Raw genomic sequence first — 110,759 nt, 5'->3', positions numbered from 1 at the left:
CACCGGCGAGCGCGAGATGGCCTGGATCGCCGATCAGTATGCGCGGATGAACACCACCGACATCAACGCCAAAGCCTGCGTCACCGGCAAACCGCTCAACGCGGGCGGCATCTCGGGCCGGGTCGAAGCGACCGGCCGCGGCGTGCAATACGCCCTGCGCGAGTTCTTCCGCTATGAAGAGGATAAGGCCGCTGCAGGGCTTTCCGGGAAACTGGACGGCAAGCGGATTATTGTTCAGGGCCTTGGCAACGTGGGCTACCACGCTGCCAAGTTCCTGTCCGAAGAAGACGGCGCGCGCATCACCGGTATCATTGAGCGCGATGGCGGTCTGTACAGCGCCGACGGGCTCGACGTGGAGGCGGTGCGCAACTGGATTGTCAAGCACGGCGGTGTGGCGGGTTACCCGGATGCGCAGTTCGTTGAGGACGGCAGCCAGCTGCTGGAAGAAGAATGCGAGATCCTGATCCCGGCTGCGCTGGAAGGGGTAATCAACCTGTCCAATGCCGAACGCGTCAAGGCGCCGCTGATCATTGAGGCCGCAAACGGCCCTGTTACAGCCGGCGCGGACGAGGTCCTGCGCAAGAAGGGCTGCGTGATCATTCCGGACATGTATGCCAACGCGGGCGGTGTGACCGTTTCCTACTTTGAGTGGGTGAAGAACCTCAGCCATATCCGGTTCGGCCGCATGCAGCGCCGCCAGGAAGAGGCGCGCCACCAGCTGGTGATCGACGAACTGCAGCGTCTGGATGACGTGATGGGGAATACCTGGTCGATGTCGCCGGACTTCAAGGACAAGTACCTGAAGGGCGCGGGCGAGCTGGAGCTGGTGCGCTCCGGTCTGGATGACACCATGCGGGCGGCTTACCAGTCGATGCGCGAAGTCTGGCACAGCCGGGACGATGTGACCGACCTGCGCACCGCGGCCTATCTGGTGTCCATCGACAAGGTTGCCAAGAGCTATCACGCCAAGGGTCTCTGACGGGCTAAAAGGCGCAAATCAATTGCCGGGGCGGAGAGGAAACTCTCTGCCCCGTTTTTTTGCCGCTGGTCCACAAAGCGTCGTCTGCCGTCGCAATCAGCACTAGACACAAGTGATCAGTTGGTGTGATGTGCGGCAAAGCCGTGCTGAAGTGCCGCAAAACGGGCCTTGGGGCTAGGAGCAGCACGCGAAAGCGGGTAGCAATGCCGCCAAGGCCCGGACCAGATTTTCCCGGGCAGCGGAAGTGATTTGACGGGGAGGGATGACATGCGGTTTTCGGGCTGGCGTGTGCTTCGGGAGGGGCTCACCGGAAACAAGGGGTGGAAGCCTCATTGGCGGGATCCTGAACCCAAATCCGAATATGACGTGGTAATCATCGGTGGTGGCGGCCACGGGCTGGCAACCGCTTATTACCTGGCCAAGGAGCATGGCATCACCAATGTTGCGGTGCTGGAAAAGGGCTACCTTGGCGGCGGCAATGTCGGGCGCAATACCACCATTGTCCGGGCGAATTATTACCTGCCTGGCAATTCGGAGTTCTATTCCCATTCCTTGCGGCTCTGGGAAGGGATGGAGCAGGACCTGAACTACAATGCGATGATGTCCCAGCGCGGCATTCTCAACCTGTTTCACAACGACGGCCAGCGCGACGCCGCCGTGCGCCGGGGCAATTCCATCGTCAACCAGGGGGATGACGCCGAAATTCTGAGCCGCGAGCGGGTGCGCGAGCTGGCACCTTTTCTGAATTTCGACAGCAACCGTTTCCCGATCATGGGCGGGCTGATGCAGCGCCGGGCGGGCACCGCGCGGCACGACGCGGTGGCCTGGGGCTATGCCCGAGCTGCCGACATGCGCGGGGTGGACCTGATCCAGAACTGCGAAGTGACGGGCATCGACGTCGAGAACGGCAAGGTCGTGGGAGTGCAGACCGCGCGCGGTCCGATCCGCGCCAGGAAAGTGGCACTGGCGGCCGCGGGCCGCTCTGGCCAGGTGGCGGCAATGGCAGGGCTGACGCTGCCAATTGAAAGCCATGTGCTGCAGGCCTTCGTCTCCGAAGGGTTGAAGCCGATTGTCGACCATGTGATCACCTTTGCCGAAGGGCATCTTTATATCAGCCAGTCGGACAAAGGCGGCATGGTGTTTGGCAGCTACCTGGATTTCTACAGCTCTTACGCTGCGCGGGGCAATCTGCCGATGGTGGAGCATACGATGGAAACCTTCGTGGCGATGGTTCCGGCGCTCAGCAAGGCGCGGCTGTTGCGCAGCTGGGGCGGTATCATGGATATGACGCCGGACGGTTCGCCCATCATCGACCATTCGCCGGTTGATGGCCTCTACCTGAACTGCGGCTGGTGTTACGGCGGCTTCAAGGCGACGCCGGGATCGGGCAGCGTCTATGCGCATCTGATCGCCACCGGCCGGCCGCACGGGGCTGCCACGAAGTTCAAGCTCGACCGCTTCCGCAGCGGCGTTGGCCTGATGGATGAGGAGGGGACCGGTGCGCAGCATAACCTGCATTGATTTGGCCTCTGCCGCGGCGGGGGGCGCTGCCCCCTCGGCCGTGCGGCCTCACCCCCGGAGTATTTTCAGCAAGATGAAAGGGCGCTGGTCATGAGGATCACTTGTCCGCTCTGCGGCGAAAGGGACCGCCGCGAATTCTACTACAAAGGTGCTGCGCTGGTGCGCCCGGCCGAAGGCGCGGATCTGGATGCCTGGCATGAATATGTGAACCTGCGGGAGAACCCCGCTGGGCCGCTGGATGAGCTCTGGTATCACGAAATGGGCTGCAATTCCTGGCTGAAGGTCACCCGCGATACCGCGACGCATGAAGTGTTGGCGGTGCAGCTGGCATCCGAAGCCGGATTGGGAGGGAAAAAATGAGACTTCCCGGGAAAGGTTTGAATCAGGGCGCGAAACCGATCACCTTTGCCTTCAATGGCCGCCACATGATGGGGCTGGAGGGCGACACGCTGGCGGCTGCGCTATTGGCAAATGACCTGCATCTGGTGGGGCGGTCGTTCAAGTACCATCGCCCGCGCGGGGTGCTGACCGCTGGCAGTGAAGAGCCGAACGCGCTGGTGGCCATCGGCACCGGCGGCCAGCAGGACCCGAACGTGCGCGCCACCCAGCAGGAGCTGTTCGAGGGGCTGGAGGCGCGCAGCCAGAACTGCTGGCCCTCGGTCGAGCGCGACGTGATGGCAGTGAACGACCTGGCGGCGCCGTTCTTTGGTGCCGGGTTTTATTACAAGACCTTCATGTGGCCGGCAGCGTTCTGGGAAAAGATCTATGAGCCGCTGATCCGCAATGCCGCTGGCCTTGGCGCGCTGTCGGGGGAGGCGGATCAGGACCGCTATGAGAAAGCCTTTGCCTTCTGCGACGTGCTCGTGATTGGTTCGGGGCCTGCCGGGCTGATGGCGGCGCTGACTGCAGGGCGGGCCGGGGCGGATGTGATCCTGGCAGAGGAAGACAGCCGCATGGGCGGCCGCCTGCTGGCGGAGCGCGAAGAAATCGGCGGCAAGCCGGGCCATGCCTGGGCGGCAGAGGTGCTGGCCGAGCTTGAGGCGATGGACAACGTGCGGCTGATGACCCGCACCGCCGTCACCGGCGCTTACGACCAGGGCACCTACGGCGCGCTGGAACGGGTCTCGCACCATCTGCCGCGGCGGCATTCGCTGAAGGGCAGCCACCTGCCGCGCGAATGCTTCTGGCGGATTGCGGCCAAACACGCGGTGCTGGCGGCGGGTGCGATCGAGCGTCCGGTCGCGTTCCGCAACAACGACCGGCCCGGCATCATGATGGCCGGTGCCGTGCGCGCCTATCTGAACCGCTGGGGCGTGGCGCCGGGCGAGCGGGTCACCGTCTTTGCCAACAACGATCAGGCGCACCGGACCGCGCGAGACCTGCATGACGCAGGGGTGCACATTGCAGCGGTGATCGACAGCCGCCACGAGGCACCGGATGGCGGCCCCTTCCAGGTGATCAGAGGCGCGCAGGTTTGCGGCTCTGCGGGCCGTCAGCGGCTGGAGAGCATCACCGTGCGTTCGGTCAAGGGTGAGGAAAAGATCCAGACCGACTGCCTGGCGATGTCCGGCGGCTGGAATCCGTCCGTGCATCTGACCTGTCATTTGAACAGCCGCCCGGTTTGGAAGCGTGAGGCGCTGGCCTTTGTGCCTGCCGAGGGGGCCGTGCCGGGCATGGTCACGGCGGGTGCCTGCAACGGCACATTCTCTACCGCCGGTGCGTTGCGTGAAGGCGCAGATGCTGCGGCCCAGGTGCTGGAGGCGCTGGGCCTGAAATCTTCTGCCGCTGGTTTGCCGGATGCCGAAGACGATCCTTACCGCATCGCCGCGCTGTGGGCGGTGCCGGGCAAGGGCCGCGCGTGGCTGGATTTCCAGAACGACGTGACGGTCAAGGACGTGAAGCAGGCGGCCACCGAAAATTTCCGCTCGGTTGAGCATATGAAGCGCTATACCACGCAAGGCATGGCGACCGATCAGGGCAAGAACTCCAACGTTGCCGCGCTGGCGGTGCTGGCGGATGCCACCGGACGGACGATTCCGGAGACCGGCACCACCACCTTCCGCCCGCCGTTCGTGCCGGTATCGCTGGGTGCGATGGGGGCGGGGGCTACGGATGAGGGCTTCAAGCCGCAGCGCTTCCTGACCTCGCATGGCGAGAGCGACACCCGCGGGGCGCATCAGCTGGAGGTTGGACTGTGGTACCGCGCCGCCTATTTCCCGAAACAGGGCGAGACCAATTGGCGCCAGTCCTGCGACCGGGAGGTCACACTGGTACGCAATGCGGTGGGCATCTGCGATGTCTCCACCTTGGGTAAGATCGACATCCAAGGGCCGGACGCGGGAAAATTCCTCGACTTCCTTTACACCAACACCTTCAGCACGCTGAAGACCGGCAAGGTCCGCTATGGTCTGATGCTGCGCGAGGATGGCTTTGTCATGGACGATGGCACCACCGCGCAGCTGGGCGAAAACCACTTCGTCATGACCACTACCACCGCCGCCGCGGGGCAGGTGATGGCGCATATGGAATATGTCAGCCAGGTGCTTCGTCCTGAATGGGACGTGCGGTTTACCTCGGTGACGGAGCAATGGGCGCAGTTTGCCGTGGCCGGGCCAAAATCAAGGGAGCTGCTGAACGGGCTGATCGGCGAAGATGTGAATGGTGAAACCTGGCCGTTCATGGGCTGTGGCGAGGCGACTGTGCTGGGCGTTAAGGGGCGGCTGTTCCGGATCTCCTTCTCGGGCGAGCATGCCTATGAGGTGGCGGTGCCTGCGCGCTATGGCGAAAGCCTCTACCGCGAGCTGCTGAAGCGCGCCGAGGCGATGGGCGGCGGCGCCTATGGCATGGAGGCGCTGAACGTGCTGCGGATCGAGAAGGGGCTGATCACGCATGCCGAGATCAACGGCACCGTGACCGCGTTTGACCTTGGCCTGCAGGGGATGATGTCCAAGAAGAAAGACTTCCTGGGCAAACCCATGTCCGCCCGCGAGGGCCTGATGGCCGAGGACCGGATGCGTCTGGTGGGGTTGAAACCCGTGGGCGCTGCCAAGGAGATCACCGCCGGTGCGCATCTGTTCACGCCGGGGGATCCGGTGGAGCGGATCTATGATCAGGGCTATGTGACCTCCGCGGGCTATTCGCCGGCTCTGGGGCACCCGATTGGCCTGGCTTTCCTGAAGGAAGGGCCGGAGCGGATCGGCGAGACTGTGCGCCTGGTCGATCATATGCGCGGTGTTGATACCCTGTGCGAGGTTGTTTCGCCTGTGTTCTTTGACCCCGAAGGAGACCGTGCCCGTGGCTGAACTGATTGCAAAAACCCCCTGTGACGGACTGCTGCCGGTAACGATCGGCGGCATGAGCCTGACTGAGGAGCATCCTGGTGCGATGTGGGTGGTGGCGCCCTTCAAGGGGCAGGAGAAGGCGCTGAGCAAGGCCTTGGAAGCGGCCCATGGCATGGCGTTCCCGGCGGCAAACCGGGCAACCGGCAAGGCAGGCAGCCGCGCGGTTTGGTTTGGCCGCGATATGGCATTGCTGATGGGGCCGGAGCCTGACGCCAAACTGGCAAAGCACGCCGCGTTGACGGATCAGAGCGACGCCTGGGCGGTGGTGCGGTTGGACGGGCAGGGCGCTGAGGACGTGCTGGCGCGGCTGGTGCCGGTGGATTTGCGCCCCCAGGTTTTCAAACGCGGCCATACCGCGCGCACGGAGCTTAAGCACATGATGGCGTCGGTCACCCGCATTGGTCCGCAGGCGTTCCAGATCATGGTGTTCCGCTCGATGGCGAAAACGCTTGTGCATGATTTGAAAACAGCCATGGAAGCCGTCGCGGCGCGGGGGTAACCTGCGGGGATCACCAACTGATTCCCGGAGCGCATCTATGATCCGCATCGCCCTTGCAGCCGCCTTGCTGGCGGCGCCGGCCTATGCTTCTGAAACTAAAGAGGAAAGCTGTAAATACCAGGGCCAGGTTATGGCCGCAGTGCAGCAGGCGCGGCTGGACCGGGTAAAGCAGGAAGAGGTGGAGCAGGTGATTCTGGACAGCGATCCGGAATGGCCTGATGCCTATTCCAATGCGATCCCGCAACTGGCAAGCCACGTCTATGCGATGAAGCGCCGCGACCTGAAGAGCGCCGACCTGGGCGCGCTGTTCGAACAGCAGTGCCTGCAGAACTGGGATCAGATCCAGGCGATGCAGAAACAGCTGAAGTCGAACTGATATGTCCCTGCCGCCCGGCTTTCTGGATGAACTGCGCACCCGCATCAGCATTTCTGATGTCGTCGGGCGCAAGGTCATGTGGGATCAGCGCAAGTCGCAGCCGGGCAAGGGCGACTACTGGGGGCCGTGCCCCTTTCACCACGAAAAGACTGCTTCGTTTCACGTCGAGGACCGCAAAGGCTTTTATTACTGCTTTGGCTGCCACGCCAAGGGCGACGCGCTGAAGTTTGTCCAGGAGACCGAGAACGTCGGTTTCATGGAGGCTGTGGAGATCCTGGCCGGCGAAGCGGGCATGGAGATGCCCAAACGCGACCCGCGCGCGCAGGAAAAGCAGGACCGCCGGACGCTGCTGGCCGATGTGATGGAGCAGGCGGTGCAGTTCTTCCGCCTGCAACTGAAAACCAATACCGCCCAGGACGCCCGCGCCTATTTGCAGCGGCGGGGCATGACGGCGCAGGCGCTGGACCGCTGGGAAATCGGCTTTGCCCCCAATGGCTGGCAGAATCTGTGGGATGCCCTGCGCGGCAAGAATGTGCCCGAGGATCTGATCATCGGCGCGGGACTCGCCAAGCCGTCGAACAAGGGCGGCAAGCCCTATGACACCTTCCGTAACCGGATCATGTTCCCGATCCGCGATGCGCGGGGCCGTGCAGTTGCTTTTGGCGGCCGGGCGATGGACCCGAATGACAACGCCAAATATCTGAACTCGCCCGAGACTGAATTGTTCGACAAGGGCCGCAGCCTCTACAACCACGGTCCTGCGCGGGCCGCTTCCGGGCGCGGTTCCACGCTGATCGTGGCCGAAGGCTACATGGATGTGATTGCGCTTTCGGAGGGCGGGTTTCAGTCCTCCGTTGCACCGCTGGGCACCGCGATCACCGAAAACCAGCTGCAGATGCTGTGGCGGATGTCGGATGAGCCGATCATTGCGCTGGACGGCGATACTGCAGGCATTCGCGCGGCCATGCGGCTCATTGATCTGGCTCTGCCGCTGCTGGAGGCGGGCAAGTCCCTGCGCTTTGCCATCATGCCGGAGGGCAAGGATCCGGACGACATGATCCGCGGCGAGGGTCCTGAAGCGGTGCAGGCAGTGCTGGATCAGGCGATGCCGATGGTCAAGCTGCTGTGGCAGCGCGAAACCGAGGGCAAGGTGTTCGACAGCCCTGAGCGCAAGGCGGCGCTGGACAAGGCGCTGCGGGAAAAGATCAAGCTGATCCGCGACCCCTCGATCCGCAAGCACTATGGCGAAGACGTTAAAGAACTGCGATGGCAGCTGTTCCGCGGCAGCCGGGGCAGCAGCGAGGGCGGCTATCAGCAGCGCGGCGGCAAGGGCGGCGGCTTCCGCGATGGCGCCCGTGCACCCTGGAAGTCGGGCAAAGGGTTCGGCCCGATCCCGCAGCCGCGGGCAACCACCCGGGCGTCGCTGGTGGCAGGAGCAGATGATGAATTCTTTGCTGCGATGCGCGAGGCGGTGATCCTGGCGACCGCCATCACCACACCCGAAGTGATCCCGGAATTCGAGACCAGCCTGGAGCGGTTGCAATGCGCCGACCCGGATCTGGCAGCGCTGCGCGACATGGTGCTGCGCCACGGCATCAGCGCGCCGGAGCGGCTGCGCGAGGAAATCGACTGGTCTTTGGGGCCCCATGCCCTTGAAAACCTGTTTGCCCTTCGCCATGTCGCAATCATCCCCTGCCTGCGCAAACCCGGCGATACTGAACTGGCCAGCATGACCCTGGCGGAAGAACTCGCAAAACTCGAAGCGCGGCGCGGGCTGGATGCGGAACTGGCAGAAGCCGAAGAGGATTTGCATGGCCTTGCGGATGAGGCGCTGACTTGGCGGCTGCGGCAGGCCGCTGAGGCCAAGAACAAGGCCCTGCGCAGCGAAAATGAGGACAAGGCAACGTATGACGTGGGCAAGAATGGCGCGCGGCTCAACCGGGATGAGCGTGATGCATTCGGTGCCCTTTTGGACCGGATCGGCTTCTCCGAGAAGTAACACGCGGGGATGATTCTGCGTTTTGCTAAGGAAGAGCACAGGAAAATTGGGTAAACGGGGTGACGAATCAGATGATCGCGCTAATGATTCGCGTGATTCGAACCGCCCCGCAGCCCCTGAGTAGGAGCAATGAATGGCCGCCAAAGACACCGACGACCGCAAACCTGACGATCAGGACGCCGAAATCTCCCTCGACATGAGCCAGGCTCAGGTCAAGAAGATGATCGCGGAAGCCCGCGAAAAAGGCTACATCACCTACGATCAGCTCAATCAGGTTCTGCCGCCGGATCAGGTCAGCTCGGAACAGATCGAAGACGTGATGTCGATGCTCAGCGAAATGGGCATCAACATCATCGAGGACGAAGAGGCCGAGGAAGAAGAGAACAAGGGCACCACGGACCTTGTGACCACCGAAGGCCCGCGCGAGGTTGCGCTGGCCGGCGCCCAGACCGAGAAGCTGGACCGCACCGACGACCCGGTGCGCATGTACCTGCGCGAGATGGGTTCGGTTGAGCTGCTGAGCCGCGAAGGCGAGATCGCGATTGCGAAACGCATCGAGGCGGGCCGCAACACCATGATCGCTGGCCTCTGTGAAAGCCCGCTGACCTTCCAGGCGATCACCATCTGGCACGACGAACTTCTGTCCGAGGACATCCTGCTGCGCGACGTCATCGACCTGGAGGCCACCTTTGGCAACCAGCTGGACGAGGATGGCGAGGAAGAGCCGGTCGTCGACACTTCCGCTGTTGCAGCAGCCAAGCCGGCCAAGGAGGACGGTCCGGAACTGGATGCGGACGGAAATCCGATTGCCAGCGATGATGATGATGACGAGGACGATCAGGCCAACATGTCGCTGGCTGCGATGGAGGCTGCGCTCAAGGATCGGGTTCTGGTCACGCTGGAGCGGATCTCCACCGACTTCGCCGAACTCAGTGAAATGCAGGACAGCCGGATTTCGGCAACCCTGAACGAGGACGGCTCCTTCAGCACAGACGACGAAGCGCGCTATCAGTCCCTGCGGTCCGAAATCGTTGAACTGGTGAACGGCCTCCACCTGCACAACAACCGTATTGAGGCGCTGATTGACCAGCTCTATGGCATCAACCGCCGCGTCATGCAGATCGACAGTTCGATGGTGAAGCTGGCCGACCAGGCGCGCATCAACCGCCGCGAGTTCGTCGACGCCTACCGCGGCCGCGAGCTGGACCCGAACTGGCTGGCCGAGATGGGCGAAAAGCCGGGCCGGGGCTGGCAGATGTTCATCGAACGCTCCACTGACAAGGTCGAGGAACTGCGCGCAGATATGGCCCAGGTGGGCCAGTATGTCGGTCTGGATATCTCTGAATTCCGCCGCATTGTGCAGCAGGTCCAGAAAGGCGAGAAGGAAGCCCGCCAGGCCAAAAAGGAAATGGTCGAGGCCAACCTCCGCCTGGTGATTTCCATCGCCAAGAAATACACCAACCGCGGCCTGCAGTTCCTGGACCTGATCCAGGAGGGCAACATTGGCCTGATGAAAGCGGTGGACAAGTTCGAATACCGCCGCGGCTATAAGTTCTCGACCTATGCGACCTGGTGGATCCGCCAGGCCATCACCCGCTCGATTGCCGATCAGGCCCGTACCATCCGGATCCCGGTCCATATGATCGAGACCATCAACAAGCTGGTCCGCACTGGCCGCCAGATGCTGCACGAGATCGGCCGCGAGCCGACCCCGGAAGAACTGGCCGACAAGCTTCAAATGCCGCTGGAGAAGGTCCGCAAGGTGATGAAAATCGCCAAGGAGCCGATCTCGCTGGAGACCCCTATCGGGGACGAGGAAGACTCGCAGCTGGGTGATTTCATCGAGGACAAGAATGCCGTGCTGCCCTTGGACAGCGCCATTCAGGAAAACCTCAAGGAAACCACCACCCGGGTCCTGGCCTCGCTCACCCCGCGCGAGGAACGGGTTCTGCGGATGCGTTTCGGCATCGGCATGAATACCGACCACACGCTGGAGGAGGTCGGCCAGCAGTTCAGCGTGACCCGCGAACGGATCCGCCAGATCGAGGCCAAGGCGCTGAGGAAGCTGAAACACCCCAGCCGCAGCCGCAAGCTGCGCAGCTTCCTGGATCAGTAAGTGATCTGGCCCGACCCTGACTGTTATGGCCGCGCATTAAGCGCGGCCATTTCGTTTTCCAATGCCGCCAAAGTCTCGGAAGAATTGTCCATAGGTCCAAGTGGCGTTGAGGAAACTCGGGATAACTTGCCTCGTTTCCAGGGCGGTAACTGGCTCTATGTGATTGAGAGCTTTGGACAAGTTAGCTCTCAAGAGATTCTGGAAGCTTACCCGGCAAAAAGAACGGGCATAGAGGATGGCCCGCGCAGTCTGGCTCGGCCAAACGGGGGAGAGTCTCGGTTTCTATATGTTGGCAGCAAACGGCGGCCGGGGATCGGTGCCAGATTACGGCAGCACCTTTCCGATAATCCCAATAGCCAAACCTATTCTCTGAAAATGGGATGCTGGTACAAGTGGGATTGCCGAATTCATTTGCGCCGGTACGATTTGCCTGAAGCTGTGAAAGGCACATCTCAAGATCAATTTGGCTCAATGGTCCTGCAAGTAATCGAAGACAGTATTGCAGATGAGCTAAGGCCGCTTTTCGGCAAACGAGGGAGCAACTCAAAATAGATGCCTGTTGGTCAATGCGACTATTGCGACCTCATCGTCTTCGACGGCGAATGCGTGCTGTGTTCCGGCTTCTTCCGCTTCATGCTGCGGCATGACCGGGCGGGGCGGTTTGTCTTTGCCACGGCGCAATCGCCGCTGGGCCAGAAACTTTACCGGGAGCTTGGACTGCCCGCAGATGACTTTGAAACCAATCTGGTGATTATCGATGGCCGCCCCCATCAGCGGCTTGATGCCTTTGCGGCGGCGATGCGGGCGTTGCAGTGGCCCTGGCCGGTGCTGTCACTGTGCCGGTTTCTGCCGGGCGGGCTTAAGGATGCGCTCTATTTCAGCATCGCACGCAACCGCTACCGTCTGTTCGGGCGCCATGACAGCTGTCTCATGCCCGGCCCGGAAGTCCGTGCCCGCTTTGCCAGCGGGGGCTATGGCGCATGAGGGATGCCTTCGGTGAAATCATTGCCCTGCACAAGCTGCAGGTGCCGCCGGCACTTATGCGGTTTCACAGCGCGCCGCCGGAGCGCAGCTTTGGCGTGGTCAAGGTTGAAGGCGGCAACCGCTGGGCACGGTTGCTTGCAGGGCTCGCAGGTTTCCCGCCGCCGATGGCGCAGACCCGGTTCCGGCTGGATGTCGCGCAGCAGGGCAAAGGTCACGTCTGGCTCCGCTGCTTTGGCAGGCGCCAAACCCGGTCCCGCCTGCAGTTCGATCCGCGCAGGGGCAGGGCAGTAGAACGCTTCGGGCCGGTAGAGCTGGAACTTTCCGCCACGGTGCAGCAGGGGGCGCTGGTGGTTGCGGTCGAACAGGCGCGCCTTTTCGGGCTGCCGTTGCCGCGCGCGCTGCGCCCTGAAAGCGCAGCAATGGAATTTGAGACCCCGCAGGGGCATCTGGGGTTTGACATCTCTGCCAGCCTGCCGCGCATCGGCCTGCTGGTGCGGTACACCGGCCACATCGCATTGCCGGAACTGAACCTGAAGCGTTAACCATTTGCTAACCCTGCCGTTGTTTGCCCGCAGTGCGCCCCATAGTTTGGACGTATCCGCATGGGACTTCCGGGGGGGGGGAGAATATGTCTGAAGATGCCGATCTGACCCGGGCGCTGGATGCCCTGACACAAAAGCTCGAAGAGCTGAACCGTCTGACACGCGCCAACCGCTTCATGGTCGAGGCAATGACCAGGCAAGAGCGCACGCTGAAGCAGATGAGCGGCAGCCGTACCAGGGACATGCTGCGCCGCCAGGCCCGGGCGCAGTTTCACCCGGATACCGGGACCGCACCTGACGCGGCCGTGCTGGCCATCTTGGAGGAAGTACTGGGCAGCCAAGCGGATAGCGCCGAAATCATCCCGTTTCCTGTTCGCGCCTGAACCAGCCCGGCACACTTTTGCGAGAGGCCGGGGCCAGCGTTAAGAACGCCTCTTGGAGGCTGTTGCGCCACTCCCTATGCTGGCTTCAGCAAAGGGATATTTCCGCATGAGAAACCTCGTTACTGCCGCCGTCCTGGCCTGTGCCACTGCCTTGCCGGCAGCGGCTGATACCTTCATAGCGAACCGTGGCGTGCGTGTGCTGCCGGTCAACGACATTGTTTTTGAGGTGGTGCCGGGGCGGTCCGGCGGCACCTGGGAATACTGGTGCGCCGCTGCTGAATACGCCCGCCGCGTTCTGGGTGCGAATTGGACCGATCGCTATTATGTTGTGCGCGGCCGCGATGTCAGTGTGACAACCGGGCGCCGTTCCTCGGTGCAGTTCACGCTTTACCCTGAGCAGGCGGGAGTGCCCGGCCGGGTCGGCTGGTTGTCCTTGGGTTTCCGGCCTGGCGACAGTTTGTCGGTGCAGCAGGGCTATGGCTACTGCTCGCAGGCATCGCCGCTTTGACAGCAGGCCCGCGGTCAGCGCCTGGCCGCAGCCATGCGGTCACAAATGGCCACGGTGAGGTGTTTGCCCGGGCCGGCCGCATCGCGATGGTGGCCGGCCTGACGCGCTCAAGGCCTGATTTCCGCACTGATTGAAGGGTGATGTTCCCCGGCTATTGGCCGCCATGCGACTTAAAGATAACATTTTTCTGACCTGCAAGCCTGTGCCGCTACCGGAGAGGCGCTGCGGGTATTGACCGCGCCAATGCCGCACAGCAGTGTGAATGGCCCGTGTTTCAATTCTTCCTATCCTAGAGGCGGGGTGCACCGGTCGTGCCTCGGTCTTCGAAAGGGAAACGCTATGAAACCAATTGCCGCCGCTGCCATCGCCGCCATGTCGCTCGTCATGGCCTTCCCTGCCGGACTGGAGGCCAATGCCAGCCGTCACAGCATCCGCGTCAATCCGGTATCTGACGGCGTTTTCGAAGTCATCCCCAGAACCGGCAATGGAATTCTGTTCTGGTGCGGTGCTGCGGATTACGCCCATCGCGTGCTGAGGGCACCGTGGAGCGCCAGATTGCACATTTCCCGCGGGCTGGGACCCAGCCAAACCACCGGCCGCCGTTCTGCGGTCCAGTTCACGCTGGAAGCAAATCTGGCCGCAGCGGCCCCGATTGGCGGATACGGGTCTGTTAACAGTCTGCAGTCTGGTGATACCATGAGTGTTCAGAGAGCATTTGATTATTGCTTTGAGCCGATCGGGCGGCCGTGAATTTTTCAGCACCGCGGCCATTCCGGAACTGCGGAAGAGGAGGTTGAGATGACCAGCAAGAAACTGTGGCTGCCGGGGGTGCTGGCGTTGGTGTTGTCCCTTCCAGTGCCTGCTTCCGCTTGGCGCGCGGTAAACCGGAATGAGGTTCTGCCGGTGTCCGAAGGCGTTTGGGAAGTGGTGGCCCGGAGCCGGTCCGGCGCGCAGGATTACTGGTGCAGCATTGCCGACTTTGCCCTTCGCCAGTTGCGGGCGCCTGCAAACCAGCGGATTTACGTCTGGCGCGGCGAGGGGGCGTCTGTGAACCGGCCCGGGCGCAAGGCGGTTCAATTTGCCTTTGGCCTGCCGCCGGGGGTGCCTGACCGCTCTGGCAGCCTGTCGCTGAATGTGCGCGAGGCGGGCGACAGCCTGCGGGTGACCTCGGCGCAGAATTACTGCTTCGACCGGCTGCCCGGCCGCGACCGCTTCCTGCCATAGCAGGGGCAGCGGCTGCGGGGCGCGGGTTGCCAGCGCGGGGCGTTTCCGCCAGAACTGCCGTATGCACATTGAGTTCACCATTCCGACGCGCGGCCAGGGGCTTTATGAGTTCACCCGCGATGTGCGGGCCTGGGTGGCCGACAGCGGCCTGCAGGACGGGCTGCTGACATTGTTTGTCCGGCATACGTCCTGTTCCCTGCTGATCCAGGAAAATGCCGACCCTGAAGTGCAGAGCGACCTCCGCGCTTTTTTTGCCCGCCTGGTGCCCCCCTCATCCGATCCTTCGATGGCCTATCTGCGCCACACCTACGAGGGGCCGGACGATATGCCCGCGCATATCAAGGCCGCGATGATGCCGGTCAGCCTGTCCGTTCCGGTCCGCCGCGGCGCGCCGGTGCTGGGGACCTGGCAGGGGATCTATCTGTTCGAGCATCGCGATGCTCCGCATCAGCGCCGGGTGGCAGGGCACCTGGCCTGAACCTCTTTATCTAGCGGCTGAAAATCCCCTCTACCCAAATTCTGGAGGGTGGCCTATAGTTGTGGATAACCGGGGAAATGCCGGCACAATAAACAGGCTGACAGGATTGAGGGAGCAGGCGGATGCGCTGCCCATTTTGCGGAAATATCGACACCCAGGTCAAGGATTCACGCCCTGCCGAGGATCATGTTTCGATCCGGCGGCGCCGGTTTTGCCCGGCCTGCGGCGGCCGTTTCACCACTTATGAACGGGTGCAGCTGCGCGATCTGGTTGTGATCAAAACCAATGGCAAGCGCGAGGATTTCGACCGCGACAAGCTGGAGCGCTCAATCCGCATCTCGATGCAGAAACGCCCGATTGAGCCAGAGCGTATCGATCAGATGATTTCCGGCATTGTGCGGCGGCTGGAAAGCATGGGCGAGACTGACATTCCGTCCAAAAAAATCGGCGAGATCGTGATGGAGGCGCTGGCCCGGATCGACACCGTTGCCTATGTGCGCTTTGCGAGCGTGTACAAGAATTTCCAAGCGGCAGATGACTTCGAGGATTTCGTTCACGAGCTGCGCCCGCCGGTGGCGCCAGAAGAATAATGGACACAGACCACCGTTTCATGGCGCTGGCGCTGTCTCTGGGGCGGCGCGGCCAGGGCAATTGCTGGCCGAACCCGGCTGTGGGTTGTGTCATCGTGCAAGGCTGCCGTGTGGTCGGCCGCGGCTGGACCAAGCCAGGCGGCCGTCCGCACGCGGAAACCGAAGCGCTGGCGCAGGCCGGTGAAGCCGCCCGCGGTGCCACAGCTTACGTCACGCTGGAGCCTTGCGCGCACCAGGGGGAAACGCCGCCGTGCGCCCAGGCTTTGATCGATGCCGGGGTGGCACGGGTTGTGGCTGCCATAGGGGACAGCGATCCGCGGGTATCCGGCCAGGGTATCCGGATGCTGCGGGAGGCAGGCATCCGGGTGGACACCGGCATCTGGGGCGCTCAGGCGGCGCGCGACCATGCCGGGTTCTTTCTCAAGACGGAACAGGGCCGCCCGCTGGTGACGCTGAAGCTGGCCAGCAGTTTTGACGGGCGCATTGCCACCGGATCGGGACAAAGCAAGTGGATCACCGGGCCGGAGGCGCGCCGCGCCGTGCACGCAATGCGCGCCCGCCATGACGCGGTGATGGTCGGCGGCGGCACCGCGCGGGCGGATGATCCAGCACTCACTGTACGCGACCTGGGAGTAGATCGGCAGCCGGTGCGGGTGGTGATCTCTCGCCATCTGGACTTGCCGCTGATGGGCCGGCTTGCCCGCACCGCCAAGGATATCCCGGTCTGGTTGTGCCACGGCCACGGGGCTGACCAGGAACGCATCCGGGCTTGGGAAGGGCTGGGTGCCAGGCTGATCCCCTGCGCGTCGCACGGGGTGCAGCTGGACACGGGCGATGTGCTGCAGCAGCTGGGCCAGGCAGGGCTTACACGGGTGTTCTGCGAGGGCGGCAGCGCCCTGGCGGCCTCGCTTTTGGCGTTTGATCTGGTGGACGAGCTGATCGGCTTCACCGCTGGTCTGGGCATCGGTGCTGAGGGGCTGCCATCGATCGGCGCACTGGGCATCGGCCGCCTGGAGGAGGCGCCGCGTTTTGAGCTGGTCGAGATCCGCCCGGCCGGTAAAGATATCCTGCACCGCTGGACCCGCGCGCTGCGCTAGGCCGCTACGTCACTGGGGTTGAAACAGGCACCCGTCAGCGCCAGAGATGGGTGTAAGTGGCAGAAAGCCCCTGCAGCTTGGACAGCAGCCGGTTACCAAGGCCCGGATGCGGCAGGCGGCCCTCACGCAGCCGCATCACCGCGACTTCTACCGGGCAGGGCTGGCCGGTGACCGGGTCAAAATAGCGGGGATAATCGATCAGGGCTGCATGGGCCAGGCCCAGAAACGGCACCTGCGTCTGCCGCCAGGACGGTACTGGCGCCAGATCGCGGGTCAGCCCCCAGCCGGCGTAGAAGGGCATGCCAAGCGTGGTGACCTTGACCCCGCGCAGCAGCGCCTCGAACCCCAACAGTGATGTCATTGTCCAGACTTCCTGCGCAGTGCCCAGCAGGGCCATCGGATCCGCATGCGCCGCCACAACATCTGCGAGCCCTCCGGTTTCGATTTGCCCGGCCCGCAGGCCTGCCTCCACATCGGGATGCGGTTTGTAGATGATCACCGCGTCCGGGTTGGCCTCGCGCGCCGTGCGCAGGAGGTCCAGATTTGTCCGGACCGGTCCTGCACCGCAAAGGATCGAGGCATCATCCTCCACCTGGCCCGGCACCAGAATCCGCCGGCCTTCAGGCAGTTCAGGTACCGTGCCGCCGAGATTGTATTTCGACACATGGTCCCGGATCAGGGACTGCACCAGCCTTTCGGCCCGCAGCGCCTGTGCCTGGGTCAGCTCCGCACGGCTTGCAATCAGCGCATCAAGATCCGAGGGCTGGCGCGGATCGTAGTAGATCCCGCGCCGGTCAGTGACCAGCGACAGCGGCGGCACCAGTTCCGCTCCCAGCCCGCGGGAGCGCAGGAACCCGTCCTCCACCCGCACCGCACCGGCGTGGGTGTCTGCGGCCCTGCCTGCCCAGACCATCCAGTTGCGCCCGCCTGCCTGCGCCTTGGCAGGATCTTCGGTGAACTGAATCCGCTTTTCCGAACCAAAGAATTTCTGCAGCGGCTTGCGCTTCCACATCCGCATGCCAGAGGCGGCCCAGCCGTCGTGGTCCTCACGCCAAGCCCGGGCCTTGGCCTCCAGATTGTCCAGCACGGTTTCCAGCTTGCACAGCTCATCGCGGAAGGGGTCATACCATTTCGGGTAAAGGATCATCGCGGCGGCAAACAGCTGTGCCCGGGTCAGCTGCCGCTGGCGCCGGGGCGGGGCGGCATCGTCGATGCTCAACCCCCAGCCGGCATAAAACGGCTGCCCGAAAACCCGCGGCTTGTGGCCGGCCAGGATCGCCTCAAACCCCAGTTGCGAGGAGACAGTATAGACTCCCACCGCGCCCTCCAGCAGCGCCCAGGGGGACACGGTGCCGGTGAACATCTCCGCCCGCCCTTGAGCGTCGCTGGAACCGTAATACCCCGCCCGGTAGCCGCGCAGCGTCTCGGGGTGGGTCTTGATCAGAACGCGGGCGCCGGGGTGCTCTTCTTGGGCAAAGGCCAGCATCTCCAGAAACCGCGCCCGGTCTGCGCGCGACGCGGTGACAGAGGCATCGTCCCGGGCCTGGTCCGCCACCAGCACGTACCCGGGCTCCGGCACCGGTGTTTCAGGATCAAAGGCGTTGTACTTGCTGAGATGCGCCTCTTTCACGCGGGTGATGGCGTCGCGCGCGCGCTGCAGAAGATGTGCATCATCCAGCGGATGGCTGGCCAGAATCTGTTCCAGATCCGAAGGTGCGGCGGCATCAAAATGCACCCCTGCACGGTCCAGCAACAGTCCTATGGGCGGCTCGCCCGCACGGCCGGGGTGAAGTGAGCGCAGGAACGCGTCTTCCACCCGCAGCAGTCCGCAGCCGCGCTTCTCTGCCACAGACAGGCCGCGGTGCGCGGTGGGGGAGGCCCCCCAGATGCCCACCAGATCCTCCGCCAGCGGCAGCCCCAGGCGGATGTTATAACCAGACAATTCCAGAATCCGCCGCACCCGGCGCTGGGTCAGGAAGCCGCCGTTGTAAACAAAAAGCCGGGACGCTTTGATCCCGGCTTCGTGGCGGCCTGCATTCAGGCTCATCCTGTTTAGCTGCCGCTGAGTGCGGTCGAGGTGCTGGCCAGCGATCCCACCGGGGCCAGCAGCAGCGAGATGGTCTTGGTCCACTGGGCATAGGGCGCTTCAGTCACATAAAGCGTGTCGTCGTCGCGGATCACAAAGTCGCGGGCCATGAACAGCCCGTTCGGCTGCGTCAGGTTCAGCACATAGACCATGCGCTGGGCGCCGATCAGGTCGTCGCGGCCCAGCACATGGTTTGCGATCGCAGCCGGTTCGTTGCGCAGCACGAACACGCCGGTCGGGTCGGCGGCTGTGGAGATCAGCCCGCCTACCTGAGCGATTGCCTCCAGCGCCGACAGGTCCTGGCTTTCGAACGGCACCCGCGCCTGGGCGGAGGTTGCGCCAAGGGCAGTAAAGGAACGGGTGTCTTCTTCGACCAGGATGCGGTCGCCGCCGCGCAGGGCAACGTCCAGCTCGGGATGGTCAAACAAATCCTGGAACCAGATCTTGCCCTTCTGGCTGCCGCGGATCACGCTGACCTGGGCAATCTCCGGCTGGATGGTGACACCGCCGGCCTGGGCCAGCATCGCTGACAGCGTCCGGGTCGGGCGTTCGATCGGATAGATTCCCTGTGCGCCCACCGCGCCGGTCAGGCTGACGCTGGCGCCATTGCCCGCCAGGCGGCGCACCTGCACCTGCGGGTCCGGGGTCTGGTCTTCGAGCTTGCTGGTGATGGTCTCGCGCAGCTGCTCGGGCGTGTTGCCCGAGGCACGCAGGCGGCCTGCGTAGGGCACAAAAATATACCCGGCGCTGTCGACCTGCACTTCTTCCAGCGCAGTGGAGTTGGTGGCCTCCGCCGCCAGCAGGCCGTCATCGACGTTCTCCCAGACCGTCAGACCCAGCACGTCGCCGGGACGGATGGTGTCAGAGGTCAGCTTGCCTGCTGAGGTAAAGCCGGAAGAAAAGCCAAGTGCGGGGACCACTGCGGTGGCCCGGGCGACGCGGTCATTGACCGAAACGATGAAGGCATCGCCTTCACGCTGCACGGATCCAGCAAAGATCTGATTCTTGTTGGGGCCGACTTTCGGCAGGCCGCAGGCCGCAGCAAGGGTCAATGCCGCCAGCATTGCCACGGGGCGCGCCCAGCGAAGGGGGACGGATTTCACTGCTCGGTCTCCTCGACCTTATTTTGTTTGCCTCAAGTTTTATCGGCAACCTAACCTGCCGGCAGGGAAAAATCCAGTGTTTGGGGAAATCCCAATCAGGTCACCAGGCGCAACTGTTGCCGCGGTGCCGCTGTGCCCAGCCGCAGGGCATCATAGGGGTCCTCGTCCGCCAGCATCATATCGGCGACCTGGCGCAGCAACTGGCGGCGTCCTTCGCGCGAGTAATAGCCGCCGGGCACTTGTGAGGTTTCGAGCAGAAACCGCCGGTAGTCCTTGTACGCACGGCTGTCAGGGCGGGAAGGGGCGGCAAAGAACCGGGCCAGCGGCTGCTCCGACACGAACTCCGGCTTGCCGTAGACCGCGCGCCCGAACACCCGCAACGGAATGCCGCGCCACAGCACCTGCTGGCCGGCTGTGGAATTGACCGTTACCGCGCTGCGCGCTTCGTTCAGCAGCTGCGCCAGCTTGCCGCCGCGCACGTAGTGCACCCGCCCGGCAATCCCGTGCTTCTGCGCCAGGCGGCGCAGGGTGCGGCGAACCTGCGCGCGGCCGTCTTCCAGCGGATGCGCTTTGATCACCAGGTGGTGGTGGCGCGGTGCGCCTTCGGCAAAGCCAGTAATTACTTCGGCGAGGAATTCGCCCATGCTGGCGAAGGGGGAATGCATTTGAAATGAGCTGTCATGCTCCAGCTGCAACAGCGCCAGATGGTAGGGAAAGCCGCCATGGCGGATACGCCGCTCTGCCAGCCGCCGCTCCAGTGCCTGAGCCGGCATCAGCAGCAGACGTTTGAGGTAGAGCTGGAATTCCTTGGTCACCGGCAGCGCCCGGTGCGGGCGGAAATTACGGTATCTGCGGTTCCGGAACATGACGAACCAATGATACAGCGCGCCATAGAACACATGCTGGCGCATGTCGCCCCAGTGTGCAGGGGGCAGCGGTGCCTCCATATCCGAGAGCGCCAGCGCTTCCTGCATTTCGGGCACAGTCATTTCCATCAGCCGCGAATGGCCATTGGCGCCGCCGCGCTCGTAAGTAACCCAATAAGGCCGCAGATAGCCTTCCTCGAACACATGCACGGCGATGCCGCGCCGGCGGGCTGCCTTGACCGCGGCGGCGTGGATGGGGCGGGTGTCGCCGTACAGCACGATATCGGTGACCGTTCGGCCCTCCAGCAGCGTGGCCAGCACCTCCGGCCAGTCCTGCTGGCTGCCGGTAAAGGGGATGTAGCTGTCCTTGCCGCGCCAGAACGCCTGGTCGCCGGCATTGAACCCCACCCGCGCCACCTGGCAGCCAGCGGCACGCAGCATCCGGCCAAGCGCTGCAAAGAACGGCCCGTGCGGGCCTTGCAGAAACAAAAAACTGCGGTCTTTGAAAGGGGGGCTTGGCATCACACGGCTTGCTATACAGAACTGATTTCAAGATTTGATTAACATTTGACTGGGGCGAAACTATGGCTGCGCCGCCCGCAAAGGCAAGCCAGGGCTTGTGAAGGCTGCGCGGCTTGGCTACCTCTGCGGCAGGAATGACATATGACCTGCGGGGAGCGCACCTATGTTTACTGGCATCATCACCGATGTGGGCACCATTGCCGAACTGGAGCAGCAGGGCGATCTGCGCGCCCGCATCCGCACGGCCTACGACACTGCCACCATTGACCTGGGCGCCTCGATTGCTTCGGATGGCGTTTGCCTGACCGTGATCGCCATTGGCGAGGATTGGTACGACGTGCAGATCTCGGCAGAGACGGTGTCCAAAACGAACCTGGACAAATGGGCGGTAGGCAAGCGGGTGAACCTGGAACGCGCCTTGAAAGTGGGCGATGAGCTGGGCGGCCATATCGTGTCCGGCCATGTGGACGGTGTCGCCGAAGTGGTGGTCATGCAGGACGAGGGCGACAGCACCCGTGTCACCCTCCGCGCGCCGGAGGCGCTGGCACGCTTCATCGCGCCCAAGGGTTCGGTTGCGCTGAACGGCACCTCTTTGACGGTGAACGATGTGGACGGCCGTGACTTCGGTATTAACTTCATCCCGCATACCAAGGACGTCACCACCTGGGGGGACGTCAAGCTGGGCGACCACATCAATCTGGAGATCGACACCCTGGCCCGCTACGTCGCCCGGCTGCAAGAGGCAGGCTGACCGCGCCGGCCTGTTCATCTTCCCCGAAATACTCCGGGGTGAGGCCCGAAGGGCCGAGGGGCAGCGCCCCTCTGTGTCTTGCGCGTGCATGCACAGGCCGCGTCCGGACGTCCGGTTGCCGTTTGCAGGACTGGCATTTGCCGCCGGCCTGGGCTATCTGGCAGGGAAAGAACCCGCAGTGCCAGGCGTGCTGCCCATGCGCATCGAAAGGCTGCCATATGAGCTTTGAAACACCGGGGCCGGTTGAGGCGCAATTGCGCGATGCCATCAGCCCGATCGAAGATATCATCGAAGATGCCCGCCAGGGCCGCATGTTCATCCTTGTGGACCACGAGGACCGCGAGAACGAGGGCGATCTGGTGATCCCGGCGCAGCACGCTGATGCCGCCGCGATCAACTTCATGGCGACCCACGGCCGCGGCCTGATCTGCCTGACCATGCCGGCCGAGCGGATCGAAGAACTGGGCCTGCCGATGATGGCCATGCACAACTCGTCGCGCCACGAGACGGCCTTCACCGTCTCCATCGAAGCGCGCGAGGGGGTGTCCACCGGCATCTCTGCCGCTGACCGGGCGCTGACCGTGGCCACCGCCATCGACCCGAAAATGACCGCCGCCGATATCGCGACGCCGGGCCATGTTTTCCCGCTGCGCGCACGCCGGGGCGGGGTGCTGGTCCGCGCAGGCCACACTGAGGCAGGCTGCGACGTTGCCCGGCTGGCCGGCCACTACCCGTCGTCGGTGATCTGCGAGATCATGAAGGAAGACGGCACCATGGCGCGGCTGCCGGACCTGGTGGACTATGCGCAAAAGCACGGGCTGAAGATCGGCACCATTTCCGACCTGATCACCTACCGCGCCCGCAACGACAACCTGGTGGTGGAAACCTCGCGCGAGACCGTCACTTCGGAATTCGGCGGCGAGTGGGAAATGCGGTTGTTCACCGACCAGACCCACGGCATTGAACACGTGGTGATGATCAAGGGCGACATCACCACGCCGGAGCCGGTGCTGGTGCGCACCCACGCGCTGCATGAGGCGACCGACCTCTTGGGCCTCGGCCCCAAGTCCGCCCGGCAGCTGCCGCGCTCGATGGAGATCATTGCCGAGGAGGGCCGCGGCGTGGTGACCCTGTTCCGCCAGCCGCGCACCGCGCTTTATGCAAACGAAGACGAGGGTCCGCGCACGGTCACCATCAAGCAGACCGGTATCGGTGCTCAGATCCTGTCGAGCCTGGGCCTGCATGAGCTGGTCCTGCTGACCGACTCGCCCTCTACCAAATATGTCGGGCTGGATGCCTATGGCCTGTCCATCACCGGCAGCCGCCCCATTCTGAAGGACGCTTGATATGGCTGGACATGAAACCCACTACACCCTGCCGCGCGCGGAGTTCGAAAAGCCGGTAAAGCTGCTGATTGTTGTCGCGCCCTATTACAAGGACATCGCCGACAACCTGGTTGCGGGCGCCGCGGCAGAGATCGAAGCCGCAGGCGGCACCTTTGAAATTGCTGAAGTGCCCGGTGCGCTGGAAGTGCCCACCGCAATTGCCATCGCCGACCGCACCTCCAACTTCGACGGCTATGTGGCGCTGGGTTGCGTGATCCGCGGTGAGACCACCCACTATGACACCGTCTGCAATGACAGCTCCCGCGCGATCCAGCTGATGGGGCTGCAGGGCCTGTGCATCGGCAACGGCATCCTGACCTTGGAAAACCGCAAACAGGCCGAGGTGCGCGCCGATACGGCCGATCAGAACAAAGGCGGCGGCGCTGCAGCTGCGGCCTTGCATCTGATCGCACTCACGCGTAAGTGGGGCGCCCAGACCAAAGGCATCGGCTTCAAGGCGCCCGCAGGGGCGTACAGGCTTGCCGGTACAGACAACGGATCCACCAGCGCATGAGCACCCAGGACAGCCGCCCCAAGGGCAACGGCAAGAATCAGATGAGATCGGCAGCACGGCTTTACGCTGTGCAGGCGCTGTTCCAGATGGAACACAGCGGCCTCACCTTCGACAGGGTGATCGTCGAATTTGAGGACCACCGTTTTGGCGCTGTCTACGAGGGCGACGAGATGGCGGAAGGCGATACTGCCGTTTTCCGCAAGCTGGTGCGCGAGGCAGTGAACAATCAGGCGCGGATCGACCAGATGACCGACCGTGCCCTGGTGGCGAAATGGCCGATTGCCCGCATCGACCCGACCCTGCGGGCGCTGTTCCGCGCGGCGGGTGCTGAGCTGACCCAATCGGATACCCCGCCCAAGGTGGTGATCAACGAATTCGTCGACATTGCCCGCGCCTTCTTCCCTGAAGGCAAGGAAGCGAAGTTTGTGAATGCCGTGCTAGACCACATGGCGCGCGAGGCCCGGCCGGAAGCCTTCTGAGCCGGCATTTGCAGCTGACTTGAGCAGAATAAAGGGCGCGCCTCCGGGTGCGCTTTTTTGTTTCGCGTGCAAGGGCGGCAAAAGATGCGGCAAATTCCGCTCATCCCTCCGGAACCGCTGGACGGCGCCGCAAAGGCTGCTAACCTCTTCTTGCTTATCTGGAGGACTCAGATGCCTGAACTGGTGAAAATGTACATCCGCAACGTGGTGATCGGCTTTGGGATCGCAGCCGCCTTTGTGGCGGTTCTCCTGTGGTTCAACGTGATGAACCTGTGGTCGCTGGTCGCCACCTCCGATGCCGGCCCGCTGGCCGTGTTCCTGTTGTGGTTCATGCATGGGATCGTCTTTGCCGGCGTGCAGTTCGCCTGGGCCGTCATGGCGATGGCGGAAAAGGACAGCGGCCCGCGCCGCGGCACCCCGGTGGCGCATGAATTCCAGCCGGTGCAGGTTCCGGCCGAGGAGCCGTCCCGGCAGAAGCGTCAGCTGACCAGCCGCCGCTGAGCAGCGCAAACAGCCGAAGTTCAGCCGCGCTTTCCCACCGGAAGGCGCGGTTTTACTTTGCGGGGCAGGGGGAAATGCGGCGGGACCACCAGTCAACCGTGCGGCTTTGATTCCCGAGGACCTGTATATACAGGTGGGCGCCAGGTAAACGGACCAGGATCCGGACAGAGCCAGCTCCCTCGGAATTGCTTAAGGCCACCGGAATGCTGCCTGTCACGAGAAGGGCAGAACCCGCCAAGCCCGTAACTAAGCTGCCGGAGGCGCCGTTACAAGGGGGCAGGGGGCATCCGGCAGCGTTTCGCGGCAAAAGCGCGGGATTGCATTTTGTTCTCTAATTGTTCACATTCGCTGCCATGATGGATGATCTGCAGCCAGGACAGAAGCTCGCCCGCGGCGTCTCGCGCTATCTGCGCTCGCTCGGCTATGCGCCGCTGGAGGAATTCGTGCCCGCCCGCGGCCTGCGCGTCGATGTGATGGCGCTGGGTCCCAAGGGGGAGCTTTGGGTGATCGAGTGCAAGTCCAGCCGCGCCGACTACCAGTCGGATAGCAAGTGGGAGGGCTACCTGGAGTGGTGCGACCGCTATTTCTGGGCAGTGGACATGGATTTCCCGGCTGAGCTGCTGCCCGACGGCACCGGGCTGATCATCGCCGACCCCTATGATGCTGAAATCATCCGCATGGCGCCGGAGGACAAGCTGGCCCCCGCCCGGCGCAAGAAGCTGGTGCAGAAATTTGCCATGGATGCTGCCCGCCGCCTGCAGATTTTGCGGGACCCGCGTCCGGGCAAGGATGGGCTGCTGATAGGCGGGCCGGCCGGGGAGCAACCGGACTGGTGACCCGGGGAGGCTCCGGCGCTCGCAGATGCTGCGGCTGCCCCTTTGCAGCGCGCTGCCTTGCATTCTCGGTGTTCGGGATCAGACCATTGTGTTCAGTGCTGCAGGCTGCTGCAACAGGGCAAACGGGGCGATGGGCTCACCATAGTACTCACTCCTCAACTGGCTGAGCACAAAGGTGAGCCCTAAGGCTTTAGGAAGGTATGAAGGAGTAAACTGCAGTTCAGAAGGTTCGCCTGAAAGTCATGGCGGTTTTTCTGAAGGCTTGCGTTACTTGACGGTGCGGGCCGCCTGGGCCGCCGCGCGGATCTCGTCTGCGATCTCTTCAGCTTCCTCAGGGTCAAAGTCCATCGGGATCTCGACGCCGCCCGCTTCAATGAAAATCCGCACCATGCCCTGATCGGTCGGGCCGATCTGCATGTTTGCTTCCAGGTCGCGTTCGGTATTGATGCTCATCTTGCACTCCACTGGCGGCCAGCCGCTTGAATGCCGGTGCTAGCCCGGCGCAGGCTGAAACGCAAGCCGGGTTTGCGCTACACTGCCTGCATGAAGGATGTGACCCTGCGCCGATTCGCCCCGACAGATATGCAATGGCTGGTGGCCCGCCATCAGGACCTGTACGCCCGCGAAGCCGGTTTCGACGACAGTTTCGGGCCGCTGGTTGCCGATATCCTGCACAGCTTTTGCGCAGGCCACGATCCCGCCTGCGAACGCGGATGGATGGCTGAATGCGGCGGCGAGCGGCTGGGCACGGTGTTCTGCATGAAGAAGGACGGCGACACGGCGCAGCTGCGCCTGTTTCTGCTGACCCCCAAGGCGCGCGGCAAGGGGCTGGGCAAGCGGCTGCTGCGCGCCTGCATGGACTTTGCCCGCGCCGCAGGCTACCGCGGCATGATGCTGAAAACCCACCAGAGCCACCGCACAGCCTGCGCCCTGTACCAGGCTTTCGGCTGGCAGCTGCGGGACAGCCGCCCGGTGCGCAGCTATGGCCAGAACCTGGTGGAGCAAACCTGGTGCCTGTCATTCCAGAACGCTGAGGCGTGAAGGCGCCTGGTTTGGCACCGCGCGGAAATTGGGTGGAATTGCAAGCGGTTGTGGATAACTTTCCGCTCCCTTTCCGGTGCGGGTTGTGGCCTTGCACGGGGCCGAAATGGGGGTGCAGTTTTCTGAAACAGAATGGCGAAAAAGCTCTTGCACGCCCCCGGGGTGTGCTATAAATGCCCCCTCAGTGCCGCCTTAGCTCAGTTGGTTAGAGCGCTGGATTGTGGATCCAGAGGTCCCCCGTTCAAGCCGGGGAGGCGGTACCATCCTCCCCCCTCCGGAACAGATTGATTTACGCACAAAACTGGCTGCCGCTGCGAAATGCGCGGATATCAGTTCGGCTGCGGCAGACTGGAGCTTTGACCCCGGATCCAGGCTGTCTGGCCGGCGTGTTTGCTTGTCTTGTTTCCAAGCCTATCCAGCGCACGCACCGGTTCAATTCAGCCGGTGCTGGCGTCTGGGCCGTGGCGGCCGCGGCCGTGCAGCAGCGGACCGGGTTGGGATGTTGCCGGGGCGGCAACACCCTGGCCGCCGCGGCACGGGACTCAGTCTGCCGGACCGGTCGTCGTTGACGTTGTTGTCGAGCTGTCATCGTCGTCTGCGATCACAACCAGAAGCAGGGCGCCGCCGACAACAGCCGCAGTGGCTTCGGCGGAAAGGCCGGTCTGCGGCAGCCCGTTGGTGTTGGATTGCGCCACTGCCTGGGCGCCGGGTGCCTGGCACGTAACCTGCAAAGAACCGTTGGGAAGATAGGTGGCGGAGACAGGCACTCCGGCACCGCAGGCCAGGCGCCGCTTGGCCTCTTCGAGCGCCGGGTCCGCCTGGGCAAAAGCGGCCTGGCTGGCGAAGGTAAGCGGAACGATTATCGTTATTGCCTGCAAGATACTGGTACGCATGGGAAAAATACCTTATGATTTTGGAACACTTTTAGGTTAGTCAGCCGCCGGGCACCTAGCAACATACCGCTGCAGCCGCGGTGACGCCCCGGCAAGATGCCGCGCAGCGGTGCTGTGTGATAAGCGGTTTCGGGCCACTGTTAAGAATCTTAGTGAGGGTTAGGACATGTTCAAGGCAGCTATCAGAAGTATAATTACAGGGATTTCCGGTTTGGGGGTGGTTGCCACACCTGCTCTGGCTCAGTCTCCTGGCCCGCTTGTATACTCTGTCGTGATGCCCGCCGGAGAGTTCGGGTCTGCTGCGTATTTGGCCGAACTTCTGGGATCCCTGGCCGCGGCCAAGGCCTTTTGCCGGGCTACAGGTGATTCGTCGCTTCAGGTGGATTGCTTGTCGGAACGGCTGGAAACGGCAGCTGACGCCATTCCCGAAGGCACAGACTATGACGAGGTGCGCGGAGTGATGCAGGACGCGTCAGTGCGGTTAAAGCGGCTGGCACGCCAGAACAGCGATCCGGCGCGGGGCCGGGTCACAGTCAGCAGCAGTGCCAACCCCGCCGAACGCACCACCCGCCCGCTGACCCCGGTCAGCGCTGCCGCGCAAGCTGAGGTGAACCGGGAGGCTGCCCGCATTCTGGAGGAGGCTGCGACCATTCTGCTGCGCAGTGCCGAGGCTGCTCAGGACCGCCAGTCCCAATATGCCCAGATCGCCGAGGCAATTGATTCCAATAAGGTGCTGCTGAGGTCCTGACCGGTACCGGCTCAGTCGGTGATCTGTATCTCCTGACGCAGATCGCCGGATTCACGGTCAAAGATCAGGATGCGGTTGTCCTGGCTGACGACAGCGATCCAGCTGCGTCCCAGCGTCACCGCTTCGGCCTCTACCCCTGCGGGCAGAGCGATTTCTGCAGGCAGCGGCGCATCAGTGGCCTGCAGGCGGATGACAAGCAGCGAGATTATCAATACAAGCCCGCCAATCATCACCACCGTCAGGGTGGTCACCAGCCGCCGCAGGAACCGGATCTGCGGCGGTTCCTGTTGGATTTCGGTCTCGGAAGGATCAGTCATGGGCAGCCGCCGGATTGAGTTTGTCATCGCGGAAAACCCGCCTAAGCGGCTTGATAAAGCGGTTTCGCGCGATGTGCCAGAGGAGGCGTCCCTGTCGCGCACCCGGCTGGCCCGGCTGATCGAGGAAGGCGCGCTGACGGTGGATGGTGCCGTGGTCCGGGATGCCAAAGCCAGGGTCGAGGCCGGGGCGGTCATTGCGATCGCGGTGGAGGAGGCTGAAGACAGCCACATCGGGCCTGAGGATATCCCGCTGAACATCGTCTATGAGGACGATGATCTGATTGTCGTCAACAAGCCTGCCGGCATGGTGGTTCACCCGGCACCGGGTTCGCCTTCTGGCACACTCGTCAACGCGCTGTTGCACCATTTCGGCGGTAACCTCTCCGGCGTCGGCGGGGTCAAGCGTCCCGGCATCGTGCACCGGATCGACAAGGAAACCAGCGGCCTGCTGGTGGTGGCCAAATCCGACGCCGCCCATCAGGGGCTTGCGGCGCAGTTCGAAAAGCACACGGTCGAGCGTTATTATCAGGCGGTCTGCTACGGCGTGCCGGACGGCAACGACCCGCGTTTGCGCGGCGTCAGGGGCGCCAGCTTTGAGCCCGGCAATATCCTTAAGCTCACCACCCAGCTGGCGCGGCACAAGACCGACCGCCAGCGCCAGGCCGTGCTGTTTCAGGGCGGCCGTCACGCGGTGACACGGGCCCGGATCTGCGAAAGCTTCGGAAACCCGCCCTGTGCGGCACTGATCGAATGCTGGCTGGAAACCGGCCGCACCCACCAGATCCGGGTGCACATGGCCCATGCCGGCCACGGGCTGATCGGAGACCCCACCTATGGCGGCCGCCGCAAACTGGCCGCAAAGGCGCTGAGCGAGGCGGGCCAGGCCGCGGTGCAGGCTTTCCCGCGCCAGGCGCTGCATGCGGCGGTGCTGGGATTTGATCATCCGGTGACCGGCGAAGCGCTCAGGTTCGAGGCGCCGCTGCCGCAGGATATGGCCGGATTGCTGGATGCATTGCGCCAGTAAACTGACAGCAAATAAGCGTGTTCAGGCCTGTGACACAATTCACAGACGAAAAGACACGGGCTAACATAGAAGAATTCCTTAAGCAGTCCTTGAAAAGGGCTTAGCGCTAACACATATGCGCTAATGTTAAGTCCTTATACATTTTGGGAGGGACACTTTATATGGCGAATTATGCAAACCTGCCTGCCCCGACGCCCGAAGGCGGCCTGAACCGGTATCTCCAGGAAATCCGCAAGTTTCCGCTGCTGGAGCCTGAAGAGGAATACATGCTGGCCAAGCGTTGGGTGGAGGAGCAGGACGCCAAGTCCGCGCATAAGATGGTGACATCCCATCTGCGGCTGGCGGCCAAGATTGCCATGGGCTACCGCGGCTATGGATTGCCGCAGGCCGAAGTGATCTCTGAGGCCAACGTGGGCCTGATGCAGGCGGTTAAACGGTTTGATCCGGAAAAAGGCTTCCGTCTGGCAACCTATGCCATGTGGTGGATCCGCGCCTCGATCCAGGAGTACATTCTGCGGTCGTGGTCTCTGGTCAAGCTGGGCACCACCTCTGCGCAAAAGAAACTTTTCTTCAACCTGCGCAAGGCCAAAGCCCGCATCGGCGCGCTGGAGGAAGGCGACCTGCGCCCCGAGAACGTCGCACGGATTGCCACAGACCTTGGCGTGACCGAGGACGAGGTGATCTCGATGAACCGCCGCATGTCCGGCGGCGATGCCTCCCTGAATGCCACCGTCGGCTCCGAGGGCGAAGGCACCATGCAGTGGCAGGACTGGCTGGAAGATGAAGACGCCGATCAGGCCGGCGATTATGAGGCCCGCGATGAGCTGGAAGCCCGCCGGGAACTGCTGGCTGCGGCGCTGGACGTGCTCAATGACCGGGAGAAAGACATCCTGACCCAGCGCCGGCTGATGGATCAAGCGGTTACGCTGGAGGATCTGAGTACGCAGTACGGCGTCAGCCGCGAGCGCATCCGCCAGATTGAGGTGCGGGCGTTTGAAAAGCTGCAGAAGAAGATGCGCGATCTGGCGATGGAAAAGGGTATGCTGACCGGCGCCTGATTTCCGGAACTGTGAGTAAAGTTGAAAGGCGGTGCAGTGCACCGCCTTTTTTGTCACCTGGCAATGATGCTGGCTTTACGGCAGTGGTGCTGCCGCAATGTTTCGCGCGCGAAACATTGGGTCAACAACGCTGACCTGAAAACTGGCGGATGCTGAGTGGAATAACCTGTCTGGCACGGGCCTGGCGGAGTGCTCGGTGCGCGGCTGAATGGGCAGAGCTGGCAGAATTGCTGGCGGGCTTTGCTAGGCGCGGCTGGCTGAAATCACTCTGGTTGCTGGCGAAGCTTGCTGTCTGGCTGTCCCGAAGGATTGCTGGAGCGCTGGCTGCTTGCTGCCGGTGATTCTGGCTTGCTTGCAATTTCTGTATTCTGTGTAGCTGGCAGGTGCCGGGAGGTCAATGGAAAATGCAATAAAATCAAATAGTTGACAGATTTTCTCGGAAATTCCCGCCAACCGCCTCTGGTCAGGCCTCCGCTGCGCTCCTAAATTTACATACTCTGGCACAGGAGGAAGGCTCATGGCAGGCGGCTGGGCACAGGATGGCGCGGTGAATGAACAGATCGAAGCCTCGATCAATGATGAGCTTGCACGGCTGAAGGCGCAGAAACGCCCGGTCGGCGAAAGCCTGACCCATTGTGCCGAATGCGAGGAGCCGATCCCGGAGAAGCGCCGCGTCGCCATTCCCGGCGTCAAGCTTTGCATCGATTGCCAGCAGGAGCGCGACGGCTCCCTTCAGGCCCGCGGCGGCATCAACCGGCGCGGCTCCAAGGACAGCCAGTTGAAGTGAGCGGAACTGCCCAAGGGGGCATTGTTGCCGGTTGATCTGCGGCTGCGGCCGCTATTCGCCCTTCAGGGCGCGGGCAGGGCCATCTTCAGAATATGCTGGGGGCCGGCGATCCCATAGGGATGGATGTCTCCGGTATCTTGAAATCCGCCCTTCAGGTAGCAGCGGATCGCGCCGGGGTTCTGCATGTTGACTGTCAGCACCACAGCGCTGCGGCTGGGGTAATGGGCGGGCAGATAGCTTTCCAGGGCGGCCACCGCGGCGGTGGCAAGGCCTTTGCCCTGTTCGCTGCGGTCAATCATAAAGGCGCGCAGGCCCAAGTCTGCCGGCGTGGCAAAGCTGTAAGTCTCATGATACAGCCGGTCAATCTTGAAGAACCCGGCCGCTTTGCTGCCGGTGAGGATGGCGTGGAAATCCACGCCCTCTTCATTCTCTTCAAAGGCCTGCGCCACGGTCCCGGAAAAGCGGGTCTGGTCCGGCTCCACCTGGATATGGCTCACCAGTCCAAAGCCGCTGCGGGCCAACGGGCGCAGGCTGAGGCTCATCAGGCCTCCATTGCCTCCAGCTCGTCGATGAAGCCGGAGATCATGCTGAGGCCCTTGTCCCAGAACTTGGGGTCGGTGGCGTCGAGGCCGAAGGGGGCCAGCAGTTCCTTGTGGTGCTTGGAACCGCCCGCCTTGAGCATCTCGAAATACTTGTCCTCAAAGCCTTCGCCGCCTTCGGCATAGACCGAGTAGAGCGCGTTCACCAGGCCGTCGCCGAAGGCATAGGCGTAGACGTAGAAGGGCGAATGCACGAAGTGCGGGATATAGGCCCAGAAGGTCTCATAGCCCTCCATGTATTCAAAGGCTTCGCCCAGGCTTTCAGCCTGCACGGACATCCAGATAGCGTTGATGTCATCCGGGGTCAGCTCGCCCTCGGCGCGGGCGGCGTGCAGCTTGCATTCGAAGTCATAGAAGGCGATCTGGCGCACAACCGTGTTGATCATGTCCTCGACCTTGCCCGCGAGCAGCACCTTGCGCTGCTCCTTGGTTTCGGCCTTGTCGAGCATTTTGCGGAAGGTCAGCATTTCGCCGAAGACGGACGCGGTTTCCGCCAGGGTCAGCGGGGTGGAGGACAGCATCTCACCCTGTTCCGCCGCCAGCACCTGATGCACGCCATGGCCAAGTTCATGCGCCAGGGTCATCACGTCGCGCGGTTTGCCCAGGTAGTTGAGCATCACATAAGGGTGCACGTTGGTGACGGTGGGATGGGCAAAGGCGCCGGGGGCCTTGCCGGGTTTCACGCCGGCGTCGATCCAGCCGTCAGAGAAAAAGGGGGCTGCGATCTCGCCCATGCGGGGATCGAAGGCCTCATAGGCCTCCATCACCGTCTTTTCGGCCTCGTCCCAGCCAATAGTGCGGGAGTCTTCCAGCGGCAGCGGTGCGTTGCGGTCCCAGACCTGCATCACGTCGAGGCCGAGCCATTTGCGCTTCAGCTCATAGTAGCGGTGGCTGAGCTTGGGGTAGGCGGCCACCACGGCCTCGCGCAGGGCCTCGACCACCTCGGGCTCCACGTCGTTGGACAGGTGGCGCCCGGTCTGCGGGCTGGGCATGCCGCGCCAGCGGTCGATGATTTCCTTTTCCTTGGCCTGGGTGTTGTGGACGCGGGCGAAGGTCTTGATGTTTTCGCTGAACACACGGGCCAATTCGCGGGCCGCCGCCTCGCGTTTGCTGCGGTCTTGTTCCGTCAGCAGGTTCAGGGTGCCTTCGATGTTCAGCTCTTCACCGTTCACGGTGAAGGTCAAGCCTGCGATGGTCTCGTCAAACAGCTTTTCCCAGGCGTCGCCAACGATGCCGAGGTCGTGCATGAATTTCTCCAGCTCATCGGACAACTGATAGGGTTTCATCGCGCGGATGCGGCGGAACACGCTGTCATAACGCGCCAGTTCCGCGTTGGCAGCGAGATGCGCGTCCATCACGCTGTCTTCAATCCGGTTCAGCTCCAGCGTGAAGAACACCAGCGGGGTGGTGGCAATGGTGACCTTCTCCTGGCAGTCAGACAGGAAAGCGGCACGGTCCGCGTCGGTGGTCAGCTGGTAATAGCGCAGGCCCGCAAAGGACATGATGCGGCCGGCGATGTTGTTGATTTTCTCGTTGCGCTGAACGCAGGTCAGCAGGCCGTCTGCATCCAAATCCGCCAGCTTGCCCTGGTAATCGGCGGCAAAGGCGGCGCATTCCTCTTGCAGCCAGTCCAGATCGCGGGCCAGTTCTGGGGCGTCCTCAGACGCATAAAGATCGCTGAGGTCCCATTCCGGCAGATCGCCGAGGCCGCCGGAACCGGCTGTGGCGTTTGCGTCGCGGACGGGGAAGGGAAGCTGGAACATGGGGGCTCCTGTCATGAGAAATGATTTGACCCAACATCTAAGGGCGGGCTTGCGGGATCACAAGCGGCCCTTGGAACGGGGCAGCGGGCAGAGTAGCAAAACCGGGTAAGCCAGTAGTAAAGGCAGCGTTCGCTGCTGTTGCAACACCCCGGCCCCGTACAGGAAAATGGGGGAGACGCACCCCTATCCCTCTGCCCTCACAACTGATAGCCGGAATTGGTGAACTTGTTAATGGAGAGACTTATGAGCACATCCGGCATATGTGAGTGCGGGGCCGTGGCCTATTCCGTCAAGGAAGGCCCGCTTCATGTTTATGCTTGCCACTGCCTGAATTGCCAGACCCGGAGCGGAAGTGCCTTTGCAGAGCATGCGATGGTCCCTGAGAGCGTATTTGAATGCGGTGGGGAAACTACGGAATTCCTGCGTTCAGTCGGCGGAATGGAATTCACCGAGGTTTTTTGCAGCACATGCCATACGCGGCTTTTCAATAGAAACAGCATGCTGCCTGGTATGATCTTTCTGCGGGCGGGCACCTTGCAGAAGAGCCAGCAGCTGGCACCGATGGCGCATATCTGGACCAGCCGCAAACAGCCCTGGGTCACGCTGCCTGAGGATATACCCGCCTTCGCGCAATCGCCGACCCCGGAGGCCTTCAGCGCGGCTGCTGCGGCGGCAGTGGAGCGCGATTCGCAATAGGGCTGGGTGAGCCGCTCAGAGGCCAAGGCTTCGCGAGCGGCAGGCCAGCGAGTGCCTGCCGCTAGCTGTTTTGATCGAACAGGCGGCACATGCGGGAGAACACATGGGTGCGGATATCCTGTGTTTCCATCATCACCTCGTGCTGGGCGCCCTTGATCAGGTCCAATTCACCGCCGGGCCAGCGGTCCATGCGGGCGTGGATTGCCGCCGGGCTGACGATCTGCTCTTCGCTGCCCAGGAAGGTGATGCAGGGCAGGGCGGGTGAGGGCATCGCGGCCAGTTCGGCGCAGTCCTGCAGGCTGACCCGCAGCCACTGGATGGTGGGGCCGCCAAGCACCAGATCCGGCTTTGCCGCCAACTGGGCGTGCATCATCCGGTACATCTCGGGGTCAGTGGTCAGCGTGTTGCCCTCAAACGGGGTTACCTGGACATATTGCTCCAGTGCTGTGGTCGGCAGCAGCCTCTGGTCTAGCCGCAGGTAAGGGGCGAGGCTGCCCAGAAGACTGGCCAGGGGGCGCATCAGCGGCGGGATGAGAATGCCCCACATCGGGGCGGTGAAACAGCACGCATTGACGTCCAGCCCTTCGTTCAGGGCGCGCAGGCCGATGGCACCGCCCATGGAATGGCCAACAAGATACCAGGGCTGCGGCAGCTCCAGCTGCGCTGCCAGCCTGGTCAGCGCCTGCACATCTTTCTGAAAATCGGTGAAATGGCCGACATGCCCAAGCCGCCGTTCCGCCAGTATCCGGTCGGACAGCCCCTGGCCGCGCCAATCCACGGTAAGGGTTGTATAGCCGCGGTCCGCAAACTCTGCTGCGGCCAGCCCGTATTTTTCGATGTACTCGGTGCGCCCCGGAAACAGCAGGACAGTGCCCTTTGCCGCGCCTTCGGGACGCCAGAGGCCCGCGCGGATGCGCAGGCCGTCAGAGGTGTGCACCCAATGGGCTGCGCCGTCCGCCGGTCCCTGCGCGATCTCCGCAAACAGGGGGGCGGGCTGCAGCTCCACCGGGGCGCCGTCCATCAGGAAAGCGCCGAGGCGAGCTTCATGGCTGTGCCCATGTCGCCGTCAATGGTCAGCTTGCCCGACATGAAGGCGGCGGTCGGGTTCAGGTCGCCCTCCAGGATCGACTGGAAGGTGTCGGCATCCGCGGTCATGGTCACTTCGGCCTCTTCGTCGCCGACACGGGCGCCTGCGCCGTCCAGCATGATGGCGCCCAGGTCTTCGATCTGGAACTTGGCGGTGGAATCGAACTCGCCTGCGTCCAGTTTGCCGTTCAGGGCTTCTGCCGCCTGCTCAAGGGTAACGCTCATATCAGTCCTCAATCTGTTTGGCGCGCTTATAGCACAAACCTGTGAAGCCATAGCAGCTAATACTGGTAAATGCAGCGCGCGGGATTACACTGGGGGTATCATGCTGGCAAATTTCCCAAAGCTCAAAGCTATCGTGGCGGCAACAGCGGCTGCTGCCGCGCTTTCCCTGCCCGGCGGCGGCGCGGCGCAGCCGCTTTCCGCTGAGGTGCTGCTGCAGGATCTGGCGCAGTCGGAAGCGTCCGAAGCCGCAGCCATTGACCGTGAGCTGCAGGCGCTTTGGGCCAAAAGCGGCTCCCCGGCGATGGACCTGCTGCTGCGGCGCGGGCAGAACGCCATGGAACGGGGCGACCTGCAAGAGGCGGCGGAACATCTGACCGCGCTGACCGATCACGCGCCGGAATTTGCCCGCGGCTGGTACGAGCGGGCGCGGGTCTACTTCGCGCTGGGGCTTTACGGGCCGTCTGTTGCCGATCTGGAGCACGCGCTGGCGCTGAACCCGCGGGACTACAACGCGATCTATGCGCTGGGCGTGGTGTTTGAGCAGTTCCGTCAGCCGGACCGCGCCTATGAAGCCTACCAGCGTGCCAAGGCTATACATCCGCACCATGAGGAAGTAAGCAGCGCCCTCGAACGTCTGAAACCCTCTATTGAGGGCAGGGAACTGTAAGCCCTAAGGGGCGCGGGGGCTGAAGCAATGGCAAGCGCATCGCGGATCGTGGCCGTCCTGGGCCCGACCAATACCGGCAAAACCCATTATGCCATCGAACGGATGCTGGGCTACCGCACCGGGGTGATGGGCTTTCCGCTGCGCCTGCTGGCGCGCGAGGTCTATGACAAGGTGGTGGCGGCCCGCGGGCCGTCGGTGGTCGCATTGGTGACCGGCGAGGAACGGATCGTGCCGCCGCGGGCGCAGTACTGGATCTGCACGGTGGAGGCGATGCCGGAAGGGATGGGCTGCGACTTCCTGGCGATCGACGAAATCCAGCTTTGCGCCGACCCGGAGCGCGGGCATGTCTTTACCAACCGCCTGCTGCGCGCCCGCGGCACCCATGAGACGCTGTTCCTGGGGGCTGACACCATGCGCGGGCCGATTTCGGCGCTCGTGCCGGGTGTGGAATTCCACCGCCGCGACCGGATGTCCGATCTGGTCTATGCAGGTTCGAAAAAGATCAGCCGGATGCCGCCGCGCACCGCCATCGTCGGATTTTCGGTTGATAACGTCTATGCAATTGCCGAGCTGATCCGCCGCCAGAAGGGCGGAGCGGCAGTGGTGATGGGGGCGCTGTCCCCCCGCACCCGAAATGCCCAGGTGGCTCTGTATCAGAATGGCGAAGTGGACTATCTGGTCGCCACCGATGCCATCGGCATGGGGCTGAACCTTGATATTGACCACGTTGCGTTTTCCTCCACCGCCAAGTTCGACGGCCGCCGGATGCGCGAGCTCGCCCCGAATGAGCTGGCGCAGATCGCTGGCCGTGCCGGCCGGGGGATGAGCCACGGTACTTTCGGCGTCACCGGCGATGCGCGGCCGCTGGACGAAGGCACCGCCTCGGCGATCATGAACCACCAGTTCACGCCGCTGAAGAAGCTCAACTGGCGCTCTGCCGATCTGCAGTTCGGTACAGTCGAGGCGCTGATCAACTCGCTCGAATCAAGCCCGCAGAACGAGAACCTGATCAAGGCGCGCGAGGCCGATGATCTGGGCGCGCTCAAGATGCTGTCGCGGGAATCCGCCGTTATTGCCCGCACCACCAACGCGCAGTCGGTGAAACTGTTGTGGGACGTCTGCCGTATCCCGGACTTCCGTGGCATCTCTCATGCCGAACATACGTCGCTTCTGGGCGTGATTTTTGAGCATCTGCACGGCGGCGGGGTGGTGCCGGACGACTGGATGGCCCGCCAGATAAAGCGGATTGACCGCACTGACGGAAACATCGACACATTGTCCAAGCGGCTGGCATTTATCCGGACGTGGACATATGTCGCGCAGCGGAATGGCTGGCTGCGTGACGAAAGCCATTGGCGCGGGGAGACGCGCGCTGTAGAAGACAGGTTGTCGGATGCTCTGCATGAGCGTTTGACTCAGCGATTTGTGGACCGGCGCACGTCTGTGCTGTTGCGGCGGCTCAAACAGAAGGAGGCCCTTTTGGCCGAAGTGAATGACAAGGGTGAAGTGACGGTCGAAGGCGAATTCGTCGGCCGTCTGGAAGGGTTCCGGTTCAGCCCGGACAAAGGTGCGCAGGGTGCTGAGGCGAAAGCCCTCAAAGCGGCCTCGCTGCAGGCTTTGGCGCCGCAATTCCATCTGCGTGCGGACCGGTTCTACAACGCGCCCGACACCGAGATCGATTATACCGAGCAAGGCGGCCTGATGTGGGGCGAGCATGCGGTGGGCAAGCTGGTTCCCGGCGCTGACGCGTTGAACCCGCGGATCGAGGTCTTCGTCGATGACACCGCCGGGCCGGATGTGGCCCAGAAGGTTGAGCGCCGCTTGCTGCATTTCATCACCCGCAAGATCAACGCGCTGTTCGAGCCGCTTTTGAACCTGCAGAAGGACGAAGCGCTGACCGGCCTCGCCCGCGGCTTTGCCTTCCGGATGGTTGAGAACTTCGGCGTGCTGCCGCGTGCAGGCGTTGCGCAGGAGGTCAAGGACCTGGATCAGGACGCCCGTGGCGCGCTGCGCAAGCATGGCATCCGCTTCGGCCAGTTTACCATCTTCATGCCACTGCTGCTTAAGCCGGCGCCGACCCGTCTGCGCCTGGTGCTGTGGTCGCTGGCAAACGGCCTGCAGGACTTCCCCGAGGCGCCGCCCCCGGGTCTGGTCACCGTGCCGTCCATCAAGGACGCGCACGAAGGGTATGACACCATGTCCGGCTACCGTGCGGCCGGCGAGCGGATGATCCGCATCGACATGCTGGAGCGCTTGGCCGATATGCTGCGCAGCGAAGACAGCCGCGGCGGTTTCGAGGCCAAGGCCGATATGCTGTCGATCACCGGGATGACGCTGGAGCAGTTCGCCGACCTGATGCAGGGGCTGGGCTACAACGCCGAGAAGGGCGAGCGCGAAAAAGTGAAGCCCGCAGATGCTGTGGTGTCTGAAACCGGCACGCCTGCCGACGGGCAGCCGGTGATGGATGCCGCTGCAGAAGCTGAGAACACACCAGCCGCAGCTCCCGCTGCCGAGGGCGAACCCGCGCCGGCAGATGTGCCTGCTGAAACCGGGGCCATTGCGGACGAGGGCGTTGCCCCCATCGCCGAGGAACCGGCTGAGCCGGCAGTTGAGGCCCCTGTCGCTGAAACTGCCGCCGGTGAAATCCCGGTTGGCGAAGCTGCCGATGCGGCTGTTGACGCGCCGGAGACGGAAGTCTTCTTCACCTTCACCTGGGGTGGCAACCGCGGCGGACGCCAAGGCGGCCAGCGCCAGCAGAACCGCCGTCCGCAGGGCGAGGGCAAGCCAGGCGGTGGTAAGGGCGACCGGGGCAAGCCGCGCGGCGCCAAAGGCGGCGACCGTGACGGCGGCCGTGGCAAGCCGGGCCGCAAGGGCGGTCCGCGCCAGGATCAGGGGGCCAAAACCTACTCCTCGCGTCCTGCCAAGAAGGAAAAGCAGATCGACCCTGACAACCCCTTTGCCGCAGCGCTGATGGGGCTGAAACAGGGCGACTGATCCGGCCATGGCCGAAGACGCGCCCAAGATCCGCATCGACAAGTGGCTGTGGCATGCGCGGTTTTTCAAAACCCGCAGCCTGGCCGCCAAACAGGTCAGTGCGGGCCATGTGCGCCTCAATGGCGCCAAGGCTCTGAAACCGGCTCAGAACGTCACCCCGGGTGACGTTCTGACCTTTGCCCAGGCCAAGGTGATCCGCGTGGTGCGGGTCGAGGCCATCGGCGCGCGCCGCGGTCCGGCGCCGGAGGCGCAGGCGCTGTACTTCGACATGACGGAAAAGCAGGAAAAAATTCCAGCCAATCCGAAGTTTGAGGGAAAAGGCCGGCCGGACAAAAAAGCCCGCAGGGCGCTTGATCTTACCCGCAAGCCCGAGGGCTTTTGACGCCTTGAAGTGGAGCCGCGTCTGGATTAGCTAGGCGCAAACGGATAACGGGACTCGGTACAATGACCTATGTCGTGACGGAAAACTGCATCGCCTGCAAATACACCGACTGTGTCGAAGTGTGCCCGGTAGACTGTTTTTATGAGGGTGAGAACACCCTGGTGATCCATCCCGACGAATGCATCGACTGCGGTGTCTGTGAACCGGAATGCCCGGCTGATGCGATCCGCCCGGATACTGAGCCGGACATGGACAAGTGGGTCGAGTTCAACCGCAAATATTCTGAGCTGTGGCCGGTGATCGTCTCCAAGAAAGATCCGATGCCGGGTTACGAGGAGCGCGATGGGGAAGAGGGCAAGATGGAGAAGTACTTCTCCGAGGCGCCCGGCGAAGGCGGCTGATTCTCTGCCGAATGGAGCGATGCCGCATTTCTGCGGAAATCCGCCGCATCGCACGGGGAATTTACCCCCGCTTGCCAGCAGGCCGCCTTTCGGGCGGCCCTTTTTTATGATATGCTTAGCGTGTAAATGACATAACAATCGGAGTCCGCCCCCGGCGCCCGCCTCTGGAGGTGCGCGTGATTGGGCGGTATTTCTGCGGAAAAAATGTCCTGGAGCTGGTCAATGCAAACTGACCGGGTCCGGGTGTTTTGTCCGCCCCAGTGCCGGTTCTGCCCGGCTGTGAGTGAGGAAAAACCTGTATGACCAAGTCGAAGAAGCTCGAATTCCGCCCCAATGATTACGTGGTCTACCCGGCGCATGGCGTTGGTCAGATCATCTCGATCGAGGAGCAGGAAGTCGCTGGCTTTGCGCTGGAGCTTTTCGTGATCACCTTCGAGAAGGACAAGATGACCCTGCGGGTGCCGACCAACAAGGCAACCGAAGTGGGCATGCGTTCGCTGAGCTCGCCGGACGTGATCGACCAGGCGATGAAGACCCTCAAGGGCAAGGCCAAGGTGAAGCGCGCCATGTGGTCCCGCCGGGCTCAGGAGTATGAGCAGAAGATCAACTCCGGCGACCTGATCTCGATTGCTGAGGTCGTGCGCGACCTGCACCGCACCGATGACCAGCGCGAGCAAAGCTACTCTGAGCGCCAGCTGTACGAAGCCGCTCTGGAGCGCCTGACCCGTGAAGTGGCCGCCGTCTCCGGCAATGATGAGATCGCCGCGGCCAAGCAGGTGGATGAGGTTCTGACCTCCCGCGCTGCCTGATCTTCCAGACCAAATGACTTGCGGGCCGTGCCTGAAGGGGCGCGGCCTTTTTCCTGGCTTGCCCGGCTCAGCCGCAGATGGCGAGAAGCGCAAGGAGGCCGGCAATCTCAGCCGCCTGCTGCGACGCCCCTAGAATATCACCGGTCTGGCCGCCGATCTTGGCCTTGGCCAGGGCGCCCAGACCCAGGGCGGCGGCGGCCATCGCCAGGGCTGCGCCAATTACTGCACCGCCCGCCAGCGGCAGCGACAGCACGATTGCCAGCCCGGCTGCCAGCAGGCAGGACAGGGCAGGGGGGCGGCCTACGGTTTGGGACAGCCCCGCCGCCCGCGCATTGGGCAGTGCCGCCATCAGCGCGGGCATCACGGCCCGGCTCATCATCGCCAGCGCCAGCAGCGGCCAGACGCCGGCGGTTGCAAACAGCGCGGACAGGGCGCTCCAGCGCAGGCCCAGCCCCAGGATCAGCGCAATCACCCCGTAGGCGCCGATGCGGCTGTCTTTCATGATCTCCAGCCGCCGCTGGCGGCTGAAACCGCCCCACAGCCCGTCGGCGGTATCGGCCAGCCCGTCTTCGTGCATTGCGCCGGTCAGCATCACCTGCACTGCCAGCGCCAGACCGGCGGCCACCATGGCGGGCAGGCCCGCCGCCAGCGCCAGCGCGGCCAGCAGTGCCGCGGGCAGCGCAACCGCGAGCCCGGCCAGCGGAAAGGCCCAGACCGCCCGGGACTGGCGCTGAAAGGCCTGCGGCGGCAGATGCGGCAGCGGCAGCCGGGTCAGCAGCACCAGCGCCAGCAGGATGTCTTTTGCCTGGATGTCGTTTTTTCGCATTCACGGGCCTATTGCAGTGCTTGCGGCGGGGGTGCCAGCAGGTAAACAGGGTGAAACCGCTTTATCCGTGTCACCCGCTCAGATGCAACGAGGCTTTCACATGCTGCCACAGCTTTCTTCCCTTGATGATTTCCGCGCCGCACTGGCTGGTGCCCCCACGCAGGATCAGACGGCGCTGAATGGCGCTGCTGAGCGCAACGGGCAGCTGACCAAGCCGCCGGGCGCGCTGGGGCGGCTGGAGGACCTGGCAGTGTGGTACGGCGGCTGGCGCGGCAGTGCGCGGCCGGAAATCGCCGCGCCGCAGGTGATTGTCTTTGCCGGCAACCATGGCGTGACCGCGCAGGGCGTGTCGGCATTCCCGCCAGAGGTCACAGCGCAGATGGTGATCAATTTTGAGCATGGCGGTGCTGCAATCAACCAGCTTGCCAAGCTGGCGGGTGCCCGCATGGATGTTCATGCGCTGGAACTGGACCGGCCGGCGGCCGACTTCACCAAAGGCGCGGCAATGAGCGGGGGCGAGCTGCTGGCGGCGCTGAGGGCGGGCTGGGACGCTGTAGATCCGAGCGCGGACCTGCTGGTGGTCGGGGAAATGGGTATCGGCAATACCACCCCGGCAGCGGCGCTGGCCTGTGCGCTGTTCGGCGGCGAGGCGGCGGACTGGACCGGCCGCGGCACCGGCGTGGATGATGCGGGCCTGGCCAATAAAACCCGCGTCGTCGCCGAGGGCGTTGCCCTGCACCGGAGCGCAATCCGCGACGGGCTGGACGCGCTGGCCTGTCTGGGCGGGCGCGAGATTGCCGCCATGGCGGGCGCCATTGCCGCGGCCCGTGTGCTGCGCATCCCGGTGATCCTGGACGGTTTCATCTGCTGCGCTGCGGCCGCCTGCCTGCTGCAGACTTCCGACGGGGCGCTGGACCACGCGGTGGCAGGCCATCAGAGCGCTGAGGGCGCGCATGCAGCCTTGCTGGCTAAACTGGGCAAAGAGCCGCTTTTGTCGCTCGGCCTGCGGCTGGGCGAGGCCTCCGGCGCGGCGCTGGCGATACAGGTGCTGAAAGGCGCCATTGCCTGCCACAGCGGCATGGCAACCTTTGCAGAAGCGGGGGTGGCCGGCGGCTGACACAGCCGCGCCAGCCCTGCGCACCAAAACAAAGCCCCGGCCAGTGCCGGGGCTTTCCTCATTCAGCAGCTTCAGCTGATTTTTTGCGCTTGCGCTCAGCCATTTCGAAGATTGCGCTTTCGATTGCCTTCTCCAGTTCCTGCGCGCGTTCGATATAGGCGGGATTCTGGCTGGCGGGCACGCCGGGCATCCAATGCTGTGCCAGGTCGCGCAGGTTCTGGCGGTCATGGGCATAGAAGGTCTGCGCCGCCTGCGCGGCCTCATATTCGCTGAGGCCGACGTTCTCCAGCACATAGCGGCCAGCGCGGACAGAGCTGTCGAACAGCTCCCGCACGATGTCGTCGGCGCCGGCCTGGTACAGCTCATAGACGTGATTGCGGTCCTTGGCGCGGGCGATGATGTGCAGGTCGGGATAGGCCCGGCGCACATAGGACACCATCTTGACCACGCCCTCCGGGTCATCCAGCGCCACCACAAAGACCTTGGCCTTGGCGATGCCCGCCGCTTTCAGCAGCTCCGGACGGGTGGGGTCGCCGAGGAAGCTCTTGACCCCGAAACGCCGCATCAGCTGCACCGCCTCCATGTCGTGATCCAGCACCACGGTTTTGAAGCCGCTGGCCTGCACCAGACGGTTGACGATCTGCCCGAACCGGCCAATGCCTGCGATAATCACCGGGCCTTCCTCGTCGATCTCATCCGGCTCAGGCGCCTGCAGCGGTTCGCCCATGCGTTTGGACAAAAGGTCGTAGGCGATAAACAGGAGCGGGGTGATCAGCATCGACAGCGCAATCACCAGCAGCAGTTTCTCCGACAGTGCTTCCGGCAGGACGTTGAGCTGGGTGGAGAAGGCCAGCAGCACAAAGCCGAATTCCCCGGCCTGGGCCAGGCTTAGGGTGAACAGCCACAGCCGGCGGCGGCGCAGGCCAAAGGCGTGGCCGACAGCAAACAGCACTGCACCCTTGGCCACGATGACCAGAAGCGCCAGGCCGATCAGGTCGCCCGGCTCGGCCAGAAACAGCCGGTAGTCGATACCAGCGCCCACGGTGATGAAAAACAAGCCCAAAAGCAGCCCTTTGAAGGGGTTGAGGTCGCTTTCCATCTCATGCCGGAATTCCGAGTTGGCCAGCACCACGCCTGCCAAGAAGGCGCCAAGCGCAGGCGACAGGCCGACCAGGGTCATCACGAATGAAATCCCGACCACGATCATCAGCGCCAGGGCGGTGTACATTTCACGCAGGTTTGAGGCGTGGATAAAGCGGAAAAGCGGCCGGGTCAGGTAGATGCCTGCCAGGACAATAAAGGCGATGGCAGCCAAGGTGACCAGCGCCACCGCCCAGCCCGGCAGCCCCTCAACCAGCGACAAGGAGCCATGGCCGCCGCCATGGCCGCCCGCGCCCTCGCGGCTGATGGAGCCGTCGGTGGAAAACTGGGGGATCGCGTAGCTGCCGAGAAGAGGCAGGAACGCCAGGATCGGAATCACTGCAATATCCTGCGTCAGCAGCACCGAGAAGGCGGCGCGGCCGCCGCCCGTGCGCATCAGCCCCTTTTCCGAAAGCGTCTGCAGAACAATCGCGGTAGAGGAGAGCGACAGCGCCAGGCCGACCGCGAGGCTGACATGCCAGGGCTCTCCTGCGGCCATGGCGGCGCCCATCAGGACAACCGTCGAGGCCGTAACCTGCATGCCGCCCAGGCCGATCAGCTTGTCCCGCATCGCCCAAAGCGCCCGCGGCTCCAGTTCCAGGCCGATCAGAAACAGCATCATGACCACGCCGAACTCGGCAAAATGGCGCAGATCCTCGGTTTCGGTGCCGGTCAGCCCCAGCACCGGCCCGATGGCAATGCCCGCCGCCAGATAGCCCAGCACCGAGCCAAGACCGAGCCGGGCCGCCAGCGGAACCGCGATGACGGCGGCGGCCAGATAAACCGTTGCCTGATAGAAAAACTCTTCCATAGAAAAGGTATCGCAAGCCTGCCCCGGGCTTGGCAATGGCTTTCCCGTCCGCGCCGCACAGTTGTGTGCAAAACGGCGCCTGCCGGGCGCTTACTGCTCCAGCATTCTGATTTCTTCGCTGAGTTTGCCGATCCGGTCCAGCCGCCGCGAGATCCGTTCCTGGAAGCCGCCCAGCTGGTCGATGATGTCCGCCAGGGTTTCGCCGGAATCAGTCAGCCGTGCGCTTTCGATCTTGAGCAGCACCCGGGTGGAGCTGAGGCCGAGGAAGTGCCGGTGCATGATCTGGCATGCGGCAGTGATGCGCGAGGCTTCGCTGTCCACCTCTTTCATGCCGTCTTCGGAGCGTTTGACCTGCTCTTTCACCAGATCGCTCAGAATCGTGCGCTCCCCCTCCATGTCCGCTTCGCCCAGATCGCGGCGTTCTTCCTGCAGCTGGTTGTCGCATTCGATCAGGATGCGTGCCATGCCTTCGACAAACAGGCTGCTATTCACGGAGGACTTGATTTTGGCAAAGTTGCTGTTCTCGCCCATTACGTGGGCACCGAACCAGTCCGACATCTGCCGCGACATCGCGCCATAGTTCTGCGACAGGACAGTGACTGGCCCACCGGACGGTTCAATGCGCGACGCCAGCACCCGCAAGTTATGCGGAATAGTGTGCATCGCATCAAAATCGGTGATCAGGCCTTCGGTTTCCTCCGCCAGGGTTTCCGCGTCCCGCAGCATGCTGTTCAGTTCCCGGATCCGGGCATGCGGCTGGCTACCCAGCCCCTGATCGCGTGCGATCAGCTCCTGGCTGAGCGCGTGGGCGGCAAACTGGTGGTAGTCCTCAAAGCCCTGGCCGGTTAGCCAATCGAGCAGATATCTGGCGCTGTCTTCCGGATTGACGCCCTCTTCCTTCTCGCGCTTCAGCATCTTGGCGTAAAGCCCGCGCACTTCGTCAAACAGCTTGCTGCTGGGCTTGATCCTGGCGGACAGGTAACCGCCCTGGCAGGGCACCACAACGGCGAAAACCCAGTAATACAGGCCGTCCTTGGCCTTGTTCTTGACATAGGCACCCATTGACTCGCCGCGCTGGATGGTCTCCCAGAACAGCGAAAACACGCCCTTGGGCATGTCGGGATGGCGGATAACCTTGTGCGGTGCGCCAATCAGCTCTTCCCAAGGGTAAGCGCCGACGCGGCGGAACACATAGTTGCCCGCCTGGATGACGCCGCGGCTGTCGGTTCTGGAAAAGAACACTTCGTTGAGGCCAAACGGTGCCTCACCGCTGGTCGGGCGGGTTTCAACACGGCGGTCTACAAAGGACACGGAACAGTTCCACTTTAGATTACAGCAGTCGTTACCGCATCCTTAGGCCGAATTCCTTCTCAGTTGGTTAAGTCGGCAGCGGCGCATCGCGTTTTAATTGTGCCATGACGATCTGGCTCTGCACCCGCGAAACGCCGGGATGGGGCAGCAAAATGTCGTGGATCAAGGCGTTCAGCGCCTGCAGGTCGGTGCAATAAACCCGCAGCAGATAGTCGGCCTCGCCGGTCATGGTCCAGGCAGAAGTGATCTGCGGCTGGCTGGCCACCAGGCGGGCAAATCCCTTGGACTGTTCAGGCCCGTGGCTGCCCAGATGCACCTGGATGAACCCTTGCACGGCCAGCCCAAGCTTGGCCGGGTTCAGCCGGGCGGCGTAGCCCTCGATAAGGCCCTCGGCCTCCAGCCGCTGCCGCCGCCGTCCGGCCTGACTGGGGGACAGGTTGAGAATCTCGCCCAGCTCCTGCGCTGTCAGATGGGCGTTCTTCTGCAGAGATGCGAGTAATTTGGTGTCTGTTGCGTCCAGCATGCGTAGTTTCCTCTTGTGTATGGTATTTGACGCGTAACATGCGCGCATTTCAAGGGTATGCTGCAAAACAACGCGGAAAACCTGCATCGCGAATGCGGTATTCTTGATGCAAGAATTCACATTGTCCCGCATGACATGAAGGAGACGCGCAATGGGTCCTTTCCCGCATAACGCCCCGAGATCCGAAATCACCCCGGAAAACCCCGCCGGCACTGATGGTTTTGAGTTTGTCGAGTTCGCAAGCCCCGAGCCGGAAGAACTGCGGGCGCTGTTTGCCCGCATGGGTTATGAACTGGTCGGCCACCGCAAGGACCAGCCGCTGGTGGAGCTGTGGCAGCAGGGCGATGTCACTTACATCCTGAACGCTGACCCTGAGAGCTTTGCTGCTAAGTTTGTCGACGAGCACGGCCCCTGCGCCCCGGCCATGGGCTGGCGCGTGGCTGATGCGCAAAAAGCGTTTGAGCACGCCGTGTCAAAAGGCGCTGAGGCTTACGAAGGGCCGGGCAAAGTCATGGATGTGCCTGCGATCAAAGGCATTGGCGGTTCGCTGCTCTACTTTATCGATCAGTATTATGACACCTCGCCCTACAATACGGAATTCGAGTGGCTGAAACAGTCCAAGCCGCGCGGCGACGGTTTCTATTACCTCGATCACCTGACCCACAACGTCTACAAGGGCAACATGGACAAGTGGTTCAAGTTCTACGAAGAGCTGTTCAACTTCAAGGAGATCCGGTTCTTTGACATCCAGGGCAAATTCACCGGCCTGTTCAGCCGCGCGCTGACCTCGCCCTGCGGCCGCATCCGGATCCCGATCAACGAGGACCGCGGCGAGACCGGCCAGATCGTTTCCTACCTGAAGAAATACAACGGCGAAGGCATCCAGCACATCGCGGTCGGCACCGAAGACATTTATGCCAGCACCGACGCGATTGCCGGCAAGGGCCTGAAGTTCATGCCCGGTCCGAACAACGCCTACTACGACATGTCCAAGGAGCGGGTGCGCGGCCATGACGAGCCGCTGGACCGCATGAAGAAACACGGCATCCTGATCGACGGCGAAGGTGTGGTGGACGGGGGCGAGACCCGTATCCTGCTGCAGATCTTCTCGAAAACCGTGATCGGGCCGATCTTCTTTGAGTTCATCCAGCGCAAGGGCGACGACGGCTTCGGCGAAGGCAACTTCAAAGCGCTGTTTGAATCGATTGAGCGCGAGCAGATCGAAAACGGTGAGATTGAGGCTGCAGAATAAGCGCCACAGTAAACCGGAAGACACCCGGGTAATGCCGGGCCTGCGATGCGGGCCCGGCTTTTTTGGGCCGGCTCGCAGGACAGGGGGGGGCCTCGCAGGACAGAGGGGCAGGGAGCCCCGCATCGGGAGTAACAGGCAAGCTGAAAGGGCGGGCCGCAGCGGAGTACCGGCGGGCCGGTACAGGATGCGGAAACCTGCCCGCAGAACGAGTGCCGTTTTAGCCGGAATATCTGCCTGAACTTGTTGGCTTAGCCGTTGGGCATCGTCAGGGTGCGGTTGCGGCCGCCTTTCTGGTACTGCAGCTGGCTTTCGCCAATGGCAATCACCCGGCCACCGTCAATACGGTCGCCGACCTTCACCTTCTTGTACCGGCCGGAGGGCAGCCGCACCAGCGCGCGGCGATTTGCGGCGGTGCCGTAAACCCCGATCAGGTTCAGCTTGCGCAGGTTGATGGCTTTGTTGACGGTGGCGCGGCGGGCAACCGATGCGCTGGTCGGAATGCGCGGCGGCGTGGCTGCTGCGGCGGCCGGCACGGCTGTTGCTGTCTGCACCTGGTTCTGAGCGTTGCGGCGGGCGCGGTCGACCAGATTGGCGAAATTGGCAGGCCGGCTGCGCGGCACGACTGAGGACGCGATCGCCTGCGCGGTGACCGGCAGCGCTTCCTCTTCGGCTGGCTTCAGGCTTGCGGGGCGCTTGCGCGGGCGCAGGCTGGCCAGTTCGGCACGGCTCAGACCGCCATTTTGGGCCCGCTCAACCTGCTCCGCCAGGTTTTCCGGCCGGGCTTTGGGACGCTTGCGCGACAGCACCTGGTTGCGGGCGACTTCCTCCGCCAGCGCTTCGGCAGCCGGATCGCCGCGGTCCGGCGCGGGCGGTGGTACCTTCTTAGGGCGGCCGAGATACACCGTGATGCCATCGGGATTTATCGCGCCTTCCGGTGTGGCCTTGACCAGCCCGCGCGCGTCCAGGTCAAACGCAGACCCTGCGGCGGCGGGGGAGGCGATGGCGCCCGGAACGTCGTCCCGGGCAAAGGATCCGGAGGGCGGCAGCGCCACCGCGTCAGCGGCGATCTCTGTGTTGTCGACTGAGGCGGTGTACAGCTCATCAAGGCCCGCTGCTGCGGGGGTACCGTCCAGTTCCGGCGCCACGGTCCAGACACCGGTGGCCGCATAGCGTGCGGCCTGGGCCAATTCATCCAGCGGCTCCGGCTCCGCGTTTTCAGCGGCACCGGGCAGCAGCGCTTCTGAGTCCAGAAAAGCGCTGCCGGTGCCTCGTTCCGGCAGATCCGCCCCGTCGGCCGCTGCTTCCGCTTCAGCTGAGGGAGCCGCACCGGTCTCCTCAGCCTCCGGCAATGCGGTTGCGCCTGGGTCTTGCAAACCCGGGTCGGGCTGATCTGCCAGCACACTGACCTGCGGCGCAATGGATTCCGGCTGGCCGCCAGAGCCAAGGGAAGGGGCTGCTGCGGTTCCTCCGGCCTGGCCGCTGCCGGTGCTGAGCGCCGGGGCAGGGGCCAGATTCCGGTTGTCCGCAGGGCGGGTGTCAAAGAAACCATCTCCGCCGAACACGGCCCAGACCGCGGCCGCGGCCAGCAACATCAGCAGCAAGGCTGCCAGAGCGAGGCTGAGGCGGCGTGGTTTGCCAGCGCTGGTTTTCTTGCGATCCGCAGCAGGCTCCGGCGGCAGGGCCGAAGCTGCCGGGGAAGGCGCACGCAAGGCGGCAGGCGCTGGCGGGATCGTTCGCGCCGGCGCGGGCGGCCCTGCCGTCTCCTGCACCAAGTCTGCACTTGGGGCACCCAGCGGTTTGACCCGTGGCGGTGCGTCCGCGGGCTGGAACCCCGTTTTCAGCGCTGCCGCAGCCTTCCCTTGTGCGGCGGCGCTGCCAGATTCGGGGGCCGGCGGTACGGTTTCGCTTTTTTCTTCGGGTGCTGCAGGCGGCTGGCTGGTGTCTCCCGAAGCCCCGGGCGCCGGAGCGGCGGCCGCTTGGGCAGCGGGCGGCAGAACTAACGGCGGCGCAGCGGGCGGTTTGGCAGGTGCCGCATCCTTGGGCTTGTCCGGTCCGGTGTCCTGCTTCGGGTCCGCAGCCGCGGCAACGTCTCTGTCACTCTTCTCAGGCGCAGATTGCGCCACCGCCGCAGGCTGCGCAGGTTCCTCTTGCGCCGGGTTTACTGCAACTGACGCTGCTTTGCCTTCGGTGCCGGGTTCACTTTCAGCCTCAACGGCAGCTTCAATCTCAGCCTCAGCCTCAGCCTCAGCCTCAACGGCAGCTTCAAACTCAGCCTCTGCCTCAGCGTCGGGTGCGGGCAGAGCCGCAGGGCCGATCACCTCAACTGCCTGATTGTCCGGTTCCACCTCGGTGCCGCGGATCGCGCGGGTGGTGCCAAAGAAAGGCTCGCCCTGAAACCCGTTGTCCTCTGGTGCGGCCACAAAACTGACAGGGCCGAACCCGTGTTCGACCGCAAAGGTTTCTGCCTCATCCAGCGTTTCCAGCGCCACTGCGGCCACATGGGTCACGCCGCCATTGGCGCAGATGTCAAACGCCAGGTCATCCACCGAATACGGCGTGGCCCCTTCCAGCGCCTGCCGCGCCGCCTCAATCCGCCCGCCGGCAGGCAAATCGCCGGTTTCAACGCTCAGATAGCGGATCTGGTCATTGGGCAGGATCAGCTTGGTATGGATTCCGCCGGGCGCCAGTTTCAGCGCATCAGCACGCATTGCCGCCAGTGCGGCGGGCAGATCCTCGGTGTCAAACGGCGTGCTGGCAACGCTCCGCCAGCCGTCCTTGTCACGGTAGATCAGCGCAATCCCGTCAGCGGAGAGCGAAAGAGCAAAAGCAGGTTTCATGCTTTGGGTCAAACCATCCAAATCCATACTGCCCGGGGCTGCCTGGCGTGCCCGGAGTTTTGCCGCGGACCTTAAAGCAGGAACCTGCCGAGTTAAAGGAAAAGACGGGCTGCCGGCCTTGCGGTCGGCGGATTGCCGTCCCCATGTAAAAGGCATTCGCAAAGGAGCTTTTCAGGATGAATGCAAAGAAACTTCTGGCAGCGGCACTGATGCTGTCGATGAGCGCGGGCGCACTGGCAGCAAGCGAGGCAGCAGCCCCGCGGCAGATCACCGTCAGTGGCGAAAGCACCCTGCAGGTGGCGCCTGAACTTGCAACCATCACCCTGGGCGTGACGGAGGAGGCTGAGGAAGCCGCCGCCGCCATGGCCGCGGTGTCGGAGGCGATGGGCACGGTTATTGCCCGGCTTAAGGATGCGGGCATCGCCGCAGAGGACATGCAGACCCAGCAGATATCCATGCATCCGGTCTGGTCGCAGGACCGCTCATACGACAGCGGCGGGCGGCGCGAGATCACCGGTTTCCAGGCGTCCAATACGCTGATGGTACGGGTGCGCGATCTGGATGGGCTGGGACCGGTGCTGGATAAGGTGCTGGCGGCCGGCGCCAACCGGTTTCAGGGGCTGAGCTTCGGCGTCGAGGAACCCTCGGAGATCACCGATAGGATCCGCGGCGAGGCGGTGAAGGATGCGATCCGCAAGGCGCAGCAGCTGGCGGAGGCGGCCGGCATGGAGCTGGGCCCGGTGCGCTCGATCTCCGAACACGGCAACGGCGGCGGGCCGCGGCCGATGATGGCGATGGACATGGCGCGCCAGGAGTCGATGCCGGTCGAGGCAGGGGAACTAACGTTCACGCATAATGTCTCGGTGGTGTTCGACATGGCCGTGCCGGGCGACGGGCAAGACGAATAGTAAAAAAGGCCGGGCAGGGCGCCCGGCCTTTCATTTTCTGGCTTGGCAGTATCTCAGCTGCTGGCCTTGGCCAGTGCCTGATCCAGGTCGCGGATCAGGTCGTCCGCATCCTCAATCCCGATCGACACGCGCACCACATTCGGGCCGGCGCCTGCCGCTTCCTGCTGTTCCGGGGTCAGCTGACGGTGGGTGGTGGACGCAGAGTGGATGATCAGCGACCGGGTGTCGCCCAGGTTCGCCACATGGCTGAAGATCTCCAGCGCATCCACCAGCTTGACGCAGGCTTCGTAGCCGCCCTCGACTGCAAAGGTGAACAGGCCGCCGGTGCCTTTGGGATAGCAGGCCTGCGCGCGCTCGTAATAGGGGGAGGATGGCAGCCCGGCATAGGTCACGTATTCGACCCGGTCATCGTTCTCGAGCCACTCCGCGACCTTGCGGGCGTTTTCGCAATGGCGCTGCATCCGCAGGGACAGGGTCTCGACCCCCATCAGCGTGTAATGCGCTGCCTGCGGGTTCATTGTCATGCCCAGGTCGCGCAGGCCGATGGCAATCCCGTGGAAGGTAAAGGCCAGCGGGCCGAAAGTCTCATGGAACTTGAGCCCGTGATAGGCCGGCTCCGGCGCCGACAGGGACGGAAATTTTTCGTTCGCCGACCAGTCGAACTTACCGCTGTCCACGATGCAGCCGCCGGTGACGGTGCCGTTGCCGGTCAGGTATTTGGTGGTGGAATGCACCACCAGCGTCGCGCCGTGCTCAATCGGACGGCACAGGTAGGGCGTGGCAGAGGTGTTGTCGACAATCAGCGGGATACCTGCGCTGTCGGTGATGTCCGCCAGCGAGCGGATGTCTGTCACATAACCGCCAGGGTTGGCCACAGATTCGCAAAACACCGCGCGGGTGTTTTCGTCGATAGCCGCCTTTACCGCGTCCAGATCATCAGTGTCGACAAATTTCGCCGACCAGCCAAAGCGCTTGATCGTTTGGCTGAACTGGGTGACCGTGCCGCCGTACAGCCGGGTTGAGGCGACCACGTTGCAGCCCGGCCCCATCAGCGGGAACAGCGCCATGATCTGCGCTGCATGGCCGGAGGAGCAGCAGACCGCACCGGCGCCGCCCTCCAGCGTTGCCAGCCGCTCCTGCAGCACGGCAACGGTGGGGTTGGTCAGGCGGGAATAGATGAAGCCGACTTCCTGCAGGTTGAACAGCGCAGCCGCGTGTTCGGCATCGCGGAAGACATAAGCGGTGCTCTGATAGATCGGCGTCTGCCGCGCGCCGGTGGCCGGATCCGGTTTGGCGCCGGCGTGGATCTGCAAGGTGTCGAAGCCATAGGACGGGGCGTCGGTCATCTGTGGGTCTCCCTGAAAGCTCTTCTGTTTCGCGCGCACCACAGCATGGCTGAATGCAGAAGGCAATCGCGCCAATGCCGCAGAGAGTGCCCCGGGCCCGGTGCAGGCTGCGATGCGGCACCGGCGCGGGCAGGTCATCAAATGCCAGGAACCGCGCAGTCTTTTGAAACAGTCAGTGGCCGGGCGGGCTTCGGCTTCTTGAGGCCTGTTAGGCAAGAGGCAGCTGAGGCGGAGAGCATTTTCCACGGTCGTCAGCGCTGCCTGGATGGGGTCCAGCAGAATTTCCGGCGCGTTTCTTGCGCTGGAACCTTGAGCGAAACCAATATGTTAGCTGAAGTAGTGGTGCCCCCACACGGACTCGAACCGCGGACCTACTGATTACAAATCAGTTGCTCTACCAGCTGAGCTATAGGGGCACTTAGCTGTGAAACCGCGCTTACCATTCTTCGCGGTGCCGCTGCAAGAGGTCTTTTTCAGCAAAAAGCAAGGATCCGGCCAAGCAGGGGCGCCGCGCATTCGGAGGGCGCCCGCAGGGGCTGATCCTGGAAATGCCGGCGCGGCCTTGCGGCGGCGGGCCCGGAATTTTCGACCGCCAGCCGTGGGCCGGATCCGGTGGCTGGCGCGCGGTTATTGCAGCGGCTGGCCGTTGCGCCCGAAGGTCAGGATTTCGGTGCTCAGATCGTCATAGGTGACCTCGACAGAAACCTGTTGGATTGAGCCCAGCGGATAGCCGCGGTACGGCAGGCCGTCTTCTTCTTTGATCATGTTGGGAAAGCCTTCGTCCAGATGGCAGTCCGGCAGCGGCCAAAGGTCCGGCGTCTGGCCGTTTACCCCGAGTTTGACCTGCGCCAGCCCGCAGCGCCAGGACCACAGGTGGGTGACATAGAGCAGGTCCTGGCCGTCGAATTCGCGCACATGGATCCAGTTGGCGTGGGTGGCGGCCAGGACCGGCTTCACTTCCAGCGCGGTGGTGAAGCGGTCGGCGGCCTCCTGCGGTTCTGCGGCCAGTGCGGTTTGCGCCGCCGATGCGTCCGGCGCGCCGCCCTCTGCTCCGGGCTGCGCCGAAGCTGCAATGATCGCCACGATCACATCTATCATAGTCTGTCTCCGCTTGCGGCGCCCTTTGCGTCACAGGGCTGCCCGAATGTCCCATTGTCCTGTTGCGCGGCTTCCTGTCGGCTTATAGCTATCATAACAGGCAGATCTGGCTGCGCCCTTAACGGCAGTCCTAACCGCCCGGCAGAGACGGAAAACGGGGAAAACAATGGCAAATGCCCCCTTCAATGTGATGATCGTCGGCCAATCGGGCCGGCTGCAGTATGAGGCGTTGCTGTTTGCCGCGTCGCTGCGCCAGTGTTCCCCGGGGTTTGCCGGCCGCCTGCTGGTGGCCGTGCCGCAGCCGGGGCCGCAGTGGGACAAGGACCCGAGCATCCGCAATCAGGACGTGCTGCAGGCGCTTGCGGATCTGGGCGCAGAGATTCTGCCGTTTGAAAACGCCGTGTTCGGGTCGGCTTACCCCTATGGCAACAAAATCGAAGCACTGCAGATGATGCCGCAGGGCGAGCCGTTTGTGTTCTTCGATACCGACACTCTGATCACCGGCGAACTCACCGAAGTGCCGTTTGATTTCTCCCGCCCCTCGGCCTCCCGCAGGGTGGAGGGCACCTGGCCCAAGCCGACGCTGTACGGGCCGGGATATGCCGGGATCTGGCAGGCGCTGTATTCCCGCTTCGGCCTGGATTTCCAGTCCAGCCTCGACCTCAGCCAGCCGGATGAATACTGGAAACGCTACCTCTACTTCAATGCAGGCTTTTTCTATGGCGCCTGCCCGCGGATCTTTGGCACGCGGTTTCTGGATTATGCGCAATCTGTCCGGAACGACCCGCCGCCGGAACTGGTGGGGCAAAGCCTGGACCCTTGGTTGGACCAGATTGTGCTGCCGCTGGTGATCCACTCCTTTGGCGGCGGCCGCGATGCGTTGGCGGCGGACTGTCTCGATGGCGAAACCAGCTGCCACTACCGCCTGTTCCCGCTGCTGTATGCGCGCGAAAGCGACCGCGTGGTGGAGCTGCTGCACCAGATTGCCGCACCCAACCGAATCAAGAAGGTGCTGAAAGGCTACGAGCCGATAAAGCGCATGGTGTACCAGGGCCGCGGCGAAAAAGTTCGGGCGCTGTTCGACCGCGCAAACCTGCCGCGGCGCGAGCAGGCCATCCGCAACCGGATCAAGTCCGAGGGCTTGTGGATGCGCTGAAGCGGGTCAGCCGCGGAGTGCCCGCTCGATACTGCGGGCAAATTGCAGCAGCCGCGCGTCCGATCCCTTCGGCCCGGTGATATGCAGCCCCGCCGGCATCCCATCCGCAGAACGCCCAAAGGGGATCGAGATTGAGGGCAGCTCCATCGGCGGGGTCAGCGTCACCGTGCGCCAGTCCTCAGTAATCTCCCCGTCGCGCAGGTCCGCGGAAAACGGCATACCCGTGGCGGTGGGCCAGAGGGCGAAGTCATAGCATTCGAAAAAGGCGGTTACGTCCGTCCAGACCCGGGCGCGGGTGGTCTGATAGGCAATCAGCTCCGCCAGGCCGCGTCCTTCGGCCTGGGCGCAGGCGGTGCGGAAGCTTTCACCTGCCAGAGTCATGTCCGGCTGCAGCGCCGCGCGGATCTGCAGCGCGCACTGGCCGCGGATGATATCGCCATGCGCCAGCAGCGGCTCAAGGGGCGGCGCGTCATCTGCCACTTGCCAGCCCAAGTCCTGGCAAAGCCGTTCAGCCGGGGCAATTGCGGCCTGCACCGATGGCTCCACGACGGCACCAAAGGGGGACAGCGACAGCGCCACCCGGCCAGTGCGCCGGGCAGGGGCTTCTTCCAGATCTGCCAGCCGCGGCAGCATCTGCCAGAACCCCAGCGGCTGGCAGGCCGTATTGCCCTGCATCACCTCCAGCATCAGCACCAGGTCCCGCACCGTCCGCGCCATCGGCCCCGGCACCGACAACCCGTCAAAGGGCGCCGGGTTCGGGCCATAGGGGATCAGGCCGGAGGTCGGGCGCAGCCCTGCAACCCCGCACCAGGCGGCAGGCGTGCGGGTGCTGCCGCCAAGGTCAGAACCATCGGCCAGAGCCGCCATGCCTGCCGCCAGCGCTGCCGCCGCGCCGCCGGAACTGCCTGCCACCGATTTCCGGGGGTTCAGCGGGTTGCGGGTGGTGCCGGACACCAGACTGGCTGTCTGGCCGGACAGGGTGAATTCCGGCGTGTTGGTCTTGCCGGTGATCACTGCGCCCGCCGCCCGCAGCCGCGCCACATGCAGCGCGTCATACTGCGGCACATGGGTTGCAAAGCTTTTTGACCCCCAGGTGGTGCGCAACCCTTTGGTTTCGAAGCAGTCCTTGACGGCAACCGGCAGCCCGTGCAGCGGCCCGGCAAATTCGCCGCGCGCTGCCATCATATCCAGCTCCGCAGCCCGCATCTCTGCGGCCTCCCAGTTCAGGGTGACAAAGGCGTTGACCGCACTTTCCCGTGCCTCGGTCTGCGCTGTATGGGCTGCCAGCACCTCCCGCGCGCTTAGCTTCCGTGCGCGCAGATTGGCGGCCATTGCTTCGGCGCTAAGCGCTATGATGTCTGACATGCGGCGGGTCTCCCGGTCCAGGCGGTAGCGGTGTTGCCGCGACCCTAGGGAGCTTGCCCGCGCTGCTCCGTCCTGAAACCGGCCTGCAAACAGCCTGCCAGCGACTTTGCTGCTTCAGCGGCGCAGCCAGCGGTGGACGCAGAGCTTGGCTTTGCCGCAGGCAGCGGCCAAATCAGCACCCTGCGCCAAATGGCAGGCAATGGCGGTGGCAAGGCTGCATCCCGTGCCGCGTTTTGAAACGGGCAGCCGCAGCGCCGTAAAGGGCGTGGCAGAGCCGGCCCTTGCAAACAGCAGGTCGGTGCTCGTGCTGCCGGCAGCATGGCCGCCCTTGACCAGTACCGCCTGCACGCCCTGGGCCAGCAATGCTTCGGCCTGCGCCTCTATAGTGCCGCCAGTGCCGGAAAGCGTTTCCAGTTCCGCCGTGTTCGGCGTGACCAGCGCCGCGTGGCGCAGCAGGGCACCAAACCCGTCCGCTTCCATCAGCGTGCCGCCGGAACTTGCCTTCAGCACCGGGTCCAGCACGATGGGCAGACCCTCTGGCAGGGCTGCCGCAACCGTGCTTGCCGCGGCGGCACAGCCCAGCATGCCAATCTTCACAGCCGCCGGTGCCGGCTGCGTTGCCAGGGCGGCGGACATCTGGTCTGCCACAGCCTGCGGCCGGCAGGGGTGGATGCTCAGAACCGCCTCATCGGTCTGCACAGTGACGGCTGTCACCACCGGCCGGACCGTGACGCCCAGCTCTGCTGCCATCGCTGTATCCCGCGTCAGCCCGGCACCGCCGCTGCTGTCGGTGCCGCCAATGGCCAGGATCACCGTCATGTGCTGTCTCCGGCGGCAAGCAGGGCCAGATCGCTGTATCCCGCCTGCTGAAGATCCTGCGCCGCGCCCCAGGCGCGCAGCCCGCTGCGGCAGCACAGCACGATCCGCCCGTTACGCGGCAGCTCCGCCGCTGTCAGCTCCGCCCGCGTGATCCGCCGGGCCTGCGGCACTGGCAGCCGCGGCGCCTCGGCCGCATCCCGCAACTCGATCACCGTGTCCTGGGCGGTGATGTGGCAAGCGGCGATAAAGGGCAGGGCCTCTTCCGGCTCCTCCGCTTCGTCAAAGCGGAAGGAGCTCACCTGCAATTCGCCCATCCGGAAAACAAGCAGCTGCCCCCGCGGGGACGGCTGATGCCCCAGTAGCGCCTTCAGTGCCAGTTGCGCCTGCAAGGCCCCGATCATGCCCACCACCGGGCCCATCACCCCCGCAGTTGCACAGGTCGCTGCCTGCGCGGGCAAGTCCGGGAACACTGCCCGCAGCGACGGCCCGCCGCCGCAAAAACCGCCGGCATATCCCGACTGTCCCAGTGCAGAGGCAGAAATCAGCTCCTTGCCCTGCCGCCGGCATTCATCAGAGAGGACATAGGACACTGCAAAACTGTCCGCCGCATCCACCACCAGATCCGCACCCGCGATACGTGCGGCGGCATTGGCGGCATCAAGGCGCTGCACCTGCGCCGTCACCTCCAAACCCGGATTGACCGCCAGCAGGCGCTGCCGGGCCGCTTCTGCTTTGGGTAAGCCAAGGTCCGCCATGGAATAAAGCACCTGCCGGTGCAGGTTGCTCTCCTCCACAGCGTCGCCATCCATGACCGTGATCCGTCCAACCCCGGCACCGCCCAGGTATTGCAGCACAGGACAGCCAAGCCCCCCGGCGCCGACCACCAGCACATGGGCACGGGCCAGCCGCGCCTGGCCCTCGGCACCCACCTCCGGCAGGATCATCTGGCGCGCATAGCGGCTCATTCCTCTTCCCGGATCCGGCAGGCCTGCACCCATTCGCGGGTGCGGGCCTCAGGATCTTCGGCAATTTGGATGTCTGTCACCACTGCCGCGCTGTCGGCGCCTGCGGCAAACACCCCCGGCAGCCGCTCCGGCGTCAGCCCGCCAATGGCAACCAGCGGCACATCGCCTGCCATCTGTTTCCAGCGCGTCACCCGCTCCAGCCCCTGCGGCCCCCATTTCATCTTTTTCAAGAGCGTCGGATAGACCGGCCCCAGCGCCACATACTCCGGCCCAAGGGACAGGGCACGGTCCAGCTCCGCCTCGTCATGGGTCGACAGACCGAAACGCACCCCTTTGCGGCGCAGCGCGGCAAAATCGGCGGTGTCCATGTCCTCCTGCCCCAGATGCACAAAGCTGCAGTTCAGGTCCAGCGCCGCCTGCCAATAGTCATTGACCACCAGCTGCGCATCATGCACTGCGCAGAAATCCCGGGCCCGGGCGATCTGACGGCGCACCTCAGTCTCTGGCTGATCCTTGATACGAAGCTGCACCAGTTTGACCCCGTGCGGCACCAGCAGCTCCAGCCGACCGACATGGCCCGTAATCAGATAGAAACGCTCCATCACGCGAACTCCGCCAGGCCAAGGACAGGGGTCGAGGGCACCGCCATATCGCGCCGCTCCATCGGGTCAGCCGCGAACCCTGCGCGGCCTGTCTCAACCGCCAAAGCCATCGCGCGGGCCATCCCGGCAGGATCGCCGGCCTTGGCGACCGCAGTGTTCAGCAGCACTGCGTCCATGCCCAGCTCCATAGCCTGCACCGCATCCGAGGGCCGTCCGATCCCGGCATCAACAATCAGCGGCACCCCCGGAAAATGCGCCCGCATCGCGCGCAAGGCATCCGGATTGCGCAATCCCTGGCCAGAGCCGATCGGTGCGCCCCAGGGCATCAGCACTTCGCAGCCTGCGTCCAACAGCCTCTCGCCCGCCACCAGATCATCGGTGGTATAGGGGAACACCTGGAACCCCTCAGCGCATAAGATGCGCGCCGCCTCCACCAGACCGAACACATCCGGCTGCAGCGTGTCGGAATGACCGATCACCTCCAGCTTGATCCAGGGTGTGCCAAACAGCTCCCGTGCCATATGCGCCGTTGTCACCGCCTCCTGCACCGAATGACAGCCGGCCGTGTTGGGCAGAATGCGGCAGCCGGTTTCCCGCAAACTGTCCCAGAAGCCTGCACCGGAGCCATCGGCGGTCTCCCGGCGCAAGCTGACGGTGATAATCTCCGTGCCGCTGGATTTCACCGCCTCTGCCAGAACAGCGGGCGAAGGGTATTGCGCAGTGCCCAGCAGCAGGCGCGAGGTGATTTCGGTTCCGTAGATCTGCATCTCAGCCTCCTTGCATCGGCGCCAGCACTTCCAGGTGGTCGCCGTCGGCCAGTTGCGACTTGGCCCGCCTGCTGCGCGCCACAAATATTCCATTCAGCGCGGTGGCAACGGCAGAGCTGGCAAACCCCAGTTCCTCCAGTGCGGCCTCCACGGTGCCGCCCGCAATCTCATGCGGTTTGGCGTTCACGATGATCTTCATCTGATGTCTCCGGTAACAGGTGGTCCGCGGCCTGCTGCGCCATTGCGGGCGCCAGCAGAAATCCGTGCCGGTACAGGCCGTTGAGGTAAAGCGTGCCGTCTTGCTCCAGCAGCCGCGGCAGGTTGCCGGCAAAGGCCGGGCGCAGGCCCGCACCGGTCTCCACCACGCTGGCCTCCGCAAAGGCGGGATGCAGCGCAAAGGCCGCGCTTAGCAGCTCGGCCAATGAGCGCAGGGTGACCGGGCGGTCTGAACTGCTTTCGATCATTGTGCCGCCGATCATGAAATGCCCGTCACCACGGGGCACCAGATACAGCGGCATCCGCGGGTGCAGCAGGCGCAGGGTGCGGCTGACTTCCACCTCCGGGCAGTGCAGGATCGCCATCTCGCCCCGCACCGGGCGCAAGGAAGGCAGCGGTGCCGCCATGCCGGTGCAATCCAGCGTGACGCGGGCCGGGGCAGGGGTGCCATAGCGGACCTCCACCCCCAGCGCCTGCACCTTGGCGCTCAGATCGCGCAATGCGCGCCGCGGGTCCAGATGCGCCTCCTGTTCAAAGAACAATCCTTGCGCAAACCGACCCGCCAGTGCTGGCTCCAGTTCGCCGATCTCTGCCCCGTTCACCCCGCGGTGGGCGGTGGTGCGGCGGGCAAAACGGATCAGCTCTGCGCGGTCGCGGGCTGGTGCCACCACCAGCGTGCCGCGCCTGTGCACCGGTGTGACCTTGGCCCACCAATCGAAGGCGCGGCTGCCGAGGGTGACCACGTCCTCCTCGGCGCTTTCGCGTTCGCACCAGGGCGCCAGCATGCCGCCCGCAAAGCGTGCGACGCTGCCGGCCCCGGGTGCCTTTCCCCGCTCGTAAACGGTCACCGCCGCCCCGCGCTGCGCCAGTTCATAGGCGCAGGCGAGACCGGCGAGGCCCGCGCCTGCGATAGTGATCATTCCGCCGGTTCCGCTGCTTCTGCGGCAGGCACATACAGCTCGCCGCCCTCGCGGAACTTGGCGGCCATCGCCTCCATCCCCTCTTTCTGCGCCTCGGCGCGGATGTCGTGCGAAATCCGCATGGAGCAGAACTTTGGCCCGCACATGGAGCAGAAATGCGCGACCTTGTGGGCTTGTTTCGGCAGGGTCTGGTCATGGAACTCGCGTGCGGTGTCGGGGTCCAGCGACAGGTTGAACTGATCCTCCCAGCGGAACTCGAAGCGGGCGCGGGACAGCGCATCGTCGCGGCGCTGGGCACCCGGCAGACCCTTGGCCAGATCGGCGGCATGGGCGGCGATCTTGTAGGTGATCACGCCGGTCTTCACGTCGTCGCGGTCGGGCAGGCCCAGGTGCTCCTTCGGCGTCACGTAGCACAGCATGGCGCAGCCGAACCAGCCGATCATCGCCGCCCCGATGCCGGACGTGATATGGTCATAGCCCGGCGCGATATCCGTGGTCAGCGGCCCAAGCGTATAGAACGGGGCTTCGTGGCAGCACTCCAGCTGCTTGTCCATGTTCTCCTTGATCTTGTGCATGGCGACATGGCCCGGCCCCTCGATCATCACCTGGCAGTCCTTGGCCCAGGCGATCTTGGTCAGCTCGCCAAGGGTTTCCAGCTCAGCAAACTGCGCCTCGTCATTGGCATCCGCAATGGAGCCGGGGCGCAGCCCGTCGCCCAAGCTGAAGCTGACATCGTACTGGCGGCAGATGTCGCAGATTTCCTCGAAATGCTCATAGAGGAACGATTCCTTGTGATGATGCAGACACCACTTCGCCATGATCGACCCGCCGCGCGAGACGATCCCCGTGACCCGGTTCACCGTCATCGGCACCATGTGCAGACGGACGCCCGCATGGATGGTGAAGTAATCCACCCCCTGTTCCGCCTGTTCGATCAGCGTGTCGCGGAACACTTCCCAGGTCAGGTCCTCGGCGATGCCATTGACCTTCTCCAGGGCCTGGTAGATCGGCACGGTGCCGATGGGAACGGGGGAGTTGCGCACGATCCATTCGCGGGTGTTGTGGATGTTGCGGCCCGTCGACAGGTCCATCACCGTGTCCGCACCCCAGCGGATCGCCCAGACCAGCTTGTCCACCTCTTCCTCCATCGAGGAGGTGACGGCAGAGGTGCCCATATTGGCGTTGATCTTTACCTTGAAATTGCGGCCGATGATCATCGGCTCGATTTCCGGGTGGTTGATGTTGGCCGGGATGATGGCGCGGCCCGCGGCGATCTCCTGGCGCACGAATTCCGGGGTCACGTAGTCCGGGATATTGGCGCCGAAATCATTGCCGTCGCGCTTGGCGTGGCAGGGCGACAGCTCGTGCAGCTGGTTTTCGCGGATCGCCACATACTCCATTTCCGGCGTGACGATACCGGCCCGGGCATAGGCCAGCTGGGTCGGCGCCTTGCCGTCCTTGCCGCGCAGCGGGGCGGGCTTCACCGGGAACTCCGGCGTCAGACGGTCGCCCTCAACAAAGCCGTTATCCTCCGGCTTCACATCGCGGCCCTGGTAGCTCTCGACGTCGCCGCGCGCTTCGATCCACTGGCGGCGCAGCTGCGGCAGGCCCTGGCGGATGTCGGTCAGCACGTCCGGGTCGGTGTAGGGGCCGGAACTGTCATAGACCGGCAGCGGCGCCTCGCCCGCGGTGGGGTGGGTGGAGATTTCCCGCATCGGCACGCGGATATCCTCATGGACCTCGCCGCTGACGTAAATCTTGCGCGACGCGGGCAATGCGCCCGTGGTGATTTTCGGGTTGGGGACGTTCATCTGGTGTTCCTCCGGGCCTTCGGTTCAAAAACACCAATTGAGCCGGGACGGAGGAAAACGGGCAGCGCGGGGTGTACGGCCGGTGCACGCATGCTGCCTGTCCGAAACACAGGTTGCCGCCGGGGCGCCGCGCCATGTTTCTTGCTTCCTACGCCAGTATCAACTGGGTCAGGTTCAAAGGGTCGCGCCGCCGGTCCGGGTTGCCCCGCACCATGACGCCTCTCAGTCCCTTGGGCGGGACTCCCCTGCGTGCCTATAGGGCTAGGGGAGGTGAAGGGTTCGCGTCAACCGGAATTTTTGTAGATAGTTTTTGCGATTTTAAATCAGGTCGTTATCCGGAAATCTTGTGCGGCTCCGGGGCAAATCGCTGCAGTGCGGCTTTGGCGCTTGATTGGTGGTGGCAAAATTATCTATAAAAACCGGAAACGCCATCCGCGCATGGCCAACAGGTATAGAGAACAGGAGACAGCATGCTGGACGCTGCACCCATCCGCACCGACTGGACCCGCGAGGAAGCGGAAGCGATTTATAACAAGCCTTTCATGGACTTACTGTTTCAGGCGCACACCGTGCACCGGCAGTATTTCGACCCCAATCAGGTGCAGAAATCCAAGCTCCTCAGCATCAAGACCGGCGGCTGCGCCGAAGATTGCGCCTATTGCTCGCAGTCGGCGCGCAACGGCGCGCAGCTGTCGGCCTCCAAGCTGATCGAAGTGCAGCGGGTGATCGCCGAGGCCAAGAAAGCCAAAGAAGGCGGCGCGACCCGCTACTGCATGGGCGCCGCCTGGCGCTCGCCCAAGGACCGCGACATGGCGGCGCTGGAGGCAATGGTGCAGGGGGTCAAGGACCTGGGCATGGAAACCTGCATGACCCTGGGCATGCTGGACGAGGAACAGGTGTTCCGCCTGCGTGATGCGGGTCTGGACTACTACAACCACAACATCGACACGTCGGAGCGTTACTACTCCGAGATCATCACCACCCGCACCTTTGCCGACCGTATCGACACCCTGAACCGGGTGCGCGAGGCGGGCATCAAGGTGTGCTCCGGCGGCATCGTCGGCATGGGGGAGAAGCAGTTGGATCGCATCGACATGATGCTGGCGCTGGCAACGCTGGAGGTGCACCCGGATTCGGTTCCCGTCAACATGCTGATCCCGATCGCCGACACGCCGCTGGCCAATGTCGAGAAGCTGGACCCGATCGAATTCGTCCGTTCCGTGGCGCTGGCCCGCATCCTGATGCCGAAGTCCCACGTGCGCCTGTCCGCAGGCCGCACCGACATGTCGGATGAGATGCAGGCGATGTGCTTCTTCGCCGGTGCCAATTCGATCTTTGTCGGCGACACGCTGCTGACTGCGGACAACCCGGAAGAGGACAAGGATCAGCAGCTGTTCGACCGTCTGGGCATCACCGCGATGGCGGTGGGATGTGACGGCAGCCGCTGATGGCGGGCGCCTTCCCGAGGCATGAGAAATCGCTGGAAGCGCTGCGCACGCGCGGACGCTACCGGCAGCTGATGCCGCGGGACGGGCATGACTTTGCCTCCAACGACTACCTTGGGCTGGCGGGCAGCGATGTGCTGCGCGCCGCCGCTGCTGATGCGCTGGCGCGTGGTGTTCCGGTTGGGGCAGGCGGTTCGCGTCTGCTGCGCGGCAACGATGCGGAGCATCAGCTTCTGGAGGCGGAGGCGGCCGCGTTCTTCGGCACCGAGGCGGCGCTGTTCATGGGCGGCGGCTTCAACGCCAACCAGGCGATCTTCTCCACCCTGCCGCAGCAGGGCGATCTGGTGCTCTATGACGCGCTGATCCATGCAAGCACTCACGACGGAATGCGGTTGGGCCGGGCAGAGATCCGCAGCTTTGCGCATGGCGATGTGGAAGACGCGGCGCAGGTGCTGAACGACTGGCGCGCGACGGGCGGCACCGGGCAGGTCTGGATTGCGGTCGAGGCGGTCTATTCAATGGACGGCGACCTCGCCCCGCTGGAGGCGCTGATGGCGCTGTGTGATGCCGAGGGTGGTGTTCTGGTCGTCGATGAGGCGCATTCCTCCGGCGTGTTTGGCGATCTGGGCCGCGGGCTGGCGCATGAAATTGCGCACCGCCCCAACGTCCTGAGCCTTCACACCTGCGGCAAGGCTTTGGGTGCTTCCGGCGCTTTGATCTGCGGTCAGCGGGTGCTGATCGAGACGCTGATCAACAAGGCGCGCGGGTTTATCTTTGCGACCGCTCCGTCACCCTTGAACGCGGCTTTGGTGCGGGCGGCCTTGCAGGAGCTGCAGCAGAACCCGGGCCGCCGCGAACAGGCGTGGCAGGGGATCACCCATGCCCAGGATGAGGCCAAACGCCTCTGCGGGCTGGAAGGGTTCCAAAGCCAGATCTTGCCGGTGGTGATCGGCGGCGACAGACGCACCATGGCGCTGGCCTCCGCCATGCAGGGCCACGGCTATGACATCCGCGGCATCCGACCGCCGACCGTGCCGCGCGGCACCTCGCGGCTGCGGCTGTCGATCACGCTGAACACGGGGGCAGAGGTCATCACCCAGATGTTCGAAGACCTCGTCCGGGAAATGGAGAATGCAGTATGAGCGCGCTGATCGTCACCGGGACCGACACCGGCATCGGCAAGACCGTCTTCTCGGCCGGCCTGGTGCAGGCGCTGGGCGCAACCTACTGGAAGCCGGTACAATCAGGGCTGGAGGAGGAGACCGACAGCCAGACCGTGTCCCGCCTGTCGGGCCGCCCGGCATTGCCTGAGGGTTATCTGCTGCAGCTGCCTGCCTCGCCGCATCTGTCGGCAGAGGCCGAAGGCGTGGAGATCGATCCGGATACGTTGTCTTTGCCCGAAGTTGACGGCGTGCTGGTGGCCGAGGGCGCAGGCGGGTTGATGGTGCCGCTGAACCGCGAGGTGCTGTATCTCGACCTGTTTGCCCGCTGGGGCGCGCCGGTGATCCTCTGCGCGCGCACGCAGCTGGGCACGATCAACCATACGCTCCTGTCGCTGAAGGCACTGCGCGATGCGGGCTGCTCGGTGGTGGGCGCGGCCTTTATCGGCGATGCGGAGCCTGCGGTGGAAGAAACCATCTGCCAGTTCGGTCAGGTGGCGCATCTGGGCCGTCTGCCGGTACTGGGCGAGCTGACCTCTGACGCCCTGGCCGTCGCCTTCCAGGCCAGCATCCGGGTGGACCTGATCAAGGAGGCTTTGGCATGAGCGCATCCGATCTCACCCAGCTCGAATTCGACCAGCGGCACCTCTGGCACCCCTATACCAATGTCGCCAAGCCCGGTCCGACCTTTGTGGTGAAGGAAAGCGAGGGCATGTACATCACCCTGGACGACGGCACCCGGCTGATAGACGCCATGTCGTCCTGGTGGTGCATGATGCACGGCCACAAAAACCCGGCGATCACCAAGGCAATTCACGACCAGCTCGACACCCTCCCGCATGTGATGTTCGGCGGGCTGACCCATGATCCGGCCATCGACTTGGGCCGCAAGCTGCTGGAGATCACGCCCGAAAGCCTCACCCGCATCTTCTACTGCGACAGCGGGTCGGTTTCGGTGGAGGTGGCGATGAAGATGGCAGTGCAGTACCAGCACGCCATCGGCCAGGCAGAGCGCAAGGAGTTTGCCACTATCCGCTCCGGCTATCACGGCGATACCTGGAAGGCGATGAGCGTCTGCGACCCGGACACCGGCATGCACCACCTGTTTCAGGGCGCGCTCAGCGTGCAGCACTTCGTTTCCCGCCCGCCGATCCGCATCCATGAGGACTGGGTGGACGACCCGGCGCAGAACGGCCTGGGCGAGCTGCGGGCAGTGCTGGAAGCCAATGCGCAGAAGATCGCCGCCTTTATTCTGGAGCCCGTGGTGCAGGGCACCGGCGGCATGTATTTCTATCACCCGGAATATCTGAACCAGGCCAGGCGCTTGTGCGACGAGCTGGGTATCCTTCTCATCTTTGACGAGATCGCCACCGGCTTTGGCCGCTCGGGGGAGTTGTTTGCAACCAATTTCAGCAGTGTCGAGCCGGACATTATCTGTCTCGGCAAGGGGCTGACCGGCGGCCATATCTCTTTCGCCTGCACCATGACCAATGACCGCGTGGCGGAGGGCATCGGCGGCGGTAATCCGGGGCTGTTCATGCACGGGCCGACCTATATGGGCAACCCGCTGGCCTGCGCCGCGGCAGAGGCCTCGCTGGACCTACTGACGGGGCAGGATTGGCGCGGGACAGTGGCGGCAATTGGCGAACAGATGCAGGCCGAACTGGCCCCGGCCCGCGAACTGACTAACGTGGCGGACGTGCGGGTGCTGGGCGCCATCGGCGTGATCGAGATGAAGCACCGGGTGTCGGCGGACGAGGCCCATGCCCGCGCCCATGAAATGGGCGTGTTCCTGCGCCCCTTCGGCACCAACATTTATACCATGCCGCCCTTCATCACCTCGCCGGAGCAGCTGAGCGAGATCACCGCAGGCATGCTGCGGCTGGCGCGGGAGCTGTAATTCATGGAGTTCCGCTGGCTCAAACAGGACAGTGCGGCCGAGGCCATCGTGGTCTTCGGCGGCTGGGCTGTGGGGCCGGAGGTGTTCTGGCATCTGGACGGCCCGCAGGACATCCTGTTTGCCAGCGGTTACACCAGCCTGAACGCCGAACTGCCTGACCTGTCCCGCTATGGGCGGGTCAGCCTGCTGGCTTGGTCGTTCGGCGTTGCCTCTTATGCCCATTGGCAGCAGGGGCGGCCCGATCCGTTTGACCGCAAGGCGGCGGTGAATGGCAGCCTGCAGCCGGTGAACCGCGCCGCGGGCATTCCGCCCGCTGTCTTCCGCCGCACGGTGGAGACCCTGAGCCCGGAAAGCTATCAGCAGTTCCTGGCCCGTGTGTTCGGTGCCCCGCAGAAAGCCGAAGCGCTGAACGTGGAGGCGCGGCGGGCAGAGCTATTGGCGGTTGAGCGCCGCGGGGACGCACCGCAGATGCGGTTCAGCCGGGTCTGGATCAGTTCCGGCGACAAGATCTTTCCGCCGGCCAATCTTTCACGCGCCTGGGCCGGGCATAACGTCTCGCATCTGGACGCGCCGCATGCACCGTTTGACCGGTTTTCTCAATGGGAGGAGCTGTTCTGATGAAAGACATGCAGCCCCCGCAACTGGATCAGACCCGCGTCCGTCAGAGCTTCCGGCGCGGGCTGGAGAGCTATCACGGCTCGGCCTCGGTGCAGGCGGATATTGCGGGCCGGCTGGCTGCGATGCTGCAGCAGCAGGGCGCGCCGCGGCGTTTCGCCTCTGTCCTGGAGTTCGGCTGCGGAACCGGCCATCTGACGCGGCAGCTGCTGCAGCGTTTTCAGGCGGGCAGCCTGATTCTGAACGATCTGGTGCCGGAGGCCGCACAGGTGCTGCAGGCGCTGGATGGTGCAGCCCCGGTACAGGCCCGGTTTGCGGGCGGCCCGATCGAAAGCTTGCCGCTGCCGCACGCACTGGATCTGATTGCCTCTGCCTCTACCGTGCAATGGATCCCGGATTTGACGGGCCTCGCCGCGCGGCTGGCGGCGCACCTGAAACCGGGCGGCTGGCTGGCGCTGTCCGGCTTTGGCCGCGGCCAGTTCCGCGAGCTGGCGGCGCTGGGGTCTGCAGCCGCGGCGCCCAGCTATCTGGACGCGGATGAATGGCCGGCGGTCCTGCCGCAAGGGATGCAGATCCTGGAAATTGCACAGCGCCCGGTGGTGCTGGAGTTCAGCTCTGCACTGCACCTGTTGAAGCACTTGCGTCAGACCGGCGTGAACGGCCACGCCCAGCAAAGCTGGAGCCGCAGGCGCCTGCGGGAGTTCGAAGAGGCCTACCGCGCGCGTTTCGGCTGCAATGGCACGCTGCCGCTGACCTATGATCCGGTGCTGCTGATCGCCCGCAAAAGCTCTTGAGCTGAACCGCTGCGCTTTCTGCAAGTTTTAGGTTTTTTCCTGCCTGGCCGGGCCGCGGTTTCCGGGCAACGTTAATCTTTATCAACTCCGGCCTGTTATCCCGGGAGGCGGAGCTGTGCTGAGGCGCGGCGTGTGGGACGACTGGCAGTACGGGAGTTACGCCAATGAAAATCAAATTGATTGCCGCGGCGATTGCGGCGCTGGCGGTCTCGGGGGCCGCCGAAGCAGCTGATATGGGGGACGTGGAAGCTCCGATCAGGCTGTCGCTGAACAACTGGACCGGCCAGCACCTGTCCACCTATATCGCCGGCGGCATTCTGGAAGAGGCTGGCTACACCGTGGAGTATGTGGAGGCGGATCAGGGCGCAATGTATGACGAAATTGCCTCTGGCGATGTGCATGCGATGGTCGAAATTTGGACCAGCAGCAGCCCGGCAGACTATTTCGCGGCCCGTGATGAAAACCGGGTTGAGGAACTTGGCGATATGGGGCTGGACGCGCGCAATGGCGTCGTCTTCCCGCCGTATGTCGCGCAGATGTGCCCTGGTCTGCCCAACTGGGAGGCGCTGCGCGATTGCGCCGGCATCTTCTCAGAAGATGGCAATGGCAAGCGCGGGATCTACCTGGCCTATCCGGAATCCTGGGGTTCGCCTGGTGCCGACCGCATCCGGGCGCTGGAACTGCCGTTTGACGTGGTCGCGGCCGAATCCGAGGCTGCGATGATCGAAGAGTTTCAACAGGCCTACAGGGAAAAACGCCCGGTGATCGCCACATTCTGGGCGCCGCACTGGGCGATGTCCTCCTATGCGCTGCAGTTCGTGCGCCTGCCCAAGCCGGAACCCGCCTGCTACACCGATCCGTCCTGGGGGCCGAACCCCAAAGCCACCGGCGATTGCGACTTCTACCGCGGCGGGGTGATGAAGGCGAGCTGGCCCGGGCTCAAGGATCGCTGGCCGGCGGCATACGAGATCCTGAAAAACTATCAGCTCAGCATCTGGGATCAGCAGCCGCTGATCGGCCTTGTGGATGTCCGTGGTGAAACCCCGCAGGGGGCTGCGCGCGGCTGGCTGGCGGTGAACCGCGCTAAATGGCTGCCGGTTGTCGAGGCGGCAACAGGCAAGGGCCGGTCCTGAACAGGCAATCGTCCCGGAATCGAACGACAGCGCTCCTGCTGATACGGGGGCGCTGTTCTTGCGTCTGAACGCCTGGATAGCAGTCGGCAATCCGTTTGGGCAAACCCCGGCTTGCCCTCAGGTTGATTCCGGATCTTGTCTGTTTGCACAAAATCTTGAACCGTCAATCAAAATATTTCCCCAATTGCGTCGCATTTGCTCGACAACGGGTCGTAAAATGTTTCAATACTTGCATTATCCCCGGCCACACTTGGGGCATCGGCGCCTGGCGGCAAAGGCAAGATTTGCCATTGATGCCGTGCTGGTGCCACGAACCGCTGGGTTCCAATGACGCGCAAGACCTCAAAACGGGCGGCGCAGCAACAATGACAGGGAGTATTGATATGAACTTCAAGGGATATGCGCTTGCACTGAGCGCCGCAACATTGACGGTTGCCGCAGGCATCGCCTCCGCGGCTGAGCTGGGGGATACCGGCAAGCCGATCAAACTGGCAGTGAACGAATGGACCGGCCAGCATGTGACCACCCACATCGCGGGCGAAATGCTCAAGGCCGCGGGCTATGATGTGGAATACGTTTCCGCCGGAATGATGAACCAGTTTCAGGCGATTGCCGATGGCGACATCCACGCGACGCTGGAAATCTGGTCCTCCAACGTGTCCGACGAATACGCCAAGAAGGTCGAGGAAGGCACTGTTGTTGAATTGGGCGATCTGGAGCTGAATGCACGTGAAGGCATTGCCTATCCGGCGCATGTGGCTGAGATCTGCCCCGGCCTGCCGGCCTGGGAGGCGCTGAAGGATTGCGCCGCGCAATTCGCCACCGCTGAGACCCTGCCGGAAGGCCGCTTGGTTGACTATCCGGCCGACTGGGGCACGCCGGGCGCCGACCGCATGACCGGTCTGGCGCTGCCGTTCAAGGCGGTGCCTGCAGGTTCCGAGGCCGCGCTGATCGTCGAACTGCGCGCCGCGACCGAGCGCAAGACGCCGCTGCTGGTCACTTTCTGGCAGCCGCATTGGGCGATGTCGGCCTATGACGTGAAATTCGTCGACCTGCCGCCGGGTGAGGATGCCTGCTTCTCCGATCCGGCCTGGGGCCCGAACCCCGATGCGGTGAACGATTGCGACTTCTCGCCCTCGCGCATCTTCAAGGCCGCCTGGTCCGGCACTGAGGAAACCTGGCCCGCAGCGTTTGAGATCCTGTCGAACTACACTCTGGCCGTTGAGGACCAGCAGCCCATGATGGGTGCGGTCGATGTGGACGGCGGCAAGGTCGAGGAGGTCGTTGCCGAATGGATGGCCGCCAACGAGGATAAATGGCGCCCGGTTGTCGACGCCGCCATCAAGTGAGCACAGCCAAGTGAGCGGCTCTGAGACGCCCGCCATCACCTGCCGGAACGTCTGGCAGGTGTTTGGCAACAATGCAGACAGCGCCTTGGAAGAGGCGCTGGCGCAGCACGAAACACCCGAAGCGGCAGCGCAGGAGCTACGCGGCAAGGGGCTGATCCCCGCTGTTCAGGACGCCTCCTTTGACGTGAAGGAGGGGGAGCTGTTTGTGATCATGGGGCTGTCTGGCTCCGGCAAATCCACCCTGATCCGCTGCATCTCTCACCTGCTGCACGCCACCGGCGGCGAAATCCGCATCGACGGCGAAAACATCGTTGAGGCCAGCCCCAAGCGGCTGATTGAGCTGCGCCGCAAGAAGCTGGGCATGGTGTTCCAGCACTTCGGCCTGTTTCCGCATATGAGCGTGGCCGACAACGTCGCCTACCCTCTGCGCGTGCAGGGGGTGAAGAAAAAGCAGCGGCTGGCCAAGGCGCAGGAAGTGATTGATCTGGTTGGCCTTGGCGGACGCGAAAAGAACTACCCGCGTGAGCTGTCCGGAGGCCAGCGCCAGCGCGTCGGCATCGCCCGTTCGCTAGTGGCGGACTGTTCAGTCTGGTTCCTGGATGAACCGTTCTCGGCCCTGGACCCGCTGATCCGGCGGCAGCTGCAGGATGAATTCCTGGAGATCCAGGCCAAGCTCAAGACCACCATCGTTTTTATCACCCATGACATCAACGAGGCGCTGAAGCTCGCCGACCGCATCGCGATCATGCGCGACGGCAAGGTGGTGCAGATCGGCACGCCCGCTGACATCGTGCTGCGCCCGGTTGATGATTATGTGCGTGAGTTCTCCAAGGACGTGGCCAAGGGCCAGCATGCGCATGTGTCCTCGGTGATGCAGCCGGGCGAGCACCATGTTCACGGCGCCGACGATCCCGGCCTGCGGCAGGACATGACGCTGGACGCCGCACTGGCGCGCTGCATGGAGCTGTACGAGCCAGTGCCTGTCCGCACGGCTGAGGGCAAGCTGGTCGGCGTGGTGAACCCGGCGGATCTGGCCGCGGCGCTGCAGGTGGAACAGGGCTGATGGCGGGTCTTACAAAAGGCTCGATCGCGGCGCTGTTCGCGGCGGCAGTTGGCGCTCTGTGCCTGCTGCTCGAAAGCAGTGCGCCGTGGCTGGTCAAATTCCCCGCCGCCTGGGTGCTGCCCGCCACCGAATGGGTCGGCGCCGCCATGGAATGGTTCCTGGCGCTGATCAAACCCGCCGCGCGCAGTTTTTCGGCGCTGATGTTCTATCCGATGGAAGCCGCGAATTACGTGCTGAGCAACACGCCCTGGCCGCTGGTCATCTGCGCCGCAACGGCGCTGGCCTGGATACTGGGCGGGGTGCGGATGGCGCTGATGGCGGTGGTGGGCCTCGGCTTTGTGCTGGCCTCGGGATATTGGCCCGAAAGCATGAACACCCTGGCGCTGGTTGCCGTCTCTGTGCCGCTGGCACTGATCATCGGCGGCGGTATCGGCATCCTTGCCAATGAATACCCCCGCATCCGCCAGCCAGTGCAGGCGGTGCTCGACATCATGCAGACGGTGCCGACCTTTGCTTATCTCACGCCGTTGCTGGTGCTGTTCGGCTTCGGGCCCGTGGTGGGCCTCATCGCCTCCGCCATCTATGCGGCACCGCCGATGGCCCGCAATGTACTCTTGGGGCTGGAAAGGGTGGAGCCGGAGATCAAGGAAGCCGCCGTCATGTCTGGCGGCACGCGGCTGCAGCAACTGTTCCAGTGCGAGATCCCTTCGGCCGGGCAGCAAATCATGGTGGGCGTCAACCAATGCCTGATGGCGGCGCTGTCGATGGTGATCATCGCCGCCGTGATCGGCGGCTTTGACGACATCGGCTGGGAAGTCCTGCTGACCATGCGCAAGGCGCAGTTCGGGCAGAGCCTGCTGGCGGGCTCGGTGATTGTGGTCTTCGCAATCCTGATCGACCGGATGAGCGGCACCCTGACCCAGGACGGGCGCGGCAAACACAATCCGCGTGTCGCCTGGGGCATCCTGGCGCTGGGCGTGCTGGTTAGCGCGGCCTTCTGGGGCAGCATTCAGCAGCCTGGCTCTTATGCCTTGTTCAACCCGGTGGCGGACAGCATGGACCGGGGGCTGTCGGCGTTCACCACCGCCAATGCTGACACATTGACCGCGCTCAAGAATAACGTGCTGTTCTATGTGCTGCTGCCGCTGCGGATCGGGCTGGATCAGGCGGTGCTGCCCTTCACCTGGGGCTTTGCCTGGACACCGGCGATGAGTGCGGCGCTGTTTACGGCGGGTGCCGCGGCTGGCGTGGTCTTTGCGCTGCGTAACCAGATGGCGCTGGGCGTGATGCTGCTGATTGCCGCCGGAATGCTGGAAACCGGCATTTCGCAGTTGCCCTGGCCCTTTGTGCTGGTTGGCGCGGGTGCACTGGCCTGGGTCGCAGGCGGGCGCGGGCTGGCGATCCTGACGGTCGTGCTGCTGGGCACCATTCTGCTTTCGGGCCTGTGGGAGCGTGCGCTGCTGTCTCTCTATCTCTCCGGCGCGGCAGTCTTTGCCTGCGCGGTGATGGGTGGGGCCATCGGCCTTGCATCGGCGGTCTCGCCCAGTGTCTGGCGCGTGGTGCGCCCGATCTGCGACATGCTGCAGACAATCCCGCTGTTCGTGTTCCTGATCCCTGTGCTGATGGTGTTCCAGATCGGCGAGTTCTCTGCCTTCCTGGCGATCATTGCTTATGCCATCGTGCCGATGATCCGCTACACCCGGCACGGGTTGGTCTCAACGCCGGAGGAGATGATCGAGGCCGCCACCGCCTCTGGCGCCACCAGATGGCAGATGCTCAAGGATATCCGCGCGCCTTATGCGGCGCCCTCAATCCTGCTGGGCCTCAATCAGACCATTCTCTATGCTTTTGCAATGCTGGTTATTGCGGCGCTGATCGGCACCACCGGCCTTGGCCAGTCGATCTATCTGGCTTTGGGGCAGGCGGATGTCGGGCTGGGTATTTCCGCCGGTGCGGCGATGGCGATCCTTGCCCTGATTGCCGACCGCATGGTGCAGGGCTTTGCAGAGGATCGGCGCAAGGCGCTGGGGCTTTAACCGCCATGGCACCGTGAGAAAGGGCGCCCCAGCGGCGCCCTTTTTTGATCTGGGGCAACGTTATAGACTGCCAACCCGACTATAGCTGCACACACGACCGAACTGTATCCGGAGAGACCCCGATGGGTTGGCTAGAATTCACCGTCGCACTTATGTTGTTTCTGGCCAGCCACGCGATCCCCGTGCGCCCGCCGGTGCGGCCCTGGCTGGTTAGCCGCCTGGGGCTGCGCGGTTACATCATCGCTTACAGTGTGCTGTCGCTGATGATCCTGGCCTGGCTGGTCGTAGCCGCCGCACGGGCGCCGTATGTCGGCGTACTGCCCTATTGGGAGGGCTTCCGCTGGGTGCCGCTCTTGGTGATGCCGCTGGCCTGTCTGCTGGCCGTTGCTGGCATGACGCGGCAAAACCCTTTCAGCTTCGGCGGGCTGGGCATCGCACCCTTCGACCCGGCGGACCCCGGCATTCTGGCTGTCAGCCGCCATCCGCTGCTGGCGGCAATGGCGCTCTGGGCGGGGGCACACTTGCTTGCAAATGGCGATCTGGCGCATGTGATCCTGTTCGGCCTGTTTGCGGGCTTTGCCTGGATGGGCATGGCGCTGATCGACAGACGCAAGCAGCGCCGGATGGGGCAGGGCGAATGGCACCGCCTCAGCCGCAACACTGCGCGGCTGAACCTCGCCCACTTGCGGCCCTCGGGCAGCGAGACCGTGTTGGCTGCGGCGGTATTCCTGGCGCTTCTGCTGTTGCACGCCCCCGTCATCGGTTTCAACCCGATGCCCTGGTAGGGCTTGACCCTGGCACCTGCATGACCACCTATGAAATGACACGAGACTGGAGAGAACAACTGATGCACCTGGCCTATGTGATGACCGAAGAACGCGGTGCCACCGACCGTTTGCTGAGCGAGCTGGCGGATCGGCTGCAGGCCAAGGGTATCCGCCTGGCCGGCATCGTGCAGACCAATGTGGAATGCTACGACAAGGAGCTTTGCGACATGGATGTGCGGGTGCTGCCGGACGGCGAAACCATCCGCATTTCGCAATCCCTGGGCGCGGGCGCCCGCGGCTGCCGCCTGAACCCTGAAGCACTGGAACAGGCAGTGGGACAGGTCTCTGCCACCCTGCAGTCGGACCCGCCACCGCAGCTGCTGATCGTCAACAAGTTTGGCAAGCACGAGGCCGACGGGCGCGGCATGCGGCCCATCATCGGCGAGGCTCTGGCGCTGGGCATCCCGGTGATTTCTGGCGTCAACAAGATGAACGTGGAGCCGTTCCAAACCTTCGCCGACGGCATGGCGGTGGCGGCAGGTCCGGATCTTGATGCGCTGGCTGAGTGGGCGGAGCGGGCCGTGGCCGAGTCTGTCTGACTGGCAGATTACCCTTTAAAGTCAATCGGAAGGCCCGCGAAGTTCACGCGGGCTTTTTGCTGCGTGGCACGGGTGGACAGCCTGTCCAGCTTGCTGCTGAACCACCATCGTCTAGTCTGAAAAAGAGAGAAGATGGTGGGCGACCCTGGAATCGAACCAGGCGTGCGTCTCCGCGAGGGAGTTACAGTCCCCTGCCACACCTTGCGGCCTGTCGCCCACTGTCAGTTGCGTGTTGCACCTGATGTGGAGGCGTGATTACAAGCAGGCCAAAGGGGCGTCAACCGGAAAAACGCAAGTTTTTTGCGCGCCCCGCAAATTCTTTCTGCCGGAGAGCAAAATGTCCAAGAAACCCAAGTGGGTCGTCGAAAAAGAGCAAGCCAGGAAGGCTGCTTCAGCGGAAACCGTCTGGCTGTTCGGGCTGCATGCGGTGCGCGATGCGCTGCTCAATCCCAAGCGCGAGAAGCTGCGCCTGATGGTGACAATGAATGCGCAATCAAAGCTCGCGGATGCCGTTGCAGAGTCCGGCATCGAGGCTGAGGTCATCGACCCGCGCAAGTTCAATCCGCCGATCGATCCGCAGTCGGTGCATCAGGGCGCGGCGCTGGAAGTGAAGCCCTTGAACTGGGGCGGGCTGGCCGAAAACTGCATCGGACGCGAAGCGCCCCGCGTACTGCTTTTGGACCGGGTCACCGACCCGCACAATGTCGGCGCCATCCTGCGTTCAGCTGAGGTGCTGGGCGCCAGCGCCGTGATCGGCACCCGCCACCACTCAGCACCCGAAACCGGCGCGCTGGCCAAAACCGCCAGCGGTGCGCTGGAGCGCCAGCCCTATCTGCGGATGCGTAACCTGGCCGATACCATTGCCGAGCTGCAGAACATGGGGTTCATCGTGCTTGGCTTGGATGGCGAAGCAGATCAGACCATCGAATCCGCTTTGGAGGGAAAGCAGCACCTGCCGGTGGCCCTGGTTCTGGGGGCCGAAGGGCCGGGCCTGCGGCAGAAGACCAAAGAAACCGTGGACGCACTCGTCAAGATCGACGCCGCGGGCGGCTTTGGTTCGCTTAATGTCTCCAACGCAGCTGCCATCGCGCTCTACGCCTCAATAGCGCGCTAGCCCGCCGTATGGTCCGTCACGGGGCGATCACATCTGCGTATGCTCTCTTTGCAAGGACAGAGCGGTACGGCAGAGTTGGAAGCCTGTTACGGATTGAAAAGGAGAGCATCTTGGCCTTGCGTCTGGTCCTGATGTCAGTTGCGGCAATTTTTCTTTCCCTGGCCAATGCGGCCAGGGCGGACATGGCAGTGTTCTCCTCCGGCGGCGGCGTGGCGATCGGCGGTTACGATGCGGTGGCCTTCTTTGAGCGGGGCACGGCAGAACCGGGGCGGCGCAGTCATGCCGTGATGTGGAAAGGGGTCGTCTGGCGCTTTGCCTCCGCCGGCAACCAGGCCCGGTTTGAGGCGAATCCCCGCGCCTATGCCCCGGCCTTTGGCGGTTATTGCGCCTATGCGATGTCCCAGGGGCGGGTCCACTCCGGCGATCCGGAAATCTGGGCTATCGTGGATGGAGAACTGTTTCTGCTGAACAACCATAGAGTTCACCAGCTGTGGCAGGCAGATCAGGTGCAGATGATTGCGGCCGGTAACAACCATTGGCCGGCGGTGCTGCGCAGATAGCTTGTCACCTCACAAATTCGCGATCACCTCTTTTTTTTCTCAGACTGTGACCCATATTCAATACAGACTGCGGAGTGGAACCACCGCAGATCTTTTTCACTGTCCCTCGTTCCATACCTGGCGCCCGGTTTTTCCGGGCGCTTTTTTATTTTCCGCCAGAGAAACCCGCTTTGCCGCGGCTGCCGCCGCAGCTAGGGTGCGGGCATGAAAGATTACAGCGACGAGCATCTGAAGACGGTCCTGCAAAAGGCCAAAACCGTGGCGGTGGTGGGCGTGTCGATGAATCCGGTGCGCCCCAGCTACTATGTAGCGCGGTACCTGGGTCTCAAGGGGTTCCGGGTGCTTCCGGTCAACCCGGGTCATGCCGGCAAGACGCTGTTCGGAGAGCCGGTGCGGGCCAGCTTGTCGGAAATTGATCTGCCGGTGGACATGGTCGACATCTTCCGCCGCTCCGAGGCGGTGCCGCCAGTCGTGGACGAAGCACTGGAGGCGTTTCCCATGCTGCAGACCATTTGGATGCAAATCGGGGTGGAACACGCCGAGGCGGCCGCCAAGGCCGAGGCGCGCGGGGTGACTGTTATCCAGAACCGCTGCCCCAAGATCGAGTACCAGCGCCTGTTCGGCGAGCTGCGCATGGGCGGCTTTGCTACCGGAATCATTTCCTCAAAACTTTGACGTCCAGGTAGGGGCTGGGGGCTCCCGCCCGTTTTAGCAGTCCTGCCGGACGGCTTTCACAGTTGGGCCGGGCGCCGCTGCGCGGCGCTAGGAAATTGCCGAGAAGCCATTGAAGGGCAGATTTGCCTTCAATGGCCGAGCCGATTGTGTTTTTCTTGGCGCATCAAGGGCAAGCCGCGCGTGCCGCGCGGAGGCTTCGCCTCCCTTGACCCGCCGCAAACGGGCCGACGGAGAGCCCGGATCAGCCCTTGGGGCGGGCGGCCTTTTCGGCAATGCCGCTGAGGCCTTGGCGTTCCGCCAGCACCTGCAGCACATCGTCCAGCGCGACATCGCGGGCGGCCAGCATCACCAGGAAGTGATAGAGCACATCAGCCCCTTCGGAGGCGAGCCCCGCCTTGTCGCCCTTCACCGCTTCGATGATCGCCTCAATGGCCTCCTCGCCGAATTTCTCAGCGCATTTCTCCGGCCCTGTGGCGAGCAGCTTGGCGGTCCAGCTGGTGTCAGGATCAGTCCCCTTGCGGGACAGAATGGTGGCTTCAAGATCGTGCAGCAGGCTCATCGCATGCCCCTTCAATTCAGCCGCATCGGGATGCCGGCGGCGGCCATGTGGTCTTTGGCTTCCTGGATGGTGTATTCGCCGAAGTGAAAGATCGAGGCCGCCAGCACCGCGCTGGCGCCGCCCTTGGTCACGCCTTCCACCAGGTGATCCAGGTTGCCAACACCGCCTGAGGCAATCACCGGCACGTCCACCGCATCGGAAATCGCCTTGGTCAGAGGCAGGTTGAAGCCCGATTTGGTGCCGTCCCGGTCCATCGAGGTCAGCAGGATCTCTCCGGCGCCCTTGGCTGTCACCAGCTTGGCAAATTCCACCGCGTCGATGCCGGTGGGTTTGCGGCCGCCGTGGGTGAAAATTTCCCAGCGGCCCGGTTCCACCGTTTTGGCGTCGATGGCGCAGACGATGCACTGGCTGCCGAACTGGTCCGCGGCTTCGGCGATCACATCCGGATTGGCCACGGCGGCCGAGTTGAACGACACCTTGTCGGCGCCTGCCAGCAGCAGCGCGCGCACATCCTCCTTGGTGCGGACCCCGCCGCCTACGGTCAACGGCACAAAGCACTGCTCGGCGGTGCGCTGGACCATGTCGAACATGGTGCCGCGGTTTTCATGGGTCGCGTGAATATCCAGAAAGCAGATCTCATCTGCACCGGCCGCATCATAGGCCTTGGCGCATTCTACCGGATCGCCTGCATCGCGCAGACCGACAAAATTGACGCCCTTGACCACGCGCCCGTCAGCGACGTCGAGACAGGGAATGATACGGGTCTTCAGCATGATGCCGTGCCTTTCAAACTGCTTGGCCCCGTGCGTACGCAAACCAAAAGGCAAGCGCAACAGATATGGTGGCCCATGCGCCTATTGGTCCGCGTCTCCGGTGTAATCCGCGCGGAACCGCCGGAAACGGGCGATCTCGCAATTGTGAATTGCCCGGCCGCGGCCGCAGCCCTGATCATGCTCAGATGCCCCTGATTTCCGGAGAATATGTTATGAAAAAAACCCTTATCCTTGCAGGCGCCATCGCGCTTGCCTCTGCATTGCCCGCCGCCGCTGAGCTGGTAACCTTACCAAGTCAGAAGCCTGTGGCGGAAACCATGGACGCACTGCAAGCCGCAGTAGAGGGCGCAGGCGCGACTGTCTTTGCCCGGGTGGACCACGCCGCAGGCGCGCAGGCGGCGGGGCTGGAGCTGGCTGGCTCTCAGCTTTTGATCTTCGGCAACCCCAAGCTCGGCACCCCGGCGATGCAGGCGGACATGCGGGCCGGGCTCCATCTGCCGCTCAAGGTGCTGGCTTATGCGGATGCGGACGGCCAGGTCTGGCTGACCTATCAGGACCCGGCAGAAATGCTGTCAGGCCTCGACATCCCTGCTGATGCGGAATTCATCGCCAAGATGCAGGGCGCCCTGGGTAAGCTGACCGCAAAGGCGGCTGAGTAGCTTCAGCGCCGCGAGGCCAGATAACGCGACAGGGCAATGGCCAGCCCCCACAGCAGCCCGGCTCCCATGGAGACCGGGCCAAAGATCAGCGGCCCCCAGGCGGCAAAGACCCCCATGGTATAGGCGGTCTCTCCCAGGTCGTGGCCCAGCACCACACAGGGATTGGCAAACCCCTCGTTGATTTCGCAGCCAAAGCCAAACCCCAGCAGCACTACCGCTGCGATGCACAGCAGCCACAGGACTATCGGCCCTATGGTGAGCGTGGCGAGGATGCGGCGGACAAGACGCATGCAGTTTTCCCTTCGCCGGGGAGGCGTCAGGCTTTCAGAACCGCCAGCGCCTCTTTCAGGTCAATAGCGCCATCATACAGCGCCCGGCCCGAAATCGCACCGTTCAATGGCGCGCCGCAGGACTTCAGCGCCCGCAGATCGTCCAGCGACGACACACCGCCGGACGCGATCACCGGGATGCTGACCGCATTGGCCAGACCGGCGGTGGCCTCGATGTTCGGCCCCTTCATCGCGCCATCGCGCAGGATGTCGGTGTAGATGATCGCGGCAACGCCTGCGTCTTCGAACGACTTGGCAAGGTCGGTTACCATCACATCGGTCTCCTCGGCCCAGCCCTTGGTTGCGACCTTGCCATTGCGGGCGTCAATGCCGACAGCGACCTTGCCAGGGAATTCCCGCGCCGCGTCGCGCACCAGATCCGGGTTCTCCACCGCCACGGTGCCCAGGATGACCCGCGCCAGGCCCTTGCTGATCCAGCGCTCGATGGTTGCCATGTCGCGGATACCGCCGCCCAGCTGCGCGGGCACCTTCGTCTGCTTCAGAATCTCTTCGACCGGCGCCGCATTCACCGGCTCGCCGGCAAAGGCGCCGTTGAGGTCCACCAGATGCAGCCACTCGCAACCAGCCTGGACAAACTCCAGCGCCTGCGCGGCGGGGTTGTCATTGAACACGGTGGTCTTGTCCATCTCGCCATGCAGCAGGCGCACGGCCTGGCCGTCTTTGAGGTCAATCGCGGGGTAGAGGATCATCCGGGCGGTCCTTCGTAAAATCAAGCTGGCGGTGTTTTGCACAAGCGCGGCCTGAATTGCAACGCGACCCGAAGTCAACCTTGCCAGAAGCGGACCATCAGGGACAGGCTGCCTGCAAAACAGGGAGAATATGGAATGAAGCATCTTCTGGCAGGTATGGCTGTGGCTTTCGGTCTGGCGGGCGCCGCAGCGGCGGACCCGGTTCTGGGCGTCTGGAAAACGGAAGCAGACGACGGCTCCTATGCCCATATCCAAATGGCCAAATGCGGCGCTGCGGTCTGCGGCAAGATCGCCCGCACCTTCAACAGCAGCGGTGAATACAAGTCCCCGAACATCGGCAAGACGCTGGTGATCGACATGGTGCCGAACGGCGACGGTTCCTACGAGGGCAAGGTTTGGCGGCCGTCCAATGACAAGATCTACATCGGTAAGATGGATCTGGCGGGCAGTTCCTTGGCTTTGCGCGGCTGCGTGGCGGGCGGGCTGATCTGCTCCAAACAAACCTGGACCCGCGTCCAGTAAGCGCTTTTTTGAGGGGCTGCTTTTACAGCAACCCCAGCTGCACCGGGATCGGCGCATAGCCGCGTTTCAGCTGCCGGTCCCGGAACCCTTCGAAAATCGACAGCGCCTCCGCATGGGCGGCGAAATACGTCCGTTTCTGCGCACCGCCCGGCGCGTTCAGCGGCCCGGACACACGCTCAACACACCAATCGCCGAACAGGGTCGGCGTCAGGCTCAGCAGGCAATACCGGTGCTTGCCTTCGGTGTGGTCGTATTTTTCGAAACGGATGTGCAAGGGGGGACCCGGGGCGCAAAAAAGGTCCGCTCCATATGCCTCGAAGCGGACCCCTTGTCTATTGTTCAATCCAGAGAATTGCACCAGCCCCTGCGGCAGCTGTGACGCTTACACCTCACCAGTGTATTCGCCGCGCGCCGGGTAGTTGTTGGGGATCGCAAAATCCAGCGCCGCCACCAGTTCGGCAAAATGCGGACGCACAAACGGCATGGTCTGCACCGATCCGTAATACAGCGTCTGCTCCTGCGTCACCAGGAACAGGCCGGGTTCGGCAAACAGCTCAGGCTCCTCAATTCCAATTGAGGTTTTGCCGCGCGAGGTGGAGATATAAAGCCCCCATTCCCTGGCCACGGACAGCGGCAGATCATAGCCAAAGCGCAGCTCCTTGGCCCCGATCTTATCCGCCATTGCGTGGGTTCGCTCCTCCCCGTCGGAGCTGACCGCGATGCAATTGACACCGCGCTCTGCAAAGGCCGCGACCTTCTTCTCGAACTCCTTCAGGTAGGTGGCGCAGATCGGGCAATGCAATCCGCGGTAAAAGCAGATCACGGTGCCGCGCTCAGCAGTTTCGGAGGACAGGTCAAACTGCCCGTTATCCAGCGTCGGCAGGGTCAGGTCCGGGGTTCTCTGGCGGGGAATCAGCATGGGCAGGGTCCTTGTAAGCGGTGTGAGTGGTGGCGCGTGAGTGGTGGTATTGTTCTAAGGTATCGCGCAGCTTATAGTCTCATAAATCCGAAAAACCTGATGGAAACACCGAAAGAATGGACCGCCTCACCACTTTGATGGACCGCTTCCAGCTCGCAGTACAGGCCGCAGCGCCGGGCCGTGCCAATCTGATCGCGCTTGCAGATACGGCAGGGGAGCCGGTGCGGATCCTCTATTGCACCCGCACGCCGCTGGCAGATCCTGCTACGGGTGCGGTTATGTGGGCAGCACGGGTGGAGTGGTCGGGGCGCAGCAATCCGTTCGTGGCCGCCCTGCCGCCAGTGGTGGAGTATGACGTTTCCGGCAATGCCGAGGCGCAAGGGCTGGTGCGGCTGATGCGGGACGAGGCGGAGGGCCGGCATTGCGGCGCGCAATCGGTGATCAACCGGCTGGGCGAAGTGCTGATGGTGCGTCTGTTGCGCAACCAGATCCAGAAAGGCGCGACCGAGCCGGGCCTCTTGGCGGGCCTCGCCGATCCGCGCCTCAGCCGCGCCATCGTGGCGATGCACGACCATCCGGGCAGGCTCTGGACCAATGCGGACTTGGCGCAGGAGGCGGGCCTGTCGCTGTCGCGCTTCGCTGAATTGTTTGCGGCAGAAGTCGGCGAAACCCCGATCGGCTACCTGCGCCGCTGGCGGCTGATCCTGGCGCATCAGGACCTGACCCGCGGCGACAGGGTAGAGGCGGTGGCCCGCCGCTATGCCTACACCAGCCCCGAGGGCTTCACCCGTGCGTTCCGCAAAGCTTATGGCGTGGCACCGGTCTCACTGCGCTCCGCTGCCGCCTGACCACCGCAGCTTTCATCTTTCCCAAAATACTCATAGCCGAAGGCAACGGCGCGGCAGCGCCGTCCCTTTACGGTTTCCAGGTCAGGAAGTTGCCGATCATCCGCAGCCCGGTGGCTTGGCTTTTCTCCGGGTGGAACTGCATGCCCACCATGGTGTCCCGGCCGATGACCGCGGTCACGTCGCCGGCATAGTCCACATGCGCCAGACGCTCCGCCGGGTTGGCAACGCGGAAGTGGTAAGAGTGCACGAAATACACATGGTCGCCGTTCCCTATGCCGTCAAATACCGGATGCGTGTAATCTATCACCAGATCGTTCCAGCCCATATGCGGCACCTTAAGGGAGGCATCCGCGGGGGTGATCTTCACCACATCGCCGCCGACCCAGCCCAGCCCCGGCGTCTCTTCGTATTCATGTCCGGTGGTGGCCATCAGCTGCATGCCGACGCAAATGCCAAGGAATGGGCGCCCTTTTTGCTCGACGGCCTCGACCATGGCGTCATAGATGCCCTTGTGCCCGCGCAGTTCAGCCGCGCAGGCCGGAAAGGCGCCATCGCCGGGCAGCACCAGACGGTCGGCCCGGGCCACCACGTCGGCGTGGGAGGTCACCACGACCTCGCCCGCATCCATTTCCCGCGCCATGCGCTGGAACGCTTTTTCAGCGGAGTGAAGATTGCCGGATTCGTAATCGATGATCGCGGTCAGCATATCAGAGTGCGCCTTTGGTGGACGGGATCGCATCCGCCTTGCGCGGGTCGGTCTCCACCGCCAGCCGCAGCGCGCGGGCCACTGCCTTGAACGCCGCCTCGGCGATGTGGTGGCTGTTGAAACCGTGCAGCTGGTCGATGTGCAGGGTGATGCCGCCATGGGTGCTGAGGGCCTGGAAAAACTCGCGCACCAGCTCGGTGTCAAAGGCACCGATCTTCTGGGTCGGCAGCTCAACATTCCAGATCAGGAAGGGGCGCGCCGACAGGTCCAGCGCGCAGCGCACCTGGGCATCATCCATCGGCAGATGGCACTCCCCGTAACGGCGGATGCCCTTCTTGTCCCCCAGTGCCTGCACCAGTGCCTGACCCAGCGCGATGCCGGTGTCCTCCACCGTGTGGTGGTCGTCGATGTGGTAGTCGCCCTTGGCGCGGATGGTCATGTCGATCAGCGAATGACGCGCCAGCTGGTCCAGCATGTGGTCAAAGAAACCAACCCCGGTCTGGTTGTCATAAACCCCGGTGCCGTCGAGGTTGATCTCGACCGAGATATCGGTTTCCGCGGTCTTGCGGGTCACTTTGGCGGTACGCATCAGCGGCTTATCCTTCGTCATGCTGCCAGAACTTTAATTCTGCCTGGGCGCTTATAAGGCGGGCAGGGGGCGCGGCTCAAGTGCGGCATTGTGCAAGCGGGGCAAACTGTTGCAGCAATCCCGGCCCCTTGCCTGTCTCTTGCGCCCGGCAGCAGTGCATGCGAGCTTGGGCGCAAATCCTTGACCATTCAAAAGGGGCACCCATGTCCATTTGCGTCTTTGTCCAGATCCGCTGCAAACCCGGCACCACCTACAAGGTGGCCGAGGAGATTGCGCTGCGCGAAATCCACTCCGAGCTCTACTCCACCAGCGGCAACTTCGACCTCCTGATGAAGCTTTACATCCCCAGCGGCGAGGATGTCGGGAAATACATCAACGACCAGTTGCTGCAGATCGAGGGGATCGAGCGGTCGCTGACCACGATGACCTACAAGGTGTTCTAAGGCGCAAGGGCCTCAGGCCGCAGACAACAAAACGCCCCGCAGTGCGGGGCGTTTTTGGTTACCGTTGCGGGGCGGTCAGGCGGCGATCAGCCCCTTGTCTTTCAGTTCCGCATAAGCCGTATCAACCGCGGCTTTCATCCGCGCCAGCATGTCATCGACCTCTTCTTTGGAGATGATGATCGGCGGGCACAGCGCCAGCGCATTGCCGGCCACCGCCCGCAGGATCAGCCCGTTTGCCTCGCAGGCCTTCTGCGCGGCTGCGCCCGCAGCGCCCTTGTCAAAGCTGGCGCCGGTGGTTTTGTTCGACACCAGCTCCAGCGCCGCAATCAGCCCCTTGCCGCGCACCTCGCCCACCAGTGGGTGATCGGAGAAAATCTCGCGCAGCTGCGCCTGCATGTAGGCGCCCACGTCTGCGGCGTGCTCAAACAGATTGTCCCGCTCGTAGATTTCCAGCGTCTTCAGTGCCGCCGCACAGGCCGCCGGGTGGCCGGAATAGGTATAGCCGTGACCGAAGACGCCAACCTCATTGGTCTGCGCGATCATCGCCTCGTACATGTACCCCGGAATGACGGAGGCGGAGATCGGGAAGTAGGCCGAGCTCAGCTGCTTGGCAAAGGTCATCAGGTCCGGCTTGATGCCCATGGTGGTGCAGCCGAAATCGGCGCCGGTGCGCCCGAAGCCGCAGATCACCTCATCGGCCCACACCAGGATGCCATGCTTGCGCAACAGTGCCTGCAGCTTCTCGTAATAGCCATCCGGCGGCACGATCACGCCCGACGCGCCGGTGATCGGCTCGACAATCATCGCGGCGATGGTGTCGGGGTCTTCCGCCAGAATCTGCTCTTCCAGATTATTGATGATCCGGTCGACGAACTGCTCTTCGGTCTCATTGCCCTGACGGCCGGTGTAATAATGCGGCGCGTCTGAACGCAGGATCGACAGTGCCTCCAGCGGCGCGTCGAAATGCGCCAGATTCGCGGGCAGGGAGGTCAGCGAGCCCGCCGCCACCGTCACCCCGTGATAACCGCGTTCGCGGGTGATGATCTTGCGCTTCTCCGGTTTGCCGATGGCGTTGAAGTAGTAGCGCAGCATCTTGTAGTGGGTGTCATTGGCATCCGAGCCGGAGTTGCCAAAGAAGACATAGGCGTCCTCCACCGGCACCATGGCCTTCAGCTTCTCCGCCAGCTCCATGATGGGCTTGTGGGTCTTGCCGCCGAAGGTGTGGGTGAACGGCAGCTTATGCAGCTGCTCGGTGATCGCATCCATCACCTCGGTGTTGCTGTAGCCCAGCGAGGTGCACCACAGACCTGCCAGCCCCTCGATGTATTTGTTGCCGTCTGTGTCATAGACATAGATGCCTTCGCCGCGGTCCAGGCACAGCTGTTCGGTCGCGGTGAAATTGGTGGTGGGATAGATGACAGAGGCCATGTTCAAACTCCTGTAATGAGCTGCCGCAGCGGCTGTTTGACAGTAGCTTTGGCCTGTTTTGCAGCGCGCGTCAAAAGGAATTTGATCAAATTTCGCAGCCGGGTCCGAAAAAGCGAAAGGCCGCCCCGAAGGACGGCCTATCCGTTATCCCGATGGAGCGGGCGATGAGATTCGAACTCACGACCCTTACCTTGGCAAGGTAATGCTCTACCCCTGAGCTACGCCCGCGCTGCCATCCGGTGAGGCGGTGAATAGGAAATCCATGCGCGGGCCGCAAGCGGAAAATGACAGGAAGGTGAAGAAAGTCCAGTCAGTGCAGCGGGGCGAAAAAGCGAAAGGCCGCCCCGGGGGACGGCCTTTTCGGCTTTCGAATGGAGCGGGCGAGGCGATTCGAACGCCCGACCCTTACCTTGGCAAGGTAATGCTCTACCCCTGAGCTACGCCCGCGCTGCCATTCGGTGAAGCGGTGTTTAGGGTTTTCCCAAACGGGCCGCAAGCAGAAATTTTCAGAACCGCGCAAGTATCTGCGGTTAAGCGTTATTTTTCCGGTTTGAGGAAGCTGGCGAGGCGGACTTTCAGGGCTGCAACGTCCTTAGTCTCGCATTCCCAGACGGTCAGCACATGCCAGCCCAGGGCCTTAAGCGCGGCCAGATGTTCGGCGTCGCGCTCCGCATTGCGGTGCAGCTTGGGTTCCCAATAGTCGCGGCGGCTGGCCGGGATGCGCCCGTCGCGGCAGTTATGCAGATGCCAGAAACAGCCATGCACGAAAATCACCTTGCGGCGCGGCCCGAACACCAGGTCGGGCTTGCCCGGCAGGTCCTTGCGGTGCAGCCGGTAGCGGAAGCCCATGCCATGCACCATCCGCCGCACCAGCATTTCCGGCTTGGTGTGCTTGGCGCGGATCTTCGCCATATTGGCGCTGCGCCGCTCTGGTGTCAGGGTGTCGGCCATTCCACATGGTGCCTGGATTGTTCCACCATGCGCGTATGATAGCCGCTTTCGATCCGGCAGGAAATGAAGGCGCTGGGCGGGCAGGGCGGCAGCCCCAGCGCTTTGATCAGCTGGGCATCCTTCTGGCCTTCCAGCAGCACGATCTGCTCGCGCGCCAGAATATCGCGGGTGCCATGGCCGCCGTCGGCGCGGATGCGGCGCATGAAGTCCTTCTGCTGCGCCACCGCCTCCACCACGTCGCGGGGGACCGGGCAGCCCTGGATCAGCCGGAACAGCCGCGCCATCCGCTCGTTGCCGGTCTCTCCCGCAAAGATCTGCTCCACCGCCGCCTCATCCGCGGTGCGCCAGAAATTTGCGGGGTAGGGCTGATCCTTCAGCAGCCACAGGATGTGGCGGAACCCCTCGGCTGAAATGCTGCGCTTGGCATCCTTGTTCTGTCCGGCTGTCAGGTAGTCCGGCCGGGCGATGATCAGTCCCAGATAGCAGCGCGCCCGCACTTCATCCGCGGCGACCAGCAGGCAGGCGCAAGCAACCGCTTCGGTCGGAATCATCCAGTTGCCGCCCATGGTGTGCTTGATGTCCACATCCTGGCCCAGGATCTCGGTATCCAGCCGCCCCTTGCGCAGCTTCAGCAGCGCCCGCAGCTCAATCTCAACCCGGGTGCCGATATAGGTCTTTTCGGTTTTCTCCAGCTCTTCATAGGCGCGCCGCCCGGTCTTGGGCGTCATGATCACATCGTCGATGCATTGGCGCAGCATCTGCGGCACATCGTATTCCAGTGCCAAAGCCCCGCCCGCACGGGTGGTGATTTCTTCCGCCAGCGGAAAGAGGCGGCCGAAATCCGGATGCCCGGGCTGGACAAGGCTGTCGGGAAGCTTCTGTTTCATGCTAAACACCGCCTGGCCGACAGGCCGGGCGCTGCCTTCAGCTTTGTTTCCAAAACGATTGGCTTACGCCCGCACGGCATGCAGCGCCGGTTTGGCAATTGCGGCCTTCAACTCCCGCGCCACCGCCTCCGCCACCGGCGGCGGGAAGGCGTTGCCGACCTGGCGGTAAGCATTGGTCTTGGCGCCGGTGAAATGCCAAGCGTCCGGGAAGCCCTGAATGCGCGCCACCATCCGCACTGTGAGGCGCGGCATGTCGTTGTGGAACGGGTCCGGCGCCTCATTGGCGATGGTGCGCCCCTCAACCCCCAGGGCTGCCCAGGCGCGCCGCGCGCGGGTTGGTCCCAGATCCGGGCCGCCATGTTTCTTGGAACCGCCGACGATGGTCGGCGCAATTTCATCCGCCTTGGCTGCCCAGTCATCCGCCCCGCGCCAGCCGCGTTCCTTCATCAGGTCAATCAGTGTGGCACCCACGGTCGGCGGGTTGTGCGGCAGCGGCTCGGGCCAGTTGAACTGCCCGGCGAATTCCTTGCGCAGCGCAACAATCGCCACCCGCGGCCGCAGCTGCGGTACGCCAAAGTCCGAGGCATTCAGCAGCCGCCAGTCGGTTTCGTACCCCAGCTTCGACAGCTGCTTCTTCAGCTTTTCGCGGTAGTCATGGAACACCGCATCCAGAAAGCCGCGCACGTTCTCGATCATCACTGCGCGGGGGCGGGTGGCGTCGACGATCTCAATCGCGTCGTCGAACAGATTGCGTTCGTCCTTCTCTCCTAGCTGCTTGCCAGCCACCGAAAACGGCGGGCAGGGCAGACCGCCGGCCAACAGGTCGATGCCCTTGTAATCGCCCGCAACGTCCTTGAACTTGCGCACGTCCTCTTCCAGCACGTTCCACTGCGGCCGGTTGTGGCGCAGAGTGGCGCAGCAGTGCTTGTCGATCTCAACCAGCGCCGTGTGGTCAAAGCCCGCCGCCTCGAGACCGAGGGCCTGGCCGCCCGCACCTGCGCATAGTTCTACCGATGTCAGCATTCTGCTCTGCCCGCCCGTTACTGTTCTTGCTCTGTTCCTATGCGGTAAAGCGATTCCGCACAAGGTTTTCTGCACCCGGCCAGATTATGCGGAAACCCGCAAAAGCGAAAGGCCGCCCCGAGGGCGGCCTGTCCGTTTTCCCGATGGAGCGGGCGAGGCGATTCGAACGCCCGACCCTAACCTTGGCAAGGTTATGCTCTACCCCTGAGCTACGCCCGCGCTGCCATCCGGTGAGCGGTGAAATAGGGTTTCCGCCCGCTGCCTGCAAGAGGAAAATCAGCAGCAGAAGAAAAAAGTTTGTGCCAGAAGCGACGGAAAACCAGGGGATCTGCGTTCCACCTGCAAGCGACCGGATTTAACAGGGGAGGCCGAGGCGATGAATTGGAAGGATTACCTGCGGATCACCAGCCTGGGCGCAGCGATTGCCCTGGGAATGCTGGCGCACAGCGCACAGCACAATCGGCCGCCGCAGGCTGACAGCCGGGCCGGGCCGATTGAGCGGATTAAGCCTGTGCATGTCGAATCCGTGGCTTTGCCGGCGGCCGCAGCCTTCAACACCTGACCCGTTCTTCGGTGACAGAAAACTGGCGGAGATTCTCTCAGGATTCCGGTTCCCCGAGCCAAAAGAAAAGGGCGCCCAGCCAATCGGCGGGGCGCCCTCCCTGATTTTTTGGCTGTCCGGCTTACTCCAGCTCGACCAGCAGATCCTTGGCGTCGATCTGGCCGCCGGCCTGGACGTGCACGGCCTTCACGACAGCGTCGCGCTCGGCGTGGATGCCGGTTTCCATCTTCATCGCTTCGATGGTCAGCAGCATGTCGCCCTCGTGCACTTGCTGGCCCACCTGAACCGCGACAGAGGCGACAACACCCGGCATCGGTGCGCCGACGTGGTTCGGGTTGCCGGCTTCCGCCTTGGCGCGGGCTTCGGTCGAGGCTTTGACCAGACGGTTGGGCACCCGGATTACGCGGGGCTGGCCGTTCAGCTCAAAGAAGACCTTCACTTCGCCTTTCTCGTCGGTCTCGGAAATCGCCTGCAGGCGGATTTCCAAGGTCTTGCCCGGATCGATCTCGGCAGTGATCTCCTCACCCGGCTCCATTCCATAGAAGAAGGTCCGGGTCGGCAGGGTGCGCACCGGGCCGTACTGGCGGTGGCGGCCCATGTAGTCCAGGAACACCTTGGGATACATCAGATAGCCGTTCAGATCCTCGTCATCGACCTTGAAGCCTTCCAGCTGCTGGGACAGGTCCGCGCGGACCGCCTCCAGGTCGACCGGCTCCAGATGCGCGCCGGGGCGCTTGGTGTTCGGCGCTTCGCCCTTCAGCACCTTGGAAACGATTCCTTCCGGGAAGCCGCCCGGAGGCTGGCCCAGGTTGCCGCGCATCATGTCGACCACCGAGTCGGGGAAGGCCACGTCGGTCTTGGGATCCTCGACTTCATCGCGGGTCAGACCTTGGGAGACCATCATCAGCGCCATGTCGCCAACCACCTTGGAAGAGGGGGTCACCTTCACGATATCACCGAACATCTGGTTCACGTCGGCATAGGTCTGCGCCACGTCAGCCCATTTCTCTTCCAGACCCAAGCTGCGCGCCTGCGCTTTCAGGTTGGTGAACTGGCCGCCCGGCATCTCGTGCAGATATACTTCCGAGGCCGGGGCCGCGAGGCCGCTCTCGAATGCCGCATACTGCGCCCGCACCTGCTCCCAGTAGGCAGAGATCTCGCGCACCTTGGCAATGTTGATGCCGGTGTCGCGGTCGGTGTTGCGCAGGGCCTCGACGATGGAGCCCAGGCACGGCTGCGAGGTGCCGCCGGAGAAGGCGTCCATTGCCGCATCCACAGCATCTACGCCAGCATCTGCTGCCGCCAGGATGGTCGCACCCGCCACGCCGGAGGTGTCGTGGGTGTGGAAGTGAACCGGCAGGCCGACTTCTTCCTTCAGCGCCTTCACCAGCTGACGGGCGGCGGCGGGTTTCAGCAGGCCTGCCATGTCCTTCAGGCCCAGGATATGGGCGCCGGCCGCTTCCAGCTCCTTCGCCATGCCGACATAGTACTTGAGGTCGTACTTGGCGCGGTTCGGGTCCAGGATATCGCCGGTGTAGCAGATGGTGCCTTCGCAGACCTTGCCGCTTTCGACCACCGCATCCATGGCAACGCGCATGTTCTCAACCCAGTTCAGCGAGTCGAAGACGCGGAACACGTCGACACCGGTCTCTGCCGCCTGGCGCACGAACTCCTGCACCACGTTGTCCGGGTAGTTGGTGTAGCCGACGCCGTTGGAGGCGCGCAGCAGCATCTGGGTCATCAGGTTCGGCATCCGCTCGCGCAGGTCGCGCAGGCGCTGCCAGGGGCATTCCTGCAGGAAGCGGTAGGCCACATCAAAGGTCGCACCGCCCCAGCATTCAACCGAGAACAGCTGGCTCAGGTTCTGGGCATAAGCCGGTGCCGCCTTGATCATGTCGATCGAACGCATCCGGGTCGCCAGCAGCGACTGGTGGCCGTCGCGCATGGTGGTGTCGGTCAGCAGCAGCTGCGGTTGCGCCTTCATCCAGTCGGCCACCGCCTGGGCGCCCTTTTCCTCCAGCAGGTTGCGGGTGCCATAGGGCAGGTCGCCCACCTCCGCGTGCGGCGCGCGCGGTTCCTTCAGGTCGGCAGCGGGCGCTGCGCGGCCTTCGGTCTCCGGGTGGCCGTTCACGGTGATGTCCGCGATATAGGTCAGCACCTTGGTGCCGCGGTCGCGGCGCTTCTTGAACTGGAACAGGTCTGGTGTCTCATCGATGAACTTGGTGGTGTATTCATTCGACAGGAAGATCGGATGCTTCAGCAGGTTTTCGACAAAGGCGATATTGGTGCTGACACCGCGGACCCGGAATTCGCGCAGCGCGCGGTCCATACGGGCAATCGCCTTTTCCGGGGTCGGCGCCCAGGCAGTCACCTTGGTCAGGAGCGAGTCGTAATAACGGGTGATCACGCCGCCCGCATATGCGGTGCCGCCGTCCAGGCGGATGCCCATGCCGGTGGCGGAACGATAGGCGGTGATACGGCCGTAGTCCGGGATGAAGTTGTTGAGCGGATCCTCGGTGGTGACACGCGTCTGCAGCGCGTGGCCGTTCAGGCGGATGTCGTCCTGCGACGCCTTGCCGGTGGCCTCGGCAATGGTCTTGCCTTCCGCAATCAGAATCTGTGCCTGCACGATGTCGATGCCGGTGACCTCTTCGGTCACGGTATGCTCCACCTGCACCCGCGGGTTGACCTCAATGAAGTAGAACTTGCCGTCGTTCATATCCATCAGGAATTCGACGGTGCCCGCGCATTCATAGTTCACATGCTGGCAGATCTTGCGGCCCAGGTCGCACAGCTCGGCGCGCTGTTCTTCGGACAGGTACGGGGCGGGCGCGCGTTCGACCACTTTCTGGTTGCGCCGCTGAACTGAGCAGTCCCGCTCATACAGGTGATAGATCTCGCCGTGCTTGTCGCCCAGGATCTGCACCTCGACGTGGCGGGCGCGGGTGATCATCTTCTCCAGATAGCCCTCGCCGTTGCCGAACGCCGCTTCCGCTTCGCGGCGGCCTTCCAGAACCTTCTCTTCCAGCTCCTTCTCGGCATGGATCGGACGCATGCCGCGGCCGCCGCCGCCCCAGGAGGCTTTCAGCATCAAGGGGTAGCCGATCTCGGCCGCTTCCTTGCGGATCGCGTCCATGTCGTCGCCCAGCACTTCGGTTGCCGGAATGACCGGCACGCCGGCCGCGATCGCCACCTTGCGGGCAGAGGCCTTGTCACCCAGCGCGCGCATGGTTTCGGCCTTGGGGCCGATGAAGGTGATGCCATTGCGGGCGCAGGCGTCCACGAAGTCCGGGTTCTCTGACAAGAGACCATAGCCGGGGTGGATCGCATCGGCGCCGCATTCCTTGGCCACCCGGATGATCTCGTCAATCGACAGATACGCCGCAACCGGCCCCATGCCCTCGCCGATCCGGTAGGCCTCGTCCGCCTTGAACCGGTGCAGGCCGAGCTTGTCCTCCTCGGCATAGACGGCGACGGTGCGTTTGCCCATTTCGTTGGCTGCGCGCATCACGCGGATCGCGATCTCGCCACGGTTGGCAATCAGGATTTTTTTGAAGTCGGTCATTTCACCCTCGGGGTCCGTGCAAGTTGGTGCAGTGTTAGGCGGATACTATCGAACCGCACAACAGTAGTTCTGGGTATTTCCGGCATGATTGCGCTCTCAAGCGGCCTGTTTTTTCATTCCTGATCCGCCTTTCGCCTGATCATGCGTCTGAGATGCACAGTTCCATGGTCTGCTAACATTTGCAGATTCCGCTGGAATTTCGCATCTGCGGCATGATTTTGTAACTATTTTTGCTGCGCCGCAGCGGAGAGGTGGCGTTGCGGATGCGTCATTTTGGCGCAATTCCCGCGATTTTGCACGAAATGCGCAGGCCGGCTGTGCGGTCAGGCCAAATTCCGCAGCTGGAGACCGCGCGCCTCCTTCAGGCTGGACAGCCCCAGCTGGCCCATATTTGCTTCCAGATCCTTGGCCAGAATGCTGATCAGATGTTCCGGCCCGGCTGTGCCCAATGCCGCCAGCGCATAGTGAAAGGCGCGGCCCAGCATGATGAAATCCGCCCCCAGCGCCAGCGCCCGCAGGATGTCCAGCCCGCCTTCGATGCCGCTGTCAAAGATCACTGGCACGGTGACGGCTTCGCGCACCTCCGGCAGCAGGCTGATGGCCGGCGGGCAGCCGTCGAACTGGCGGCCGCCGTGGTTGGACAGCCAGATGGCATCTGCGCCCGCTTCCTGCAGCCGCTGCGCATCCGCGGCCCGCTGCACGCCCTTGATGATAAACGGGCCGTCCCAATTGCGCCGCAGCCAATCGACATAGGCCCAGTCCGGCGAGGTCCGCAGCAGATAGCCGACATGCGCCGTCGGCGGCAGGTTGGCCTGTTCGCCGCTGATGTATTTGTCCAGCGTCCGCATATGCGGCATGCCGGTCCGGGCCATTCCCAGCGCCCAGGCGGGCCGCAGCGCGATCTGCGCCAGCAGCCGCGGGGTCAGCCGCGGCGGCTGTGTCAGGCCGGAGCGCGTCTGCCGTTCGCGGCGCGAGGCAACCGGCACATCCACCGTCAGCACCAGGGTGCGGAATCCCGCATCCCGTGCCCGCGCCAGCAGGTCGCTGCGGATGCCCTCATCCTTGGGCGGGTACAGCTGAAACCAGGCATCCGCGCCCAGGTGCGGCGCCAGATCCTCTGGCATCCGGCTGGCGACGGTGGACAGGCAATAGGGAATGCCTGCTGCGGCCGCGCTGCGGGCCAGGATGCCCTCGGCATCAGGCCAGATCAGCCCGGACATGCCGACAGGGGCAATGCCGAAAGGGTAGGGATGGTCCGCCGCAAGCACGCTGACGGACAAATCCGTCTCCAGCGGCCCGTGCAGCACCGAAGGCAGCATGCCGATCCGGTCCAGCCCGGCGCGGTTCTGCGCCTTGGCGGCCTCAACTCCGGTGCCGCTGTCCAGATACTCCCAGACAAACTTCGGCAGCCGCTGCCTGGCGCGGTCCCTCAGATCGCTAAGGTCCGGGTATCTCTGATGCAAATCCATGCAGCTATTGGTACGCGGCGGTCAGGAGAGTGCAAGAAAAAGCGCCGGACCCTGCCGTCGGCAGCCCCGGCGCCTGGCGGCGTCCTACGCTGCTGCGTCCTTGTCCATGTCCTTGCCGCTACTGGCGGCGGCAGTCTGCTCTGCCGGATTTTGAGCCGCAGCGCTGCTGCCCTCGGCGATGCAGAGCCGGTTGCGCCCCTTGGCCTTGGCCTCATACAGCGCCTCGTCCGAGGCGCGCAGCAGGTCCTGCGGCATGGTGCCATGCACCGGGTAATGGGCAACACCCAGCGAGATGGAAATCCGCGGCAGCGCCTTCTCGCCGTAACGTACCACCACGTCCTCGACGGCCTGCCGCAGCAGCTCTGCCTTGGTGACCGCATCCACCGGCTGCACGCCCGGCAGCAGCAGCGCAAACTCCTCGCCACCGGGGCGGCAGGCGACTTCGTCTCCGTCGCAGGCCTGCTCCAGCGCTGTGCCAACCGCGCGCAGAACCATGTCGCCGGCATCGTGGCCGTGGTTGTCGTTGAACTTCTTGAAGTGATCCACGTCGATCGACACCACGCTCAACGGCTTGCCGCTGTTCTGGCTGGCGGTGATGAAGGTGCGCAGGCAATCGGTCATGTGGCGGCGGTTGAACAGGCCGGTCAGCGGGTCGCGCACCGACTGGTCGTGCAACTGGTCGCGCATTTTCACATTGGCAATCGCCATGCTGATTTGTTCCGCGCACATCTGCGCCAGCGGCTTGCAGCCTGCAAAATCGCCGGCCCGGCCCGGCCGCGCGCGCAGGTGCATCAGACCCACGGTTTCGCCATGCGCCAGGATCGGAAAGCAGAAGTAGGGCCGTCCGTCATGCGGTTCCGCATGGGCACAGGTGAACTCCACTTCCGACGCGCCGAACTCATAGGTCCGGCCGCGGCGAAGCCCCCAACATTCGCCTGGCTGGATGTGGTCCTTGTGGCAGCCGCCGTTCCAGCTGGAGCAGCCGTCCAGAACGTCGCGCGAATTGGAAAAGACATAGATGCTGCCCTCCGCGTCCGGCAGCAAATGGCCCATGAACTTTGACACCATGTCAAACAGTTCATCCAGTGAGCGGCAGGACTGCAGCCATTCGTTCAGCTCTCCTAGCAGTTTCACCTCCCGCGCCAGCTGCAGCTGGTTCGCCATGACCTCCTGATCCTTGGCAGAGCGCTGTTCGATCTGGCGCAGGCTGCGGCGGTTGGATTTGTATATGACTGCCGACACGATGACCATCGCCGTCACTGTCACCAGCGAAATCAGCGCCAGAGAGATGCGGACGCGGGTAATAAACGTGTTCCGGATATCAGTGATGTCGGAATAGAATTCGATTGCGCCGATAAAAATGCCGTCGTGCATGACGGGGGAATAGACCTCTGCCACGTTGCGGTTCGGGATCGTCCCGTCCGCATTGGCCGCAGCCTGCACCCCGTCCACCTCGGATGCCGGCTTCTCGTCGTGTTTATAATAGATCAGCCCCGCCGACACGATGTTCTGAAAATAAGGCTGGGTGTTCCGTTCGCCAATGATTTCGGGCCGCGTCGACCAGAAAACCGTGCCATCCGCCTCAAACAGTTTCAGCCGGTACACGTCAGAGGTCTGCGGCACCAGGTTCAGGTATTCCTTGTCGTGCTCATCCAGCTCTCCCAGGATAAAGGTATCCTTGCTGCCTTCGAGATGCAGCAGAACTGCCCGCCGCCAGATGCGGGCCTGCTTTCGCAGGTCCGCCTCCAGCATCCGGTCCACGATCGGCGGCGGAACGGAATAGACCGCCCAGGCTGACAGGGCCGCCGCAGACAGTATCAGGGGCAGCAGAAACAAGATCCTGAGCCTGGAAAGAAGTTTTCCTGCTGGCCGGTGCGTCATGTGGTTCCCCTGTAAGACGGCGGTAACGCAAAAATTGCGCAACCGGCTTTACAGATCATGAATCTTCCCGCCTGTACGTGCGCCGAATAGGAAAAATGCACGTCAAATGGTGCCTTGACGGCTTTGCCGCCATTCCCGCATCCCAAGCGAACAGACTGTGAACGTCCTCTTTCCGCCGGGCTTGAATCACGTTAGGATCACGGCCATGAGCAGTTTTGACGAAATGGACGCCTTTGAGGGCGCATCGCTGTCGTCCCGCGCCATGGGTGCGCGGGTGATGCCCTATCTCGATACGCTGAACCCCGCCCAGCGGGAGGCGGTGGAATGCCTCGACGGCCCGGTGCTGATGCTGGCAGGCGCCGGCACCGGCAAGACCAAGGCGCTGACCACCCGCATCGTGCACCTTCTCAGCACCGGCCGCGCCCGCCCGAATGAGATCCTGTCGGTGACCTTCACCAACAAGGCCGCCCGCGAGATGAAGGAACGGGTAACAGGCATGCTCGGCCAGGCGGTTGAGGGGATGCCCTGGCTCGGCACCTTCCACTCGATCTGCGTCAAGCTCCTGCGCCGCCATGCCGAACTGGCCGGGCTGAAGTCCAACTTCACCATTCTTGATACCGACGACCAAATCCGGCTGTTGAAACAGCTGATCAAGGCCGCAGGCATTGACGACAAGCGCTGGCCCGCGCGGATGCTGGCAGGCATCATCGACGACTGGAAAAACCGGGCGCTGACGCCGGACAGGGTGCCCTCTGGGGATGCTGGGGCCTACAATCACCGCGGCACCGAATTCTATGCCCAGTACCAGACCCGCCTGCGCGAGTTGAACGCGGTCGATTTCGGCGACCTGCTCTTGCATATGGTGACGATTTTCCAGAACCATCCCGACGTGCTGGAGCAGTACCAGCGCTGGTTCCGCTACATCATGGTAGACGAATACCAGGATACCAACGTCGCCCAGTACCTCTGGCTGCGGCTCTTGGCCGGCGCGCACAAGAACGTCTGCTGTGTCGGCGATGACGACCAGTCGATTTATGGCTGGCGCGGCGCCGAGGTCGGCAACATCCTGCGGTTTGAGAAGGACTTTCCCGGTGCCATGGTTGTGCGGCTGGAGCAGAACTACCGCTCCACTGGCCATATCCTCGCCGCCGCGTCCAACGTCATCCGCGGCAATGCCGGCCGTCTGGGCAAGGAGCTGTGGACCGATGCCGGCGACGGAGAAAAGGTCCGCCTGATCGGCCACTGGGACGGCGAGGAGGAGGCCCGCTGGATCGGCGAGGAGATCGAAGCGATGCAGCGCGGCACCCGCGGCCAATCGCCCATCGGCCTCAACAGCATGGCCATTCTCGTCCGTGCCTCCCACCAGATGCGCGCGTTCGAAGACCGCTTCCTGACCATCGGCCTGCCATACCGGGTGATCGGCGGCCCGCGTTTCTATGAGCGGATGGAGATCCGCGACGCCATGGCCTATTTCCGGGTCGTGGTCTCGCCCGACGACGATCTGGCGTTCGAGCGCATCGTCAACACCCCCAAGCGCGGTCTTGGCGACAAGGCGCAGCAGACCATTCAGGGCCTCGCCCGCGAAAACGGCGTCTCTCTGGTTGAAGGCGCCCGGCTGGCGGTCGAAAGCGGCCAGATCAAGGGTAAGGGCGGCGGCGCCCTGCGCCAGCTGGTCGAGGGCATTGCCCGCTGGGGCCGCATGGCCGGTGACGCGGACATCACTCATATGGAGCTGGCTGAGATCATTCTGGATGAGTCGGGCTACACAACCATGTGGCAGAATGACAAGAACCCGGACTCACCTGGCCGCCTGGAAAACCTCAAGGAGCTGGTGAAGGCGCTGGAAAGCTTCGAGAACCTGCAGGGTTTCCTCGAACACGTCAGCCTGGTCATGGACAACGACAAGCAGGACGCGGACGAGAAGGTCTCGATCATGACCCTGCACGCCGCTAAGGGCCTGGAGTTCCCCGCGGTCTTCCTGCCGGGCTGGGAGGACGGGCTGTTCCCCTCGCAGCGCTCGATGGACGAAAGCGGCCTCAAGGGGCTGGAGGAGGAACGCCGCTTGGCCTATGTGGGCATCACAAGGGCGGAGCAGATCTGCACCATCTCCTTTGCCGGCAACCGCCGGGTGTTCGGCCAGTGGCAGTCGCAGCTGCCCTCCCGCTTCATTGACGAGCTGCCGGAGGAACATGTTGAGGTGCTGACCCCGCCAGGCCTTTACGGCGGCGGTTACGGCGCCGCGGCACCGGGCGGGTCCATGGGGGCGGGGCAGGTGCGTTCCACCATCGAGGAGAAGATGGCCCAGGCCGACGGCTACAACTCCCCTGGCTGGAAGCGGATGCAGGCCCGCGCGGGCCAATACGGCATGTCCCAGCCCAAGGAGAGCAAGAATACGGTGATCGATCTCACCGCCACCTCCAGCTTCACCCTGGGGGAGCGGGTGTTCCACCAGAAGTTCGGTTATGGCGCCATCACCGGCATTGAGGGCGACAAACTGGAAATCGATTTTGAGAAGGCGGGCCTGAAAAAGGTGGTTGCCAAGTTCGTCACTGCCCCGGACGACGTCCCGTTCTGATCGTCCGTATTTACGGGCCGGTATAACCGGCGGATCGGATCGCCTTGCGATCCGATCCGGGCGCAGGCGCGGCGGGCAGCCATGCTGCCCGCCGCGCCTGCGCCACCCCTTCTGTCAGAGGTTTGCGCGAAAAGCTGGGGCTGCTGCCCGCGGCGGCGCTACCGCAGCGCAATCATTGCAATGCCCGCGGCAATCAGCACCGCCCAGCCCAGGCGGCTGAGGCCGCGCGGCTCCTTCAGCACCAGGGCTGCCAGGATCACCGACACCGGGATCGACACCTGCCGCACCGCACTGACTGCTGCCGCCTCGGCGCCCAGCTGGAACACCCGCAGGATCAAGAGGTAGGAGAGATAGGACGATAGTCCGGCAAACAGGATGCGCCAGGGGTTCTGCGCCCAGCCCCGCACCACGCCTAGAAGGGGCGCCGACTGCCCCCGGTCCTCCCAGGCGCGCAAGGCCCCCATGGCCGCGGTCACCAGGATGTAGGTCCAGAACAGAAACGGCGCGCTGGCTGCGCCTTTCATCGCCGCCGCATCGGAAATCGAATAGGCTGCCGACCCCAGCATCGCCACCACCGCCATCGCAAAGGCGCGCGGATCATCCAGCAAGCGTCCCTTTCCCTTCTGGATCATCAGCCCGGCCCAGATGATCAGCCCCATCCCCAAAAGCGCCGCGCCGGAATAGCTGCGGTCCAGCACCAGCCAGCTGAAGGCGGCAATCGCCAAGGGCGAGGAGCGCACAATCGGGTAATAGGCCGACAGGTTCCCCCGCCGCAGCGCCGACAACGTGCCGTAGTAGTAAACTGTCAGCCCCAGCGCCGAGGCCAGAACCAGTGGCCAAATACTTGCGGGCAGGGCAAGGCTGTGCCCGGCCAGTGCCATATGCACAGCAGCAAACACCACCCACGACAGGCACACGCCGGTATAACAGGACACCGGATGCGCCACGCCCTTCAGCGTCAGGTCGCGCAGCGGGTGCGTGACCGCCGACAGCAGCACCAGCAGGATCCACAGCAGTTCCACTTAGGAGACAGCCGCCTGGCCCGGCCGGTCCAGATAGGCGTCGAAATGCACCGTCAGCTGATCGCCGCTCACCTGCACCACCCCATAGGCCAAGGGTTCCACGCTGTATTCGCTGCCTGCCCGCTCCGGCACCAGCGGGATCTGGTGGTTGGTGCTGGGCAGCGAGGTGAAGCTGTAGCCGCGCCAGTTCACATAGGTCATCCGGTGCACATGGCCGTAGAAGATGTGCCGGATGTTCCGGCCCTTCTGCAGCGCTGCGTGAAATCCTTCCGGATCGCGCAGCTTGATGCCGTCGACATAGGGCAGCCCGATATCAAAAGGCGGGTGGTGCAGGAACAGGAACACCGGCGCCTCGCCTGCCGCTTCCAGTTCCGCCTCCAGCCAGGCCAGCCGGTCCGCGCACAACTCCCCGTCATGCACATCCGGCCCGCCGGTCAGCGTGTCGAGGAACAGGAACTTCGCGCCGTCTTCTGCATGGCTGTGCTGCACAAACCCGCCGCCATCGCGCGGATGATCCGCAAAGACGCTCAGGAAGGTCTCCCTGACATCGTGATTGCCCAGCATCAGGAAGGCGGGCAGCGGAAACGCCGCCAGCTGCTCCTGCAGCCAGCCATAGGCTGCGGGGTCGCCGTCATCCGCCAGATCACCCGAAATCACGCAGAACGCGGCGTCCGCGTGCCACCGGGCGATATCTCCCAGCACACGTTGCAGATTCGCCGCCGGATCGCTGCCGTTCAGCGGCACCCCCGGTGCCATCAGGTGAATATCGGTGAGATGGATGAACTTCATAACGCGGTCCTGAAAATCGCTGCTGACTATGCCCGCGATCAAACCAGTAGACGCAGCCTAAGGATAGCGTAAAACCGTCAGCCTCCCGGCCCGGGTGCGGCAAACCGCAGCCCGAAAGCAAGAAACGGCGGCGCCCAGGGAGGAGGAGGGGCACCGCCGTTCTGTCATACACCGGAAATCAGGGAGGAGGAGTTCCCGGTGATCCAAGCCCGGCTCTTGGCCGGTATAGGGTGCGGTGGCATCAGGGAGGAGGAGGATGCCACCGCCAAAGACAGGTCCTTCTAGGGAGGAGGAGGAAGGACCTGATCTCTATCAGTTGTTCTCGTAGGCCGCCTGGTAGGCAACGCGTTTGATTTCGGACCGGTTCAGGCCCAGGTCTGCCAGGTCGCGGGCCGTCAGAGCGGACAGCTCATTGACGGTCTGGCGGTACAGGCGGTAGCGGGTGAACTTGACCAGCAGGGCATCCAGGAAGCCTGCCGGGGATGCAATGCTCACCGCGGAGATCTGTTGTGCTGCTGCCATCGTTCTGTTCCTTCGTCTAACCGTCTCGTCGTGTGCCGCTGTGGCGTTTCTTGTACGACAATTTAAGGAAATGCCGCGGATGCACAATCCCGTGCCTCGTCAATGCCGCTATGCAGCATCTGCATGGGTGACGCAGGGTAGGCCTTTGTAATTGGAAGGGAATTTCAGCAGTTCTTTATGCGCCTGTATAATTTTCGGGCGTGGCGCTGCGGTGTGCGCATGGCTGGCAGGGCTGTGGCTTGCCAGATCCGGGCGCGCTTTTGCGGCAAACGCGCAGGCCGGGTTCCAAGCGCGGCGGCAGACACATATATATAGGCGGGAATTGACGCAGGAGAGCAGGCATGGGTGTCACGCAACAGCAGATACACGCAGTATTGGAGCGGCTGGCACTGCCGGACGGCGGCACCCTGGTGTCGCGCGACATGCTGCGGGCGCTGCGGATCGAGGGCAGCAGGGTGAGCTTTGTGATTGAGGCGCCGAGCCCAGAGATCGCCAAGCTGATGGAGCCCTTGCGCAAGGCGGCCGAGGCGGCGGTGCTGTCGCTGGAAGGGGTGGAAGCCGTTTCCGCCGCGCTGACTGCCCATGCCCCGCAGCAGCCCGCCCCCAGCCTCAAGGTCGGCGGCCACCCGAAACCGCAGGCCGAGCCGCTGAGACCCGCAGGCGTCAAGCGCATCCTGGCGGTTGCCTCCGGCAAGGGCGGGGTGGGCAAGTCCACTGTGTCCTCCAACCTCGCCGTGGCGCTGGCCAAACAGGGCCGCAAGGTCGGACTGCTGGATGCCGACATCTACGGCCCCTCCCAGCCCCGGATGATGGGCGCCACCGGGCGGCCCGCCAGCCCCGACGGCAAGATCATTGAACCGCTGCACGCCCATGGCGTCACCCTGATGTCGATCGGCTTCATGCTGGAGGAGGGCAAGGCGGTGGTCTGGCGCGGGCCAATGCTGATGGGCGCGCTGCAGCAGATGCTGGGTCAAGTGAACTGGGGTGAGCTGGACGTGCTGATCGTCGACCTGCCGCCCGGCACCGGCGATGTGCAGCTGACGCTCTGCACCAAGGCCGAACTGTCCGGGGCCATCGTCGTCTCCACCCCGCAGGACGTGGCGCTCTTGGACGCGCGCAAGGCGATGGACATGTTCAAGACGCTGAAAACCCCGGTGCTTGGGCTGATCGAAAACATGTCTTTCTTCACCTGTCCCGATTGCGGCGGAGAGCATCACATCTTCGGCCACGGCGGCGTCGCAGCTGAGGCCGAGACCCTGGGCCTGCCGCTGCTGGGCGCGCTGCCGATTGATCTGGAAACCCGGCTGGCCGGCGACAGCGGCACGCCCATCGCCGCGGGGCAGGGGCCAATGGCCCAGGCCTATGCCCGCATTGCCGAAGGGCTGATTGGCGGCGGCATGGCCTGAGGCCTCCTGAACCCGCACTGGGATTGAAGCTGCATTAGAAGGCCCGCCGCACCGGCGGGCCGTTTTCGTGTGATGCGGCCGCGGCGATCTTCAGACCTGTTGTGCGCTGCGATTTGGGCGCGGATGGGATTGCTCACCGGAAATGGGACTGCATGGCACTTGCCGCGCCGCGCGGGAATCCGCGGGACGGCCGGGACTGCATGGGACAGCTGGGAAATCACGGGACTGCTGGGAATTCGTGGGCGGCACGGGAAATCATGGCCCGTTTCCCGCCAAAACCCGCTTGCGGTTGCGAATCGCTTGGTGTTGATACGCCTCCGCGCGGCTTTTCAGGCGCTGCCGCCTGCTAGCTGGCGCGAACATAATGGGAACTTTCTGGGATTCTGGAACCGGATGCACGGAATCGCGGGAAACTATGGGAAAAAAATTTCGGCTGCAACTCGTATCTACATCTAGTGTTTGTGGTGGATTAACTCACAACAAGTTCCGAGGATCGCCCTGAAATTGCCGCGAATCTAGGGCGCCAACACGGAATCACTGTCAAGCGATTGGCGCTTCTTTGCAGAAAACAGTTGCAGGACCATCATTTCCCATAGTATCCCTAATTCATCGGATGAGACGAGGGACGGGGCACCAAACGACCCCAGAGCCAAAAACAAAACAAGCAGGTTTCATACAGGCCTTCGCTTTCATCGAACAAGAGATCCGGCGCGCGAGCGAGCAGACATCCCCCCAGGTGGCGCGCGCAGTCGGACATCCCGCAAAGCGGGCCAAGGCGGCGGGTTGATCAGTGGCAGCAGATCAACCCGCCCCTTTTCATTCTGGGGAACGGATTAACGCGAGGGACGCGCGAAAAGGACGGGAAATTGGGCCGCAGGTTCAGAGGCGAAAGCCACCACAAGGTGGACAGCAAGGGGCGGGTGTCAATCCCCGCCTCCTTTCGCCGTGTGCTGGAGGCCGCCGATCCGAACTGGCAGCCCGGTCAGAACCCCGAACTGGTGATCGTCTACGGCGACCAGCGCCGCAACTTCCTGGAATGCTATACTATAGAGGCGATTGAGGAGGTCGACGCCAAGATCGACCAGCTCCCGCGCGGCTCGATGCAGCGCAAGATGCTGCAGCGCATGTTCCACGGCCAGTCCTTCCCGACCAACGTGGACGAGACCGGCCGCCTGGTGCTGCCCGCAAAGCTGCGCCAGAAGATCGACCTTGAGGCAGAGGCCTTTTTCATCGCCGCAGGCGACACCTTCCAGATCTGGAAGCCGGACACCTACGAGCAGGAAGAACTGGCTCAGGCCGAAGAATGGATGGAAGACCTGCCAGAAGGCTTCGATCCGATGGAATTCCTAGATAGCGCCGGGGGCGCTTGAGACATGACCCAGGACCAAACAGCTGCCAATGGTCCCCACATCCCGGTTCTTCTCCGCCCGCTGCTTGCAGCCGTGGCACCGGTTTCGGGCCGCTGGCTTGACGGGACCTTTGGCGCCGGCGGCTATACCCGCGGCCTGCTGGAGGCCGGAGCCGAACAAGTGGTCGGCGTTGACCGCGACCCGCTGGCCTTCGAACTCGCTAAACCCTGGGCAGGGGAGTACGGCGACCGCCTGATCCTGCAGCCCGGTGTCTTCTCCCGCATGGACGAATACGCCCAGGACCTCGACGGCGTGGTGCTGGACCTTGGTGTCTCCTCGATGCAGCTGGATCTGGCTGAACGCGGCTTCTCCTTCATGAAAGATGGCCCTCTGGACATGCGGATGTCGCAGTCCGGCCCTTCCGCCGCCGACCTGATTGCAGAACTGGACGAGGTGCAGATCGCCGACATCCTGTTCCACTACGGCGAGGAACGCGCCAGCCGCCGCATCGCCAAGGCGATTGTCCGCGAGCGTGCGATAGACCCCATCACCACCACTCTGCGCCTTGCGGGCATCATCGAGAGCTGCCTGCCGCGCCCTAAGCCGAACCAATCGCATCCAGCGACCCGCAGCTTCCAGGGCCTGCGCATCGCGGTGAACGCCGAATATGACGAGCTGTTCGAAGGCCTCCTGGCCGCCGAACGGGCGCTGAAGCCGGGTGGCCTGCTGGCCGTCGTGACCTTCCACTCGGTCGAGGACCGCATGGTCAAACGCTTCTTCCAGCACCGCGCGGGCAAGACCGGCCGCGCCAACCGTTATGCGCCGGAGCAGGAGGAAACCCCCTCCCAGTTCGAACTGGTCACCCGCAAGGCGGTGGGTCCGGACGATCAGGAACTGGCCGAAAACCCGCGGTCCCGCTCCGCCCGCTTGCGGGTCGGGCGCCGCACCGATGCCGCACCGGGGCCGATCTCGGCCAAGGAGCTTGGAATGCCGCAGTTGAAAGAGGCGCGCAAATGAAGACCTTGCTGTATGCCGCAACCTGCCTGGCCGTCTTCGGCCTCGCCTTCTGGGCCTACCGCGAAAACTACGCCACCCAGCAGGTGCTGAAAGACACCCGCGCGCTGCAGCGCCAGATCGGTTCCGCGCAGGTGCGCCTCAGCGTGCTGCGCGCTGAATGGGCCTATCTCAACCGTCCGCAGCGCCTGCGCGACCTGGCCGACATCAATTTCGACAGCCTTGGCCTGCTGCCGCTGCGCCCCGATCAGTTCGGCCGCGTGGATGAGGTTTCCTACCCGGCGCCGCCGGAGCTGGAGATCGAAAACGAGATCGAAGTTTCCGGGCTGAACGCAGGGAGCCAGCCATGATCCGCACACCGCTCCGCCCGCTGGCCCGCATCCTGCACGCCCGTGCCTCTGGCGAGAACCCGGACGTGATCGAAAAGGAAAACATCAGCCTGCGCCATCAGGAGATGCAGGTGCAGGCCCGCCAGCGCGCCGAAGGGCGGCTTCTGGTGCTGGGGCTGTTCTTTGTCTGTGCCTTTGCCACCATCATCGCCCGCATGGGCATGACCGCGGTATCGGAACCCGCGGAACCCATTGCCAGCGTCCCCGGTGCTGCCATCGCCGCGCAGCGTGCCGACATCGTCGACCGTAACGGCAGCCTGCTGGCGACCAATTTTGAAACCCACTCCCTGTATGCCCAGCCGCCGCAGATGATCGACCCGGCCGGCGCTGCCGAAAAGCTGGTGGAAATCTTTCCCGATCTCGACCGCGACCGCCTGGTCAAGGACTTTACCGGCAAGCGCAAATTCCTGTGGGTAAAGAAGAAAATCAGCCCTGAACAGCTTCAGGCGGTGCATGACATCGGTGATCCGGGCCTGATGTTCGGCCCGCGTGAGATGCGCCTTTACCCCAACGGCAGCCTGGCCGCCCATGTGCTGGGCGGCGCCGGTTTCGGCAAGGAGGGCGTGAACGCCGCGGAGGTGATCGGCGTCGCCGGTGTCGAGCGCCAGTTCGACGATTACCTGCGCGACCCGGCCAACGCGGGCAAACCGCTGCAGCTGTCCTTGGACCTCACCGTGCAGGCCGCGGCAGAGCAGGTGCTTTACGGCGGCATGAAGCTGATGAACGCCAAGGGCGCCACCTCGATCCTGATGGATGCCCGCACCGGCGAGGTGATCTCGGTGGTGTCCTTCCCGGATTTCGACCCCAACGACCGGCCGCGCCCGCCGACCTCCGGTTTCGACCCCTCCGACAGCCCGCTGTTCAACCGCGCGGTGCAGGGGGTGTATGAACTCGGCTCCACCTTCAAGATCTTCACCGCCGCCCAGGCGATGGAGCTGGGGTTGGTAGGTGCGGACACCGTGATCGACACCCGCGGACCGCTGCGCTGGGGCCGCTTTGCGATTCGCGATTTCCGGAACTACGGCAACGAGATGTCGGTGACCAAGATCATCGTCAAATCCTCCAACATCGGCACTGCGCGGCTGGCGCAGCAGATCGGGGTGGAACGGCAGAAATCCTTCCTCGACACGCTGGGGATGCTGGACCCGACCCCGTTTGAAATCTCCGAGGCCAAGGGCGGCAAGCCGTTGCTGCCCGGCAATTGGTCTGAGCTGTCGGCGATGACCATTTCCTACGGCCACGGCATTTCCACCACGCCGATGCACCTGGCCGCCGGTTATGCCGCGATTGCCAACGGCGGCCGCTACGTGGCGCCGACGATTCTGAAACAGGCCGCGCCGCAGCTGGGCGAACGGGTGATGAGCGAGGCCACCGCCGCAGCCGCGCGCAAAATGTTGCGCAAGGTGGTCAGCGAAGGCACCGCGTCTTTCGCCGAGGTCGAGGGCTATCAGGTGGGCGGTAAGACCGGCACCGCGGACAAGCCCAAGCCCCGCGGCGGCTATTACGAGGACAAGGTGATTGCCACTTTTGCCTCTATTTTCCCGGCACATGACCCGAAATACGTGCTGATCGTGACGCTGGACGAACCGTCCATTATCGCCCACGGAGAGGAGCGCCGCACCGCAGGCTGGACCGCGACCCCGGTGGCGGCAGAGATGATCGGCCGTGTGGCGCCGCTTCTGGGCCTGCGTCCGCAAGTTGAACCCGCAGAGGTGACTGGTATAACCCTCACCTCGAACTAACCAAGGGTAGAGGGCCGCCATGAGCAGCAGCAGACCAGACCAGCCTCTGAGCCAATTGGGGCTGACCGCCCGCGGCGGCGCCGACCCGCAGATCCGCGGAGTGGCGGTGGACAGCCGCGAAGTGCGCGATGGGTTTCTTTTTGCAGCCCTTCCCGGCAGCCAGGTGCATGGTGCCAAGTTCATTCCCGGCGCGCTGGATAAAGGCGCGACTGCTATCCTGACGGATGCCGCAGGGGCAGAGATCGCGGCCAAAGTGCTGGACGAAAGCCACGCCGCCCTGGTGGTGGTCGAGGACCCGCGCCAGACCCTGGCCTATGCTGCTGCCCTGTGGTTCGGCGGCCAGCCGCAGACCGTGGTGGCGGTCACCGGCACCAACGGCAAAACCTCGGTCGCCACTTTTGTGCGCCAGATCTGGATGGAGCTGGGGCATCAGGCTGTCAACATGGGCACCACCGGCATCGAGGGCGCCTGGAGCTATCCGCTGGCCCATACCACGCCGGAGCCGGTCACCCTGCACCGCGCGCTGGCTGAGGCCGCCGCGGCGGGCGTCACCCATGCGGCGATGGAGGCCTCCTCCCACGGGCTTGATCAGCGGCGTCTGGATGGTGTGCAGCTGGCCGCCGCCGGGTTCACCAACTTCACGCAGGATCATCTGGATTATCACGAGACGTTCGACGCCTATTTCGCCGCCAAGGCGGGCCTGTTCCGCCGGGTGCTGCCGGACGAGGGCGTCGCTGTCATCAACATGAACGACCCCCGCGGCGCCGAAATGCGCGCAGTCGCCGCTGCCCGCGGGCAGGAGGTGATCAGCGTCGGCCGCGGCCTGGGCGATCTCAACCTGATGGGCATGCGCTATGACGGCACCGGGCAGGACGTGCGGTTCTCCTGGCATGACAGGCCGTATCAGGTGCGCTTGAACCTGATCGGCGGCTTTCAGGCGGAAAATGTGCTGCTCGCTTGCGGGCTGGTGATTGCCGGCGGCGAGGATCCGGAGCGGGTGTTTGAAACCCTGCCGCATCTGGCCACAGTGCGCGGGCGGATGCAGCTGGCGGCGTCGCGCGACAATGGCTCTGCCGTGTTTGTCGACTACGCGCACACGCCAGACGCTGTTGCCAGCGCCATCAAGGCGCTGCGCCCGCATGTGCTGGGGCGGCTGATTGCCATCGTGGGTGCCGGCGGCGACCGCGACACCACCAAGCGGCCGCTGATGGGGCAGGCGGCGCATCAGAACGCCGATGTGGTGATTGTCACCGACGACAACCCCCGCAGCGAGGACCCGGCCATTATCCGCGCCGCGGTCAAGGGCGGCGCGCCGGACTGTATCGAGATCGGCGACCGCGCCGAGGCGATCCTGCGCGGCGCCGACATGCTGCAGGCGGGCGATGCGCTGATCGTCTGCGGCAAGGGGCATGAGACCGGCCAGACCATTGGGGATCAGGTTCTGCCCTTTGACGATGTGGAGCAGGCAAGCATTGCCGTGGCCGCGCTGGACGGGAGGATCGCATGAGCCTGTGGACCGCACGCGAGGCTGCTGCCGCCACCGGCGGTCAGGCGCAGGGGAACTGGACTGTCTCCGGCCTGTCGATCGACACCCGCACCATCGAACCCGGTGACATGTTTGTGGCGCTGAAGGCTGCCCGCGACGGTCACGGCTTCGTGGCGCAGGCGCTGGAGAAGGGCGCAGGTGCGGCGCTGGTCTCCCGCATTCCTGATGGGGTGCCTGCGGATGCGCCGCTGCTGATCGTGGACGATGTGCAGACGGGGCTTGAGGCCTTGGGCCGGGCGTCGCGGGCGCGGACGAACGCCAAGGTCGTTGCCGTCACCGGCTCGGTCGGCAAGACCTCGACCAAGGAAATGCTGGCGCGGATGCTGTCCGATCAGGGCCGCACCCATGCCGCGGTGGCCAGCTACAACAATCACTGGGGCGTGCCGCTGACGCTGGCGCGGATGCCGCGCGAGACTGAGTATGCGGTGATCGAGATTGGCATGAACCACCCCGGTGAGATTGCCCCGCTCGCGATACAGGCGCGCCCGCATGTGGCGATGGTGACCACCGTAGCTGCGGTGCATCTGGAAGCGTTTGAAAATGTCGAAGGCATCGCCCGCGAGAAGGCTGCGATCATGGAAGGGCTGGAGCCCGGCGGCACCGCGGTGCTGAATGCCGATATCGCCGAGGCGCACGTGCTGCGGGATGCGGCATCGGATCTGGGGGTTTCAGCCCGCTGGTTCGGCGAGAGCGCTGCGGACTACGCCCTGCATTCTGCCGGGATCGAGGGCGAGGAGAGCGTTGCCCGCGCTACCGCCAATGGCCGGGAAGTTGAGCTGCATATTCAATCCCTTGGTGCGCATTTTGCGATGAATGCCCTGGGTGCGCTGGCTTGCATTGAGGCGCTGGGGGCTGATCCGGTAAAAGCCGCGGAAAGCCTCGCCCTGTGGTCGCCCGTGAAGGGCCGCGGCGTGCGCGAGACGGTCCAGTTGGAGAGCGGTGAAATCACCCTGCTGGACGACAGCTATAACGCCAATCCGACCTCGATGGCGGCGGCGCTGGCGGTGCTGGCGGCGACGCCGGGGCAGGGGCGGCGGATTGCCTACGTCGGCGACATGAAGGAACTGGGGCCGCAGGAAGTGGAGCTGCACGCCGGGCTGGCCGCTCTGGGCGCGGTGCAGGGCATCGACAAGATCCACTGCATCGGCCCGCTGATGCAGGCACTGCACGCAGCCCTGCCGGAGGCCAAGCGCGGCGGCTGGTATCAGACCAGCGCCGAGGCTGTCCCCGGTCTGGCAGGCGATATCCGGGGCGGCGACATTGTGCTGGCCAAGGGCTCTCTCAGCATGGCGCTGGCCAGGATTGTTGACGGCATCCGCGAAATGGGCCACTCCACCCCCACACAAGAAAACGCGTAAAATACGAGGGAAGGGCTCAGATGCTCTATTGGCTGACCGCTTTGTCGGACGGGG

Annotated in this window: 111 protein-coding genes, 6 tRNA genes and 1 riboswitch (2 of these 118 only partly in view); of the genes, 69 read left to right on the top strand and 48 right to left on the bottom strand. The window is 63.7% G+C overall.

Annotated features, from left to right (window positions below):
• From AC5STB_RS00825 to ribD, 18 genes are all read left to right on the top strand, one after another.
• Positions 1-979, top strand: the 3' portion of a protein-coding gene (locus tag AC5STB_RS00825; RefSeq protein WP_495441082.1) for a Glu/Leu/Phe/Val family dehydrogenase. The gene continues 452 nt to the left of window position 1, outside the view; the window shows 979 of its 1,431 coding nt (coding positions 453-1,431); its start codon lies off the left edge, out of view; the stop codon is at positions 977-979.
• Positions 980-1,246: 267 nt separating this feature from the next.
• Entirely contained in the window at positions 1,247-2,500 is a 1,254-nt protein-coding gene (locus AC5STB_RS00820) for a sarcosine oxidase subunit beta family protein (RefSeq protein WP_495441081.1), read from the top strand.
• A 90-nt stretch (positions 2,501-2,590) separates the two neighbouring features.
• A complete protein-coding gene (locus tag AC5STB_RS00815) occupies positions 2,591-2,860 on the top strand; it encodes a sarcosine oxidase subunit delta (RefSeq protein WP_495441079.1) in 270 nt (89 codons plus the stop codon).
• Entirely contained in the window at positions 2,857-5,802 is a 2,946-nt protein-coding gene (locus AC5STB_RS00810; RefSeq protein WP_495441077.1) for a sarcosine oxidase subunit alpha family protein, read from the top strand. The genes AC5STB_RS00815 and AC5STB_RS00810 overlap by 4 nt, the downstream gene beginning before the upstream one ends.
• Positions 5,795-6,340 carry a sarcosine oxidase subunit gamma gene (locus AC5STB_RS00805; RefSeq protein ID WP_495441076.1) on the top strand — a complete coding sequence of 182 codons (546 nt, stop codon included), beginning with the start codon at positions 5,795-5,797 and terminating at the stop codon, positions 6,338-6,340. The genes AC5STB_RS00810 and AC5STB_RS00805 overlap by 8 nt, the downstream gene beginning before the upstream one ends.
• A gap of 37 nt (positions 6,341-6,377) precedes the next feature.
• The gene (locus AC5STB_RS00800) at positions 6,378-6,716 is read left to right on the top strand and encodes a hypothetical protein (RefSeq protein ID WP_495441075.1); all 339 of its coding nucleotides are present in this window, start codon (positions 6,378-6,380) and stop codon (positions 6,714-6,716) included.
• 1 nt (position 6,717) lies between these two features.
• Positions 6,718-8,715, top strand: coding sequence for a DNA primase (dnaG, locus tag AC5STB_RS00795; RefSeq protein WP_495441074.1), 1,998 nt, complete (start codon positions 6,718-6,720; stop codon positions 8,713-8,715).
• A 133-nt stretch (positions 8,716-8,848) separates the two neighbouring features.
• Positions 8,849-10,831 carry an RNA polymerase sigma factor RpoD gene (gene rpoD, locus AC5STB_RS00790; protein WP_495441072.1) on the top strand — a complete coding sequence of 661 codons (1,983 nt, stop codon included), beginning with the start codon at positions 8,849-8,851 and terminating at the stop codon, positions 10,829-10,831.
• Positions 10,832-11,383 carry a hypothetical protein gene (locus AC5STB_RS00785; RefSeq protein ID WP_495441071.1) on the top strand — a complete coding sequence of 184 codons (552 nt, stop codon included), beginning with the start codon at positions 10,832-10,834 and terminating at the stop codon, positions 11,381-11,383.
• Entirely contained in the window at positions 11,384-11,815 is a 432-nt protein-coding gene (locus tag AC5STB_RS00780) for a thiol-disulfide oxidoreductase DCC family protein (protein ID WP_495441070.1), read from the top strand.
• The gene (locus AC5STB_RS00775; RefSeq protein WP_495441069.1) at positions 11,812-12,357 is read left to right on the top strand and encodes a DUF4166 domain-containing protein; all 546 of its coding nucleotides are present in this window, start codon (positions 11,812-11,814) and stop codon (positions 12,355-12,357) included. The genes AC5STB_RS00780 and AC5STB_RS00775 overlap by 4 nt, the downstream gene beginning before the upstream one ends.
• Positions 12,358-12,443: 86 nt before the next feature.
• The gene (locus tag AC5STB_RS00770) at positions 12,444-12,740 is read left to right on the top strand and encodes a hypothetical protein (RefSeq protein WP_495441068.1); all 297 of its coding nucleotides are present in this window, start codon (positions 12,444-12,446) and stop codon (positions 12,738-12,740) included.
• 106 nt (positions 12,741-12,846) lie between these two features.
• Positions 12,847-13,248 carry a hypothetical protein gene (locus AC5STB_RS00765; RefSeq protein WP_495441067.1) on the top strand — a complete coding sequence of 134 codons (402 nt, stop codon included), beginning with the start codon at positions 12,847-12,849 and terminating at the stop codon, positions 13,246-13,248.
• Positions 13,249-13,587: 339 nt separating this feature from the next.
• Complete coding sequence (locus AC5STB_RS00760) at positions 13,588-13,998, top strand: hypothetical protein (RefSeq protein WP_495441066.1); 411 nt, start codon at positions 13,588-13,590, stop codon at positions 13,996-13,998.
• 48 nt (positions 13,999-14,046) lie between these two features.
• The gene (locus tag AC5STB_RS00755; protein ID WP_495441065.1) at positions 14,047-14,472 is read left to right on the top strand and encodes a hypothetical protein; all 426 of its coding nucleotides are present in this window, start codon (positions 14,047-14,049) and stop codon (positions 14,470-14,472) included.
• A 61-nt stretch (positions 14,473-14,533) separates the two neighbouring features.
• A complete protein-coding gene (locus tag AC5STB_RS00750; protein WP_495441064.1) occupies positions 14,534-14,950 on the top strand; it encodes a secondary thiamine-phosphate synthase enzyme YjbQ in 417 nt (138 codons plus the stop codon).
• Positions 14,951-15,072: 122 nt separating this feature from the next.
• Positions 15,073-15,540, top strand: coding sequence for a transcriptional regulator NrdR (gene nrdR, locus AC5STB_RS00745; protein ID WP_019294728.1), 468 nt, complete (start codon positions 15,073-15,075; stop codon positions 15,538-15,540).
• The gene (ribD, locus tag AC5STB_RS00740; protein WP_495441063.1) at positions 15,540-16,637 is read left to right on the top strand and encodes a bifunctional diaminohydroxyphosphoribosylaminopyrimidine deaminase/5-amino-6-(5-phosphoribosylamino)uracil reductase RibD; all 1,098 of its coding nucleotides are present in this window, start codon (positions 15,540-15,542) and stop codon (positions 16,635-16,637) included. The genes nrdR and ribD overlap by 1 nt, the downstream gene beginning before the upstream one ends.
• Positions 16,638-16,671: 34 nt before the next feature.
• Here ribD and AC5STB_RS00735 read toward each other — a convergent pair whose 3' ends face one another.
• The 3 genes from AC5STB_RS00735 to AC5STB_RS00725 all read right to left on the bottom strand — a co-directional run bounded on the left by AC5STB_RS00735 (position 16,672) and on the right by AC5STB_RS00725 (position 21,214).
• Positions 16,672-18,684 carry a capsule polysaccharide biogenesis protein gene (locus AC5STB_RS00735; protein ID WP_495441062.1) on the bottom strand — a complete coding sequence of 671 codons (2,013 nt, stop codon included), beginning with the start codon at positions 18,682-18,684 and terminating at the stop codon, positions 16,672-16,674.
• A 5-nt stretch (positions 18,685-18,689) separates the two neighbouring features.
• Positions 18,690-19,826, bottom strand: a complete 1,137-nt coding sequence (locus AC5STB_RS00730) for a polysaccharide biosynthesis/export family protein (protein WP_495441061.1) — start codon at positions 19,824-19,826, stop codon at positions 18,690-18,692.
• Positions 19,827-19,921: 95 nt separating this feature from the next.
• Positions 19,922-21,214, bottom strand: a complete 1,293-nt coding sequence (locus AC5STB_RS00725; protein WP_495441060.1) for a capsule polysaccharide biogenesis protein — start codon at positions 21,212-21,214, stop codon at positions 19,922-19,924.
• A 163-nt stretch (positions 21,215-21,377) separates the two neighbouring features.
• Between AC5STB_RS00725 and AC5STB_RS00720 the strand changes: the two genes are divergently transcribed.
• From AC5STB_RS00720 to AC5STB_RS00695, 6 genes are all read left to right on the top strand, one after another.
• On the top strand, positions 21,378-21,965 hold the full coding sequence (locus AC5STB_RS00720) for a riboflavin synthase (protein ID WP_495441059.1): 588 nt from the start codon (positions 21,378-21,380) through the stop codon (positions 21,963-21,965).
• Positions 21,966-22,183: 218 nt separating this feature from the next.
• A complete protein-coding gene (ribB, locus tag AC5STB_RS00715) occupies positions 22,184-23,311 on the top strand; it encodes a 3,4-dihydroxy-2-butanone-4-phosphate synthase (RefSeq protein ID WP_495441058.1) in 1,128 nt (375 codons plus the stop codon).
• 1 nt (position 23,312) lies between these two features.
• Positions 23,313-23,864 carry a 6,7-dimethyl-8-ribityllumazine synthase gene (locus tag AC5STB_RS00710; protein ID WP_495441057.1) on the top strand — a complete coding sequence of 184 codons (552 nt, stop codon included), beginning with the start codon at positions 23,313-23,315 and terminating at the stop codon, positions 23,862-23,864.
• Positions 23,861-24,343: a transcription antitermination factor NusB gene (gene nusB / locus AC5STB_RS00705; protein WP_495441056.1), complete on the top strand. Its 483-nt coding sequence runs from the start codon at positions 23,861-23,863 to the stop codon at positions 24,341-24,343. The genes AC5STB_RS00710 and nusB overlap by 4 nt, the downstream gene beginning before the upstream one ends.
• Before the next feature lie 171 nt (positions 24,344-24,514).
• Positions 24,515-24,844 carry a hypothetical protein gene (locus tag AC5STB_RS00700; protein WP_495441055.1) on the top strand — a complete coding sequence of 110 codons (330 nt, stop codon included), beginning with the start codon at positions 24,515-24,517 and terminating at the stop codon, positions 24,842-24,844.
• A 353-nt stretch (positions 24,845-25,197) separates the two neighbouring features.
• Positions 25,198-25,680: an MmcB family DNA repair protein gene (locus AC5STB_RS00695; RefSeq protein WP_495441054.1), complete on the top strand. Its 483-nt coding sequence runs from the start codon at positions 25,198-25,200 to the stop codon at positions 25,678-25,680.
• Positions 25,681-25,947: 267 nt separating this feature from the next.
• On the opposite strand, the gene AC5STB_RS00690 is transcribed toward AC5STB_RS00695, so the two are convergent.
• Positions 25,948-26,133 carry a DUF6324 family protein gene (locus AC5STB_RS00690; RefSeq protein WP_495441053.1) on the bottom strand — a complete coding sequence of 62 codons (186 nt, stop codon included), beginning with the start codon at positions 26,131-26,133 and terminating at the stop codon, positions 25,948-25,950.
• Positions 26,134-26,163: 30 nt separating this feature from the next.
• On the opposite strand from AC5STB_RS00690, the gene AC5STB_RS00685 reads away from it, so the two are divergent.
• Both AC5STB_RS00685 and AC5STB_RS00680 read left to right on the top strand, forming a co-directional pair.
• Entirely contained in the window at positions 26,164-26,721 is a 558-nt protein-coding gene (locus AC5STB_RS00685) for a GNAT family N-acetyltransferase (protein WP_495441052.1), read from the top strand.
• Between the two features lie 186 nt (positions 26,722-26,907).
• Positions 26,908-26,984, top strand: a tRNA-His gene (locus AC5STB_RS00680).
• A gap of 279 nt (positions 26,985-27,263) precedes the next feature.
• Here AC5STB_RS00680 and AC5STB_RS00675 read toward each other — a convergent pair.
• Positions 27,264-27,614: a hypothetical protein gene (locus tag AC5STB_RS00675; RefSeq protein ID WP_495441051.1), complete on the bottom strand. Its 351-nt coding sequence runs from the start codon at positions 27,612-27,614 to the stop codon at positions 27,264-27,266.
• Between the two features lie 274 nt (positions 27,615-27,888).
• On the opposite strand from AC5STB_RS00675, the gene AC5STB_RS00670 reads away from it, so the two are divergent.
• Complete coding sequence (locus AC5STB_RS00670; RefSeq protein ID WP_495444547.1) at positions 27,889-28,362, top strand: hypothetical protein; 474 nt, start codon at positions 27,889-27,891, stop codon at positions 28,360-28,362.
• Positions 28,363-28,373: 11 nt separating this feature from the next.
• Here AC5STB_RS00670 and AC5STB_RS00665 read toward each other — a convergent pair whose 3' ends face one another.
• A complete protein-coding gene (locus AC5STB_RS00665) occupies positions 28,374-28,679 on the bottom strand; it encodes a DUF6476 family protein (RefSeq protein WP_495441050.1) in 306 nt (101 codons plus the stop codon).
• Here AC5STB_RS00665 and AC5STB_RS00660 point away from each other — a divergent pair.
• The 3 genes from AC5STB_RS00660 (at position 28,678) to AC5STB_RS00650 (ending at position 31,548) form a co-directional block, all read left to right on the top strand.
• Positions 28,678-29,703 (top strand): RluA family pseudouridine synthase, encoded by a 1,026-nt coding sequence (locus AC5STB_RS00660; RefSeq protein WP_495441049.1) that lies wholly within the window; start codon positions 28,678-28,680, stop codon positions 29,701-29,703. The two genes, AC5STB_RS00665 and AC5STB_RS00660, sit on opposite strands and share 2 nt — an antisense overlap.
• Before the next feature lie 161 nt (positions 29,704-29,864).
• A complete protein-coding gene (gene rpoH, locus AC5STB_RS00655) occupies positions 29,865-30,761 on the top strand; it encodes an RNA polymerase sigma factor RpoH (RefSeq protein WP_495441048.1) in 897 nt (298 codons plus the stop codon).
• A gap of 517 nt (positions 30,762-31,278) precedes the next feature.
• A complete protein-coding gene (locus tag AC5STB_RS00650; protein WP_495441047.1) occupies positions 31,279-31,548 on the top strand; it encodes a DksA/TraR family C4-type zinc finger protein in 270 nt (89 codons plus the stop codon).
• A gap of 62 nt (positions 31,549-31,610) precedes the next feature.
• On the opposite strand, the gene AC5STB_RS00645 is transcribed toward AC5STB_RS00650, so the two are convergent.
• Both AC5STB_RS00645 and AC5STB_RS00640 read right to left on the bottom strand, forming a co-directional pair.
• Complete coding sequence (locus AC5STB_RS00645; RefSeq protein WP_495441046.1) at positions 31,611-32,090, bottom strand: GNAT family N-acetyltransferase; 480 nt, start codon at positions 32,088-32,090, stop codon at positions 31,611-31,613.
• Entirely contained in the window at positions 32,090-33,910 is a 1,821-nt protein-coding gene (locus AC5STB_RS00640) for a M3 family oligoendopeptidase (RefSeq protein WP_495441045.1), read from the bottom strand. The genes AC5STB_RS00645 and AC5STB_RS00640 overlap by 1 nt, the downstream gene beginning before the upstream one ends.
• Positions 33,911-34,141: 231 nt before the next feature.
• On the opposite strand from AC5STB_RS00640, the gene AC5STB_RS00635 reads away from it, so the two are divergent.
• On the top strand, positions 34,142-34,606 hold the full coding sequence (locus AC5STB_RS00635; protein WP_495441044.1) for a GFA family protein: 465 nt from the start codon (positions 34,142-34,144) through the stop codon (positions 34,604-34,606).
• A gap of 61 nt (positions 34,607-34,667) precedes the next feature.
• Here AC5STB_RS00635 and AC5STB_RS00630 read toward each other — a convergent pair whose 3' ends face one another.
• On the bottom strand, positions 34,668-35,627 hold the full coding sequence (locus AC5STB_RS00630; RefSeq protein ID WP_495441043.1) for an alpha/beta fold hydrolase: 960 nt from the start codon (positions 35,625-35,627) through the stop codon (positions 34,668-34,670).
• Complete coding sequence (locus AC5STB_RS00625) at positions 35,627-35,917, bottom strand: SCP2 sterol-binding domain-containing protein (protein ID WP_495441042.1); 291 nt, start codon at positions 35,915-35,917, stop codon at positions 35,627-35,629. The genes AC5STB_RS00630 and AC5STB_RS00625 overlap by 1 nt, the downstream gene beginning before the upstream one ends.
• A gap of 100 nt (positions 35,918-36,017) precedes the next feature.
• Here AC5STB_RS00625 and AC5STB_RS00620 point away from each other — a divergent pair, with 100 nt between their 5' ends.
• The 5 genes from AC5STB_RS00620 (at position 36,018) to AC5STB_RS00600 (ending at position 41,170) form a co-directional block, all read left to right on the top strand.
• Positions 36,018-36,584 (top strand): tetratricopeptide repeat protein, encoded by a 567-nt coding sequence (locus AC5STB_RS00620; RefSeq protein WP_495441041.1) that lies wholly within the window; start codon positions 36,018-36,020, stop codon positions 36,582-36,584.
• Between the two features lie 27 nt (positions 36,585-36,611).
• Entirely contained in the window at positions 36,612-39,578 is a 2,967-nt protein-coding gene (locus AC5STB_RS00615; protein WP_495441040.1) for a helicase-related protein, read from the top strand.
• Between the two features lie 7 nt (positions 39,579-39,585).
• Complete coding sequence (locus AC5STB_RS00610; protein WP_495441039.1) at positions 39,586-39,960, top strand: RNA-binding S4 domain-containing protein; 375 nt, start codon at positions 39,586-39,588, stop codon at positions 39,958-39,960.
• A gap of 62 nt (positions 39,961-40,022) precedes the next feature.
• Positions 40,023-40,361 carry a ferredoxin FdxA gene (gene fdxA / locus AC5STB_RS00605; protein WP_024090808.1) on the top strand — a complete coding sequence of 113 codons (339 nt, stop codon included), beginning with the start codon at positions 40,023-40,025 and terminating at the stop codon, positions 40,359-40,361.
• 299 nt (positions 40,362-40,660) lie between these two features.
• Complete coding sequence (locus AC5STB_RS00600) at positions 40,661-41,170, top strand: CarD family transcriptional regulator (protein WP_222480951.1); 510 nt, start codon at positions 40,661-40,663, stop codon at positions 41,168-41,170.
• 67 nt (positions 41,171-41,237) lie between these two features.
• Here AC5STB_RS00600 and cobS read toward each other — a convergent pair whose 3' ends face one another.
• Positions 41,238-41,996, bottom strand: a complete 759-nt coding sequence (gene cobS, locus AC5STB_RS00595) for an adenosylcobinamide-GDP ribazoletransferase (protein WP_495441038.1) — start codon at positions 41,994-41,996, stop codon at positions 41,238-41,240.
• Positions 41,997-42,096: 100 nt separating this feature from the next.
• Here cobS and cobT point away from each other — a divergent pair, with 100 nt between their 5' ends.
• Positions 42,097-43,113, top strand: a complete 1,017-nt coding sequence (gene cobT / locus AC5STB_RS00590; protein ID WP_495441037.1) for a nicotinate-nucleotide--dimethylbenzimidazole phosphoribosyltransferase — start codon at positions 42,097-42,099, stop codon at positions 43,111-43,113.
• A 58-nt stretch (positions 43,114-43,171) separates the two neighbouring features.
• Here cobT and AC5STB_RS00585 read toward each other — a convergent pair whose 3' ends face one another.
• The 3 genes from AC5STB_RS00585 to AC5STB_RS00575 all read right to left on the bottom strand — a co-directional run bounded on the left by AC5STB_RS00585 (position 43,172) and on the right by AC5STB_RS00575 (position 46,898).
• Positions 43,172-45,064, bottom strand: a complete 1,893-nt coding sequence (locus tag AC5STB_RS00585) for a cation:proton antiporter domain-containing protein (protein ID WP_495441036.1) — start codon at positions 45,062-45,064, stop codon at positions 43,172-43,174.
• Between the two features lie 90 nt (positions 45,065-45,154).
• The gene (locus AC5STB_RS00580) at positions 45,155-46,375 is read right to left on the bottom strand and encodes a PAS domain-containing protein (protein ID WP_495441035.1); all 1,221 of its coding nucleotides are present in this window, start codon (positions 46,373-46,375) and stop codon (positions 45,155-45,157) included.
• Positions 46,376-46,442: 67 nt separating this feature from the next.
• Positions 46,443-46,898 (bottom strand): Lrp/AsnC family transcriptional regulator, encoded by a 456-nt coding sequence (locus tag AC5STB_RS00575; protein ID WP_495441034.1) that lies wholly within the window; start codon positions 46,896-46,898, stop codon positions 46,443-46,445.
• Between the two features lie 151 nt (positions 46,899-47,049).
• Here AC5STB_RS00575 and hppD point away from each other — a divergent pair, with 151 nt between their 5' ends.
• On the top strand, positions 47,050-48,150 hold the full coding sequence (hppD, locus tag AC5STB_RS00570) for a 4-hydroxyphenylpyruvate dioxygenase (RefSeq protein WP_495441033.1): 1,101 nt from the start codon (positions 47,050-47,052) through the stop codon (positions 48,148-48,150).
• A gap of 248 nt (positions 48,151-48,398) precedes the next feature.
• Here the strand turns inward: hppD and AC5STB_RS00565 are convergent, their stop codons facing one another.
• Complete coding sequence (locus AC5STB_RS00565) at positions 48,399-50,987, bottom strand: hypothetical protein (RefSeq protein WP_495441032.1); 2,589 nt, start codon at positions 50,985-50,987, stop codon at positions 48,399-48,401.
• Between the two features lie 176 nt (positions 50,988-51,163).
• Between AC5STB_RS00565 and AC5STB_RS00560 the strand changes: the two genes are divergently transcribed.
• Positions 51,164-51,895 (top strand): SIMPL domain-containing protein, encoded by a 732-nt coding sequence (locus AC5STB_RS00560; RefSeq protein ID WP_495441031.1) that lies wholly within the window; start codon positions 51,164-51,166, stop codon positions 51,893-51,895.
• Positions 51,896-51,948: 53 nt separating this feature from the next.
• Here AC5STB_RS00560 and AC5STB_RS00555 read toward each other — a convergent pair whose 3' ends face one another.
• The 3 genes from AC5STB_RS00555 to AC5STB_RS00545 form a co-directional block, all read right to left on the bottom strand.
• Positions 51,949-53,241 carry an O-acetylhomoserine aminocarboxypropyltransferase/cysteine synthase family protein gene (locus AC5STB_RS00555; RefSeq protein WP_495441030.1) on the bottom strand — a complete coding sequence of 431 codons (1,293 nt, stop codon included), beginning with the start codon at positions 53,239-53,241 and terminating at the stop codon, positions 51,949-51,951.
• Between the two features lie 340 nt (positions 53,242-53,581).
• Positions 53,582-53,657, bottom strand: a tRNA-Thr gene (locus tag AC5STB_RS00550).
• A 211-nt stretch (positions 53,658-53,868) separates the two neighbouring features.
• Positions 53,869-54,339: a hypothetical protein gene (locus tag AC5STB_RS00545; protein ID WP_495441029.1), complete on the bottom strand. Its 471-nt coding sequence runs from the start codon at positions 54,337-54,339 to the stop codon at positions 53,869-53,871.
• 166 nt (positions 54,340-54,505) lie between these two features.
• Here AC5STB_RS00545 and AC5STB_RS00540 point away from each other — a divergent pair, with 166 nt between their 5' ends.
• Entirely contained in the window at positions 54,506-55,495 is a 990-nt protein-coding gene (locus AC5STB_RS00540) for a GT-B fold glycosyltransferase domain-containing protein (RefSeq protein ID WP_495441028.1), read from the top strand.
• 6 nt (positions 55,496-55,501) lie between these two features.
• On the opposite strand, the gene AC5STB_RS00535 is transcribed toward AC5STB_RS00540, so the two are convergent.
• The 8 genes from AC5STB_RS00535 to thiC all read right to left on the bottom strand — a co-directional run bounded on the left by AC5STB_RS00535 (position 55,502) and on the right by thiC (position 62,960).
• Positions 55,502-56,860 carry an amidase gene (locus AC5STB_RS00535; protein WP_495441027.1) on the bottom strand — a complete coding sequence of 453 codons (1,359 nt, stop codon included), beginning with the start codon at positions 56,858-56,860 and terminating at the stop codon, positions 55,502-55,504.
• 114 nt (positions 56,861-56,974) lie between these two features.
• Positions 56,975-57,679: a bifunctional hydroxymethylpyrimidine kinase/phosphomethylpyrimidine kinase gene (gene thiD, locus AC5STB_RS00530; RefSeq protein ID WP_495441026.1), complete on the bottom strand. Its 705-nt coding sequence runs from the start codon at positions 57,677-57,679 to the stop codon at positions 56,975-56,977.
• Positions 57,676-58,644, bottom strand: a complete 969-nt coding sequence (locus AC5STB_RS00525; RefSeq protein WP_495441025.1) for a ThiF family adenylyltransferase — start codon at positions 58,642-58,644, stop codon at positions 57,676-57,678. Before AC5STB_RS00525 ends, thiD begins: the two co-directional genes overlap by 4 nt.
• The gene (locus AC5STB_RS00520; RefSeq protein ID WP_495441024.1) at positions 58,641-59,246 is read right to left on the bottom strand and encodes a thiamine phosphate synthase; all 606 of its coding nucleotides are present in this window, start codon (positions 59,244-59,246) and stop codon (positions 58,641-58,643) included. Before AC5STB_RS00520 ends, AC5STB_RS00525 begins: the two co-directional genes overlap by 4 nt.
• Entirely contained in the window at positions 59,246-60,013 is a 768-nt protein-coding gene (locus tag AC5STB_RS00515; RefSeq protein ID WP_495441023.1) for a thiazole synthase, read from the bottom strand. The genes AC5STB_RS00520 and AC5STB_RS00515 overlap by 1 nt, the downstream gene beginning before the upstream one ends.
• Position 60,014: 1 nt before the next feature.
• Positions 60,015-60,212 carry a sulfur carrier protein ThiS gene (thiS, locus tag AC5STB_RS00510; protein ID WP_495441022.1) on the bottom strand — a complete coding sequence of 66 codons (198 nt, stop codon included), beginning with the start codon at positions 60,210-60,212 and terminating at the stop codon, positions 60,015-60,017.
• Positions 60,181-61,149 carry an FAD-dependent oxidoreductase gene (locus AC5STB_RS00505; protein ID WP_495441021.1) on the bottom strand — a complete coding sequence of 323 codons (969 nt, stop codon included), beginning with the start codon at positions 61,147-61,149 and terminating at the stop codon, positions 60,181-60,183. The genes thiS and AC5STB_RS00505 overlap by 32 nt, the downstream gene beginning before the upstream one ends.
• A complete protein-coding gene (thiC, locus tag AC5STB_RS00500; RefSeq protein WP_495441020.1) occupies positions 61,146-62,960 on the bottom strand; it encodes a phosphomethylpyrimidine synthase ThiC in 1,815 nt (604 codons plus the stop codon). The genes AC5STB_RS00505 and thiC overlap by 4 nt, the downstream gene beginning before the upstream one ends.
• Positions 62,961-63,088: 128 nt before the next feature.
• Positions 63,089-63,217: riboswitch (TPP riboswitch) on the bottom strand.
• A 213-nt stretch (positions 63,218-63,430) separates the two neighbouring features.
• Here thiC and bioB point away from each other — a divergent pair.
• From bioB to AC5STB_RS00440, 12 genes are all read left to right on the top strand, one after another.
• Positions 63,431-64,408: a biotin synthase BioB gene (gene bioB, locus AC5STB_RS00495; protein ID WP_495441019.1), complete on the top strand. Its 978-nt coding sequence runs from the start codon at positions 63,431-63,433 to the stop codon at positions 64,406-64,408.
• A complete protein-coding gene (locus AC5STB_RS00490) occupies positions 64,408-65,547 on the top strand; it encodes an 8-amino-7-oxononanoate synthase (RefSeq protein ID WP_495441018.1) in 1,140 nt (379 codons plus the stop codon). The genes bioB and AC5STB_RS00490 overlap by 1 nt, the downstream gene beginning before the upstream one ends.
• The gene (gene bioD, locus AC5STB_RS00485) at positions 65,544-66,170 is read left to right on the top strand and encodes a dethiobiotin synthase (RefSeq protein WP_495441016.1); all 627 of its coding nucleotides are present in this window, start codon (positions 65,544-65,546) and stop codon (positions 66,168-66,170) included. Before AC5STB_RS00490 ends, bioD begins: the two co-directional genes overlap by 4 nt.
• Positions 66,167-67,465, top strand: coding sequence for an adenosylmethionine--8-amino-7-oxononanoate transaminase (gene bioA, locus AC5STB_RS00480; protein ID WP_495441015.1), 1,299 nt, complete (start codon positions 66,167-66,169; stop codon positions 67,463-67,465). The genes bioD and bioA overlap by 4 nt, the downstream gene beginning before the upstream one ends.
• 3 nt (positions 67,466-67,468) lie before the next feature.
• Positions 67,469-68,083, top strand: a complete 615-nt coding sequence (locus AC5STB_RS00475) for a pimeloyl-ACP methyl esterase BioG family protein (protein WP_495441014.1) — start codon at positions 67,469-67,471, stop codon at positions 68,081-68,083.
• A complete protein-coding gene (bioC, locus tag AC5STB_RS00470) occupies positions 68,083-68,874 on the top strand; it encodes a malonyl-ACP O-methyltransferase BioC (RefSeq protein ID WP_495441013.1) in 792 nt (263 codons plus the stop codon). The genes AC5STB_RS00475 and bioC overlap by 1 nt, the downstream gene beginning before the upstream one ends.
• A 164-nt stretch (positions 68,875-69,038) precedes the next feature.
• Entirely contained in the window at positions 69,039-70,007 is a 969-nt protein-coding gene (locus tag AC5STB_RS00465; RefSeq protein WP_495441012.1) for an ABC transporter substrate-binding protein, read from the top strand.
• A gap of 383 nt (positions 70,008-70,390) precedes the next feature.
• Positions 70,391-71,356, top strand: a complete 966-nt coding sequence (locus AC5STB_RS00460; RefSeq protein ID WP_495441011.1) for an ABC transporter substrate-binding protein — start codon at positions 70,391-70,393, stop codon at positions 71,354-71,356.
• A gap of 10 nt (positions 71,357-71,366) precedes the next feature.
• A complete protein-coding gene (locus tag AC5STB_RS00455; protein WP_495441010.1) occupies positions 71,367-72,419 on the top strand; it encodes a quaternary amine ABC transporter ATP-binding protein in 1,053 nt (350 codons plus the stop codon).
• Positions 72,419-74,455 (top strand): ABC transporter permease, encoded by a 2,037-nt coding sequence (locus AC5STB_RS00450; protein ID WP_495441009.1) that lies wholly within the window; start codon positions 72,419-72,421, stop codon positions 74,453-74,455. The genes AC5STB_RS00455 and AC5STB_RS00450 overlap by 1 nt, the downstream gene beginning before the upstream one ends.
• Before the next feature lie 122 nt (positions 74,456-74,577).
• Positions 74,578-75,240, top strand: coding sequence for an NnrU family protein (locus tag AC5STB_RS00445; RefSeq protein WP_495441007.1), 663 nt, complete (start codon positions 74,578-74,580; stop codon positions 75,238-75,240).
• Between the two features lie 62 nt (positions 75,241-75,302).
• Positions 75,303-75,821: a DUF2478 domain-containing protein gene (locus AC5STB_RS00440; protein ID WP_495444546.1), complete on the top strand. Its 519-nt coding sequence runs from the start codon at positions 75,303-75,305 to the stop codon at positions 75,819-75,821.
• A 133-nt stretch (positions 75,822-75,954) separates the two neighbouring features.
• Here the strand turns inward: AC5STB_RS00440 and AC5STB_RS00435 are convergent.
• A tRNA-Tyr gene (locus AC5STB_RS00435) sits at positions 75,955-76,038 on the bottom strand.
• Between the two features lie 120 nt (positions 76,039-76,158).
• Between AC5STB_RS00435 and rlmB the strand changes: the two genes are divergently transcribed.
• The 3 genes from rlmB to AC5STB_RS00420 all read left to right on the top strand — a co-directional run bounded on the left by rlmB (position 76,159) and on the right by AC5STB_RS00420 (position 78,170).
• Entirely contained in the window at positions 76,159-76,935 is a 777-nt protein-coding gene (rlmB, locus tag AC5STB_RS00430; protein WP_495441006.1) for a 23S rRNA (guanosine(2251)-2'-O)-methyltransferase RlmB, read from the top strand.
• A gap of 110 nt (positions 76,936-77,045) precedes the next feature.
• Positions 77,046-77,495 (top strand): YHS domain-containing (seleno)protein, encoded by a 450-nt coding sequence (locus tag AC5STB_RS00425; RefSeq protein WP_495441005.1) that lies wholly within the window; start codon positions 77,046-77,048, stop codon positions 77,493-77,495.
• 204 nt (positions 77,496-77,699) lie between these two features.
• Positions 77,700-78,170: a CoA-binding protein gene (locus tag AC5STB_RS00420; protein ID WP_495441004.1), complete on the top strand. Its 471-nt coding sequence runs from the start codon at positions 77,700-77,702 to the stop codon at positions 78,168-78,170.
• Positions 78,171-78,411: 241 nt separating this feature from the next.
• Here AC5STB_RS00420 and AC5STB_RS00415 read toward each other — a convergent pair whose 3' ends face one another.
• Complete coding sequence (locus AC5STB_RS00415; RefSeq protein WP_495441003.1) at positions 78,412-78,729, bottom strand: phosphoribosyl-ATP diphosphatase; 318 nt, start codon at positions 78,727-78,729, stop codon at positions 78,412-78,414.
• Positions 78,730-78,740: 11 nt separating this feature from the next.
• Positions 78,741-79,502 (bottom strand): imidazole glycerol phosphate synthase subunit HisF, encoded by a 762-nt coding sequence (gene hisF / locus AC5STB_RS00410; protein WP_495441002.1) that lies wholly within the window; start codon positions 79,500-79,502, stop codon positions 78,741-78,743.
• Between the two features lie 212 nt (positions 79,503-79,714).
• Between hisF and AC5STB_RS00405 the strand changes: the two genes are divergently transcribed.
• The gene (locus tag AC5STB_RS00405) at positions 79,715-80,161 is read left to right on the top strand and encodes a DUF302 domain-containing protein (protein ID WP_495441001.1); all 447 of its coding nucleotides are present in this window, start codon (positions 79,715-79,717) and stop codon (positions 80,159-80,161) included.
• A gap of 2 nt (positions 80,162-80,163) precedes the next feature.
• Here the strand turns inward: AC5STB_RS00405 and AC5STB_RS00400 are convergent, their stop codons facing one another.
• Together AC5STB_RS00400 and hisA are read right to left on the bottom strand one after the other, a co-directional pair.
• Positions 80,164-80,451: a hypothetical protein gene (locus tag AC5STB_RS00400; RefSeq protein WP_495441000.1), complete on the bottom strand. Its 288-nt coding sequence runs from the start codon at positions 80,449-80,451 to the stop codon at positions 80,164-80,166.
• A gap of 26 nt (positions 80,452-80,477) precedes the next feature.
• On the bottom strand, positions 80,478-81,200 hold the full coding sequence (hisA, locus tag AC5STB_RS00395; protein WP_495440999.1) for a 1-(5-phosphoribosyl)-5-[(5-phosphoribosylamino)methylideneamino]imidazole-4-carboxamide isomerase: 723 nt from the start codon (positions 81,198-81,200) through the stop codon (positions 80,478-80,480).
• Between the two features lie 135 nt (positions 81,201-81,335).
• Here hisA and AC5STB_RS00390 point away from each other — a divergent pair, with 135 nt between their 5' ends.
• Positions 81,336-81,722, top strand: a complete 387-nt coding sequence (locus AC5STB_RS00390; protein WP_495440998.1) for a DUF2147 domain-containing protein — start codon at positions 81,336-81,338, stop codon at positions 81,720-81,722.
• Positions 81,723-81,744: 22 nt separating this feature from the next.
• Here AC5STB_RS00390 and AC5STB_RS00385 read toward each other — a convergent pair whose 3' ends face one another.
• Both AC5STB_RS00385 and AC5STB_RS00380 read right to left on the bottom strand, forming a co-directional pair.
• Positions 81,745-81,996, bottom strand: a complete 252-nt coding sequence (locus tag AC5STB_RS00385; protein WP_495440997.1) for a WGR domain-containing protein — start codon at positions 81,994-81,996, stop codon at positions 81,745-81,747.
• A gap of 108 nt (positions 81,997-82,104) precedes the next feature.
• On the bottom strand, positions 82,105-82,641 hold the full coding sequence (locus AC5STB_RS00380; RefSeq protein ID WP_495440996.1) for a peroxiredoxin-like family protein: 537 nt from the start codon (positions 82,639-82,641) through the stop codon (positions 82,105-82,107).
• Between the two features lie 116 nt (positions 82,642-82,757).
• Here AC5STB_RS00380 and AC5STB_RS00375 point away from each other — a divergent pair, with 116 nt between their 5' ends.
• The gene (locus tag AC5STB_RS00375; RefSeq protein ID WP_495440995.1) at positions 82,758-83,489 is read left to right on the top strand and encodes a helix-turn-helix transcriptional regulator; all 732 of its coding nucleotides are present in this window, start codon (positions 82,758-82,760) and stop codon (positions 83,487-83,489) included.
• Positions 83,490-83,556: 67 nt separating this feature from the next.
• Here the strand turns inward: AC5STB_RS00375 and hisH are convergent, their stop codons facing one another.
• Both hisH and hisB read right to left on the bottom strand, forming a co-directional pair.
• Entirely contained in the window at positions 83,557-84,195 is a 639-nt protein-coding gene (gene hisH / locus AC5STB_RS00370; RefSeq protein WP_495440994.1) for an imidazole glycerol phosphate synthase subunit HisH, read from the bottom strand.
• 1 nt (position 84,196) lies between these two features.
• Complete coding sequence (gene hisB / locus AC5STB_RS00365; RefSeq protein ID WP_027236985.1) at positions 84,197-84,784, bottom strand: imidazoleglycerol-phosphate dehydratase HisB; 588 nt, start codon at positions 84,782-84,784, stop codon at positions 84,197-84,199.
• Between the two features lie 203 nt (positions 84,785-84,987).
• On the opposite strand from hisB, the gene AC5STB_RS00360 reads away from it, so the two are divergent.
• The gene (locus AC5STB_RS00360) at positions 84,988-85,227 is read left to right on the top strand and encodes an Lrp/AsnC family transcriptional regulator (RefSeq protein WP_495440993.1); all 240 of its coding nucleotides are present in this window, start codon (positions 84,988-84,990) and stop codon (positions 85,225-85,227) included.
• 75 nt (positions 85,228-85,302) lie between these two features.
• Here the strand turns inward: AC5STB_RS00360 and AC5STB_RS00355 are convergent, their stop codons facing one another.
• The 7 genes from AC5STB_RS00355 to AC5STB_RS00325 all read right to left on the bottom strand — a co-directional run bounded on the left by AC5STB_RS00355 (position 85,303) and on the right by AC5STB_RS00325 (position 89,735).
• Positions 85,303-86,655, bottom strand: coding sequence for an aminotransferase (locus AC5STB_RS00355; protein ID WP_495440992.1), 1,353 nt, complete (start codon positions 86,653-86,655; stop codon positions 85,303-85,305).
• 153 nt (positions 86,656-86,808) lie between these two features.
• Positions 86,809-86,883, bottom strand: a tRNA-Gly gene (locus AC5STB_RS00350).
• Positions 86,884-87,027: 144 nt separating this feature from the next.
• A tRNA-Gly gene (locus AC5STB_RS00345) sits at positions 87,028-87,102 on the bottom strand.
• Positions 87,103-87,192: 90 nt separating this feature from the next.
• Entirely contained in the window at positions 87,193-87,606 is a 414-nt protein-coding gene (locus AC5STB_RS00340; protein ID WP_495440991.1) for a very short patch repair endonuclease, read from the bottom strand.
• Positions 87,591-88,493, bottom strand: coding sequence for a NaeI family type II restriction endonuclease (locus tag AC5STB_RS00335; RefSeq protein ID WP_495440990.1), 903 nt, complete (start codon positions 88,491-88,493; stop codon positions 87,591-87,593). Before AC5STB_RS00335 ends, AC5STB_RS00340 begins: the two co-directional genes overlap by 16 nt.
• A 63-nt stretch (positions 88,494-88,556) precedes the next feature.
• A complete protein-coding gene (locus AC5STB_RS00330; protein ID WP_495440989.1) occupies positions 88,557-89,516 on the bottom strand; it encodes a DNA cytosine methyltransferase in 960 nt (319 codons plus the stop codon).
• A gap of 144 nt (positions 89,517-89,660) precedes the next feature.
• Positions 89,661-89,735: transfer RNA gene (locus tag AC5STB_RS00325), tRNA-Gly, on the bottom strand.
• Positions 89,736-89,892: 157 nt separating this feature from the next.
• Between AC5STB_RS00325 and AC5STB_RS00320 the strand changes: the two genes are divergently transcribed.
• On the top strand, positions 89,893-90,078 hold the full coding sequence (locus tag AC5STB_RS00320) for a hypothetical protein (RefSeq protein WP_495440988.1): 186 nt from the start codon (positions 89,893-89,895) through the stop codon (positions 90,076-90,078).
• Positions 90,079-90,199: 121 nt separating this feature from the next.
• On the opposite strand, the gene AC5STB_RS00315 is transcribed toward AC5STB_RS00320, so the two are convergent.
• The 3 genes from AC5STB_RS00315 to AC5STB_RS00305 form a co-directional block, all read right to left on the bottom strand.
• The gene (locus AC5STB_RS00315; RefSeq protein ID WP_495440987.1) at positions 90,200-93,643 is read right to left on the bottom strand and encodes a pyruvate carboxylase; all 3,444 of its coding nucleotides are present in this window, start codon (positions 93,641-93,643) and stop codon (positions 90,200-90,202) included.
• A 323-nt stretch (positions 93,644-93,966) separates the two neighbouring features.
• Complete coding sequence (locus tag AC5STB_RS00310) at positions 93,967-95,112, bottom strand: alpha-hydroxy acid oxidase (protein WP_495440986.1); 1,146 nt, start codon at positions 95,110-95,112, stop codon at positions 93,967-93,969.
• Positions 95,113-95,196: 84 nt separating this feature from the next.
• Positions 95,197-96,993, bottom strand: coding sequence for a sensor domain-containing diguanylate cyclase (locus AC5STB_RS00305; protein WP_495440985.1), 1,797 nt, complete (start codon positions 96,991-96,993; stop codon positions 95,197-95,199).
• A 205-nt stretch (positions 96,994-97,198) separates the two neighbouring features.
• Between AC5STB_RS00305 and AC5STB_RS00300 the strand changes: the two genes are divergently transcribed.
• On the top strand, positions 97,199-99,568 hold the full coding sequence (locus AC5STB_RS00300) for an ATP-dependent helicase (protein ID WP_495440984.1): 2,370 nt from the start codon (positions 97,199-97,201) through the stop codon (positions 99,566-99,568).
• 158 nt (positions 99,569-99,726) lie between these two features.
• Here the strand turns inward: AC5STB_RS00300 and AC5STB_RS00295 are convergent, their stop codons facing one another.
• The 3 genes from AC5STB_RS00295 to AC5STB_RS00285 form a co-directional block, all read right to left on the bottom strand.
• Positions 99,727-100,590 (bottom strand): EamA family transporter, encoded by an 864-nt coding sequence (locus tag AC5STB_RS00295; RefSeq protein ID WP_495440983.1) that lies wholly within the window; start codon positions 100,588-100,590, stop codon positions 99,727-99,729.
• Positions 100,591-101,379 carry a phosphodiesterase gene (locus AC5STB_RS00290; protein ID WP_495440982.1) on the bottom strand — a complete coding sequence of 263 codons (789 nt, stop codon included), beginning with the start codon at positions 101,377-101,379 and terminating at the stop codon, positions 100,591-100,593.
• A gap of 312 nt (positions 101,380-101,691) precedes the next feature.
• The gene (locus tag AC5STB_RS00285) at positions 101,692-101,901 is read right to left on the bottom strand and encodes a DUF1127 domain-containing protein (RefSeq protein ID WP_495440981.1); all 210 of its coding nucleotides are present in this window, start codon (positions 101,899-101,901) and stop codon (positions 101,692-101,694) included.
• Between the two features lie 341 nt (positions 101,902-102,242).
• Here AC5STB_RS00285 and AC5STB_RS00280 point away from each other — a divergent pair, with 341 nt between their 5' ends.
• From AC5STB_RS00280 to mraY, 8 genes are all read left to right on the top strand, one after another.
• Entirely contained in the window at positions 102,243-103,307 is a 1,065-nt protein-coding gene (locus AC5STB_RS00280) for an Mrp/NBP35 family ATP-binding protein (RefSeq protein ID WP_495440980.1), read from the top strand.
• 866 nt (positions 103,308-104,173) lie between these two features.
• Positions 104,174-104,677: a division/cell wall cluster transcriptional repressor MraZ gene (gene mraZ / locus AC5STB_RS00275; RefSeq protein WP_495440979.1), complete on the top strand. Its 504-nt coding sequence runs from the start codon at positions 104,174-104,176 to the stop codon at positions 104,675-104,677.
• Between the two features lie 3 nt (positions 104,678-104,680).
• The gene (gene rsmH, locus AC5STB_RS00270) at positions 104,681-105,673 is read left to right on the top strand and encodes a 16S rRNA (cytosine(1402)-N(4))-methyltransferase RsmH (RefSeq protein ID WP_495440978.1); all 993 of its coding nucleotides are present in this window, start codon (positions 104,681-104,683) and stop codon (positions 105,671-105,673) included.
• Positions 105,670-106,020 (top strand): cell division protein FtsL, encoded by a 351-nt coding sequence (gene ftsL, locus AC5STB_RS00265; RefSeq protein WP_495440977.1) that lies wholly within the window; start codon positions 105,670-105,672, stop codon positions 106,018-106,020. The genes rsmH and ftsL overlap by 4 nt, the downstream gene beginning before the upstream one ends.
• Positions 106,017-107,801 carry a peptidoglycan D,D-transpeptidase FtsI family protein gene (locus AC5STB_RS00260; RefSeq protein WP_495440976.1) on the top strand — a complete coding sequence of 595 codons (1,785 nt, stop codon included), beginning with the start codon at positions 106,017-106,019 and terminating at the stop codon, positions 107,799-107,801. Before ftsL ends, AC5STB_RS00260 begins: the two co-directional genes overlap by 4 nt.
• 19 nt (positions 107,802-107,820) lie before the next feature.
• Entirely contained in the window at positions 107,821-109,308 is a 1,488-nt protein-coding gene (locus tag AC5STB_RS00255; RefSeq protein WP_495440975.1) for a UDP-N-acetylmuramoyl-L-alanyl-D-glutamate--2,6-diaminopimelate ligase, read from the top strand.
• On the top strand, positions 109,305-110,705 hold the full coding sequence (locus AC5STB_RS00250) for a UDP-N-acetylmuramoyl-tripeptide--D-alanyl-D-alanine ligase (RefSeq protein WP_495440974.1): 1,401 nt from the start codon (positions 109,305-109,307) through the stop codon (positions 110,703-110,705). Before AC5STB_RS00255 ends, AC5STB_RS00250 begins: the two co-directional genes overlap by 4 nt.
• A gap of 20 nt (positions 110,706-110,725) precedes the next feature.
• Positions 110,726-110,759, top strand: partial view of a phospho-N-acetylmuramoyl-pentapeptide-transferase gene (mraY, locus tag AC5STB_RS00245; protein WP_495440973.1) — the 5' end (the start) only. 1,049 nt of this gene lie beyond the right edge of the window; the window shows 34 of its 1,083 coding nt (coding positions 1-34); the start codon lies at positions 110,726-110,728; the stop codon falls past the right edge of the window.

The organism is Leisingera sp. CC-HEC093 (assembly GCF_059429195.1).
The sequence above is the reverse complement of the archived record's forward strand: the minus strand, read 5'-3'. Positions and strand labels throughout refer to the sequence as shown.

Coding starts and splice junctions, on each gene's coding strand:
- rsmH (WP_495440978.1), top strand. CDS start 104,681: ATGACCCAGGACCAAACAGCTGCCAATGGTCCCCACATCCCGGTTCTT.
- AC5STB_RS00375 (WP_495440995.1), top strand. CDS start 82,758: ATGGACCGCCTCACCACTTTGATGGACCGCTTCCAGCTCGCAGTACAG.
- thiS (WP_495441022.1), bottom strand. CDS start 60,212: ATGAAGATCATCGTGAACGCCAAACCGCATGAGATTGCGGGCGGCACC.
- nrdR (WP_019294728.1), top strand. CDS start 15,073: ATGCGCTGCCCATTTTGCGGAAATATCGACACCCAGGTCAAGGATTCA.
- hisF (WP_495441002.1), bottom strand. CDS start 79,502: ATGCTGAAGACCCGTATCATTCCCTGTCTCGACGTCGCTGACGGGCGC.
- AC5STB_RS00620 (WP_495441041.1), top strand. CDS start 36,018: ATGCTGGCAAATTTCCCAAAGCTCAAAGCTATCGTGGCGGCAACAGCG.
- AC5STB_RS00775 (WP_495441069.1), top strand. CDS start 11,812: ATGAGGGATGCCTTCGGTGAAATCATTGCCCTGCACAAGCTGCAGGTG.
- AC5STB_RS00770 (WP_495441068.1), top strand. CDS start 12,444: ATGTCTGAAGATGCCGATCTGACCCGGGCGCTGGATGCCCTGACACAA.
- AC5STB_RS00820 (WP_495441081.1), top strand. CDS start 1,247: ATGCGGTTTTCGGGCTGGCGTGTGCTTCGGGAGGGGCTCACCGGAAAC.
- AC5STB_RS00690 (WP_495441053.1), bottom strand. CDS start 26,133: ATGAGCATCAATACCGAACGCGACCTGGAAGCAAACATGCAGATCGGC.
- thiC (WP_495441020.1), bottom strand. CDS start 62,960: ATGAACGTCCCCAACCCGAAAATCACCACGGGCGCATTGCCCGCGTCG.
- AC5STB_RS00725 (WP_495441060.1), bottom strand. CDS start 21,214: ATGCCAAGCCCCCCTTTCAAAGACCGCAGTTTTTTGTTTCTGCAAGGC.
- AC5STB_RS00800 (WP_495441075.1), top strand. CDS start 6,378: ATGATCCGCATCGCCCTTGCAGCCGCCTTGCTGGCGGCGCCGGCCTAT.
- AC5STB_RS00260 (WP_495440976.1), top strand. CDS start 106,017: ATGATCCGCACACCGCTCCGCCCGCTGGCCCGCATCCTGCACGCCCGT.
- AC5STB_RS00815 (WP_495441079.1), top strand. CDS start 2,591: ATGAGGATCACTTGTCCGCTCTGCGGCGAAAGGGACCGCCGCGAATTC.
- AC5STB_RS00695 (WP_495441054.1), top strand. CDS start 25,198: ATGATGGATGATCTGCAGCCAGGACAGAAGCTCGCCCGCGGCGTCTCG.
- ribD (WP_495441063.1), top strand. CDS start 15,540: ATGGACACAGACCACCGTTTCATGGCGCTGGCGCTGTCTCTGGGGCGG.
- AC5STB_RS00665 (WP_495441050.1), bottom strand. CDS start 28,679: ATGACTGATCCTTCCGAGACCGAAATCCAACAGGAACCGCCGCAGATC.
- thiD (WP_495441026.1), bottom strand. CDS start 57,679: ATGACGGTGATCCTGGCCATTGGCGGCACCGACAGCAGCGGCGGTGCC.
- AC5STB_RS00320 (WP_495440988.1), top strand. CDS start 89,893: ATGAATTGGAAGGATTACCTGCGGATCACCAGCCTGGGCGCAGCGATT.
- rlmB (WP_495441006.1), top strand. CDS start 76,159: ATGTCCAAGAAACCCAAGTGGGTCGTCGAAAAAGAGCAAGCCAGGAAG.
- AC5STB_RS00380 (WP_495440996.1), bottom strand. CDS start 82,641: ATGCTGATTCCCCGCCAGAGAACCCCGGACCTGACCCTGCCGACGCTG.
- bioA (WP_495441015.1), top strand. CDS start 66,167: ATGAGCGCATCCGATCTCACCCAGCTCGAATTCGACCAGCGGCACCTC.
- AC5STB_RS00460 (WP_495441011.1), top strand. CDS start 70,391: ATGAACTTCAAGGGATATGCGCTTGCACTGAGCGCCGCAACATTGACG.
- AC5STB_RS00420 (WP_495441004.1), top strand. CDS start 77,700: ATGAAAGATTACAGCGACGAGCATCTGAAGACGGTCCTGCAAAAGGCC.
- hisB (WP_027236985.1), bottom strand. CDS start 84,784: ATGCGTACCGCCAAAGTGACCCGCAAGACCGCGGAAACCGATATCTCG.
- AC5STB_RS00635 (WP_495441044.1), top strand. CDS start 34,142: ATGGAGAGACTTATGAGCACATCCGGCATATGTGAGTGCGGGGCCGTG.
- bioB (WP_495441019.1), top strand. CDS start 63,431: ATGCTGGACGCTGCACCCATCCGCACCGACTGGACCCGCGAGGAAGCG.
- AC5STB_RS00355 (WP_495440992.1), bottom strand. CDS start 86,655: ATGGCCTCTGTCATCTATCCCACCACCAATTTCACCGCGACCGAACAG.
- AC5STB_RS00475 (WP_495441014.1), top strand. CDS start 67,469: ATGGAGTTCCGCTGGCTCAAACAGGACAGTGCGGCCGAGGCCATCGTG.
- AC5STB_RS00305 (WP_495440985.1), bottom strand. CDS start 96,993: ATGACGCACCGGCCAGCAGGAAAACTTCTTTCCAGGCTCAGGATCTTG.
- rpoD (WP_495441072.1), top strand. CDS start 8,849: ATGGCCGCCAAAGACACCGACGACCGCAAACCTGACGATCAGGACGCC.
- cobT (WP_495441037.1), top strand. CDS start 42,097: ATGCTGCCACAGCTTTCTTCCCTTGATGATTTCCGCGCCGCACTGGCT.
- AC5STB_RS00565 (WP_495441032.1), bottom strand. CDS start 50,987: ATGAAACCTGCTTTTGCTCTTTCGCTCTCCGCTGACGGGATTGCGCTG.
- AC5STB_RS00525 (WP_495441025.1), bottom strand. CDS start 58,644: ATGAGCCGCTATGCGCGCCAGATGATCCTGCCGGAGGTGGGTGCCGAG.
- hppD (WP_495441033.1), top strand. CDS start 47,050: ATGGGTCCTTTCCCGCATAACGCCCCGAGATCCGAAATCACCCCGGAA.
- AC5STB_RS00285 (WP_495440981.1), bottom strand. CDS start 101,901: ATGGCAGCAGCACAACAGATCTCCGCGGTGAGCATTGCATCCCCGGCA.
- AC5STB_RS00755 (WP_495441065.1), top strand. CDS start 14,047: ATGACCAGCAAGAAACTGTGGCTGCCGGGGGTGCTGGCGTTGGTGTTG.
- AC5STB_RS00300 (WP_495440984.1), top strand. CDS start 97,199: ATGAGCAGTTTTGACGAAATGGACGCCTTTGAGGGCGCATCGCTGTCG.
- AC5STB_RS00810 (WP_495441077.1), top strand. CDS start 2,857: ATGAGACTTCCCGGGAAAGGTTTGAATCAGGGCGCGAAACCGATCACC.
- cobS (WP_495441038.1), bottom strand. CDS start 41,996: ATGCGAAAAAACGACATCCAGGCAAAAGACATCCTGCTGGCGCTGGTG.
- AC5STB_RS00335 (WP_495440990.1), bottom strand. CDS start 88,493: ATGAAACAGAAGCTTCCCGACAGCCTTGTCCAGCCCGGGCATCCGGAT.
- AC5STB_RS00750 (WP_495441064.1), top strand. CDS start 14,534: ATGCACATTGAGTTCACCATTCCGACGCGCGGCCAGGGGCTTTATGAG.
- ribB (WP_495441058.1), top strand. CDS start 22,184: ATGAGCTTTGAAACACCGGGGCCGGTTGAGGCGCAATTGCGCGATGCC.
- AC5STB_RS00555 (WP_495441030.1), bottom strand. CDS start 53,241: ATGACCGACGCCCCGTCCTATGGCTTCGACACCTTGCAGATCCACGCC.
- ftsL (WP_495440977.1), top strand. CDS start 105,670: ATGAAGACCTTGCTGTATGCCGCAACCTGCCTGGCCGTCTTCGGCCTC.
- AC5STB_RS00675 (WP_495441051.1), bottom strand. CDS start 27,614: ATGCGTACCAGTATCTTGCAGGCAATAACGATAATCGTTCCGCTTACC.
- AC5STB_RS00250 (WP_495440974.1), top strand. CDS start 109,305: ATGAGCCTGTGGACCGCACGCGAGGCTGCTGCCGCCACCGGCGGTCAG.
- AC5STB_RS00780 (WP_495441070.1), top strand. CDS start 11,384: ATGCCTGTTGGTCAATGCGACTATTGCGACCTCATCGTCTTCGACGGC.
- AC5STB_RS00415 (WP_495441003.1), bottom strand. CDS start 78,729: ATGAGCCTGCTGCACGATCTTGAAGCCACCATTCTGTCCCGCAAGGGG.
- AC5STB_RS00710 (WP_495441057.1), top strand. CDS start 23,313: ATGGCTGGACATGAAACCCACTACACCCTGCCGCGCGCGGAGTTCGAA.
- dnaG (WP_495441074.1), top strand. CDS start 6,718: ATGTCCCTGCCGCCCGGCTTTCTGGATGAACTGCGCACCCGCATCAGC.
- AC5STB_RS00450 (WP_495441009.1), top strand. CDS start 72,419: ATGGCGGGTCTTACAAAAGGCTCGATCGCGGCGCTGTTCGCGGCGGCA.
- AC5STB_RS00290 (WP_495440982.1), bottom strand. CDS start 101,379: ATGAAGTTCATCCATCTCACCGATATTCACCTGATGGCACCGGGGGTG.
- AC5STB_RS00560 (WP_495441031.1), top strand. CDS start 51,164: ATGAATGCAAAGAAACTTCTGGCAGCGGCACTGATGCTGTCGATGAGC.
- AC5STB_RS00765 (WP_495441067.1), top strand. CDS start 12,847: ATGAGAAACCTCGTTACTGCCGCCGTCCTGGCCTGTGCCACTGCCTTG.
- AC5STB_RS00505 (WP_495441021.1), bottom strand. CDS start 61,149: ATGATCACTATCGCAGGCGCGGGCCTCGCCGGTCTCGCCTGCGCCTAT.
- AC5STB_RS00255 (WP_495440975.1), top strand. CDS start 107,821: ATGAGCAGCAGCAGACCAGACCAGCCTCTGAGCCAATTGGGGCTGACC.
- AC5STB_RS00640 (WP_495441045.1), bottom strand. CDS start 33,910: ATGTTCCAGCTTCCCTTCCCCGTCCGCGACGCAAACGCCACAGCCGGT.
- AC5STB_RS00540 (WP_495441028.1), top strand. CDS start 54,506: ATGGCAAATGCCCCCTTCAATGTGATGATCGTCGGCCAATCGGGCCGG.
- nusB (WP_495441056.1), top strand. CDS start 23,861: ATGAGCACCCAGGACAGCCGCCCCAAGGGCAACGGCAAGAATCAGATG.
- AC5STB_RS00585 (WP_495441036.1), bottom strand. CDS start 45,064: ATGGAAGAGTTTTTCTATCAGGCAACGGTTTATCTGGCCGCCGCCGTC.
- bioD (WP_495441016.1), top strand. CDS start 65,544: ATGAGCGCGCTGATCGTCACCGGGACCGACACCGGCATCGGCAAGACC.
- AC5STB_RS00340 (WP_495440991.1), bottom strand. CDS start 87,606: ATGGCCGACACCCTGACACCAGAGCGGCGCAGCGCCAATATGGCGAAG.
- AC5STB_RS00700 (WP_495441055.1), top strand. CDS start 24,515: ATGCCTGAACTGGTGAAAATGTACATCCGCAACGTGGTGATCGGCTTT.
- AC5STB_RS00670 (WP_495444547.1), top strand. CDS start 27,889: ATGCCCGCCGGAGAGTTCGGGTCTGCTGCGTATTTGGCCGAACTTCTG.
- AC5STB_RS00735 (WP_495441062.1), bottom strand. CDS start 18,684: ATGAGCCTGAATGCAGGCCGCCACGAAGCCGGGATCAAAGCGTCCCGG.
- AC5STB_RS00575 (WP_495441034.1), bottom strand. CDS start 46,898: ATGCTGGACGCAACAGACACCAAATTACTCGCATCTCTGCAGAAGAAC.
- AC5STB_RS00625 (WP_495441042.1), bottom strand. CDS start 35,917: ATGAGCGTTACCCTTGAGCAGGCGGCAGAAGCCCTGAACGGCAAACTG.
- AC5STB_RS00390 (WP_495440998.1), top strand. CDS start 81,336: ATGAAGCATCTTCTGGCAGGTATGGCTGTGGCTTTCGGTCTGGCGGGC.
- hisA (WP_495440999.1), bottom strand. CDS start 81,200: ATGATCCTCTACCCCGCGATTGACCTCAAAGACGGCCAGGCCGTGCGC.
- rpoH (WP_495441048.1), top strand. CDS start 29,865: ATGGCGAATTATGCAAACCTGCCTGCCCCGACGCCCGAAGGCGGCCTG.
- AC5STB_RS00630 (WP_495441043.1), bottom strand. CDS start 35,627: ATGGACGGCGCCCCGGTGGAGCTGCAGCCCGCCCCCCTGTTTGCGGAG.
- AC5STB_RS00315 (WP_495440987.1), bottom strand. CDS start 93,643: ATGACCGACTTCAAAAAAATCCTGATTGCCAACCGTGGCGAGATCGCG.
- AC5STB_RS00405 (WP_495441001.1), top strand. CDS start 79,715: ATGAAAAAAACCCTTATCCTTGCAGGCGCCATCGCGCTTGCCTCTGCA.
- AC5STB_RS00360 (WP_495440993.1), top strand. CDS start 84,988: ATGTCCATTTGCGTCTTTGTCCAGATCCGCTGCAAACCCGGCACCACC.
- AC5STB_RS00615 (WP_495441040.1), top strand. CDS start 36,612: ATGGCAAGCGCATCGCGGATCGTGGCCGTCCTGGGCCCGACCAATACC.
- fdxA (WP_024090808.1), top strand. CDS start 40,023: ATGACCTATGTCGTGACGGAAAACTGCATCGCCTGCAAATACACCGAC.
- bioC (WP_495441013.1), top strand. CDS start 68,083: ATGAAAGACATGCAGCCCCCGCAACTGGATCAGACCCGCGTCCGTCAG.
- AC5STB_RS00445 (WP_495441007.1), top strand. CDS start 74,578: ATGGGTTGGCTAGAATTCACCGTCGCACTTATGTTGTTTCTGGCCAGC.
- AC5STB_RS00515 (WP_495441023.1), bottom strand. CDS start 60,013: ATGCAGATCTACGGAACCGAAATCACCTCGCGCCTGCTGCTGGGCACT.
- AC5STB_RS00660 (WP_495441049.1), top strand. CDS start 28,678: ATGGGCAGCCGCCGGATTGAGTTTGTCATCGCGGAAAACCCGCCTAAG.
- AC5STB_RS00440 (WP_495444546.1), top strand. CDS start 75,303: ATGCACCTGGCCTATGTGATGACCGAAGAACGCGGTGCCACCGACCGT.
- AC5STB_RS00520 (WP_495441024.1), bottom strand. CDS start 59,246: ATGGAGCGTTTCTATCTGATTACGGGCCATGTCGGTCGGCTGGAGCTG.
- AC5STB_RS00400 (WP_495441000.1), bottom strand. CDS start 80,451: ATGCGTCTTGTCCGCCGCATCCTCGCCACGCTCACCATAGGGCCGATA.
- AC5STB_RS00650 (WP_495441047.1), top strand. CDS start 31,279: ATGGCAGGCGGCTGGGCACAGGATGGCGCGGTGAATGAACAGATCGAA.
- AC5STB_RS00760 (WP_495441066.1), top strand. CDS start 13,588: ATGAAACCAATTGCCGCCGCTGCCATCGCCGCCATGTCGCTCGTCATG.
- AC5STB_RS00685 (WP_495441052.1), top strand. CDS start 26,164: ATGCCGGTGCTAGCCCGGCGCAGGCTGAAACGCAAGCCGGGTTTGCGC.
- AC5STB_RS00280 (WP_495440980.1), top strand. CDS start 102,243: ATGGGTGTCACGCAACAGCAGATACACGCAGTATTGGAGCGGCTGGCA.
- AC5STB_RS00465 (WP_495441012.1), top strand. CDS start 69,039: ATGAAAATCAAATTGATTGCCGCGGCGATTGCGGCGCTGGCGGTCTCG.
- AC5STB_RS00600 (WP_222480951.1), top strand. CDS start 40,661: ATGACCAAGTCGAAGAAGCTCGAATTCCGCCCCAATGATTACGTGGTC.
- AC5STB_RS00330 (WP_495440989.1), bottom strand. CDS start 89,516: ATGCTGACATCGGTAGAACTATGCGCAGGTGCGGGCGGCCAGGCCCTC.
- AC5STB_RS00545 (WP_495441029.1), bottom strand. CDS start 54,339: ATGATAGATGTGATCGTGGCGATCATTGCAGCTTCGGCGCAGCCCGGA.
- AC5STB_RS00490 (WP_495441018.1), top strand. CDS start 64,408: ATGGCGGGCGCCTTCCCGAGGCATGAGAAATCGCTGGAAGCGCTGCGC.
- AC5STB_RS00645 (WP_495441046.1), bottom strand. CDS start 32,090: ATGAGCCTCAGCCTGCGCCCGTTGGCCCGCAGCGGCTTTGGACTGGTG.
- AC5STB_RS00610 (WP_495441039.1), top strand. CDS start 39,586: ATGGCCGAAGACGCGCCCAAGATCCGCATCGACAAGTGGCTGTGGCAT.
- AC5STB_RS00535 (WP_495441027.1), bottom strand. CDS start 56,860: ATGTCAGACATCATAGCGCTTAGCGCCGAAGCAATGGCCGCCAATCTG.
- AC5STB_RS00310 (WP_495440986.1), bottom strand. CDS start 95,112: ATGGATTTGCATCAGAGATACCCGGACCTTAGCGATCTGAGGGACCGC.
- AC5STB_RS00720 (WP_495441059.1), top strand. CDS start 21,378: ATGTTTACTGGCATCATCACCGATGTGGGCACCATTGCCGAACTGGAG.
- hisH (WP_495440994.1), bottom strand. CDS start 84,195: ATGCTGACCGCGATCATCGATTACGAATCCGGCAATCTTCACTCCGCT.